This is a genomic window from Alteromonas sp. ABE4_545 (assembly GCF_056161325.1).
Window position 1 is genome coordinate 1 of sequence record NZ_JBSWYY010000009.1, and the last position, 115343, is coordinate 115343.

General features: G+C 46.1%; 86 protein-coding genes, 2 rRNA genes and 2 pseudogenes (1 of these 90 running past the window's edge). 48 read left to right on the forward strand and 42 right to left on the reverse strand.

All coding sequences use genetic code 11. The features are described from left to right. The 3 genes from ACXAH6_RS10340 to ACXAH6_RS10350 all read left to right on the forward strand — a co-directional run. A 23S ribosomal RNA gene (locus ACXAH6_RS10340) occupies positions 1-92 on the forward strand; the annotation flags it as partial. A 212-nt stretch (positions 93-304) separates the two neighbouring features. Beyond that, positions 305-420: ribosomal RNA gene (gene rrf / locus ACXAH6_RS10345) — 5S ribosomal RNA — on the forward strand. 152 nt (positions 421-572) lie between these two features. Then, positions 573-1661, forward strand: coding sequence for a glycosyltransferase family 2 protein (locus ACXAH6_RS10350; RefSeq protein ID WP_474876593.1), 1089 nt, complete (start codon positions 573-575; stop codon positions 1659-1661). A 34-nt stretch (positions 1662-1695) separates the two neighbouring features. Here the strand turns inward: ACXAH6_RS10350 and ACXAH6_RS10355 are convergent, their stop codons facing one another. From ACXAH6_RS10355 to ACXAH6_RS10370, 4 genes are all read right to left on the reverse strand, one after another. Further along, entirely contained in the window at positions 1696-4056 is a 2361-nt protein-coding gene (locus ACXAH6_RS10355; RefSeq protein ID WP_474876594.1) for a DNA polymerase II, read from the reverse strand. Between the two features lie 96 nt (positions 4057-4152). Continuing rightward, complete coding sequence (locus ACXAH6_RS10360) at positions 4153-4518, reverse strand: response regulator (protein WP_474876595.1); 366 nt, start codon at positions 4516-4518, stop codon at positions 4153-4155. 269 nt (positions 4519-4787) lie between these two features. Then, the gene (locus ACXAH6_RS10365; protein ID WP_474876596.1) at positions 4788-6692 is read right to left on the reverse strand and encodes a phytase; all 1905 of its coding nucleotides are present in this window, start codon (positions 6690-6692) and stop codon (positions 4788-4790) included. A 135-nt stretch (positions 6693-6827) separates the two neighbouring features. After that, complete coding sequence (locus ACXAH6_RS10370; protein ID WP_474876597.1) at positions 6828-9521, reverse strand: TonB-dependent receptor; 2694 nt, start codon at positions 9519-9521, stop codon at positions 6828-6830. Between the two features lie 334 nt (positions 9522-9855). Here ACXAH6_RS10370 and ACXAH6_RS10375 point away from each other — a divergent pair, with 334 nt between their 5' ends. Both ACXAH6_RS10375 and ACXAH6_RS10380 read left to right on the forward strand, forming a co-directional pair. Further along, entirely contained in the window at positions 9856-10755 is a 900-nt protein-coding gene (locus ACXAH6_RS10375; protein WP_474876598.1) for a GGDEF domain-containing protein, read from the forward strand. After that, entirely contained in the window at positions 10752-11762 is a 1011-nt protein-coding gene (locus ACXAH6_RS10380; protein WP_474876599.1) for an AraC family transcriptional regulator ligand-binding domain-containing protein, read from the forward strand. Before ACXAH6_RS10375 ends, ACXAH6_RS10380 begins: the two co-directional genes overlap by 4 nt. A 59-nt stretch (positions 11763-11821) precedes the next feature. Here ACXAH6_RS10380 and ACXAH6_RS10385 read toward each other — a convergent pair whose 3' ends face one another. From ACXAH6_RS10385 to ACXAH6_RS10395, 3 genes are all read right to left on the reverse strand, one after another. Then, on the reverse strand, positions 11822-12994 hold the full coding sequence (locus ACXAH6_RS10385; RefSeq protein WP_474876600.1) for a pyridoxal phosphate-dependent aminotransferase: 1173 nt from the start codon (positions 12992-12994) through the stop codon (positions 11822-11824). Positions 12995-13028: 34 nt separating this feature from the next. Next, positions 13029-13859 carry a sulfite exporter TauE/SafE family protein gene (locus ACXAH6_RS10390; RefSeq protein WP_474876601.1) on the reverse strand — a complete coding sequence of 277 codons (831 nt, stop codon included), beginning with the start codon at positions 13857-13859 and terminating at the stop codon, positions 13029-13031. A gap of 149 nt (positions 13860-14008) precedes the next feature. Further along, complete coding sequence (locus tag ACXAH6_RS10395) at positions 14009-16645, reverse strand: TonB-dependent receptor plug domain-containing protein (protein WP_474876602.1); 2637 nt, start codon at positions 16643-16645, stop codon at positions 14009-14011. A gap of 475 nt (positions 16646-17120) precedes the next feature. On the opposite strand from ACXAH6_RS10395, the gene ACXAH6_RS10400 reads away from it, so the two are divergent. Further along, positions 17121-18122, forward strand: a complete 1002-nt coding sequence (locus tag ACXAH6_RS10400) for a LysR family transcriptional regulator (protein WP_474876603.1) — start codon at positions 17121-17123, stop codon at positions 18120-18122. A gap of 19 nt (positions 18123-18141) precedes the next feature. Here ACXAH6_RS10400 and ACXAH6_RS10405 read toward each other — a convergent pair whose 3' ends face one another. The 5 genes from ACXAH6_RS10405 to ACXAH6_RS10425 form a co-directional block, all read right to left on the reverse strand. Further along, positions 18142-18837 (reverse strand): endonuclease/exonuclease/phosphatase family protein, encoded by a 696-nt coding sequence (locus tag ACXAH6_RS10405; protein WP_474876604.1) that lies wholly within the window; start codon positions 18835-18837, stop codon positions 18142-18144. Beyond that, complete coding sequence (locus ACXAH6_RS10410) at positions 18825-21014, reverse strand: VTT domain-containing protein (RefSeq protein ID WP_474876605.1); 2190 nt, start codon at positions 21012-21014, stop codon at positions 18825-18827. Before ACXAH6_RS10410 ends, ACXAH6_RS10405 begins: the two co-directional genes overlap by 13 nt. Before the next feature lie 248 nt (positions 21015-21262). Further along, on the reverse strand, positions 21263-23110 hold the full coding sequence (locus tag ACXAH6_RS10415) for a monovalent cation:proton antiporter-2 (CPA2) family protein (RefSeq protein WP_474876606.1): 1848 nt from the start codon (positions 23108-23110) through the stop codon (positions 21263-21265). A 221-nt stretch (positions 23111-23331) separates the two neighbouring features. Further along, positions 23332-26505, reverse strand: a complete 3174-nt coding sequence (locus tag ACXAH6_RS10420) for an efflux RND transporter permease subunit (RefSeq protein WP_474876607.1) — start codon at positions 26503-26505, stop codon at positions 23332-23334. Positions 26506-26507: 2 nt separating this feature from the next. Next, positions 26508-27737 (reverse strand): efflux RND transporter periplasmic adaptor subunit, encoded by a 1230-nt coding sequence (locus tag ACXAH6_RS10425; protein ID WP_474876608.1) that lies wholly within the window; start codon positions 27735-27737, stop codon positions 26508-26510. Between the two features lie 142 nt (positions 27738-27879). Between ACXAH6_RS10425 and ACXAH6_RS10430 the strand changes: the two genes are divergently transcribed. Both ACXAH6_RS10430 and ACXAH6_RS10435 read left to right on the forward strand, forming a co-directional pair. Continuing rightward, positions 27880-28893, forward strand: coding sequence for a LysR family transcriptional regulator (locus ACXAH6_RS10430; protein WP_474876609.1), 1014 nt, complete (start codon positions 27880-27882; stop codon positions 28891-28893). A gap of 894 nt (positions 28894-29787) precedes the next feature. Then, complete coding sequence (locus tag ACXAH6_RS10435; protein WP_474876775.1) at positions 29788-30015, forward strand: hypothetical protein; 228 nt, start codon at positions 29788-29790, stop codon at positions 30013-30015. Positions 30016-30044: 29 nt separating this feature from the next. Here the strand turns inward: ACXAH6_RS10435 and ACXAH6_RS10440 are convergent. Beyond that, a pseudogene (locus tag ACXAH6_RS10440) lies at positions 30045-30278 on the reverse strand (transposase); the annotation flags it as partial. Positions 30279-30625: 347 nt separating this feature from the next. Beyond that, the gene (locus ACXAH6_RS10445; protein ID WP_474876610.1) at positions 30626-31567 is read right to left on the reverse strand and encodes a hypothetical protein; all 942 of its coding nucleotides are present in this window, start codon (positions 31565-31567) and stop codon (positions 30626-30628) included. A 239-nt stretch (positions 31568-31806) separates the two neighbouring features. On the opposite strand from ACXAH6_RS10445, the gene ACXAH6_RS10450 reads away from it, so the two are divergent. Both ACXAH6_RS10450 and ACXAH6_RS10455 read left to right on the forward strand, forming a co-directional pair. Then, entirely contained in the window at positions 31807-36531 is a 4725-nt protein-coding gene (locus ACXAH6_RS10450; protein ID WP_474876611.1) for a polymorphic toxin-type HINT domain-containing protein, read from the forward strand. 11 nt (positions 36532-36542) lie between these two features. Further along, on the forward strand, positions 36543-37151 hold the full coding sequence (locus ACXAH6_RS10455; RefSeq protein WP_474876612.1) for a hypothetical protein: 609 nt from the start codon (positions 36543-36545) through the stop codon (positions 37149-37151). Between the two features lie 138 nt (positions 37152-37289). Here ACXAH6_RS10455 and ACXAH6_RS10460 read toward each other — a convergent pair whose 3' ends face one another. From ACXAH6_RS10460 to ACXAH6_RS10475, 4 genes and pseudogenes are all read right to left on the reverse strand, one after another. Continuing rightward, positions 37290-37505 (reverse strand): hypothetical protein, encoded by a 216-nt coding sequence (locus ACXAH6_RS10460; protein ID WP_474876613.1) that lies wholly within the window; start codon positions 37503-37505, stop codon positions 37290-37292. Between the two features lie 160 nt (positions 37506-37665). Continuing rightward, positions 37666-37851 (reverse strand): hypothetical protein, encoded by a 186-nt coding sequence (locus tag ACXAH6_RS10465; RefSeq protein ID WP_474876614.1) that lies wholly within the window; start codon positions 37849-37851, stop codon positions 37666-37668. Between the two features lie 170 nt (positions 37852-38021). After that, positions 38022-39182: pseudogene (locus ACXAH6_RS10470) on the reverse strand (IS30 family transposase). Positions 39183-39356: 174 nt separating this feature from the next. Beyond that, positions 39357-40472, reverse strand: a complete 1116-nt coding sequence (locus ACXAH6_RS10475; RefSeq protein ID WP_474876615.1) for a flagellinolysin — start codon at positions 40470-40472, stop codon at positions 39357-39359. Positions 40473-40775: 303 nt separating this feature from the next. Here ACXAH6_RS10475 and ACXAH6_RS10480 point away from each other — a divergent pair, with 303 nt between their 5' ends. The 5 genes from ACXAH6_RS10480 to ACXAH6_RS10500 all read left to right on the forward strand — a co-directional run bounded on the left by ACXAH6_RS10480 (position 40776) and on the right by ACXAH6_RS10500 (position 44526). Then, positions 40776-41606, forward strand: coding sequence for a MipA/OmpV family protein (locus tag ACXAH6_RS10480; protein WP_474876616.1), 831 nt, complete (start codon positions 40776-40778; stop codon positions 41604-41606). 9 nt (positions 41607-41615) lie between these two features. Next, on the forward strand, positions 41616-41993 hold the full coding sequence (locus ACXAH6_RS10485) for a DUF3019 domain-containing protein (RefSeq protein WP_474876617.1): 378 nt from the start codon (positions 41616-41618) through the stop codon (positions 41991-41993). Between the two features lie 19 nt (positions 41994-42012). Continuing rightward, positions 42013-42714, forward strand: coding sequence for a response regulator (locus ACXAH6_RS10490; RefSeq protein ID WP_474876618.1), 702 nt, complete (start codon positions 42013-42015; stop codon positions 42712-42714). After that, complete coding sequence (locus tag ACXAH6_RS10495) at positions 42711-43982, forward strand: sensor histidine kinase (protein ID WP_474876619.1); 1272 nt, start codon at positions 42711-42713, stop codon at positions 43980-43982. Before ACXAH6_RS10490 ends, ACXAH6_RS10495 begins: the two co-directional genes overlap by 4 nt. 145 nt (positions 43983-44127) lie before the next feature. Further along, a complete protein-coding gene (locus ACXAH6_RS10500; RefSeq protein WP_474876620.1) occupies positions 44128-44526 on the forward strand; it encodes a rhodanese-like domain-containing protein in 399 nt (132 codons plus the stop codon). A gap of 80 nt (positions 44527-44606) precedes the next feature. On the opposite strand, the gene ACXAH6_RS10505 is transcribed toward ACXAH6_RS10500, so the two are convergent. Together ACXAH6_RS10505 and ACXAH6_RS10510 are read right to left on the reverse strand one after the other, a co-directional pair. Next, positions 44607-46115, reverse strand: a complete 1509-nt coding sequence (locus ACXAH6_RS10505) for a S41 family peptidase (protein ID WP_474876621.1) — start codon at positions 46113-46115, stop codon at positions 44607-44609. A 113-nt stretch (positions 46116-46228) separates the two neighbouring features. After that, positions 46229-47623, reverse strand: coding sequence for a flagellin N-terminal helical domain-containing protein (locus ACXAH6_RS10510; protein ID WP_474876622.1), 1395 nt, complete (start codon positions 47621-47623; stop codon positions 46229-46231). A 169-nt stretch (positions 47624-47792) separates the two neighbouring features. Here ACXAH6_RS10510 and ACXAH6_RS10515 point away from each other — a divergent pair, with 169 nt between their 5' ends. The 3 genes from ACXAH6_RS10515 to ACXAH6_RS10525 all read left to right on the forward strand — a co-directional run bounded on the left by ACXAH6_RS10515 (position 47793) and on the right by ACXAH6_RS10525 (position 50584). Then, on the forward strand, positions 47793-48791 hold the full coding sequence (locus ACXAH6_RS10515) for a WD40/YVTN/BNR-like repeat-containing protein (RefSeq protein WP_474876624.1): 999 nt from the start codon (positions 47793-47795) through the stop codon (positions 48789-48791). A 99-nt stretch (positions 48792-48890) separates the two neighbouring features. Next, positions 48891-49313, forward strand: coding sequence for a Zn(2+)-responsive transcriptional regulator (gene zntR, locus ACXAH6_RS10520; RefSeq protein ID WP_474876626.1), 423 nt, complete (start codon positions 48891-48893; stop codon positions 49311-49313). Continuing rightward, complete coding sequence (locus ACXAH6_RS10525; protein ID WP_474876627.1) at positions 49310-50584, forward strand: SO_0444 family Cu/Zn efflux transporter; 1275 nt, start codon at positions 49310-49312, stop codon at positions 50582-50584. Before zntR ends, ACXAH6_RS10525 begins: the two co-directional genes overlap by 4 nt. A 50-nt stretch (positions 50585-50634) precedes the next feature. On the opposite strand, the gene ACXAH6_RS10530 is transcribed toward ACXAH6_RS10525, so the two are convergent. The 4 genes from ACXAH6_RS10530 to ACXAH6_RS10545 form a co-directional block, all read right to left on the reverse strand. Beyond that, entirely contained in the window at positions 50635-51111 is a 477-nt protein-coding gene (locus tag ACXAH6_RS10530; protein ID WP_474876628.1) for an acyl-CoA thioesterase, read from the reverse strand. A gap of 95 nt (positions 51112-51206) precedes the next feature. Further along, positions 51207-53525: a GH92 family glycosyl hydrolase gene (locus ACXAH6_RS10535; RefSeq protein ID WP_474876630.1), complete on the reverse strand. Its 2319-nt coding sequence runs from the start codon at positions 53523-53525 to the stop codon at positions 51207-51209. Positions 53526-53580: 55 nt separating this feature from the next. Continuing rightward, complete coding sequence (locus ACXAH6_RS10540) at positions 53581-54291, reverse strand: FadR/GntR family transcriptional regulator (protein ID WP_474876631.1); 711 nt, start codon at positions 54289-54291, stop codon at positions 53581-53583. A 124-nt stretch (positions 54292-54415) separates the two neighbouring features. Then, positions 54416-57148, reverse strand: a complete 2733-nt coding sequence (locus tag ACXAH6_RS10545) for a TonB-dependent receptor (RefSeq protein WP_474876633.1) — start codon at positions 57146-57148, stop codon at positions 54416-54418. Between the two features lie 331 nt (positions 57149-57479). Between ACXAH6_RS10545 and ACXAH6_RS10550 the strand changes: the two genes are divergently transcribed. Genes ACXAH6_RS10550 through ACXAH6_RS10565 form a run of 4 tightly spaced genes read left to right on the forward strand, consistent with a single transcriptional unit; the run spans position 57480 to position 64111 of the window. Continuing rightward, on the forward strand, positions 57480-58715 hold the full coding sequence (locus ACXAH6_RS10550; protein ID WP_474876634.1) for a sugar MFS transporter: 1236 nt from the start codon (positions 57480-57482) through the stop codon (positions 58713-58715). 11 nt (positions 58716-58726) lie between these two features. Next, a complete protein-coding gene (locus ACXAH6_RS10555; RefSeq protein ID WP_474876636.1) occupies positions 58727-59908 on the forward strand; it encodes an AGE family epimerase/isomerase in 1182 nt (393 codons plus the stop codon). A 21-nt stretch (positions 59909-59929) separates the two neighbouring features. Next, positions 59930-61096, forward strand: coding sequence for a mannonate dehydratase (uxuA, locus tag ACXAH6_RS10560; RefSeq protein WP_474876637.1), 1167 nt, complete (start codon positions 59930-59932; stop codon positions 61094-61096). Positions 61097-61123: 27 nt separating this feature from the next. Beyond that, positions 61124-64111, forward strand: a complete 2988-nt coding sequence (locus tag ACXAH6_RS10565) for a glycosyl hydrolase 115 family protein (RefSeq protein WP_474876638.1) — start codon at positions 61124-61126, stop codon at positions 64109-64111. Between the two features lie 85 nt (positions 64112-64196). Here ACXAH6_RS10565 and katG read toward each other — a convergent pair whose 3' ends face one another. After that, on the reverse strand, positions 64197-66452 hold the full coding sequence (gene katG, locus ACXAH6_RS10570; RefSeq protein ID WP_474876640.1) for a catalase/peroxidase HPI: 2256 nt from the start codon (positions 66450-66452) through the stop codon (positions 64197-64199). Positions 66453-66645: 193 nt separating this feature from the next. Then, positions 66646-70263 (reverse strand): LamG-like jellyroll fold domain-containing protein, encoded by a 3618-nt coding sequence (locus tag ACXAH6_RS10575; RefSeq protein ID WP_474876642.1) that lies wholly within the window; start codon positions 70261-70263, stop codon positions 66646-66648. 358 nt (positions 70264-70621) lie between these two features. Between ACXAH6_RS10575 and ACXAH6_RS10580 the strand changes: the two genes are divergently transcribed. Continuing rightward, entirely contained in the window at positions 70622-73426 is a 2805-nt protein-coding gene (locus tag ACXAH6_RS10580; protein WP_474876643.1) for a TonB-dependent receptor, read from the forward strand. A gap of 77 nt (positions 73427-73503) precedes the next feature. On the opposite strand, the gene ACXAH6_RS10585 is transcribed toward ACXAH6_RS10580, so the two are convergent. The 5 genes from ACXAH6_RS10585 to ACXAH6_RS10605 all read right to left on the reverse strand — a co-directional run bounded on the left by ACXAH6_RS10585 (position 73504) and on the right by ACXAH6_RS10605 (position 77358). Further along, on the reverse strand, positions 73504-74601 hold the full coding sequence (locus ACXAH6_RS10585) for a response regulator (RefSeq protein WP_474876645.1): 1098 nt from the start codon (positions 74599-74601) through the stop codon (positions 73504-73506). Between the two features lie 125 nt (positions 74602-74726). Beyond that, positions 74727-75305 (reverse strand): porin family protein, encoded by a 579-nt coding sequence (locus ACXAH6_RS10590; protein ID WP_474876646.1) that lies wholly within the window; start codon positions 75303-75305, stop codon positions 74727-74729. Between the two features lie 310 nt (positions 75306-75615). Then, entirely contained in the window at positions 75616-76143 is a 528-nt protein-coding gene (locus ACXAH6_RS10595) for a CC0125/CC1285 family lipoprotein (protein WP_474876648.1), read from the reverse strand. Continuing rightward, entirely contained in the window at positions 76136-76876 is a 741-nt protein-coding gene (locus ACXAH6_RS10600) for a hypothetical protein (protein WP_474876649.1), read from the reverse strand. The genes ACXAH6_RS10595 and ACXAH6_RS10600 overlap by 8 nt, the downstream gene beginning before the upstream one ends. After that, positions 76873-77358 carry an RNA polymerase sigma factor gene (locus ACXAH6_RS10605; RefSeq protein WP_474876651.1) on the reverse strand — a complete coding sequence of 162 codons (486 nt, stop codon included), beginning with the start codon at positions 77356-77358 and terminating at the stop codon, positions 76873-76875. Before ACXAH6_RS10605 ends, ACXAH6_RS10600 begins: the two co-directional genes overlap by 4 nt. A 202-nt stretch (positions 77359-77560) precedes the next feature. Here ACXAH6_RS10605 and ACXAH6_RS10610 point away from each other — a divergent pair, with 202 nt between their 5' ends. Beyond that, positions 77561-78928: a S8 family serine peptidase gene (locus ACXAH6_RS10610; protein ID WP_474876653.1), complete on the forward strand. Its 1368-nt coding sequence runs from the start codon at positions 77561-77563 to the stop codon at positions 78926-78928. 20 nt (positions 78929-78948) lie between these two features. Here the strand turns inward: ACXAH6_RS10610 and ACXAH6_RS10615 are convergent, their stop codons facing one another. Further along, positions 78949-79875 (reverse strand): hypothetical protein, encoded by a 927-nt coding sequence (locus tag ACXAH6_RS10615; RefSeq protein WP_474876655.1) that lies wholly within the window; start codon positions 79873-79875, stop codon positions 78949-78951. An 84-nt stretch (positions 79876-79959) separates the two neighbouring features. Next, positions 79960-80658 carry a hypothetical protein gene (locus ACXAH6_RS10620; RefSeq protein ID WP_474876656.1) on the reverse strand — a complete coding sequence of 233 codons (699 nt, stop codon included), beginning with the start codon at positions 80656-80658 and terminating at the stop codon, positions 79960-79962. A 217-nt stretch (positions 80659-80875) separates the two neighbouring features. On the opposite strand from ACXAH6_RS10620, the gene ACXAH6_RS10625 reads away from it, so the two are divergent. After that, a complete protein-coding gene (locus ACXAH6_RS10625) occupies positions 80876-81991 on the forward strand; it encodes an RNA polymerase sigma factor (RefSeq protein WP_474876657.1) in 1116 nt (371 codons plus the stop codon). Positions 81992-82008: 17 nt separating this feature from the next. Here the strand turns inward: ACXAH6_RS10625 and rutR are convergent, their stop codons facing one another. Next, a complete protein-coding gene (gene rutR / locus ACXAH6_RS10630; protein WP_474876659.1) occupies positions 82009-82692 on the reverse strand; it encodes an HTH-type transcriptional regulator RutR in 684 nt (227 codons plus the stop codon). 300 nt (positions 82693-82992) lie between these two features. Between rutR and rutA the strand changes: the two genes are divergently transcribed. The 7 genes from rutA to ACXAH6_RS10665 are packed head-to-tail and all read left to right on the forward strand — an operon-like array spanning position 82993 to position 88765. Then, positions 82993-84081 (forward strand): pyrimidine utilization protein A, encoded by a 1089-nt coding sequence (gene rutA / locus ACXAH6_RS10635; RefSeq protein ID WP_474876660.1) that lies wholly within the window; start codon positions 82993-82995, stop codon positions 84079-84081. Then, positions 84081-84818, forward strand: coding sequence for a pyrimidine utilization protein B (rutB, locus tag ACXAH6_RS10640; protein WP_474876661.1), 738 nt, complete (start codon positions 84081-84083; stop codon positions 84816-84818). The genes rutA and rutB overlap by 1 nt, the downstream gene beginning before the upstream one ends. Before the next feature lie 33 nt (positions 84819-84851). After that, positions 84852-85241, forward strand: coding sequence for a pyrimidine utilization protein C (gene rutC, locus ACXAH6_RS10645; protein WP_474876663.1), 390 nt, complete (start codon positions 84852-84854; stop codon positions 85239-85241). 3 nt (positions 85242-85244) lie between these two features. Beyond that, complete coding sequence (gene rutD / locus ACXAH6_RS10650; protein WP_474876664.1) at positions 85245-86024, forward strand: pyrimidine utilization protein D; 780 nt, start codon at positions 85245-85247, stop codon at positions 86022-86024. Positions 86025-86042: 18 nt separating this feature from the next. Beyond that, positions 86043-86633, forward strand: coding sequence for a malonic semialdehyde reductase (locus ACXAH6_RS10655; RefSeq protein WP_474876666.1), 591 nt, complete (start codon positions 86043-86045; stop codon positions 86631-86633). 60 nt (positions 86634-86693) lie between these two features. Then, entirely contained in the window at positions 86694-87224 is a 531-nt protein-coding gene (locus tag ACXAH6_RS10660; RefSeq protein ID WP_474876668.1) for a flavin reductase, read from the forward strand. Positions 87225-87274: 50 nt separating this feature from the next. Continuing rightward, positions 87275-88765 carry a CoA-acylating methylmalonate-semialdehyde dehydrogenase gene (locus tag ACXAH6_RS10665; RefSeq protein WP_474876670.1) on the forward strand — a complete coding sequence of 497 codons (1491 nt, stop codon included), beginning with the start codon at positions 87275-87277 and terminating at the stop codon, positions 88763-88765. On the opposite strand, the gene ACXAH6_RS10670 is transcribed toward ACXAH6_RS10665, so the two are convergent. Together ACXAH6_RS10670 and ACXAH6_RS10675 are read right to left on the reverse strand one after the other, a co-directional pair. Continuing rightward, on the reverse strand, positions 88766-89446 hold the full coding sequence (locus ACXAH6_RS10670) for a Fe2+-dependent dioxygenase (RefSeq protein WP_474876672.1): 681 nt from the start codon (positions 89444-89446) through the stop codon (positions 88766-88768). 9 nt (positions 89447-89455) lie between these two features. Then, complete coding sequence (locus tag ACXAH6_RS10675) at positions 89456-91732, reverse strand: TonB-dependent receptor (protein ID WP_474876674.1); 2277 nt, start codon at positions 91730-91732, stop codon at positions 89456-89458. Between the two features lie 402 nt (positions 91733-92134). Here ACXAH6_RS10675 and ACXAH6_RS10680 point away from each other — a divergent pair, with 402 nt between their 5' ends. From ACXAH6_RS10680 to ACXAH6_RS10740, 13 genes are all read left to right on the forward strand, one after another. Next, positions 92135-92986, forward strand: a complete 852-nt coding sequence (locus ACXAH6_RS10680; protein WP_474876676.1) for a transporter substrate-binding domain-containing protein — start codon at positions 92135-92137, stop codon at positions 92984-92986. A gap of 279 nt (positions 92987-93265) precedes the next feature. Beyond that, positions 93266-93769 carry a sigma-70 family RNA polymerase sigma factor gene (locus tag ACXAH6_RS10685; RefSeq protein ID WP_474876677.1) on the forward strand — a complete coding sequence of 168 codons (504 nt, stop codon included), beginning with the start codon at positions 93266-93268 and terminating at the stop codon, positions 93767-93769. A 33-nt stretch (positions 93770-93802) separates the two neighbouring features. Beyond that, positions 93803-94825, forward strand: coding sequence for a FecR family protein (locus tag ACXAH6_RS10690; RefSeq protein ID WP_474876679.1), 1023 nt, complete (start codon positions 93803-93805; stop codon positions 94823-94825). A 254-nt stretch (positions 94826-95079) separates the two neighbouring features. Further along, positions 95080-97605, forward strand: a complete 2526-nt coding sequence (locus ACXAH6_RS10695; protein ID WP_474876681.1) for a TonB-dependent receptor — start codon at positions 95080-95082, stop codon at positions 97603-97605. 37 nt (positions 97606-97642) lie between these two features. Continuing rightward, on the forward strand, positions 97643-99637 hold the full coding sequence (locus ACXAH6_RS10700) for a hypothetical protein (RefSeq protein WP_474876682.1): 1995 nt from the start codon (positions 97643-97645) through the stop codon (positions 99635-99637). A gap of 234 nt (positions 99638-99871) precedes the next feature. Continuing rightward, the gene (locus ACXAH6_RS10705) at positions 99872-100474 is read left to right on the forward strand and encodes a heme acquisition protein HasA (protein ID WP_474876684.1); all 603 of its coding nucleotides are present in this window, start codon (positions 99872-99874) and stop codon (positions 100472-100474) included. A 76-nt stretch (positions 100475-100550) separates the two neighbouring features. After that, positions 100551-102539 carry a choice-of-anchor tandem repeat GloVer-containing protein gene (locus ACXAH6_RS10710; protein WP_474876686.1) on the forward strand — a complete coding sequence of 663 codons (1989 nt, stop codon included), beginning with the start codon at positions 100551-100553 and terminating at the stop codon, positions 102537-102539. Continuing rightward, on the forward strand, positions 102536-104404 hold the full coding sequence (locus ACXAH6_RS10715) for a type I secretion system permease/ATPase (RefSeq protein WP_474876687.1): 1869 nt from the start codon (positions 102536-102538) through the stop codon (positions 104402-104404). The genes ACXAH6_RS10710 and ACXAH6_RS10715 overlap by 4 nt, the downstream gene beginning before the upstream one ends. Further along, the gene (locus tag ACXAH6_RS10720; protein WP_474876689.1) at positions 104401-105732 is read left to right on the forward strand and encodes an HlyD family type I secretion periplasmic adaptor subunit; all 1332 of its coding nucleotides are present in this window, start codon (positions 104401-104403) and stop codon (positions 105730-105732) included. Before ACXAH6_RS10715 ends, ACXAH6_RS10720 begins: the two co-directional genes overlap by 4 nt. Before the next feature lie 90 nt (positions 105733-105822). Further along, entirely contained in the window at positions 105823-106470 is a 648-nt protein-coding gene (locus ACXAH6_RS10725) for a biliverdin-producing heme oxygenase (RefSeq protein WP_474876691.1), read from the forward strand. Between the two features lie 39 nt (positions 106471-106509). Further along, positions 106510-106920 (forward strand): YbaN family protein, encoded by a 411-nt coding sequence (locus ACXAH6_RS10730; protein ID WP_474876693.1) that lies wholly within the window; start codon positions 106510-106512, stop codon positions 106918-106920. Next, entirely contained in the window at positions 106920-107792 is an 873-nt protein-coding gene (locus ACXAH6_RS10735; protein WP_474876769.1) for an energy transducer TonB, read from the forward strand. The genes ACXAH6_RS10730 and ACXAH6_RS10735 overlap by 1 nt, the downstream gene beginning before the upstream one ends. Before the next feature lie 187 nt (positions 107793-107979). Next, positions 107980-109086 (forward strand): alpha/beta hydrolase family protein, encoded by a 1107-nt coding sequence (locus tag ACXAH6_RS10740; RefSeq protein WP_474876695.1) that lies wholly within the window; start codon positions 107980-107982, stop codon positions 109084-109086. 90 nt (positions 109087-109176) lie between these two features. On the opposite strand, the gene exbD is transcribed toward ACXAH6_RS10740, so the two are convergent. Both exbD and exbB read right to left on the reverse strand, forming a co-directional pair. Next, on the reverse strand, positions 109177-109599 hold the full coding sequence (gene exbD, locus ACXAH6_RS10745) for a TonB system transport protein ExbD (RefSeq protein ID WP_474876697.1): 423 nt from the start codon (positions 109597-109599) through the stop codon (positions 109177-109179). A gap of 1 nt (position 109600) precedes the next feature. Next, positions 109601-110410 carry a tonB-system energizer ExbB gene (gene exbB, locus ACXAH6_RS10750; RefSeq protein WP_474876699.1) on the reverse strand — a complete coding sequence of 270 codons (810 nt, stop codon included), beginning with the start codon at positions 110408-110410 and terminating at the stop codon, positions 109601-109603. A gap of 252 nt (positions 110411-110662) precedes the next feature. Here exbB and ACXAH6_RS10755 point away from each other — a divergent pair, with 252 nt between their 5' ends. Further along, entirely contained in the window at positions 110663-110803 is a 141-nt protein-coding gene (locus tag ACXAH6_RS10755) for a hypothetical protein (RefSeq protein WP_474876701.1), read from the forward strand. A 109-nt stretch (positions 110804-110912) separates the two neighbouring features. Here the strand turns inward: ACXAH6_RS10755 and ACXAH6_RS10760 are convergent, their stop codons facing one another. Beyond that, a complete protein-coding gene (locus ACXAH6_RS10760) occupies positions 110913-111425 on the reverse strand; it encodes an alpha/beta hydrolase (protein ID WP_474876703.1) in 513 nt (170 codons plus the stop codon). 217 nt (positions 111426-111642) lie between these two features. On the opposite strand from ACXAH6_RS10760, the gene ACXAH6_RS10765 reads away from it, so the two are divergent. Next, on the forward strand, positions 111643-112281 hold the full coding sequence (locus tag ACXAH6_RS10765; RefSeq protein ID WP_474876705.1) for a GrpB family protein: 639 nt from the start codon (positions 111643-111645) through the stop codon (positions 112279-112281). Positions 112282-112420: 139 nt separating this feature from the next. On the opposite strand, the gene ACXAH6_RS10770 is transcribed toward ACXAH6_RS10765, so the two are convergent. The 3 genes from ACXAH6_RS10770 to ACXAH6_RS10780 all read right to left on the reverse strand — a co-directional run bounded on the left by ACXAH6_RS10770 (position 112421) and on the right by ACXAH6_RS10780 (position 114938). After that, positions 112421-113731: a type II toxin-antitoxin system HipA family toxin gene (locus ACXAH6_RS10770; RefSeq protein WP_474876707.1), complete on the reverse strand. Its 1311-nt coding sequence runs from the start codon at positions 113729-113731 to the stop codon at positions 112421-112423. Beyond that, positions 113731-114054: a helix-turn-helix transcriptional regulator gene (locus tag ACXAH6_RS10775; RefSeq protein ID WP_474876709.1), complete on the reverse strand. Its 324-nt coding sequence runs from the start codon at positions 114052-114054 to the stop codon at positions 113731-113733. The genes ACXAH6_RS10770 and ACXAH6_RS10775 overlap by 1 nt, the downstream gene beginning before the upstream one ends. 464 nt (positions 114055-114518) lie before the next feature. Next, on the reverse strand, positions 114519-114938 hold the full coding sequence (locus ACXAH6_RS10780; RefSeq protein WP_474876711.1) for an Rrf2 family transcriptional regulator: 420 nt from the start codon (positions 114936-114938) through the stop codon (positions 114519-114521). A gap of 115 nt (positions 114939-115053) precedes the next feature. Between ACXAH6_RS10780 and ACXAH6_RS10785 the strand changes: the two genes are divergently transcribed. Continuing rightward, positions 115054-115343: the start of an NAD(P)/FAD-dependent oxidoreductase gene (locus ACXAH6_RS10785; RefSeq protein ID WP_474876771.1), read on the forward strand. It continues 628 nt past the right edge of the window; only the first 290 of its 918 coding nucleotides appear in the window; the start codon lies at positions 115054-115056; its stop codon lies off the right edge, out of view.

Genomic DNA, 115343 nt, shown 5'->3' on the forward strand with positions numbered 1-115343 from the left:
GTTGTTATAGACGATGACGTTGATAGGCAGGGTGTGGAAGCGTTGTGAGGCGTTAAGCTAACCTGTACTAATTGCCCGAGAGGCTTAACCATACAACGCCAAATTAGCTTTAAGCTATGGTGTTGTAGGCAAGTGCTAAATCAAGTTGAATAGAGTAGTAGTTACTCGATAGATTGAATATCAGATTTCCAGAATTGTTAAGATAAGACTTAAACAATGATGACTTGACTGACTCCTGAGAGTACTGTTGGTCCTCATTGCGCAAATGTCGAGTAGAGCACTCGAATTTGCACGACGGTTTATGCTTGGCGACAATAGCGACGTGGCACCACCTGAATCCATTCCGAACTCAGAAGTGAAACACGTTAGCGGCGATGGTAGTGTGGGGTCTCCCCATGTGAGAGTAGCACATCGCCAAGCTCCTATTTAGAAGAAGGGCTATCCGGAAGGGTAGCCCTTTTTTTCGTTTGGTTAACTAACCTGTTGATTGCCTGATTAAATTCAAAAATGCGCTTTGGCAACATCGCTTTGTAATTTATTCTATAGCAAAGGTAAATAGAGAAAGATTTTGAATGAATTGGAAAAGCCGAATTAATGCCGTAAGGCATAATCTAAGTCAGCTTCGCTACCCTTTACTACGAATATTAGACAGACGAAAAAATACGAAGGTTAAGTTAGTTGCGATTGCAAAGAACGAAGCTGCATATATTCCTGAGTGGGTCTACCACCATTTATACTTTGGCGTCGACAGCATTGAAATACATTTCAATGGTTGCACTGATAATACAGAAGAACTCCAATCTCTTTTTCCTACAGAACAGGTCAAATTTATCTGTGCGGATACGCTTTTTGAGCAGGCTAAAAAAGGTCCACAAGGCACAATCTATCGTAATGCTTTTAAGGTCGCACATAGCGAAGGCTTTACGCATTTATTACTGTTGGACTTGGACGAATTTTGGACGCCTTTGGATTGTCAAACGACAATCAAAACACTGATTAGTAGTACGGAAAACTTTGACGTAATGTCTTTTCCATGGCGTAACAAAGTCAATGAGACCTTGTTTGAGTTACCGATAAAAGAAAAAACAGTGGTAGAAACTGCCCAGCAAGTAAAATCTCTCTATAGAACTTATCTTCAACCTATTTCAATGAACCCTCATAACATTACTGATAATGGTTTAAAAAGGTTATTTGAAGACGGAACAGAGTTTCCGGTGTTTGATAGCGTTTTTGCCAAAGTGCCTCAAGGTACCAAATTAGCAAGGGCGTTCATTGTACACCGCAAGTTTCGGTCAGAGCTCGAATATGTTGCTATGTTAGGCCGAGGCCGGCCAGTTGGTCTTGATCGTGTACAGTCACAGTTTAAAAATAATCGCCATGGCTTTGAAGATGACCGCGTAAAAGAGCACATTAATTTTCCCTCTGACGCCTTTAATAAATACCATGCTTACATGCAAGAACGTATGGCTAATGCTCAGGTCGCTCAAGCACTGGATAAAGCGAGACAACACGTCAATACTCGTTACCAGCGAGTGATTTGTGATATTGCTAGCGCGCCTCAAGAAGAAGCAACTACACTTGCTCGCTTATTAAAGCGAGTGAGTATTCCTGAGGTGTTGAGTGCTTATAATAGTTTTAAAGAAAAACACGCTCAAAAGTGAGCAAGAAAAGGCAACAGACTTGGGTGAATGTTACTTAGCAGAATAAGCTTATTTGCTTGTCTTGTATGGTAGAAAAGTTCAGCCCTATGAGTGGAAGAATGCTGTCTGCTATTGGCTGTAATTGCTTTTCTATATAATGATCATAATCTATGGGGTGATCAATATACTCAATGGGTCTTGGCCCTTGAGTGCTCACCACGTACTTCACCGATCCAGAATTTGTATATTGTAGAGGTTTTCCGCGCAAGCTATTTTGTTCGTCTGCGATGCGTGCTGCTTTGACATGAGGAGGCACATTTTTTACGTAGTGGGCGAGGGGCTTTCGCAAGCGCTTAGCGTAGATCAGTTTGTCATCTAATTGCCCTGCTTTTAACGATTCAAGCGTATTGCGAATGTATGCGTCTACAGGCTCGCTTTTGAAGACTTTTAAATACAAGGTTTGCTGAAAATCTTTGGCCAATGTAGTCCAATCTGAGCGAACGGTCTCTAGCCCCTTAAATATTAATTGTTCTTCATTACCTTGTTGCTTGATACCCGCATAGCGCTTTTTACTGCCCGTTTCAGCACCGCGTATCGTGGGCATAAAAAAGGTTGAAAAATGGGTTTCAAATTCAATTTCCAACTGGTTTTCAACACCAAACTCTGTAGCGATATAAGCGCCCCATTTTTGATTAATTATCGTTTCTAGTTGCTTGCCTATGGCGTTTGCTGCTGCGTTGTCGGAGACAGTAGAGAGGTGAACAAAGGTTGAATCTGTATCGCCATAGATGACTTCATGCCCAAGTTCTTCGATCCATTGTGCTGTTGTTTGCATAATGAAATGCCCTCGCATGGTGATAGAGCTTGCCAGGCGCGTGTCGTAAAAAGGGCAGCCTCCACTTCCCAGTACGCCGTAAAACGAGTTCATTAAAATTTTAATTGCTTGGGATAGTGGCGCGTCTTTGTGTTTTTTCGCTTCATCGCGTTGTGCCCATAGCGATGTGATTATGTCTGGAAGGTAGTGTTGTTTGCGAGAAAATACAGCGCCTTTATAACCAGGTATTGCGTTTTCTGGCGTTTTTAGTCCTTCGGCCAACCCCATTGGGTCGATTTTAAAGGTACGTATGATAGACGGATAAAGGCTCTTAAAATCGAGTACCAAAACGTGTTTGTATAAGCCCGGTTTTGAATTCATTACGTAGCCGCCGGGGCTTGCTAAGCCGCCGTCGTTTGGGCGGTTAGGAGAGATATACCCCCCTCGATGGACCTTCGGCAGATACACATTGAGAAAGGCCGCGACTGAGCCTCCAGGCCTGCTGAGTTGCAACCCTGTTAATGTACTGCGCAATATCAGGAAATCTATAAATTTGGTGTGCGTAGCAATATCGTTAACTAATTCACAGTCTTGATAGTTGTATTTGGCCAACGCGAGTTTATCGTTTTGATATAGTGCCTTAATCGCTCCTAATCTGTCGCTTTCTTCAATTAACTTGCCTTTATTCAAAAGCTCATTGGCAACGTGATTCAAGCTAAAACTTTCAAAGTGATAGGTCATCGATTTGAGACTTTCGATACCATCTACTACTGCTCGTCCGGGTAAATCGACCATTACTCGTCCGGCTTCCCATTCTCGTATAGCTAATCGCGTATTTTGCCGCCCTAGAGTCAAGGCAACACCTAGTCGTTTGGCAGCCTTATCCAGTACTACCATATCGAATTGTTTAATATTCCAACCTAAGATGACGTCGGGATCTGCGCAATTGATCGTTTGAATCAACGCCAGTAATAGTGCTTTTTCCGAATCGACTACCGTAAGGGTGAAGGGCAAAGAGTTTGGCTGTATCGTTTGTGCATCTGTGTCAATCAAAATCACTTCATGGCAGTCATTGCCAGCAAGGCCAATCGAATAAAGTTGACCGTGTTCATCACATTCGATATCGAGTGACAGGGTTTTAAGCTTTGGTCTAAAGTCCGAAGGCATTACTTTTACGTCGACAATATCGTTGCCTTTAACCTGACCTTGATAGCGTAAAGCGCCATAAATAAAGCGTTCCATCAAGTAACGGTCAGCTAGCTTAATATCCGCTTCAAATAGTTCGATAGGTGAATGCTGTATCGCTCGCTTAAGCGTGTACAGTTGACGTTCGGAGGTCAGCTTTACACTACTAGTTGGAAGCTGAGTAAGCGTTCTTAGTTGTGTATCTTGTATTTCTGCATGTAAGTTTTCTTTTGATAATATCTCGCTCAATGGCTGTTTATCCTGCTGGAGGATAAAGCAAACCGGCTTCTCATAGGGAGTGACGAGGCAGCGAGGCCCATTTTCAGTTGCAACCCATATTTCCACTTTATCGCCGTATTTGGATGTACGGGTGCGAGTGGTTAATACAAAGCCGTGTTGAATTTCAATCTTGGGCATGAACTGCAGATAGGTATCAAAACCAATATAATAACAGAGCGTGAGCGCTTACCCAATTATCCCGCTTGTAGGCTTTCAGCTCGAACAGTCTAGAGCTTACAAATAGCCTAGCTCGAACATCGCCATAGCTAGTTCGTCGGGGTTTAATGGCTTGTGCAAAAATCGTTTGGCACCGAGACCGAAGACCTTTTCTTTCATCGCAGGTTGAATATCAGCGCTAATGACAATGACATTTGGCATGGGGGATTGTTGAGACAAATACTCTAATACGCCTACGCCATCTATTTCGGGCATGGTCAAATCAAGCAACAGCAAATGAAATCCCTGATGTTGCATTATTTCAATGGCTTCTCGTCCGTTCGTTGCTTCTGTGATGTGATAGTCCAATTCAGGCGGTAAGGCTCGGATGGCACTTTTACGAGAGAGTTTTGAGTCGTCAGTAACAAGTAGTGCGATGCTCATTGAAAACTCACTTTATCGTACAGACAGAAGAATTGGCATGCTAACACTTGAGGTGTAAAAAAATGACTCATGGGGTAAAGCAACTATTACTGGTATAGATGATTGTATTTATCTTTGTTAGCTAGCATAGCGGTGTATGAAGCATAAGTGAAATCTTTATTCGCTAGTCATTTGAAATTAGGGCGAATTGTACAAATATTTTGCGATCTGAATTGTGTGAATGAAAGAAGCAAAGGGAGAAGTTCCCCCTTTGCGAGTGAGATGTAAAACTATCGGTGCTTACGAATAAATTCTGCGAGCGCGCTGCCACTGACGAGTTTGAAATTTTGCGGAGCCATAGGCATCACATTTCTTCCGTCTTGCACCACCATTAACCCATCAGGAAATTGAGTGCCTAAAGGTGTGGCGGTCACTTCTAGACCGTCGGTTTCCGACACACCATCAATGCCAAGTTCAACATTAGCGCCAATACTGAATGTACCTAGTAGACGGTTGTGGTCGTTAAGGGCGTACACGGCATAACGATTATTACCTTGGCTGGATACAACTAAATATTGCGCCGAGTCCAACTGATATAAGCCTACGCCTTCAATGTCAGCTTCAACATCACCGCCCACTTCCGCAATTAACGTTGCGTTTGGTGTGTCTCCAATGAGATCCCGTTGCCATACACCAACGGCTTCCTCACCATAATACAAACGCCCTGATGCATCATCAGCTACGCAGCCTTCGGGTTGACTTGGTGTGCTGAATCGCTCTATTTCAGTCGCATGGATGGTGTCAGTCATATCGAGACGATATCGACGGTAATCACCAGAGGTATCATTTACCAATACGTCGAGAGTGTCTCCCTGATACAAGCACAAACCGTAAACGTCATTAAGGTCGGTGGGAAAGTCTAACAAATGTGTCACTTCGCCAGAGTCTTGTGCAATAGTAAATAGGCTCACGCTGGTATTAGAACGGTTGCTGGCAGCAGCAATATCCACTAATCTTTCACCGAGTTGAATGTTGGTACGAATATCCACATTATTCACGCGACCGACAGGCAGGCTTTGGAGCTCGTTCCCGGCAAGGTCATACACATTCAAACCGTATTTCTTGTCAGTGCCTAAAATACGACTCTTCTCAGGGGCCGTTTGATTGACCCAAATTGCGGGGTCATCAGCCGCATCTCCAAAACGATTTACCGGTTGAGTTTCTACTGCTGCTTTTAACAGTGCTACAGGCGAACGAGGCTTGCTAACAGCACGAGGGTGATTCAGTGTTACTGTTCCTTGGAACAACTGACCGCTGGCTTCATCAAACAAGCCAATTGTTAAGGTGCCATTGTCATTGACCGATAGATTCACAGTACCCGGCTCCATTTTTTCTGGAAGGGCAATAGGGATAACCGTTTCGTCCCACACATACCATAATGTCGGTTTATCCGGGCTGACAAGCAAGGCTTCACCATTGGCGGTGACCGAAATCGATTCGATTTCCATCGACGCAGACAGCACTTGTAGTTCACGGCTATCTTCCGCTTCATCAAAGGCGTCGTAATGCCAAATGCCCGTGTCTTGTTCGACCATGAATAAGGTTTGCAGATTATCTGCCACTGCACAGTCAGAGAGCCCTGGTCCAATCAATAGCTTTCTCACTTCTTGATCGACAATGCGCTTTGTCTGATTAACATACACATAGCGTTGAGTGGCTTGGCCGTTGGCGTCAGCTGAATATAAATTGATGCCTTCAGCAGTTTGCTGTAAACACACGGTTTCGATATCGGCGACGACAGCGGGTAAGCTTTTTTCAAGCGTAAATGCCGGGGCAGTTAAATCCAACGTTAACAAATGGATGTCAGAAGTATTGTTGTCCAACGCAGAGATGAGCAGCGTATGTCCATCTTGTAGTTGGCGATAGTCAACTTGGCTCATGTTGCCTTGCCATTTCGCAATCACGCTTTGCTCAGCATCAATAAGGCTCAGCCCCAATTTTTCACTGGCAAGTAACCAATACGATTGATTGTTGTAGGTTAAAGGAAGTAGGTTTTCACCAGAAACCTGAGACAGAGATTGCAGCGTGAGCTGAGCTTGTGGCTGTTCAACAGATTGCATGTTATCAGCAGATTGCTGGCAACCTGTTACACCGAGTAGGAGGGCGCATGGGAGCAACATAGTGCGCATCTTCATATTACTTTTCCTGTTTTTGGAGCGGGTAGTGATGAACGATTTGGCCTTCGCTCGCTTTGCTATGACCTTTCATATCTCACTTACCAAAAGGCGCAACGCGACAGCGCTGCGCCGAAACATCAATTAAATAGCGAATTACAATTGCCAGCTAAAGCCAATCTCAAACGTACGGCCATATTCTTCGAATTGAGCATTGCGGTTGCGACTGTCAAAGTAGTGGTAGTAAGGCTCGTTATTGATATTTATAGCGTTGAAATACACGTTCATATCTTCGTTAATGAAGTACTTGCCCGAGAAGTCAACTTGCTGGTGATCGTCTTCCATACGGATCATATCGCCGTCGATTTCTTCCAAGTTCTCACTCTTATAAGTCATCGTTAAGCGCAGGCTCCAGTTCATATTTTCATAGCCGATAGTGAAATTGCCCACTGTATCTGACTGGTTAGGCAGGCTAGTTTCGTAGCGCTCGCCATCAAGTAGCGTGGTAGCGTCAGATGAAGAGAAGGTACCATTGGCAGAAAGTAACAAGCCGTTGTCAAAAGCCTTAACCCAAGCCAGTTCTAAACCGGTTAAATCGGCAGACTCACCATTTTGTGGCTGGACAACTTCATCGTAGCCTTCCCAGCCTTCGGTACCAGCAACGTCGGCATAGATCACGAAGTTGTCGACTTTTTTATAGAATAAACCGGCTGACAGTACGCCGATATTGCCTGGGTAGTATTCTAAAGATAGGTCAAAGTTGTTGGCTTCATAAGGCAATAGCTCAGGGTTACCCACCTCTGCTTCGCGCTCGGTAACAAACTCGCCATCATCTTCTTCTGTCTTGGATTCAATAATTTGATAAGCAGCAGCTTCTTCAAAACGCGGGCGAGAAATAGTTTGGCTGTATGCGGCACGAAGAATCAGCTGGTCAGAGAAAGAATAGCGAGCATTGATGCTTGGCAATAGGTAGTCGTAATCGCGTTGTGCAGACCAATCGGTGTTGACCACTTCTTCAATGTCATTTTCTTCGTCTTCGATAAGCTCAACTCGCATACCTTGTGTACTAAAGTCGGTTTTTTCATAGCGCAAACCGGCAACAACACGTAGATCGTCGACATCAAACTGTGCCATGGCATAGGCAGCGAAAATGTCTTCATCGTTCACATAAGACGCGCCATTAGATTCAAGTTCAGAATCGAGTTCAGCGAGTTCCAAAGCGGCTTTATTACTATTGAAATAACTGCGCATGGCGCTTCTGTCTAAACCAGGACCAAAAGCTCCAATGCCCCAATCAGGTTGGGCGGCGGCGAACATGCTTGGGTCCATATCATCAAAGTCACCGTCATAAATGGAGATGTCACTGTCGACTTCTTTACTGCGGGTACGGTATTTTGAACCCACTTTAACCAAGGTTAATGGACCTTCATTATTGAATGTCTTGGTCACATCAAACTTGGCACTGTATTCGGTATCTTTCGCGTAGTTGTCTTCGAAGCTGATTTCATCTACTTCATAAGTACTCAAGTCATCGGCAGCGTCATCGCGAGAGACTAGAGGAATGCGACTATCAAGGTCGGCGCTGAGACTCGCATTATCGGTTTTAAACACGTAATAAAGGGCATCAGGTTCGTCTTCGTCAGATTTTGCGTAACCGAGTTGATAGCTATATTCCCATTCCCCGCGCTGGTGCTCACCGCCTGCCGCAACGGTAAAAATTGATTGGGCTTCGTAACGGTCTTTACTTTCACGCGCAATTTCTGAGTCTTCGCCGTCCAGTGTGAAGATGTTGGCCTGACGATATTCGTTGTCAGAGAACTTACTGTATAGCGTACGCAGATAAAATTGATTGTTGAAGTCAGGTCGATAATCTAGGTTAACCGCGGCACCTAAGCGTTTACGAGTGATGGTGTATTGTCGTTCTTCAACTTCGTCGTCACCATTGCTCTCGATATTGTCAGAGCCGAAGCTACGGTCGAAGTACGACAATGCAGCCGCGACACCAAACTTGTCATTCCACAACTTGGTCATACTAAACGATGCTTTAGGGCTCAATTCATCGCGTAATTCGTTCTGACTCAATCGGGCATTAATACTGTATGTGTCGCCTGTGCGGTCGAAAGCGCTGACACTTTTTACTTCAATGGCACCACCGATGGCGTCACCGTCCATGTCAGCACTGACCGATTTAGACACTTCCAGTGTTTGAATTAACTCAGAAGGGATAACATCTAAAGCAACTGAGCGTACGCCCGCTTCTGGTGAAGGTACATTCAACCCGTTGATGGTGACACTGTTCAAGTTAGGGTCGATACCACGAATGCCGACAAAACGGCCTTCACCTTGATCGCGCTCAATCGAAAGGCCGGGAAGGCGTTGCAACGATTCTGCAGCGTTTTGATCGGGGAATTGACCAATGGCATCGGCAGAGACGATAGATTTGATATTGTCAGCAACGCGCTGTTGGTTAAGTGCGCTGGCTTGGCCACTGCGTTGGCCTTGCACCATCACTTCTTCTAATGAATCTGTGTCTTCTGCGATCATGACTACCGGCGTGATAGCTTGACCTTCAGTAATTTCAATTGTTTGCGTTACTGTGGGTGAACCCAAATAAGAGACCTTCAGCGTGTATGTACCCGCGGGTAAACCGTCAAAGCGAAAGGTGCCGTCACGATGAGAAAACGTCACTTTGTTCAATTCAACAATTTCAATCTTTGCGCCCGCATAGACGCGATTTTGCGCTTCGTTGGTGAGTTGACCGATAACGCCCGTGTCTTCTTGCGCATAGGCCGTTGATAAGTTGAGTGCGGCTGCACAAGCAAGAGATAACAGTGATAAACGCCTTTTCATTCCAAGATTCTCTCAGTGAGTGTGTGAGTAAAGTAAGTCGATTGGCGGCTACGTTAAGGAGTGAAAATGACAGTTATGTGACCATTTGTGTTCATCTGCGTGGTGAAAATGAGCTTTTGAGTAGAAAATGCAACTTGTTGAGCTATTTTGACCCCCTCGCTATAGCCCTTTAAAAATAAGGCGTGTGGCGGTGCAGGGTTTTGTTCTATTGCTTAAATATCATCGTTTTGTCACATAATTGAGCCAAAATGACCCCCAAGAATCACTTCAGTTAGCGGGTTTCTCACTTAGCATTGTGTAGTGAAAGCTTGTAGAAACCTTGGGAAGTCTACCGATGAATTTAACTCTTTTAATGCGCCATACCAGCCTGCTAGGGGTGTCCTTTGGCGTACTCGTACTTGCCTGCTTGTTGTGTTTTATCAACGGCTCGCTCAAGCCCGCAGATGCAATTGAATGGCTCGATGTGGTGGGTGAGGGCAGTGTCGCCGTATTGACTATGATATGGATTGTCGCAGTACTCACTAGCCGCCCCCCGGGCAAGGTTACTAGCTTGCTCGTCGTTGGGTTGTCATGTTTTATGTTTTCCGCCTTACTCGACGTGTTTGATGAGTTTAACCACTACAATCAAGCCGCTATGTGGTTGAGTATGGTGGAATCTGTGCCTGCTGGGCTGGGGATGATCATCATGTCGTTGGCTTTGTACTTATGGCATCAAGAGCAACTGGCGCTTAATCGGCAACTTCAGCGCCGAGAACTGTGGTATCGCTCTCATGATCAAATTGATGTGATAACACAGCTTTATCGTGCAGATTATTGGCGTGCCAGAGCGCAAGAGTTGCAAGAGCAGGGTATTTCCGCCTCAGTTATCATTCTTGATATTAATAATTTCTCTCAATTTAATCAGCAGTACGGCCAGCAAGAAGGCGATCGTTTTTTACGTGAAATTGCGCAATTGATTCTGATGAATTTGCGTGCCGTGGATTTGGCATGCCGCTATGCTGGCGACCGCTTCGTACTTTTGTTGCCAGAAATTGCCCCAGAAGAAGCTCGTCGACTAGCGGAACAACTGCAGCAAAGCGTGCGTCACGTGGCGTTTAAAGCAGGGCATGGAACAACGGCTATCTTCCAGAGCGTGCGAGTGGTTGCAGGGCCGCTGGATAATGAGAATAGACTCAATGACATATTGGCCCGCATGAATCAAAAGATTGATGAGATGGCAGTTAACGTCGCATGACATTCGAGCTAGGGTTAACGCAAACTGACAAAGTTTTTGCTGCCAATTTACTGGCAGCGAATCTTGTTGCTATTGCCAACGCCCGAGGTGCTGAGCAGGAAAAATTACTACGAGGAACAGGGATTTTCAGCTCGGATTTAACATCTCAAAGAAGAGTGAGTGCCAGTCAGTTGTTGCGGCTTGTGGGCAATGCGCAAACCTATGTTCAAGGTTACGATTGTGCATTCCAAGCAGGCAGAAATTTGGTGTCTAGTCATAGTAATGCTTTGCTTCACGTGTTGACCTATTCCTCTAACTTTGAGTCTGCTTTACGGGCCATAACTGTGGCACAAACGGTGATTAGCCCGTTTATATCCGCCACTTTTCACCGTGATGGAGAGTGGGGATATTTATTGCTGCAAGACGCCCTTGGCGCAGGTAAACGATTTGGTTTTATGCTGGAAATGTATTGCTCGGCTTTAGTTGCACTGAGCAAACAATGCGTGGGAAGGCGTATTCCATTTCATTTTAGTTTTCCTTTTTCGCGCCCCCGACACATTCAGGAATATGAAGAAAACTTGGGGTATCGACTCAAGTTTGACCAACCTGTGTGTATGATCAAGTTTCCGACCTCAGATCTTCATACGCCATTTATACTAGCGAACCGAGTTGCGAAAAAGTACGCGCTAACAGGCGTGATGTCGGCGAGGCCTTGCCGGTACACGTTTTTAGACCAAGTGAGACGAATCTTGCGTAAAGAAAGCGCGATTACTTTACCTGTATTAGCTGAAAAATTTGCCTTGAGTCCGGCCACATTGAAGCGAAAATTGGCGGAGCACGGAGTGAGCTTTAAACAGCTCTACGATGAAACACGACGACAGCAAGTAGTGTGTTGCTTGCAACTGCAGCAACTCAATAATGAACAAAGTGCGAATCAGCTAGCGATAAGTGATATGACAAATTTTCGCAGAGCCGTGAAACGTTGGACGGGGTTTACGCCTAGCGAGCTACGCCAAGCTTGGTTTTAAAAACAAACCCCAGCAAATGCTGAGGTTTGTAACGTGTGGAATGATACGTTTTTTGCTGATTACGCTTTCATTTTATGCATCATTTCTAACGCTTTAGGCATGGCTGCGGCGTACATTTTAACGTGTTCAATACGGCCTGTACTCACGCGAGACCAAGGCTTATACGTACGGTATTGACCACGAATCAATACGTTCTGTGCTTCCATCGCTTTGCGGAAAGCATTGGCATCACCGTCTTGCCCTAAATTAACAAACACAAAGTTAGTGCTTGAAGGCAAAGCAGTTAATCCATTGGCTTTGACTGCGTCGGCAATAATACCTTTTGCTTCTGCAATTTTGTCGCGGGAAAAGGTCATAAAGGCCTCGTCGTTGTAGCTGGCGATTGCCGCCGCTAAGCCAGCTTGGTTAACCGTGTAACCACCCATACCGTACTTGTTGATCCATTCCATATTTTGCTCTGAACCCAACATATAACCTACGCGCATGCCCGCCAAACCGTAAATTTTAGAGAAGGTACGTGCAACAATAATATTGTGGCCTTCTTTGATGAGCGGGATCATCGAGTGCTTAGGCGCATCTTGAATCAGTTCGTTATAGGCTTCATCAACGAGAACAAGGGTTTTCTTTGATGCTTTGATACAGAACTCACGCAATTTAACGGGGTCAACAATGCGGCCAGTAGGGTTGTTAGGGTTACAAATATGCACCATACCCACGCTGTCATCGATGGCGTTATACATGGCATCAAGATCGATTTGTAAGTCAGCGGTATTGGGAATGCGACGAATCTCAGGGCCGCCTTGTTTTAACGGCGCGTTTGATGTGGTATCCCAGAACAAATCTGGCCCCAAAATGACCCCTTTAGTCGTTGCGGCCAATGCTGCAAATGACAGGATTGGGCTAGAGCCACCACTTAAAGACACATTACTGCGTGATAAGCCGTGATGTTCAGCAATCATATCCATCAAACGAACCGCAGCAGGATAGGCATAATAAGCACCACCGCTGCTAGAAGCTTCAGCAATGGCTTTTAAAGCAGCTGGGCTAGGTCCAAAAGGGTTTTCATTGGCATTGAGTTTTGCCACGCCGGGTTTTGGCCCGTAATAGAGTTTTTCTGCGTCCATCGTTGATGCTGCGGCTAATCCCGCTGGTGCAATAATACCTGATGCGCCAACAGCTGTTGCTGCAAGGCTACCGCCTAAAAATAAACGTCGAGAAGGGTTATGTGTCATCGTTCTAATTCCTCTTATTTGGCTCGGTGATATGTCATAGGTTTTTGAAATACTTAATAAACATGACCACAGACACAATCACTAAGTACACGCCAAACAAACGCTTGAGTGTTTTTTCGCTAAAACTGTGGGCCATGTTGGCACCAATGGGTGCCGTTAAGATGGAACCAATACTGATGGCGATCAGTGCTGGTATATTGATGTAGCCGACGGTACCAAATGGCAGAACCGCATCTTCGGCGTGTTTCATGAATAAAAAGCCAATGGCGCCGGGTAAGCCAATTAAAAAGCCAACACCAGCTGCCGTAGCAACAGCTTGTTGAATACTGCGACGACACATCACCATAGTAATCACCATCGGTGTACCGCCCCCAATCCCCAACAAGGCTGAGAACCCACCTAACACAAACGCCAGAGACGCTCGTCCAAGTCCGGTAGGCATGTCGAAACTTACTCCCGGACGAACAACAAAGTCAGGAAATAAGAAATAGATGGAATACAACAAAACACCGCCAGCAAATACCACGGTAAGAATGCCGCTGCTGCTCTTGTGAGCAATGAGCAATCCACCCAAAACGCCAAGTACGATCCATGCCGACCACGACTTAAGTACGGTAAAATCTACAGCGCCTTTTGCTTTATGGGCAATCACAGAACGTGTGCTAGACACGACAATGGATGCTAATGAAGTGCCAATGGCTACTTTTACAAGTTCATCAGATGTAGGGGTAAAAAACGGAAAAACCGCAGTGAGGGCAGGGACAACGACAAAACCGCCGCCATTGCCAAACAGACCAGATGTAATGCCAGCAATTGCGCCGGCAATGCACAAAGTGAGGACGAACCCAATCAGTTCTATCTCCATAACAGCAGTGCTCCAGGGTATAAGATAATCATGTTTTTACACATTTGTTTTAAACAAAAAATGACCGTCTGCATCGACGGTGTGCCCAATTAAACCGACCAGCTAATTGCTGGTCGGTGAATAGGTAACAACTACTAGTCATAAGGTGATTAGAAGGTTGCTACAAACTTCGCGTAGTAATATCCACCTTGCCAATCGACGATAGAGTCAGAGAGGTAAATACGACCACAGCAAGCGTCGCCCGCCATGTTGTCATTCACTTCATCTGGATATTCGTCGAAGATGTTACGTGCACCGGCTATCAGCGAGAGGTTTTCACTAATGAAGTAAGTTCCTTCCACGTCAAACTGATATTCAGCTCCAAACTTCTGAGTGGTTTCTAGGGTGTTGTCCAAGGTATTCTCGTATTCACCGTAGTAATTCATTCGCACTACTACTTGGAAGTCATCCATGGCGTGTTTAACAGAAACCACACCACGGGTTTCCGGTGTACCATTTTCAAAATCGAACTGGTTTTCTTCGTTGTAGTATTCACTGGGATCAGAATCGAACTCAGTGTTGTTGTAGTTAAATGATGCCGTAAAGGTGGTATCACCCATGGAAGATTCCATGTTGTAAGTTGCTACCACGTCTAACCCTTCGGTAACTGTGTCAAATGCGTTCTGGAAGAAGAACACACCACCGATGGTGTTCGCACCTACAACATTTGCAGACTCAAGCGCCAAATAGTTTTGGTAAGCTTGATAACCTTCTGCGTCTGGGTCGGTGACTACTGTGGTCGAAACGTCCATGGTAGATACTGCATTCACGCGGTCTTCTAGTTTGATGTTGTAGTAATCAATCGTTAGCGTGACATCGCCGTAATCCGCGGTCATCCCCAAGGTAAAGTTGGTTGATTTTTCGGGTTTGAGTGCTTCAGCACCTAAAGCCTGAGCTACCGCACTACTTGCAGGGAATAAGCCTGTTGCTACAGGGAAGCCATTCGGCAGTCGGGTTGAAACATTAGTGGTACCTTGCTGACCCGGCGTGGGGGCGCGGAAGCCTGTACCGAATGAACTTCTCAAACCGATTTCTTCGGTTAACTGATAGATACCCGCAACTTTGTAAACCAATTCAGAGCCAAAGTCTGAGTAGTCTTCATAGCGAATTGCTGCTTGAGCAAAAAGCTCGTCTGTAAGGTCGCCTGATATATCAGCGTATACCGCGTATGAATCACGCTCGTATGTACCAATATACTCGTCTGAGTATCCAGGGAAACCGTTTGAACCTACGCCAACAGCTGTATAAACAGGGTCAACACCTTCAAAACCGTCAACAGGCGTACCGTCTTCATTGGTAGCAGACGTGTAGTTTGCACAATTGAGCGTAGAACCATTGCTGATTACCGCTAACCCTGCGTCTGTTGTGCTGTAGTCGTCATTACAAAAATCATAAGGATCAGCAGAAGAATAAGGGCCTACGGCATACGATGCAGCGTCACCTTGAACAATTTCATATGACTCTTCCATGTAGCTTGCACCGAAGGCAAGAATGTAACTGGCTAGGTCATAGGTGAAGTCTGCTTGAAATTGCAATTCGTCGTTGATTAGGTCACCCGGGTGAAACTCAGTAGGAGAATCTGGACCCATTGACGGGTTAATGGTGTTTTTGAGGGTATAAGAGATTTCGTTGTAACCGTAACGACCACTAATGTCATAAGAAAGCGCATCAGCCATGCCTTTAACGCCACCGACTAACGAGTAGTCTGTTACGTCACCAAAGAAACGAGGTGTAAAACCACCAGGGAATTTCTCGATGGGGCTGTAGATAGAGCCGTCTTCTAAGCGAAGTTCTTCGATGGTGCCGTTGCCAGGGTATCGATAGAAGAAAGAACCGTCGCCTTCTGATTCCGAGTAGTTACCAAAGGCATAAAGTTCAGCATCGCCAGACAAAGCATACCCTGCGTTAACAAATATGCGAGTCCCGCTAGAGTTTGGCTGACCCCATGGTTGTACTTGCGATGAACCGTGGACCGATTGGGCCATGGCTTCAGCCGCAGCAATGTATTCTGCAGACTGGTCGTTTACACAAAACCAGCTTTCACAGTATTGCTCACCACGAAAAGTCGCTTCACTGTCTGCATACTCAGCAGAAATGCTGAGGAAGCCATCGTCTCCTAGTGCAAAGCCTTTGTTACCACTGAGAGTGAGCTGATCGCCATCACCTTCATAGTATTGGCCCCATTCGGCGCTAAACATACCGCCTTCTGTGTTGTTCTTGAGCTGGAAGTTAATTACCCCTGCAATGGCGTCTGAGCCGTATTGAGCTGCAGCGCCATCACGCAGTACTTCTACACTGGCGATAGCGGCAGTAGGGATAGTTGCCAAATCAGGGCCTTGTGTTCCAGACCCACCAATTGACACAAGCGCTGCGCGATGGCGGCGCTTAGAGTTCACAAGTACTAGCGTCTTATCTGTTGGCATACCACGCAATGTGGCAGGACGAATAAAGGTTCCACCGTCGGAAATAGGTTGACGAGAAAGAGAATAAGACGGCACCAAGGTTTTCATTACGTCGTTCATATCAGAAAAGGCAACCGCATTGAGATCGTCGGCACTCAGTACATCAACCGGTACAGGAGAACTGGTAACTGAACGAGGCGCTCCACGCGCGCCGACAACCGCGATTTTTTCAACAGACTCTTCTGCTTCGGCTTCTTGTGCCATGGCATGCGTAGCCCCTACCATAGACAACGTGTAACCGGCTAAACCGGTCAATATCGCTGCATTGAGCTTTTTTAATTTCATTGTGTGTTCCCTAAATTGCCTTTGTTATTTTTCGCGATAAGTTTGAGCAAAGGTTGAGTGTGTCTTTGCTCGATTAATCGCCCAATTTTGGCTCACACGAGCACCATCACGAGGCATATTGTTTTTGTATATTCGTTAATCGACGATGTCGGTGATAACGCTATAAAGACTAAAAAAGTTGGTTGGTCATGCGGAAGAAAAAAGAATATTGAGGGGTATAAGTAAAATATTGATCTAAGTTATAACTTTTTGTAATCGTTGGTTTTTTCAACCTATTTACGGCAGTAAAAAAAATAATTTATCGAACCTGTTTACAATAATTAAACAATTTCGAGGGGGATCAAGGTACTTTGTTGGTACAAAAAATGCTTATTTATCAGTGAGTAATACAAGAATAATAAAAACGCGGCAGGTGTAACCACAAAGTAACGATTCACAAGAATACATAAACTTGGCGTTATGTATTGGGAGGCACATGAACTCAAAACAACTCCAGTATTTTCTACTGACCGTACAAAAAGGGAGTATTGCGGCAGCAGCAAGGGAGTTAGACATTGCACAGCCAGCGATTAGTCAACAACTCGCTAACTTGGAACGAGAGGTGGGAGCAGGGCTTTTACAGCGCAGTTTTAAAGGTGTTTCACTGACCCCCGCAGGCCACCTTTTTATCAAACATGCGAAAAAGCTTATGGATGATATCAACCTTGCCAAGCTTGAACTACAACAGTTGGTTTCTGAGCAATCAGGGTTGGTGAAAGTGGGTATGTTGCCGTCTATTGGCAATGTGCTGTCGATGCCGCTGATTGCTGAAGTGAATAAGCGGCATGCCCAGCTTAAATTAGAAATCAGCACAGGGCCGTCTTATTCTGTGCGCGGTTGGCTTGAGTCTAACCAAATAGATATTGCGTTGACCTACGAGCAAGAGCTAGATTCTCGATTTATGAACAGTATGCCTCTTATTGAGGAGTTTATGTATTTGGTAGTGGGGGCTAACGAAGAAGCTGAGATTTATCACCAACTCAAAGAGCGCGACAGTATTTGTTTTTGGGAGCTGAGCCAATTTGAGCTTTTAATTCCAGGGATCAAAGATGCATTAGGGCAGTTCATCGCTAAGTACGAAGGCGAAACAGGTGTCGCGCTAAAACATGACAAGGCCTACTCGGGCCAACTAATGACCGGGCTACGGCAAGTCATGCAGGGTGAAGGATTAATGATTCTACCTTCATCAGCAATGTACCATTTGGAAGAAAGTGGTGTGGTGAAATCGATCAAAATTATTCAACCGGAAATGAAACGAATGGTGTTGGCGGCTACCAACAATACCCGTTCTTTATCAGACCCTGTGGTACGCATGTTGGGCGTGTTGAAAAAAGTCACCGCTGCCGAACAGGCTTTGGACAACTGGCGCGGTGAACTTCTCGATCCATATGAAAATTCGCGTCATTTAGAAGCAAAGTCTCCCTTTTTTATGAAATAACGCAGATACATCGAGTATGTCACGTGTCGAGGTCGAGTACGATAGGGAGGTGATCTGAGAATTTTCTCATCCCTTTATCTCGCCATTTTTGACATTGCTTAATGGGCAGGTTCGGTGAGGTCCAGAGTCTATCGAGCTTGAACAGCGGAAAGTAACTCGGGAATGTCGCCCCCACATTGTGCTGTGTTAACTGATTATTGAGCGACGCAAAGAGATGTGGCAAAGGACGCCATTCATTGAGATCGCCGGCCAACACCAGTGACGTTTGCGACTCTTGCTGGTGGCGAGTCACCACTTCACTGATGCGCGCTATTTGCTTGGCCCGTTCATATGCTTTGAGGCCGGCATGTACATTCACAACGCTAAGTAATCCGGCAGGACTGTCTATCAGCACCTGTTGAATGTTTCTTGGTTCTCGATCGGCCACGCTATTGTCGTCGATCAAACACTCTTGAACTGGAAAGCGAGACAGTACTGCATTACCAAACCACCCCGCCTGCTGATGAACCGTAGGGGCTGCTGTCATGGTAAATCTGTCGGTACACAAATCTTCAATGTCTGTAGCTATATCGCGCTCTGGTGGACGAGTATCCATTTCTTGCAATAACACGATATCGGCACCGATCTTGCGGAGAAAACCGCCGATTCGACGGTAATCTTGTTGCTTGTCGGTACCTATGCCACTGTGCAAATTGTACGAAACTATGCGACACATTCTTCCGCTTTCTCCTGCTTGCGTTTTTGATAGAACTTAGCGAATTTTTGAGAGCCGTAAATCATCAGCCCCCAGAGCACAATGCCTCCGGTTAAATAGCCCACGGTCTCCGGCGAAGGGTGGCGAAATATTTGGGTAATAGAGTCGCCCACCAACCCTTTTGCAATCATTGGTGGAAACATGCCTAAAAACGTACCTGCGAGAAATTGGCCAATACTAATTGACGAAATACCCGCAACCAGATTCACAAGGCTAAACGGCGCAATTGGCAGCATGCGAATTGCAGCAACGCCTACAATGCCACTGTTTTTGAGTTTTTCATCAACGGCTTCCACTTTTGGGCCGGCTAATTTACGCATGCCGGCGTTGCCCATTAATTTGCCAACGCCAAATAAACATGCAGAGCTGAGTAATGCCCCCATAATGCCGTAGATTGGCCCCCAAATTGGGCCAAAGATGGCGGCGACAGCAAGCGACATGACGGTGACGGGTAAGAATAAAAAGCCGCCAACCAGATAAACGATCAGAACCGTTGGAAGAGCGAAATAAGTACCCCGACTTTTTTCCATAAACGCGTTGATGTGTTCAGAGCTTAACCAAGATACAGATGTACTTGCCCATACCAGCAAGGCTGCAATAACGGCCACAACGAGTACGCCAATACTGATCATGATCGAGCGGCGACGAGGATTGCGCACTGGCGTTAGTTCGCCGTTAAGGTTAGGTACGCTAATGAGTGGTTCTTCTGGGTCAGATAGCGACCGAAACACATTATTGCTCGATTGTTTGGTAAACACCTCATCATGTACTTCAGTGAGCACGTAACCGTGAGCTAACTGATTTTCCATCAGTGATTTCACGGGTGTCGACGAGGCCATGAGCGTTTGAGTATCATCCAAGGTTCTCCCCGTGTGTTCAGCAAGCAGGTCATCGCGTGTTGTTACGATATACTGGCGGTTTTGCTCGCTATTGCCGTATAACACCATGTCGATCTCGGTATCGAGGGTCATCGAACGGTTACTCAAATTCGATGAACCAATGACCAAATACTTATCATCAATGGTCATCACTTTAGAATGGATTCGTTTATAGGCGCGACGTCCTTTCATATCTTCAATAGACGAATAAGTCATGGCGACACGTTGTGGGTCGATACCCGCTTCCAATTGAGATTTAAAGGCGATACGGCTTGCCCAAAAAGCTTCTCGTTCAAAAGTGCCTTTAGGCTCAAACGAACTCACTATTACCACATTGAGGTCGGGGCATTGATGCATGCGTTGGTTCAACGCCTCAGCAATTTCTTGTCGAGCAGTAAATTGGTTTTCTATATAAATAACGCGTTCAGCTTGTGCGATAAGGTCAAGCAGCATGTGCCTGACTTCCTGTGCGGGTTCTGCGTCATCCATAGACGGGATAGTGCGGGCAAGGGCACACTGCACGTTTTCAAATTGTGGCGGATAGTCTTGTGGCCACGCGTCGGGTACGGGGGCATCTATATCGCATTGGGCCGACTCACGAATATCAATAGGGGCCTCATTGGCAACACGTAGCCAGCGCCAGCGAACTAATTCGCTAAAAGCTCGCACAATAGGGCCGGCAGAAACAATCTGCACGTCATGTAGCGGGCCATATTCGCCATCAGGACCGTTGCGTTCTTCACTCACGACTGGATGATCTCGGGTATCCCAACGGTTTGTCGCGATATCCATGCCCCCAGAGAAAACCAGTTCATCGTCGATAACAATGATCTTTTGATGTTGGCTTCCACCCATCGGAATGGTGTCATCAAGTTCAGTTTGAACATTGTCGGGGGTTTTTTCATCCCATACTTCTTTTGCCCACATTTCTCGTTGAGAGAAAAACGCCAATGATGAATCCCAGCGCAACAGATAAATATTGATATCCGGGTTTTGCTCAGCTTTCCACGCGAGTAAATCACTCACCACACTCGGAGCTTGAGCCTGCTTTTCATCTTCGCCTCGCAATAAACGAATACGCGAATCGATATCCCAGCCAACAATAAAAATACTGTGTTTTGCTTTGAGAATGGCACTGTGTAAGGCTTTATAGTAGTTACCACAATCAATTAATGGCGTGGCATATGACGCTTCGCTGCTCACCCAACAATTTTCGCCCTCAGTAAAAATGGCGTGTTGATTCGATGTAGTGTTTGACATGCTGACCTCCCGACGCTTCGTCTTGTTGTCCCTCAGTCTCTCGCTCTCATACTGTGGCGATAATCCTGGGTTGGCTTCAAACGTAGATAAACGAATACTTAGAGGTAGCAGAAAGCGTTCCAGTTGTTTTTCTTGTAAAATTATTTAATTAAAACAATTGGTTATTTGTTTTTGTTTTGATGGGAACAATAACAGTCAGGCTGGTTGTGGTAAAAATAACAAGCCTGACTAGTAGGAATTACAAAGGGTTATTGTTTGGGTGTTTGCGGGGCTGGTGGCGAACAAGCGCCGAGTTGTTGTTCGGCCACATTGTCTTGTTCCAGCACTTGTTTTAAATCCTGCATACGCTGTTTTACGGCAATACCGTAAGACTGGTCATCACCCCACACTTGAGACAATACCTTGAGAGATTCCACATCGTGATTTCGGAATAAACGACCAGCCCGCTCAGCATCTTTTTTTGAGTTGCCCAACAATTGAAGCACATCTACGCCTAAGTGAAGTGCCGAGTCGAAGGTTTCGCGGTTAAATGCGTCCACATTGAGCTTCATTACTTCGTATGTATGGCGGCGGTCTCTGGTTCTCACAACCAACTTTAAGTTGGGGTAGTATTTTTGTGCAATTCGAATGATTTCGAGGCATTTGTCTGCGTTATCTATGGCAATGACCAATAACTGAGCCTCGTTTGCTCCAGCGGCGTCGAGTAATTCCTTACGAGCGGCGTCACCGTAATAAACCTTACTGTTACCAAAACGGCGTAGCAGATCGATTTGTGATGGGCTGTGATCCAAAATACTCAAGTCGTAGCCTTGTGCCGTGAGCAATCGGCCAATGATTTGGCCAAACCTACCATAACCAGCAATGATCACATGGCGAGCGGCGTGAACATTTTGCAGCGCATCGTAATCGGGGGCGGTAGCTGGGCGCTTGCGGTCGTATACCTCGTACAGCATTAAGAGTATTGGTGTGACCAACATAGAAATCGCCACAATTAACGTAATAATACTGGCTTGAGCCGGCGACACAATTCCCAGTTGTTTTGTCATAGTGAGTAAAACAAAAGCAAACTCCCCACCTTGAGCCAAAGCAATCGCGAACAGCAGGCGTTGTTTCTGGGTGATATCAAAAATTTTGGCAAGGGCGAGCAATACGCCTGCTTTTAGCGCAATTAACCCAGCTACACAGACGATCACAACAAGTGCGTGTTCGGCTAACAATGCAAAATTGATAGAAGCGCCTACCGCAACAAAAAACAACCCAAGGAGTAATCCTTTAAAGGGTTCAATGTCTGCTTCTAGTTCGTGTCTGAATTCACTTTCTGCAAGTACAACACCGGCTAAAAACGTGCCCAAAGCTGGTGATAAGCCAACGGTTTGCATCACAAGTGCAATAGCGATAACCAAAAATAACGCAAATACCGTGAATATTTCGCGCATACGCGTTTCGGCAATGTAGCGAAAAATCGGCATCGATATGTATTTGCCTGCAATCACAATACTCAAAATAGCGCCGCTAGATGCAAGCACTTTAGCCCAAGCTGGCCAATGTTCTACCAGTGAATGAGTTGCGTCTGTTGCCGTTGACGCTGGTCCAAAAGCGAGCAGCGGGAGCAATGCAAGCATCGGGATGACGGCGATGTCTTGAAATAACAAAACTGAAAAACTGTTTTGGCCTGCTTCAAGCTTTAGCCAACCTTTTTCCTCTAGGCTTTGTAAAACAATAGCCGTTGATGACAGCGACAACATGGCGCCAATTGCCAATGCGACTTCCCAACGCAACTGAAAGGCCCAATGAACAACAGCAAATAACAGCAGTGTCGTTACTACAACCTGCAAGCCTCCCAATCCCACAATGGAGTGCCGTAAGCGCCATAATCGTGAAGGATGAAGCTCAAGGCCGACTAAAAACAGCATCATTACCACGCCAAACTCGGAGAAGTGCATGACTTCGGTTTGATCTCCCACCATGCCCAATAAAAAAGGCCCAATAAGTATGCCAGCAAGTAGGTAACCGAGTACCGACCCCAGACCTAAACGTTTAGCAATGGGAACGGCAATCAGGGCGGCTGCGAGATAGATCAGTGCTTTCTCTAGCATTGGAAGTGTAATCTCCTTGATGTGATAGGTGACGAAAGAAAAGCTGGGGTTGAGAGTTAATAATAGAAGGAATTTTTGACAATAAATCAATAAAAAAGCGGCGTAAGACGCCGCAAAACGGGATGGTATCCATACCAAGTGCATAGGAATAAAAAAAGGTCTCGACGGTTGCTATTACACAGGTTGCCGAGGGTGTCCGACGAGACCTTATAAACGGGAAATTATGATTCAGTCACGACTGCATTCGATGTGGTCGTAGGATTATGTTTCGCAGCGCGCTTACGTCTTACCAAGTGATAAAACACTGGGGTTAAGATAAGCCCAAACACGGTCACGCCGATCATGCCGGAGAACACCGCCACACCCATCGCTTGACGCATTTCTGCACCCGCACCAGTCGAGAACACCATTGGCACTACGCCCATGATGAACGCGATAGACGTCATCAAAATAGGGCGCAACCGCAAGCGACACGCTTCTTTGATTGCAGCCATAACCGACATGCCTCGTTCTTCGAGCTCTTTGGCAAACTCGACGATCAAAATGGCGTTTTTCGTGGCGAGTCCAACCAATACAATAAAGCCGATTTGAGTGAAGATGTTATTGTCTCCACCATATAAGAGCACGCCTGTCATTGCCGACAACAAGGTCATGGGTACAATGAGAATGATTGAGAGCGGCAAACTTAAGCTTTCGTATTGAGCCGCCAATACCATAAACACCAACAGCACAACCAGAGGGAATACCAAGAGCGTGGCGTCACCCGCCAAAATTTGCTGATAAGTAAGCTCTGTCCATTCGTACGTCATACCGATAGGCAGTGTTTCGTCCAAGATTTTTTCAATGGCTGCACGTGCTTGACCTGAACTGTAACCTGGCGCTGGCGCACCATTAACTTCAGCAGTCGGGTAGCCATTGTAATGCATCACTCGGTCAGGGCCGGCACTGTGTTCGACACTTAGGAATGAACCCAATGGGATCATATCGCCTTGCTGATTACGCACTTTCATTTGGGCAATTTGCTCAGGTTCCTGACGGAATACTTCATCTGCTTGAACGTTCACCTGATAGGTACGACCAAATTGATTGAAGTCATTCACGTAAATTGACCCTAAATAAGCCTGCATCGTCGTGAATACCTCGTCGACAGAGACGCCTTGGCTCATCGCTTTGGTGCGGTCTAGCTCAATATCCACTTGCGGTACGTTCACTTGGAAGCTGGTAAAGCTGCCAGTTAACTCAGGTGCTGCCCACGCCTTTTGAATAACTGTTTGGGTGACTTGAAACAGCTCTTCATACCCCAAGCTACCTTTGTCTTGAATTTGTAACCTAAAGCCTCCAATGGTACCCAACCCTTGTACCGGTGGAGGTGGGAATATGGCGATAAAGGCATCTTGAATAGATGCAAATTGCATGTTCAATTGGCCTGCGATAGCGTTCGCCGTGAGTTCTGGCGTAGTGCGCTCTTCGAAAGGCTTTAAACTTGCGAAAACAATGCCGCTACTGGGGCTGTTGGTAAAACCGTTGATGCTCAACCCCGGGAATGCAATGGCGTGGTCAACACCTGGGTGTTGCAATGCAATGTCTGACATTTGACGCATTACAGACTCAGTACGGTCAAGTGACGACGCATCGGGCAATTGCGCAAAAGCAACGAGGTACATTTTATCCTGACCGGGAACATAGCCTGTCGGCGTGGTTTGGAATTGGTGCCAAGTTAATCCTAACAATCCCGCATACAAAACCAGAATAATGCTGCTCATTCGGACCAGCTTTCCTACACCATTGGTGTAAGCTTCGCCAGCGCGATTAAATAGGCGGTTGAAAGGGGCAAAAAGCCACTTGCCAAACAGACCATCAATAGCTTTGGTCAACCAGTCTTTCTTCTCACTTGGGGCACGCAATAGCAGAGCGGACAGGGCCGGACTTAACGTGAGTGAGTTGAACGCCGAGATAACAGTAGAGATGGTAATGGTTAACGCAAATTGCTTATAAAACTGACCCGTTAATCCCGACATAAAGGCGGTGGGAATAAACACAGCTCCCAGTACTAAGGTGGTCGCGATAATGGGGCCAGTCACTTCTGTCATGGCTTTTTTAGTGGCTTCAAAAGGGCTTAAACCTTCATGAATATTACGTTCGACGTTTTCTACCACTACAATCGCGTCGTCGACAACAATACCGATGGCGAGTACTAACCCGAACAGTGACAAGGCGTTCAGTGAGAACCCCATCAATTGCATGATGGCGAAAGTCCCGACCAAAGAAATAGGAACCGCGACCAAGGGGATAATAGAAGCGCGCCACGTTTGTAAGAACAGCACTACCACGAGTACAACTAGCAAAATTGCTTCAAAGAGGGTGTTAATAACGGCCTCGATCGAGCCTCTTACAAACACGGTCGGGTCGTACACAATGCTGTAATCAACGCCTTCGGGGAAGGTTTGCTTTAACCGCGCCATAGTGGCCCGTACGTCATCTGAAATTTGAATTGCATTGGAGCCGGGGGCTTGGAAAACCGGAATAGCCACGGCAGGGTCATTGTCTAACAGTGAACGCAATGCATAATTGTCGGCACCGAGTTCTACACGGCCCACATCACGCAATCGCGAAACTTCACCATTGTCACCCACTTTAATAATGATGTCAGCGAACTCTTCTTCATCGATAAGGCGGCCTTTGACATTAATCAGTAATTGAAAATCTGAATTGCCAGTTGGTTGAGCGCCTAGACTTCCCGCCGCTGCTTGTTGGTTTTGCGCTTGGATCGCCGCCACAATGTCACTGGGGTTCAACCCGAGAGCCGCGACTTTATTGGGGTCCAACCAAACACGCATGCTGTACTCGCCAGCACCAAACAAACGCACACTGCCTACGCCGTTTATACGCGCCAACTCATCTTTAACAAATTGGCTGGCATAATTAGACAAATACAGCATGTCGTACCGTCTGTCAGGCGACGTTAAATGCACCACCATTGTTAAGTCGGGCGACGACTTTTCTGTTACCACACCTAAGCGTTGTACTTCTTGTGGCAAGCGTGACAAAGCGCGGTTAACACGGTTTTGCACCAGCGTTGTCGCGTCGTCAGGGTCGGTGCCAATGGCAAAGGTTAACGTTAATGTCATACGACCGTCTGATGTGGCTTGAGATGACATATACAACATGTCTTCAACGCCATTAATTTCCTGCTCCAATGGAGAGGCAACGGTTTCAGCAATGACTTTGGGGTTAGCACCGGGGTAATTAGCTGTAACCACCACAGTGGGCGGCACAACTTCAGGGTATTCGGTAATGGGCAGTTGCCATACCGAGATTGCCCCTGCGATAAAAAACAATAATGACAGCACACCCGCAAAGATCGGGCGGCGGATGAAAAATTGGGGAAAGCCCATTATTAAATGTCTCCTGCTGCAGCGCGAGTGCGAGTCACTGCTGCGGTATCTTGTGTGCGTTGCTGTTGCGTTAAGCGATGTAGAGCCTGAAGTTCAGCGAGCGTATTGTCACTGGCCATGTTGACAATTTGAGGAGCAACTTGTGCACCTGGACGAACGCGTTGTAAACCATTAACAACAATACGTTCGTTACCGCTAAGCCCTTTAGTGATCACGCGTAAGCCAGCAATTTTTTGACCTAATTCCACGGCGCGGTATTGCACTTTGTTCTCGTCATCAAGCACGAGTACAAACTTGTTATTGAGGTCAGTACCAATGGCCTTATCGTCGATCAGAATACCGGTATACGCTTCACCACCGTTTAAACGGATGCGAGCGAACAAGCCCGGAATAAAGGCGCCGTTTTCGTTGTTAAACACGGCACGTGCGCGAATGGTGCCAGTAGAGCCGTTTATTTGGTTATCGAGGAAGTCGATTTCTCCTTGGTGTGGGAAGTCACTCTCGTTGATCAAACCCATCATGACTAAGGTATGCTGTTCTGTTTGTTGATGAGCACTTTGCATATAGCGCAAGTAAGCCTGTTCATCAGCGTCAAAATAGGCAAATACTTTGTCTGTCGATACGATGGTGGTCAGCAGGGTATCACCTGCGTTTACATAGTTACCTCGGGTGATAAGCGCGCGAGAAACTCGTCCAGAGATGGGCGCTTCAACTCGGGTATAGCTGAGTTGTAATTTCGCCAGCTCAAGGGCAGATTCAACCGAGCGAATATTCGCGCTGGCTTGTTGCCATTCAGCTTGGCGGTTATCTAATATCTCTTGCGAAATTGCGGCGTGACTGGCCAGTGACTGAGCGCGAGTGTACTCAGATTTTGCCAGTGTAAAACGACTTTGTGCTTGCTCTAAGTCTGCTTCTAAGCCCTGAACTTCAGCGCGAAGTGCTCGGTCGTCAATTTCAAATAAAAGATCACCGGCGTTGACCTGTGAGCCTTCACTAAAGTTAACGTGCTCGATATATCCTGAAACACGAGGGCGCAACGATACGGTTTGAGGAGCTTCTAAACGACCCGTAAATGTTTTCCATTCACTAATGGGTTGATTCACTACTTCTGCCACCGAGACTTGCGGTGCCATTTGTGTTGGTGCACTTGCTTGTTGCTCATTGCCACAAGCCACCAACATGCTCATTGTTGAAAATAATAATACAGCTTTTAGTTGTTGAATGGGTTTCATGGCGGTTTCCTCAGCTATCCATTTTTTGACGAAGTGAAGTATGCGCGCCAATAATCAATAAAAAAAATTATTAGTTAATATGAGTCATATCACAAAATATGATGTATAGTTGTTTAACATACAAACAACAGTGAGAAAGGTTATGCGCCATCAGGAAATGAATTTGCTGGTTATTTTTGATGCCATTATGACGGAAGGGTCAATTACACGAGCCGCCGACCGCTTAGCGATGACACAACCCGCGGTGTCTAACGCATTATCTCGTATGCGGGTAGCCTGGAAAGACGAACTGTTTGTTAAGGATGGACGCGGAATTCAACCCACAGTGTTCGCGCAAAATATTTGGATGCAAGTGAAAGAGCCGCTTCGTCAATTAGAAGACGCGGTTGACCCGACAAACTTTGACCCAAAAAAAGCGCGTCGCACCTTCCGTATTGCTGCAAAAGACATATTTGTGGATATGGCGTGGGTAGAGTTGCGTAAAATTATCGAGAAGGAAGCGCCGAATATCAATATTCACGCCATTCCCAATACAATTTCTAACCATGAACAGCTGTTAAATGATGCTGAAGTTGATCTCGTCCTTGGTGCCTTGCCCACGTTATCTAGCGTGATACGCAGTCAATATCTGATGACACCTCGCTTTGCTTGTGTGATGCGTAAAGATCACCCATTGGCCAAAGAGGAACTGACCCTCGAAGGCTTTATTGCCGCTGATCACCTGCTTATTTCTGCGTCGGGCGATACCACGGGAATTACTGAGGTTGCTTTAGCAGAGTTGGGTATTTCACGTCGTATTGCGATGACAGTTAATCACTATCGAGCATTGGTGCCTTTGCTCAAACAAACGGATTTGATTGCCGTGGTGCCGTCAATGGCGGTGGAGCAAGAATTACTAAATGATGAACTTGCAGTATATGAAACCCCGGTTGAGTTACCACCGGTACAAATCATGGCGCTATGGCACAAACGCCAAGATAATGATGCAGGGTTAGCATGGCTGCGCAATATTCTCACCGGTATTATTCGCGACTACGCTGAAAAGCACCACGCCGAATTACAACGTTGTTGTCGCAAAGGTCGTTGTAATGAACAAAAAGTGGTGGAACTACAGCAAGCGCAATTTAAGGTGGGCAATACACCACGCTCTGCGTAAGTCGAACTCTCAGGTCAGAGTCTTTATGATTAATTCAACTTTACTGACTCGTATAAGCTCTGACCGGCCTCAAGTAGGGGGAGGGCTGCTTTAGACAAAGACGTTCAACGCCCGCTTAAGTTGCGCCGAAACAAAGAGATTTTGGCGTCAGACTGCGAGCGTTTTATTGACGTATCTTTTTAATTGTACTAGCTCAGACTTGATCTGACAGTTACCCAGTTTTTCTGGTGTCAGCGTCAGATTAGATTTGAGCTAAATTCTTCTCAGCTTTGAGTGCTTTAGCAATAAAGCTTCCAAAACTTTCTCCTCGTAAACTTCATAATTTTTTGAATCCATAAGTGCAGACGTTATCAGTTTTTGCACATTATCGTCCCCATTTTCTTCTCTACAAAGCCCCGCATCCATCATAAAACGGTCTAAACCATAGATTCGATATGTATATCTTCCTTTGGGGGGGCATTCTATACAGTTTTCCAACGACAATGACCTCTAAATGCTCACCATAGCTATCGAAATGCGGGTGCACTATTTTATAGGCAGCCGAATTCATTGGAAATCTTACTCTACTTTCTCTATCTAATACTCGAGTGTCACGCTTTTCATTATTACAATCAGGGCATGTAAGACATAAATTCTTTGGCTCAAACATGAAGTTAGGGGGCGTAGATTTTGAAATAATATGTTCGGCATCCCAAGCTCTATTGCTATTCACCACTATGGACTTTTTGATGCTCTTAGCGTTATTAGATCCAAAAGTTGGTATCAGCAGGCTCAGCGAATCAAATGATGGTGCTGTAGTAATACATGACAAAAATGGTAACTCAGGTGAGCTACATGCTGACGATTACCATCTGGTAATTTGACAATTAATAGTATTGGAAAAAAGGTAGCAGAATGAACACTTTTTCATACATCGAAAAGCGCCTAATTGAGTTAGGCCAAGAACGAAAAGCAAGGCTAGATCACGCTTCAAGTGGTGAAGAAAAATCAGTGATTAACTCGTTTTACACTGGCGCTAAAAATGAACTTGAGTTACTGCGTGATGAACTAATGAATCACGTTACCCCTGTTGATGATGAAATGCCGGAAAATAACGTTATCAACCGTTCAGAAATGAGTTGATCGAATCTTGGAAAACAAATGACAACAGCTTCCTTGAATATGTCTCGTTCCATCGTAACGCGTTTCAACTCAGCACGAAGGCGACGGAGTTCGGCAGCCTGCTCATCATCCTGCTTCCGTTGGCTAGCTGGTTTATCGTAACGCTTCACCCAATCTGACAGGGACTTGTAACTGATACCTAGACGTTCAGCCACAGAGGACAAAGTATGGCCTTGCTCAACAGCCTGGATTTTAAATTCTTCTGGGTAGCGTTTTCCACTCATTAGTAACACCTCATAGTTTATGTAATTATAAAGCTATAGAGTGTCGGGGAACTTGGGGCTTACCACTACACAACCATCTAACAAACCCAACCAGCTATCATCGACAGTGCAGTACATCCATAACCAGCAGGGAGCTTACAACCTAAAGCACACCTTTAAAGCTTCGGGATTTAGTTGTATACGAACAACCACGGTACCTATCAGAATCCTGAAGATTAGTAGCATATTTAACTAACATATGATGGTAAATAAACTCGCTTAATTCTAAAATCCTCCCCCTTTTATATCCCTCTATGTGTGAAAAAGGGGCATCAAGCCCCGACTCAATTAAAAGTGCATAGGTATCGCTAGTTTTTATTCTCAACCGTTTTGCGGTTACCAGCCTCATCGTAGGTATAATCTTCACGCAAAACGTTATCTTCATACACCCTTTCCAGCCGCCCCAAAGCGTTATATTCATACTTCACTGTCGAACCTGAATTCGGTAGTTTGAAAGTACCTGAATTGTTGATAGCCAAATTACTAGTACCTACAATGGAGATGCCGTGCACATAGATTGACTCACCTGCAAATTGGTTAACTTTGTCTGCTGGAATTTTTAGGTCATATCTGTATGCGGTTGCGGAAGTACCACATGCATTGGCTATAGCCGAACTACTAGTAAGGTTTGCTGTACCGGTCGCGACGTGAGTACCACCGCTTCCCGCTCCACCACCAGCATAAACATGAACATCAATCGATTTAGTGAAATATTTCTGGCACGCCCAACCTCTGACGTAGTAGTCATTCCCTGATTTTGTTAGAACATCGATATTTCCTACAATCTGGCTGGTCGGAATATCTGGGAAACTGTAGGTACCAGACCTAGCTAACAAACTATTGCCAGAACCAATAGTAGAAATACCGTGAATATAGATCGATTTACCGCGATGTTTGTAAGTATCTGCGATGGGAACGATCAAATTGAAACGGTTTTTGAAATGGCTGTTGCTACACGCGTTAGCAACGCCTTGTTCTGAGTTGAGGTTCGCTTGTATAGCGCGATACAAAGTCCCTACGCCAGCTCTCCCATCCAATATAATGTGTACTCTAATTGATTCGTTGCGTTCTGTTTGGCAAGCCCAGCCTCGAATTCGGAAATTCTCATAATCACTGGGAGGTGCATCGATGTGGCCTTTCACGGAACTCGCAGCAGTTGCGGACGTCATCCCAAATGCTAAGGCTGAACAAACACCAACCAAGTACATGGAAGTATGAAATAAGTTTGAAATTATTCCTTTTCTTTTCATAGTAACAGTCCTTGTCGTTACATAATTCTCGTTATAGGAAGTGCAAACAGAGAAACAAACTAATTCTCGAAGTGTAGATTGCGACTGTAGAGCGAATACAAAATCTTGTCAAAGAAAAGTGAATATTTTGTGGATTTATCAATAGTGTGATGTTAATTGTAGTATAGGAAAAGACTTATACCATGTAGACAGTAAGTACGATGCACGGTCCTCATATGGACCACTATCAAGGAAGACAAATGAGAGCGATTAAATTAGCCCTGCACTATGCAGCGGTTGCCATCACTGTTTTGTTGGGGACGCCTGCGGTTTCGGCGCAGGAATACAACTTCGACGAATTGCCCGTACTATCACTTCGACCGGATTTCAACGGAGTTGATGCGACTTCCGGTAGTTATACAACGGCATCGCCATTGGGATTCAATGTGCCTGGCGCCGGCCACCTTAACGCGAATACCACGTTTAACGGCCGAAAGAATCATTACTCGTTCACTGTTTACTTGGATGATTCAACTTACCGTCCTGGTTATAGTGCGTATCTCAGCGATCGCCATGTACGCGTTCATGTTAACGGAAAAGATCGCCTTTTTACCTGTCAGGACCAAGGTGTGTGTGAGCAAGATGTAAAGCCGGATGGGTCGATTTTAAATCGACTGAGTCGTCACAACTACGTGTATACCAGTGCTGATGGCACTACATATACATTTTTTCCTACATTGGAAAATGTAGTAGCGTATTGTAATGATATTGACGGTGAAGACGGCTGTAATGCTGCTGAATACAGTGCTTACGCCTATGTCCAAACTATCTTATACCCCAACGGTGAAAAACTCACTTACAACACTTATAGCACTACCAAAACCGTTGGTGGTCAAAAATATGTGGTGGACTCTATCACCAGTAATTTAGGCTACAACCTGAGTATCGAGTCTTCCGTCAGCAGTTCTTTTTCACCGTCTTCTACTGCCGGTTACAACTGGTTCCGGTACCGTAATCTATCTGCTTCCACAGGAACCAGTACACGTAACATCAAGATGTACAAAGGTAGTACTTTGTTAGATACGTTAACAGAAACCACTGTCGTCAGTACAGGTTCACCCAAAACAATAAGCATTACACAATCTGATGATGAAGGGCGCACTTACTCCATAGACTTTCAAGGTGGTTCGGTACAGCGGTGTGGCTACACTGCGGGAGGGATTCCCGGCTCTGATTTAAGTTTCTCTTTCATGTACCTAACAGATCATACTCCTATGCAGCCCGTGTCAGTCGTTTCTCCGGCGGGAGTCGTGACTCAAATCAACTACCACATGCAAAATGCTTCACAATGGAAATATATGGAAAGTGCGGGAATCGGTACATCTATCCCCGTTAAATCAATTGTTCGAGGGGGGAAAACTTGGAAGTATGACAATGTAGATGAATCCAAAACACTGACCAGCCCGTTGAACAAATCGCGAAAAGTGGAATACGACTGGGTTAACAATGGATATGATTACGGTTCAACTAATAGTTGTCCAACCGGGTACGTCAACACAAAACTGACTCTTTATAAAGACGAGTTGAATCGAACAACCACCAATACCTACCAAGTAAATAACTTACTTGATATCGCTAGGACACCAGAGCAAAACGGATATCATTACGATTACGACGCTCGGGGAAACCTGTCCAAAATCACCCAGCTGCCTAAACCCGGCAGTGCAGAGTCAAACCGGGTTATCTTTCAAGCGTCATACCCTATTAGTTGCAGTAACCCTAAAATCTGCAACAAACCAACCTGGGTGAAAGACGGCCGTGGATTGCAGACAAACTACAGCTATAGTAGTACTCACGGTGGAGTGCTTACAGTCACAGCTCCGGCTGTAAATGGTGTGCGCCCTGTGACCACATACAGTTATACCAGTTACAACACCGGGAATGGCACTATTTGGCGCCAGACTGGTATGTCTATGTGTACTGAAGGCGTTAATTGTGGCGGTACAGCCAAGGAAATTAAGACCACTACGGTTTTCTGGGAGAAAACTTTCTTACCTAAAACGGTGACTATTGCTGCCGGAAATGGCAGTTTGTCGGGGGTCCGAACTTACACACGCAATAATGCAGGTCTTGTCACCCATGACAAAGATGAAGATGGCAATACGACCTACTACTATTACGATAGCATCGGTCGTAACACCGGCGAAATTTCTGCCGACCCCGATGGTTCTGGCTCATTACCGCGTTTGGCTAAACGCACAACGTATAACGATGACAGCCAAATAACAAAAATTGAAAGTGGCACTGCGACGGGCACGGCACAGTCTAATCTGGATAATATGTCCGTCACAATGTATGTGCAGTACAGCTATGATGCATTGGGAAGAAAAATACAGGATAAAGTTGTTGCAGGCGGTGCTAATGCCAATGTCACTCAGTACTCATACGACGCCTGGAACCGAACGGTGTGCACGGCGCAACGAATGAACATGAATTCGTTACCCAGTGACGCATGTTCACTGGGTAACGAAGGTAATTATGGGAAAGATCGGATCACTAAGAATGTGTATGACGATGCTGGTCAGCTTACCCAAATTATTAAGGCCTATGGAACATCACTCGAACAAACGTATCAGGTTAATACTTACACCGATAATGGAAAGTTGGAGTATATCACTGATGCCAACGACAACACAGCCAAGCTAGCCTACGACGGCTACGATCGCCTGACGCATTGGTACTTTCCCAGTAAAACTAAAGGGGCTCTGTCCGAGTCGACAACAGACTACGAAAAGTACGGTTACGATGGGAATGATAATAGAACTAGTTGGCGTAAGCGTGACGGGAATACACTGACTTTTGGATACGATAGCCTCAATCGTATGGCATGGAAAAAAGTTCCGGCAAGCTCTGGTATTGCTGCTGTGCATACGCAAGATGTGTACTATGGTTATGACAACCGTGGACTGGAGTTATACGCTCGGTATGGATCGTCAACAGGAGAAGGCATTTCTACTACATATGACATCTTCGGAAATGCGCTTACGTCGACCATAAATCTAAATAGTATTTCCCGGACACTCACTTCAACATACAGTAAAACAGGTTTCCGTAAAACCCTGAAGCACCCCGACAATCATACGTTCACTTACACCCCTGATTACATCTATCGCGTTAAAAGTATTACACATAGTACAGCCGGCACACTAGCCGCCTACAGTTATGATTCGAAGGGGCGATTGGATAAACTGACTGGCGGGATCACTTCAGACTACGATTTTTTCAATAGCGGTCGATTGTCTAAATTGACACATAACTTGGCTGGTACAACTTACGACAATACCTATCAATACTCATATAACCCGGCTAACCAAGTAGTCAATCTGACCTCGTCGAAAACAGCCTTCGCTCCCAATATTGGACAAACTGATACATCCTACAGCGTTAATGGCCTCAACCAATATACGACCGTGAGTGGTAAAGGGTTTTCTTATGACACCAAAGGTAACCTGACGAATGATGGCACGCTAAAATATTATTTTGATCAAGAAAATCGTTTAGTTAAAACCACTACAACATCTGGAGCGGTGAAAGGGGAATACTGGTATGACCCTCATGGTAAGTTGTATAAGTCTAAAAGTGGTAGCACAACAACATACTGGTTATTTGATGGCGATGAGCTCGTTGCTGATTACACCAATTCCTCTACTTCACCAGCAAATCGTTATGTTCATGGATGCAGTATAGATGATCCCATTGCATGGTTCACAGGTGCCAGTGTCACTTCGAGCAACCGTCGACATTTGCGTGCGAATCATCAAGGCAGTATTGTCGTTATATCCAATTCTTCAGGCAATACAATTGATACACAGCGCTACGACAACTGGGGATGGCCAGAGTCAACTCCTAGTATAAAGTTTGGTTATACTGGCCAAATTTGGTTGGCAGAGGCGAATTTGTGGTACTACAAAGCACGGATTTATCATCCAAAGCTAGGGCGATTCCTTCAAACTGACCCTGTGGGCTATGAAGACCAGATGAATCTTTATGCTTATGTTGCAAATGACCCAGTCAATAACACTGACCCTACAGGCAAATTCCTTAACTTTGTTGTTAGCTACGTAGCAAATGTGGCGGTTGAAGCGGCGATTCAGTATGCAACGACTGGAGAAGTAGATGTTGGTGCCGCGATGACTGATGCAGCTGTTGGTATGGTTAATCCTGCGAAAATGGTGCAAAGGGCGGGTAAGCTTGCCAATATTATGAACAAGGGATGTAGCTTTAGTCCTGAGACCCAAATTTTAACGAAGGATGGCTATAAAACCATTGTCGAAATAGAAGTGGGAGACATCGTACTTTCTAAGAGTGATGAATCAGGTGAAGTTAGTTGGCGCGAGGTGACTGATACCTTCAAGGACTGGCACGAAGAAACAATTACTTTTAGTGTTGTTGACGAAAACGGTGTTGAAGAAACGATTACCACAACAGCGGAGCATCCGTTTTATGTGGACGGTCAAGGTTGGTTACCTGCTGGAGAACTAGCCTCTGGAACTGTGGTTTCTGGGCCTAAATCTGAAAACGATATTAGTATTGTTGGTATTCACGTTAATAAGGAACCTCAGTATGCTTACAACCTCACTGTGGATACGGACCATACTTATTTTGTCGGCAAGACAAATATGTGGGTTCATAATGCATGCACTTATCTTGTACCCGGAAGTAGAACTTCATCTGGAAAAGATTATATTGGGCAAACTAAAGCCGATTCCCCAGATTTACGTTCGGGTAATGGAAAAGACGGACGAATGAGAGAAGCGGGTGACATCACCACCGATATGGGTGAGGCTTCATCAAAAGAACTTAGAATCCAAGAACAGAAAGAAATGAATGCTCGTGGCGGAGTTGATAATCTCGACAATAAGATAAACTCTGTAAAAGAAGCAGATTGGGAAAAGTATGGTATCCCACCGCCGGAAAAAAAATGAGGATTTAAAGTTTGAAAAACGTAGATGAGTTAGTAGTCAATCTGACTCACTTGATGAACCATAAGGACAAAGTTCCTGAGGAAGGTTTCATCGAGTTAATGGGCAAGATACTTGGAAACAACCCATCATTGGGGTGGGAACTTGGTCCTTCCCCGGAGAAAGATGAGATCGATGTACTGTCGATATCGACTGGTGATGATGATGAATTTTATGAAATTCGTGATATGGACATTTTTCCAATAGATGGCAGTGGGTGGCAGATCGTTTTAGGGGTGCCTCCTCGGAACTGGGAAATGTTTTTCTTTATTTCATCTGAATCTAATGAAGAGATTGAAGTTGATGCAAATAATTGGTTGTATTCTGCGACATGGACAGATAATTGTGTCGATATTGAAATGTCAGGCCCAAGACAAGATTTAATCGACAAAGGCATTATAGATGACGCATTGAGGGTCGTGCTGGTCGGTGAGATTGGCGAATTGAACTTGCGATCATTTGTTCGAAGTTTTAAATTTTTTGACGGTCACATAGATGAAAGATTTAAATCGATAAAGAGCTTGCGAAAAGACTTTTCCAGTCATTTTGATAGTTGTTTTTATAGAACTTTTTTGGTTTCGTAAATTGAGATTACGTTCCATATTAATTGATTCAACTTTCTTGAATCCAAAGCCTCGCTCGTGCGGGGCTTTGTTGTCGAAACCGAACTTGCTCTGGCGGACTTTGCATTTAATGGCTTAGGTCGCTGTTACTCAAGCGACCTAAGCCATCTCACCAAATTTCATTTCAAGCACAACTTGCATGAGCTTTGCTCTATCCGAGGGAGTGTTGAAGTGGCTCTTAGGTGTTTTTGATTCCAGAATGGGGATATGTGTATTAAGCCATTCTTCTCTGAGCACAGGATCATCGATCAGGTCGGCTATTTCTGCCTCTAAAGCTTCGACTGTCACTTCAGGCTTGCTGTCACGTTGATCCATTTCTGTTCCCAATTACTCGTTAAGCGTGTCGTAAGTGTAGCAGCTAAAATAGGCTGAAATGAACAATGGCCGACACTAATCGACGATAGTCATTTTGCATCGCGAAGGCCATCTACGCGTTCTACAGGTACGATAAACACTTTTTGATTACTAACAGTCATCAGTTGTTGCTATTCAGATAGTGATTACCGGCAGTAAACACAAAATGAGTACCAGACGCTACACCGATTTGCTCCAGTAAAATTGACATTGTGGTCCAGACAAATCGGGTTAATAGTCCATGCTTTTTGGGTTGATGGTTCAGTTGAAGCGGATTTTGCAAATAGCCGGGAAATAGATCTTTCATACCCTTGCTCATTGCTCATCCATACTGATCATTTATGCTCACGTTGAGGTTACAATATCGATAGCTCGATAGCCAGAAATTGTACTTCTAAGCTGATGAACTAAGGCTTACAAATCGCTTATTGTTGCCGCAGGCCATCTAGGGTTTTAGGTCCGCTATACGTTGTGAGTTCAATCGATGGCTGCAACACACTGATTAAATCTCTGAGCTGGTGTTTCATAGTCTAACGTCTTTCTCGGCCTTTCGTTGAGTTGTCTGGCGACGCTACTAAGCTTTTGTTGACTGTGTACTGATAAGTCAGTGCTTTTAGGAAAATACTGTCTCAATAGCCTATTGGTATTTTCATTTGAACCGCGTTGCCAGGGAGAATGAGGATCACAGAGATATACTTTGATGTCAGTCGCCAGCGTGAACTGCCTGTGGTCTTTGATTTCCCTGCCTCTATCCCATGTGAGGGATTTATATAATTCGCTTGGTAGTTTTTGGGCTTGTTTAATCAGAGCAGCAATAACCGTAGATGACTTACTATCTTCTACTTTGGCGAGCATTACATAACGAGAATGGCGCTCGACAAGAGTTGCGATATAGCTGTTCTATGAGCCGCATATCAGGTCGCCTTCCCAATGCCCAGGCACGGCTCTATCCTCGACGGAAGCTGGGCGTTCACTGATTGATAAAGCATCTGTAATTTGGCCTAAGCCTCGACCTTTTAGCGTTGATGCGCGAGACTTTCGAACAGCTCTTTTCGTTCTTAAGCACCGTTGCAGCTCTTTCTTCAACGCTCCACGCGTCTGGATGAACAGTGTTTTATAGATGGTTTCGTGGGACACGTACATTTCCTGATTATCGGGATATTGTCGCTTTAACCAACCCGAAATTTGCTGTGGTGACCATGCTCTTTTAAGCTTAACAGCTATCAGTTTACACAACTCTGGCGCACCGATTAACTTACATGGCTTAGGTCTTAGTGCTTCGTCCCATGCTCGTTGATCTGCTTTGACGGCACGGTAGCCATTTAAACCGCCATTTCTTTTTATCTCTCTGCTGATTGTTGATGGTGCTCTAGACAAACGTCTGGCAATTTCCCGAATGGATTGTTTACTGACTAAGCAACGCGATATCTCTTCTCTCTCATAAAGCGAGAGGGACTGTGGATGTCTTTTTCGTTCTGGTGGCCGAAACCCACCAGTTTGATAGATGGTTGGCATAATCGAAGAATGAAAGCGATCAAACATTCTAGCGATATCATGTAGCGAATCGCCTCGCTTATACCTGTCCCAAATAAGTGCTTTTTGTTCGGGTGAATAATAAATACGTTTTCTTCGGTTCATGGCAACATTCCTCCTTAAATAAGGATAGCGTTGCATTCACCAGTTGAACTCAAGGTACACAGCCGTCTTTCACATTAGAGGCCCAATACGATATCAAGGTACACAGAACTTATTACTTGAAAGAGCTAAGTTACTGCAAAGAATCGTGTCGGTTGGCGTTATATCTAACCCAATTCAAGCGACAGCCTGTATGTTAGGTTCAGAAAAAATCACTTGATTATAGCCCTTCAACGGGTGGTTTGGGGCTGATTTAAGGGTGTTATCTACCACGCTCTCTGCCGTTTTGATCTCGCCGCCATCGGCATCTGCTCCGCCAATTGCGCCGGTATCGTCATTATTCAGATTCATGTTTTTAATGTAGGTCGGCGCTTGTTGGGTAAAGTCTTCGATAAATTCGGCTTCGGATTGGTATGAGGTTTTGCCTTCATAAGCTAAATAGGCAAGGGCATTGTCGAGGGTTGCATTGCCTGTCGCGAGCATTTTCTCATCGGTGAGAAATTGCATCACGTCTTTTACGCCATTGCCACCATGCTCAACAATATCTTGATGCAAAAAGCGCACGGCAACATAGCTTTTGGCGTATGCTTCACTGCTGCCTTGCCACTGGTGGAAAAAGTCAGTGTCAGCAGCAAACTGGTCAATATCCTGCTCATTGTAGCCATTGTTAAGGTTGCCATCTTGACTGGCGAGGTGATACGCCAAACGTTCATCTGCACCGTGTATAAATTCGGCACTGCCTTCTTTAAACCACGTAGGCAAAGCGTCCATATCGACGGTTTGTCCCATGATCGCGTGAACCATTTCATGTGCAACAACCCTGTCACCATAAAAGGGTTTATAGCCGCCATTATCGTTTTGTCCCTGCGGGAATGCATTGGTTGAGAGGGTTAATACTTGGTCAGTTGCTCGGCTGAGGGCGTCATCTTGTTCGGTAAAGTAGCTAACGCTCGCTAGGTAACTTGCGTCGGGGTCGTCGTTAAATTGCACATATAGGGTATGGTCACCTTCACCTTTCAATCCATAGTGTTGGGCTACCATGCGCTCAGCTTCGGCAAGCCAATTGGTCTTTAACTGTTCTAGTGTGTAGGTTTTATCTTGGTTTTCACGTCGCCATGACGAAAATACCGTGTGGTCGCTGCTTTCGATTTGCGATGTTGACGGCGCATCAGACGTAGATGAAGGTTTGTCTGCGCTGGTTGTTAGCGATGGTGTCGCGTTGCCCGTGGGCGTAGGTATAGAGCGAAAAGACTGAATATTCGTGCGGTTTGCCAGAGTGTCTGATACAGCCATTTTACGTCCTCCATCCTTATCGATGCCGTTGTCGTGGTTAATTTTTATATCGGCGATGTGGCGATATTCTAACCAGTGAGTAATGTAAATTTTGTTTAAATGTTGGCTGGCGTTTGTATTACCCTTGATGTGGATACATGTGTTTACAAAAACGCAGTCGTGTTTTCGTGTCATATTGGGTACTGTGTTTCAGTGGTGTTGATTAGGGTTGCTACATTTCGATACATTTTGGTAGGAACTGATACGACAAACAGGAACAAACTCACATAGCATCGTAGTTAGCACATGTTATGGATGATAATAATGAAAAGTATTACTCAACTTATATTAATGGCAGCTTTGCTGTTTTCTCCGCTGGCCTTTTCGCAAGAGACAGAACAAGACGCTTGGGGCGAACGGGTCAGCGGTGGTTATTTTTCTATCGGTGGTGGCATTGAATACCGCGAAGACCTGTATCGCGACCGCGGCTTTCGTTTACGCGTGGCACTGAACGGCGCTTATTATTTTGAAAATGGGTTATTCGTAGAATTTCCTGGGCGACCCAGTAAGTTTAACCCCGACTTTGCCGTTGGTTACAACTTGTTGAACTACGAGAATTGGGAGTTCGACATTATCGGTTCATTTTCTCATGGCAGTTTGGAATACCAAAACGAAGAAATGAAGTTTGATAAAATGGCCACGATATATGCGGGGCTTCGAGGCACAGGGTCTGTGCTTGGGGTCGACGTACAATTTATCGCAGCGCCGTTTAATTATCATCCCGATTACGACGGCGGCATGTATGGGTCTTTGTGGTTGTCTAAAAGTGTCTTTTGGAAGAATACCCAGTTCTATGGCTCTGTTGGTGCGCAATATCGCAATGCCGAGTTACTCGATTTTTACTATGGCACGTCCGACGTCAGTGCCGACACCAGCTTACCTGAATACCACGCGGGCGCGGGTGTGAATGTGACATACCAAGTGGGGTTCAGCTATCCTTTTTCTGAGGATATCGTGGTTGACGGATACGTACGCCACACGCAGATAGCAGACACGATTTTAGACAGCCCCTACTCGCAATCTGTTATGTTGGGTGATGGCTATCGCGCGCCTAGCCGTTCGGTTGTTGGCATTATTATCAATTACGTGTTCTAGGAGCAGGTGATGAAATTGATAATACAAGGGCTGCTATTGTGTGTCTTGGCGTTGCAAAGCAGTGTCGCAAATGCCAACGAGCACTTTTCGTATTCATTAGAGCCAGAGCAATGCGTCACCATGGAACAAGGGCAGGCGTGTTATGTTGATATTGAAGTGACCTGGCAGTCTGCGACGCCATTGAATATTTGCCTTTATCTCAGTGATGCGCAGCTACAGTGTTGGCGAGCTTCGAAGGCCGGTGAGTTTCATGGTGAAATACAAATGACCACAGACCAACCACTCGTGCTGAGTACCGACACCGAGCAGAAAGCAAAATCTATCATTCGGTATGCATGGGTGTATAAACAGTCGAAACGAAAAGCCGCGCGCTGGCGTTTGTTTTAGTTGTAGGAAGGAAAACCGCATGAAAACGCACATTTTTTTGGTAGAAGATGACGTAGAACTGGCTGAATGGATTGCCGAATATTTGACCCAAAAACTCTATCAAGTGACCGTTTTTCACAATGGACAAGCGGCACTAGAGGCCATTTTGACACAAGCCCCCGACCTTATTATTTTGGATGGCATGTTGCCAGGTTTAGATGGCTTGGAAGTTTGTCGAGCTGTGCGCTCACAGCAAGAAACGCCCATTATTATGCTGACAGCACGCGATGAAGAAATGGACGAAATACTGGGTTTAGAAATGGGGGCTGATGATTACCTCACTAAGCCGGTACGAGGCCGAATACTAGAAACGCGCATTAAGGCGCTATTGCGCCGCATCAGTCATAAAGCCGACACGCAAGACAGTGATGACGATGCGATTTCGATTGGCGGGCTGGTGGTCAACCAAGCCGACAGACAAGTATACTTAGACAGCGAGGAAATCTCGGTATCAAGTAAAGAGTTTGACGCGCTGTGGTTGCTGGTAACCCATGTCGGGCAAGTGGTAACCCGTGATGACATGACCAAAACACTAAGGGGGTTTGAGTTTGATGGCTTTGATCGCTCTACCGACTTATGCGTATCGCGTTTGCGAAAAAAATTAGGCGACAGTGGAGGCAAGCCCTATAAAATCAAAACAATTTGGGGCCGAGGCTATCAACTTGCCAGAGACGTCTGGTGATCAATAAGTTTACCGCTGCTTCAATTGCGCTTGTATTGGTGGTGCTGGCAGGACTCAGCTGGACCCTAGACCAAGTGTATTTAGAGTTGGATGACGATACCAATAATACCGAGATTGACCGTCGGGTTGCGTCAGTTTTACCTCTGATGCACCTGATGGCAGAACAACCTAATCATACACAGCTTTCCGCTCAACTTAATCAGTATCCCCAAGCAGGTTTTACTTATCAAAGTGTTGAACCTCAAGCCTTGCCAAAATCATTACTCGCCATGTTGAAGCAACAAGATCACGTGTTGCTGGAGATGGAATCTGGTTATCAATTGTTAATTTTAACATCGGACGGTACCCGTATACTGGTAGCACGATTTGACAAACCTGATGAGTCCAAGCGCCCGCTAAAACTGATACTGACCATCGTGTTTTATGCGGGCTTGATACTGGCCCTATTGGTTTGGTTGTATCCCTTCGCTAGGCGTTTACATTTATTGCGCAAGGCAGCAAAGCAAATCGGTGAAGGCGATTTTTCAACCCGCGTACCAGAAGGTGCTGGTTGGTATTTAAAAGACATAGAGCAAGAGTTCAATGGCATGGCCGAGCGCATTGCTCAACTGTTAGAAGACATTAAGCTACTCAGTGGCGGTTTATCTCACGAATTGAGAACACCACTAGCTCGCATCCGTATGGGCATAGACACCTTGTCAGAAACCGATGATCCTGCTTTAAAGGCGAAGTACGAAGATAAGCTCAATCGAAGTTTAGACCATATGGAAACCATGATCGGGGAAATGCTCACGTTTACCCGTTTAGAACATGCATTAGAAACCGCTGAGCAAGACGACATAGTTGTCAATACATTACTGAACCAACTAATTGATGAGCGCGGGGAGGAAGCGGATATTAACGCCGAGCTTCCAACAGAGCCGCTAATCGTAAAGGCAAATCAGTCTATGCTATCTGTGGCATTAGACAATATTCTTCACAACGCCTGTAAACATGCAAAACAACGTTGCCTGATTACACTGTGTCGATCCGGGGAAAATATACATATTGCCATTGAAGATGATGGTGAGGGCATCCCTGAAGATAAATACGATGCCATTTTCAAACCCTTTGTGCGTCTTAATAATAATGCGAAAACAGGGTTTGGTATTGGCCTCGCGTTTTCATACCGAGTGATTAATCACCTCGGCGGAACAGTACAGGTTGCACAAGGGGAAGCTCTCGGCGGGGCGCGCTTCACCCTGACATTCCCTATCAAAACGCGGTAATCTACATAACTAATTCATCGTTAACTCGTATTTCACGGCTTAAACTGGCGCTTTTAACTAAAGTGTTATTGTAATTATGTGTACACAAATCAACAGTTAACCTAGCCAAACCTTGTGCAAATAACATCACTTTTGAAGGAGAATCATGATGAAGTGGTTGAAATTAGTAAGTGTCAGTTTGTTGCTGATAGTGGCATCGTCAAATGTGTTCGCAAGCGATAGGGTCAATAATAAAATCAATGCTGAAACTTTACTGCAAAATACAGCAGAGAAAGTCATTGTGGATGTAAGAAGTGTCGAAGAGTTTACTCAGGGCCATGTGCCCGGTGCGATCAATATTCCACACAACCTGATTTTATCGGGTGACGCTGACTTAGATAAATTGCGAGATAAACCTGTAGTGGTTTATTGTCGCTCGGGGCGTAGAGCTGAATTAGCCATAGACGCAATGCAGTCACAGGGGCTCAGTGAATTGTTCCATTTGGAAGGAGACATGCTTGGGTGGCAAGCAGCTGAATTACCCATTGAAGTACCAAAAAACTAGGTGGCTACACAAAAAAGGCCGGAACAAGATTCCGGCCAAAGGGAGACTATTACACATTGTGCAATCAGTCAGGAGACTGTTTATTCCAACACGGCTAGGGCGCGCAGCACAGCAGGATCTTGTTGGTTATTGCGGGCAAATGGGGTGAAGTAAGGTGAATAGTCATCAACCGGTACACCTTGCCCTTCAAGCCATTCGTCACCGGCAGTGAGATAGAATTCATTCGACAGGGCCAGTACAAAGTTGCCTGGTAATATCCACTCTAATTTGTCTGAGAAAATCCCTTGAGTCGCCTCACCTACAATGTGCACGGTATCCAACTGTGCAAGACTCATTGCCAGGGTTTCTGCTGCTGATGCTGTGTCGGTACTTGTTAAAAGAACGACTGGTTTGTTGGCATATCGGGGGTGGTCAGCCGGTTCAATAGTCACCACTTTGGTTTCAGTAACACTATTGCCATCACGAGCGTATTTCTTGTAACCAATAAAATCGGTATCGGTAAAGCGGCTGGCGATAGCCAAGCTGATGTAATCATTACCGCCCCCATTGGTACGGATATCTAAAATTAAGCCGTCGGTATTGCTGAGGTCTTGCAAGGCTTCATCTAATACCGCATTGATGTTGTTTAAAGATGATGTAACGCGAGCCAGATCATCCTCTTCTTCATCAACAGTGCTGTAACCCGTCATGGCATCAATACGCAAATAACCTATGCGTTCAATACTAAACCACGACACTAATTCACTTTGGTCACGTTGAATGTTAGATGTGGCATATCCCTCTGTAATGAGACGTTCTTGGACAATAGTGTTTTCCACATAAGCATTAATATCGGCAATGATGGCTGGTGTTAATTCACTTTCTTCTAAAGGATAAGTGAGACCATTTGCGTCGGCGTATTCTTCAATTAATGTCATCACATGAGTGGGCTTACCAAGCACCTGAATATTCAGACCTTGTGACGATTCAAAGGTGTTGTGGCCGTCTTGTAATGCGATAAAGGATTGATAGATGGCTTCGTACATCGTGTTGATATTGCCAGTTATTGAGGTGCTTAGCTCAAAGGCTAGTGCAGACCAATCCACATTCATGCGGGAAAAATCAACGTAGTACTCTTCCATTATTTGGCTGTACAGCGCAAACAATTCGCCGTTATCGAGAGAAGAATTCGGCGTTAACACCTCACCTAAGCAGGCGTTGGGTAATGTGGTTTGTTTCTCAAAATCGATACCGGGAGCACCAAAGTCTGCCGTGCCCGTGCCGGCGTACCAGTTTAAGCTATTGTTGTCGCTCGACAGGCGAACGTTGCGCTTAAGATCGGCGGTGTTGAGTGAACCGAAATCTTGTTGTAACAAGCAATAATCGCTGGTGTACATGTAAAGTTTGGCGTTGTCATTACCAACCTGAAGCGCCATACCATACCCATTAGCTTGCCAACTGCCCTGATAAGCCACTGCAATATCTGGAGTGTCGGGTTGCTGATTATGGTCGACTTGTTTTTTACTATTGTTGCTACCACAAGCGGTAACTAAACATAAACTTGCTGCGACTGCGATGCCGCACAATGTGCGAGAAAAAGTGTGTGCCATGGAAGAATCTCCGTATTGTATTCATGGGTTGTTAACCTTACGGAGCGTATTGTGCTGACTCTTTCCTGACACATCTTCTCGGAAAATGTATAGGCTTGTATCAAAGTGTACAGTTAACTCTCTGAAATAGAGTTAATGATAGGTAGCACCCGTTCAATTTGTGTATTGGCTTGCGAGAGCATTGCGGTGCTGGCTTGTTTTACAATTTGATTGGCCGCGAGTGTAGCGGTTTCTTTGGCATAGTCTGTATCGAGAATACGTGAACGTGTAGCGCTCGCGTTGTCTTCTTGTTGCTGGGTGTTGCGTAAGGCGCTTGTCATTTCATTCATCTTTGCGCCATATGCCGCTCGGTAGTCACTGACTGTCTCAATGGCAGAATCTAATGTACCAAGCGCAGCTTCTGCTGCTTCATATGGATCTAGTGCCAGATCAGACAGTGAGAGGTCTTCAAGTGAAGAGGGAGTTTTATTTAGTGTTACAAAGTCTTCATCAGCCTGAGGTGTATTGGTTGCTGTAACACGCACGTCTCCCTCATCGCCATATTCTGAGCCAGCTGGGCTTGTTGAGCCTGGGTCGGTCCACGAAATGGTGTAGCTAAACGAGCCAGACCCTACCACGCTCAAAACAAGAGGGGTAGTCACCGAATCGATAGTAATAGATTCAACGGGCGTTTCACCCGCAGAGATAGTGCCACTGTTATCGATATCTCCATCTCCGCTATACGTGATATTCATCCCGCCATAACTCGAAGTGCCACCGGTGTTAAGACTAGAGGCGTCGTATGTCGCGTCATTGTTGTACCCACTGTTCGGCAGCAAAAAACGAGAATCCATATCACTGGCAGAACTAATTGCTGTGCTATCCCATACGTCATCACCCAAAGCGGTACCGGCTAAATGTACTCCAGCAGCGGTGAACAATTGAATGTCATCATCTTGTGTGAGGCTGTTAATACTGAAATGTATGCCACTTGCGCCGGCAGGAATGTAGCTAATAGTTTGTAGCCCCGAGCTCAACGACCCACTTTGACCATTGGTAAAAACATCATCGAGGGCTTGCACATTAGACAGATTATCTTCTTCAACATTAGGTCCGAGTAAGGGGTGACGTCCAAATGCTTCTGTGTCGTAGGCAATACTGTCTATTTCTTGCTTCAGTTGCTGAAATTCCTCATCTAAGGCTTTGCGGTCAGCATCACTTGCTATGCCTGATTGGGCTTGCACGGCAAGTTCCCGCATCCGTTGTAAATTCTGACCGAGTGTGGACAAAGCGCCCTCGGCAATTTGTGCGTAACTGATGCCGTCATTGAGATTACGCACAACTTGCGTATCAGAAATGATAGATGTAGTTAGGCGGTCGCTAACTTGTAGACCCGCTGCATCATCAGCGGCTGAATTAATACGCTTTCCGCTAGCGAGTCGTTCGAGTGCTGTACTTTCTTTTTGTGTGCTTTCTCGCAGTGAGGATGAGAGTGCTTTGTGTAGCGATGAGTTGTGTACGCTGAACATATCCGTGTCTTACAACGTTTAAATAAGGGGCGGCTACTGTACGCTTTGGTAAGAAAAACGTAAAGATCAATCAGTTGAGTCGCCTAGTTAGTGTGCTGGTTGTCCCTTGACGGCTGCTTCATTTGGGTACAAGGTGAGGCTTAAAATTTCTAGTTCAAGGAAGTGTAACATGCGCGCTATTTCACTTGCGGTGATGTTAACCGCGTCACTGAGCAATATTGATGTGGTATCGGCCGCTTACCAACAAGTGAATGAAAAAGTCTCATTTCAAGCTGTGGATCATGATGGTGTGATCGTTTGGGCGAGTGGGACTCAAGGGGGAATATATCGTTCATTGGACAGCGGAGTGAGTTGGCAACATGTCACTGGCCCTGAAAATACGCAAGCCTTGCAGTTTCGCGATGTTGAAGTGGTCAATGCCAATACCGTGTATTTGATGAGTGCAGGTGAAGGCAGCGATTCGCGGATTTACCGAACGACCGACGGTGGAACGTCATGGCAATTGTTGTTGCAAGCTGACAACCCTCATCATTTTTTTGACTGCTTCTCGGTTGATGAAACCGGCAAGGGCTATCTTTATGGCGATTCTGATAATGATGGCCTATTCGTGCTTAAAACGAAAAATGGCACAGATTGGCAACGGGAGTCTTTACCAATTGATGCGCAAGTAAGTGAAGGCGGTTTTGCGTCGAGCGGTACGTGTTTGCAGCAAACCCCAGAGCATGAAGTGCTTATAGGAACAGGCAATGGCGTTAAGCCTCGTGTTCTCATAAAACCAGCGCATGGCGCATGGTCAACCATAGCATCGCCTTTTGCTGGTGGAGAAGCCGCGGGTATTTTCTCTGTACAAAAAACAAGTGATGTCATCTTGGCTTTTGGCGGTTCATTAAAAACACCTGATAGCCCAGCGATGGCGTATCAGTATTATGACGGTGAATGGCATGAGTTAGCGGGTGTGCCATTAAACGGCGCTATTTATGGTTCAGCTATTCAGCAAGACGACCATGCTACCTCTATTTGGATCAGTAACCCCGAAGGCGTGGCGGTGTGGCGTGAAGGTGCAAGTCAATGGGAAAAGGTCAGTGAGCAAAATATATGGAGTATGACCTGTTTGGATGACGGCACTTGCATTGGCGTGGGCAAAAATGGCGGCGTTGAGCGATTATGAAGCTGCACCTTGTTGCTTAATTGGCGTGTAGGCGTGAAAGAAAATAATGTTAACTCTGTGCTTGACTCTAAAGCCAGCTTTAGGGTTTAGAATAACGATATGAAAACATCATCATTAAAAATTGGCGATTTGGCCAAAGTGACAGGCATCAGTGTTGAAGCGATTCGTTTTTACGAAAGTAAAGGCTTGCTGGAAGCAAAACGACGCACTGAAACTGGGTATCGGTTATACGAAGAGGCTGACCTAGATAAACTGCGTTTTATTCAACGGGCAAAAAAAGTCGGCTTTACCCTTGATGAAATAGGTGAATTGCTCGAGTTGAGATTGCATCCAGATGATCACACTTGCGAGGAAGTAAAGCATTACACTGCTCGTAAAATTAGTGACCTTGAAGAAAAAATACTCGAATTGCAACGTATTCAATTGTCGTTAAAACGGCTTCATTCAGCCTGTTGTGGTGGTGCAGAAAGTGCAGAACATTGTTCTATTTTACAGTTACTTGATTCAACGGAGTCGTTATGAGTGACCTCGCCTTATTATTTCAAAATTTTGTTGCGCTATTTATGGAGTCAGCCCCTTGGCTGTTGCTAGGTTTATTAGTGGCTGGCGTAATGCACGAACTTGTACCTATTTCGGTATTACAAAAGCACATGGGAAAATCGAGTGCGAGCGCAGTTGGAAAAGCCGCAGTGATTGGCGCGCCATTACCACTGTGTTCATGTGGTGTAATTCCAGCCGCTGTTGGTTTGCGCAGAAGTGGTGCATCAAAACCTGCCACGGTTTCGTTTTTGGTCTCAACGCCTGAGACGGGGGTTGATTCAGTGTCTGTGTCTTACGCCTTGCTCGGCCCGCTCTATGCCATTGTGAGACCCATTGCAGCCGTAGTGAGTGCAGTGTATGCCGGAATGATGGTGAAGTGGTTTGTTAAAGACGAAGTCGCCGCCGACACTGCATCACAACCTCAGGAAAAAGCAGCAACCAGCAGTTGTTGCAGTAGTCAGTCTCATAACGTTGATACGCATGAAACTTCAAGCTGTGAAAGTCACAAAGAGAAAGACATGTCGGAGTCTTCCTGCTGTGCGAGCAAGCAATCTGAGCCTACAACAGTACAAAAAGATTGCTGTAGTAGTGAGAAAGTAGAGAGCACCGAATCGTCTTGTTGTAGTAGCAACCAACCAACAGACAAAGCCTCGCAAGGTCATGTATTTGGTAAAGTGGGTGATGTATTTAGTTATGCAACAGGCAAGCTGTTAAATGATATTGCCATGTGGTTGTTAATTGGTTTGGGATTGGCTGCCGTGATCCAAACTTGGGTACCTACCGACTTTTTAACGCAATGGGGCGACGGTCTTATGGCCATGTTGGTGATGGCCTTAATTGGTGTGCCTATGTATATATGCGCCACAGCATCTACGCCGATAGCTGTTGGCTTTTTAGGTGCAGGCTTGTCACCGGGTGCTGTGTTGGTGTTTTTACTCGCAGGCCCTGCAACGAATATCTCAACTATGGGCATGATCGCCAAAGAAATGGGCCGTCGCACACTGGGCTTATATATTTTTAGTGTGATGACAGCCAGTATCGCCTTGGGGTACTTGTTAAACTGGGCAGTTAGTACATTTGAGCTGCAAGGTTTTATCACGGTTGAACACGGTATACATAACCATACCGAGACTCAGGCACTTTATGCTCTGTGTGCGGTTGTATTGTTTGCATTAATGCTCAGAAATGGTTGGCAAGGCTTACAACAGAAATTTGCCAAGGCTGATAAAGCCGAGCAAGGCTGCTGTCATTAATCAGTGAACAAAGAAAAACGGCGCCACTTCATGTAGAGCGCCGTTTTTGGTTAATGATGGCCGACATAGCTTTGGAAGTCTTCGTCGAGTTCTTTAGCAAAGTCTTTTGCATGCATCGCCACTAACTCTAGCTGTAAGTCTTCCTGTGAAGCAGAAACATAAAGCGGTACATGTGCTGGATCACCATCTTCATCTACGGCCATAAAAGTGATGAAACATCGATTGGTAATTTTGCCGATACCATCTTGAGGATTACAGGAAGAAACACTCACATACATGTGCATACTAGAATGGCCTGTATGCACGATATTTGCTTTCACCGTGACGACTTGGCCAACATGAATGGGGCGAATAAATCGAATGCCATTGGCAGAAACCGTCACGCAATATTGACCGCTCCATTGTGCCGCACAAGCGTAGCCCACTTGGTCAATCCACTTCATCACCATACCACCGTGAACTTTTCCGCCAAAATTCACATCGGTAGGTTCAGCTAGAAATTGAAACGTCATTTGAGAAGACGGCATTATTCACCTCAAAACCAAACTACTCATCATTAAAGGGTAGTTTAAAAAGTGAACAATGCCGCTTGTGCATGTGAAAATGCGACTAATTGTTAAGATTACTCCTGAGACGTCGATGTCATTTCGAGCTTCAGCGTACCACCTTGGGTAATTTCACTGTGCGTCAGGTATCGGCGTTTAAGCGGCTCGCCGTTTAACCATGCTGCTTTAATGTACCGATTGTCGTCGCTGTTGTTCACGGTCTCAATCGTAAAGCTTTTGCCACTGTAATAACGCTCATCTAAAGCAATAGTAATACGGTTAAATATGGGGCTACCAATTTGGTACACCGGCCCCTGTCGCGCGCCACCATCGACTTGGAATAAACCGATTTTCATCAACACTGCAAGTGACCCCATCAAACCTTGGTCTTCATCGCCGTTGTAACCATGCTCGGGTGACAAGTTTTGATAAACCTGATTAACCACCTCGCGAGACCAGTATTGGGTTTTGCTTGGCTCACCGAGTTTATTAAAGATAAACGCGGTTTGAATTGAAGGTTGATTGCCGTAGTTGATAGGAATACGGCGGTACTCTTCGTGGGTTTCCTGAGCGTGCGCGGTACCCGAAGTAAATCCAAGTTTTCCAGCGGTTTCAAAGGCTTCGTTCAAACGTTTAGCCGCGACCTTCTCCCCACCCATCAAATCGGCAAGGCCAGCAATGTCGTGAGGTACATACCATGTCATTTGCGCAGCATTCGACTCAACAAAACCGTGGCGGTATTCGAATGGGTCAAAGTCGGCCTTCCACTCTCCATTCTCATCTTTCGGGCGCATGAAACCCGTCTCGACATCATAGATATTTTGATAATTGAGACTACGATTTTTCAGCCATTGTGCATCTTCATCAAGGCCAAGTTCTAGGGCGAGTTGCCCTAAGGTCCAGTCTTGATAGGCGTATTCAAGGGTTTGTCCTGCTCCATCGCGGTGGAACGCGTCGCTTTCAATTGGCAGCGGGTAAGGCACAAAACCCTGTTCCATGTAGTATTCTAATCCACCACCTACGGCGGTATCGTGTTCATAGCCTGCGTGGCTCATCATACCGCCGGGCAAGTGATTCTTTTTCAGCGCTTCATAGGCTTGCTGTGGGTCAAAGTCATGAATACCTTTTAAATAGGTACTAACTATAAAAGGCGTAGACGACGCCCCGGTCATGACGTAAGTGTAATTTCCGCCAGAAGGCCCTCTAGGCACGTAGCCGCCATCTTTTGCCATGGTGAGCATAGAGTTTGAAAAGTCAGATGCCACTTTGGGGTAGGCCAACGGCCACAAGGTTTGAATCGTCCATTGCGCGCCCCAGAATGAATCTGAGTTGTGGTGATTAAACTTGGGTTCGTGTTGCGCGTTTAATGGGAGTTGCTTGATTTGTCGCTCAGCGCTGGTTTGATCTGAGTAGCGGCCATCAACATCTGAGATAATGCGACGCCCCTGAAGCGCGTGGAACAAGTCGGTGTAAAAACGGCGGCGTACCTTTTCACTTCCGCCTTCTACTTGGATTTTGCCTAACCATTCATTCCATGTATCACGCGAAGCCGCCACGGTGGCATTGAAGTCCCACTCAGGTAACTCAGATTCCATGTTCTGCTTGGCACCATCCTCATCCACATAAGAAATAGCCACTTTCATTAGCACGTCATTGGTAGCGTCATCCAGTGTTAACAGGGCTGCTGTGTCATTGACGTCAAGCTTGGCAACAGGCTTATTTAGCTTGATATAGAAAAAGACCGGTGTTGGGCGAGGGCGTCGAATAGTGGGTGCATTAATCACAGAACCACTAAAGGTGGTTTCATCGATTTGAGTAAAGCTGCCTTTAGATAACGCCGAAGGACCAAATTGGCCCTGTAAGTCGAGCAATATTTGTTTTGGCCCAGCTTGGGTATATTCGTAGTGGTGAAAACCCACGCGTGTGGTGGCGGTTAACTCAGCATTAATGCCATAGCGCTCAAGCACGAGTGAATGATAACCAGCGGCGACGCTTTCTTTGTCGTGGCTAAACGCCGAAAAATAGTCGTTTTCTATGTCCGCGAGTGGGCGCTGTTGAGATACAGGCAGTACAGATAAACCAGACAACTGCCAAGCGTGAACATGGTTGAACCCTTTTACTTCTTCTGTGTGATATCGGTAACCGCTGCCCCATGCGCCGTCAATTTCAGTATCGGGGCTAAGGTTCACCATGCCGAAGGGGCGTGTTGCTGAATTAAAGTAAAACCAGCGTGAGTTAGCTGAATCTAACCAAGGCCATACCGCATCAACAGGGGCAAGTTGTTCACTGACCGCTTGTTGTACTGAAACCGGTGCTTCAACTTTATTCGATTCTCCACAGCCAGCTAGCGCCGCACTGACAAGTAACGCTGGAACAGCGCAATGCGTTAATCGCATGTCATTCTCCACGAAGGTTGCGATCACTCACGCCGATACTTTAAGCGTTAGGAAACTAGTCGTCGTTTAAGGTGCACTCTGAGAACTCATTGATGACTCGCTGAATATGGGCTCTCATTGCTTGTCTTGCGCGATTTTCGTCTCTGTTTTGTAATGCTTCTATAATCAGGTGATGATCTTCAATTATTGGTGACGCACCACGACTGCGAATTAGCGTGTCGAAGGTGGTATTCATTTCAGACCGATTACGCAGCGACCACAACCAACAGATGATCTCGTAGATACTTGAGTTTCTGGTTGATTGTGCGATCAGCTCATGAAAACTTCGGTCATAACTGTGTGTTTCTGCTAAATCCTGACTCTCAAGATTTTGCATTTTCTTTTGAAACACTTTTAACTGATGAATTTCCTGATGGGTAATACGCTGAGAGGCTAAAGCGGCAGCTTCTGACTCGAAATACAAACGGGCTTCAAGAATTTCAAATGGGCCGGGTAGGTTGTCTTCAATGTTGAGTTCATTGCGGCCAGATTCAGCGATGACATACACACCCGAACCCGAACGAATTTCCACAATACCACTCACTTCTAACGCAATCATCGCCTCGCGAATAGTTGGGCGGCTGACATTGAAGGTTTCCGCAAGTTTGCGTTCTGCCGGCAGTTTTTCACCGACACGTAGACTACCCTGACTTATCATCTCCAGAATTTGTTCGGCGATTTGCAAGTAAAGACGCTTGCTCGATAAATCATTAATTTGAAATTGCATGAATGTTGTTTTTATCAGAACCTGTTAATACTTACACTTTAGCGTGTTACTGCTCAGGTGGTCAATTTACATGACCAAATAAAAATAGTGGTTACCAAAAAAGGTAACCACCTAAACACAGCTATTAGAAGCTGTAGGTCACACCCATGAAGTAGGTTGAACCAAAGGTCGCGATAGACTGCAAACGTGCCTTCTCGAAACGTGTTCCACGCTCGTAATCGCCGTTCACGTTAATCCCTTCTAGCGACACTTTTACGCCGTTTTCAAACTCGTAAGACATAGAAATATCCACTTGCTTTCTGGCGTCGAGTAGGCTGCCTGGGTTAGGCACAAGCGCACTACTATCACCGTAGTTTTCGCCCGTTTTAGAACCGTCATTCAATGAGTATTCGCTGCGATAGTTCATCGCGATACGAATGGCGAAACCACCGTTTTCATAGTAACCAATAAGGTTAGCTGTGCGCTCTGATGAACCAAGTAGCGGTTGCTCTTCTTGTGGGTTATCTGCGTCGAGCAAGGTATAGTTGGCAATCATACCCAAGCCGTTAAATGGTGCAGGTAGGAAGTCAAACGACTGGTTGTACGCAAGTTCAATACCGTTGATCTTCAATACGCCGTCGGTAGCGCGGTTACGAGTGATGTTATAAATGTAGCCGTCTGTACCGCGACATTCACCGGTTGCTGAGTCATAAGACACATCCGCCAACTGGAAATCACCTGGACATACAGCTTCTGAAATAACTTGGTTCTTCACGTCTTTTCTAAAATAAGCCAAGGTCAACGCGCTTGACTCATTGAAGTACCATTCAGCACTCAAGTCATACTGATTTGCTGTTAATGCAGGAAGGTCGAAAGAGCCTTCTGATACATTCACAATAATATCAGTGCCATTATCTTGGGTTGCAATCTCGCGTCCGAAGCTCGCGGTTTCACCAATAATTGGGCGTACTAGCACTTTACCCGCAGCGGCACGAATTACGATGTCATCGGTTAAATCATACGCTAGGTTTAAACTTGGTAACCAGTTGTCGTAATCAAAGCTGTTTGATGACGGCTCGGCAGAGTCGCCACCAATGTCTGTGAATGCGCCAGTAGTAACTTGAATACCGCCATCATAGGTCACGGTGTCTACCGTACGGTCGGTTTTTGCGTAACGCATACCAATGTTACCGCGCAGGTAGTCGTTGCCGAAGTCGAGCTGGGCGTAAAGGTTAGTAATGTTGCGGTCGATTTGGAAGAACCCTGCTTCTTGGAAGTTAGGCTCAATGGTCAAACCTGACTCATCAAAGGCTTTTAGGTAAGCGTCAACATCGGGCAATACATAGTTCAAGTTCAAGCCAGAGAATTCACCACCAGTAAAGTTCTTAACGGTATAACTGGCTTCTGCCACAGTTGGGAAAGGCGCAGTATAAATATCGTCGTCGCGGAAGTTGCGGTCATAACGTGTACTTTCAGTATCTAGCGTTTGTCTGCGGTGTTTGGCACCAAACTTCACGGCTTTGAAGAAATCGCTTTCAAGGTAATAGTTGAAATCAACCTGCGCAGCGAGTTCGTCAGTGTCGTAGGTTTGCACTTTACCTGAAATGTCATTCCGGAACAGGTTGTCCAACGCCCATGAGTTCGGATCTGATACTGGGTTCAGCCCGTTAGACGTGAACACAGGGTTATTGGAATCCATGTCGACTTCAAGGTCAGAACGAATACCCAATACGATTGCGCGCTCAACAATATCAATACTACCAGCGGTATAATGCAGTGCACTGTTCATCGTGAGCTTGTCTGAAATCATCCATTCAGAAGTACCAGTTACCGCGTAGCTGGTGCGTTCTTCTGTTTGACGGGTGTGGTTGGCTTCAACGCGGATGTTTTCAGCAAGAATGTGGTCAACGGTGTTGTCAGTTTGACCTAAAAACGTCAGCGTTGGTTCTGGATCGCCACCACTAAATAGCGGCACTAGCTGTTGGAAGTAGATCTTACGTTCGTCTTGGGCAAGAATACCTGTCAGGCCAAATTCGAGGGTGTCACTGGCAACATATTGAATTGCGGTGTTCAGCAAGTAGCGTTGGGTGTTGCCGTCTTCACGGCGCAAACGAGGGCGGTTTGTGCGCTCTAGCGGAATGCCATTTTCTGCATAATCACTTTCACCATCACCGTCTGCGTCAACATCAGCGAATCGTTGGCTGTACATGAGATCATAACGGGTATCGAGTTCTTGATAACCGAAGTTTACCAATACACCTAGGTTGTCATTAAACTGGTCAATATAGGTAAAACTTGCTCCAGGCGTGGTACTGCTGCGATCTTCTGAGTAGTTTGCTTCTACTTTCGCTAGCATTTTGCGCTCTGAATAGTTGAGTGGTTTGGCTGTGCCTATGTTCACCGCACCAGACAGACCACCTTCATCCATAGATGCACTGGGAGTTTTGAAAACTTGAATTTCTGAAGCGAGTTCCGATTGCACAATATCAAAGCGGAAACCACCGTCAAATTGTGCACTGGCGAACGCTTGACCGTTCAGGGTTGTTGCTGCGTATTCGGGGCCTAGACCTCGAATACTGATCAACGCACCGCGTCCGTTAGAACGCTGAATTTGAATACCGGCAATACGTTGAATCGATTCGGCGATATTCTCATCCGGAAAGCTTGAAATGTCGTCGGCAGAAATGGCGTCAGAAACACCTACTTCATAACGCTTCATCGACAATGCTTTTGTGACACTAGAACGAATCCCTTTAACTTCTATCACTTCAGGATCTTGTGAGCTTGTTTCTTGCGCGAGCACCGTAATTGGTAATGCCAGTGCTAAAGCAGTGGCTAACGGTGTGAGTTTGCGTTGGGCCCCAAATCGGTTTTTCATGCTGTCTCTCCCAGTCTTATGAATAATTGGTAAGGCCGGATCAGTATAATCACAAGAAAATGGTTTTAACAACTAAATTTTTACAAAAAATAAACGAAGGTTACACCCTGTAAACCTAATTAACTTATTCGATTATGTTGAAGGTGGCGCTGTTGTTACTGGGCGTTGCGTGATCGGTGACATTAATAATTCCTTTTAATACAGTGTGTTGTTTTTATTTTTTGTTTTGTTCACCCCCTTTGTTGCAATGTTAATGGTCTTCAATTACTCTTTGTAAAGTGGCCTTACCAAAATATATAATGCTACCTAATTGTGAACATAAAGGTGACCAATGAATACAGTCAGTAATACACAAGCCTCAATAGTGAAGTCTCACTCGCCATTATTAGCGATGAGTGCGTTGTTTTTTTTCTGGGGCTTTCTGACAAGCTTGAATGATGTCTTGATCCCTCACCTTAAAAGTGCGTTTTCACTGAATTACACCCAAGCCATGTTGGTGCAATTTGCTTTTTTCGGCGCTTACTTCCTTATTTCTCTGCCTGCCGGCAAGTTAATTAGTCGCTTGGGCTTTAAAGCCGGCATTATCGCGGGTTTATTAACCACAGCGGTGGGTTGTGTATTGTTTTACCCCGCTGCAGAAGTGAAGTTGTATGTGTTTTTCTTAGGGGGGCTATTTGTTCTCGCCAGCGGAATTACGATATTACAAGTGACGGCAAACCCCTATGTAGCAGCGCTGGGTGATGAAAAAAGCGCATCAAGTCGACTGAATTTTTGTCAGGGGTTGAACTCGGTGGGGCACACAGTGGCCCCCTTCTTTGGTGGTGCATTAATCATTGGTGCGAGTCAGCTCGACGGGCCTGCTAATCCAGAGTCGGTACAAATTCCTTACTTGTTGATTGCGTTAGCGCTGGTTGTGGTGGCGATTGCATTTAAGCGCTTCCCTCTACCTAAAATTGCCGCAGAGGCCGAGCAACCTGCAAGCCTGCAAGGAGAGGCTGTGAAAAAGCTCACGGCTCATCTTCATCTTGTTTTGGGGGCCGTGGCGATATTTTTGTATGTCGGTGCTGAAGTGTCGATCGGCAGCTTTTTGATTAACTTTTTAAGTAGCGATGATATCGCTGGTCTTACTCATAAAGATGCGGCGAGTTATTTAGGGCTTTATTGGGGCGCTGCTATGGTCGGGCGTTTTGCTGGTGCTTACATCATGCAGTACATCAAAGCATCTTCTGCGCTCACATTTAACGCACTTGCAGCTATTGTTTTATTAGTGGTTGTTATGTCAGCCAGTGGCAGTGTCGCCATGTGGGCCGTGGTATTAATTGGTCTGTGTAACTCTATCATGTTCCCGACTATTTTCTCACTAGGGATTCGTGGTTTAGGCGGCGCGACGGCCGAGGGTGCGGGCCTGTTGTGTTTGGCTATTGTCGGCGGTGCGATTTTGCCCGTTATCCAAGGCGTTGTAGCCGACACCCTGAGTATTCAGATGAGCTTTATCGTGCCGTTGGCTAGCTATGGGTTTGTCACTTGGTATGCACAAAAAGGCAGTAAGCTGCCAAATGAACAATAGAGAGTTGGGTTATGTTGGATTGTAAAAACAAACAAGCATTAACGTCACATATTCAAGACATACTGGCGTTTTACGCGCCGAACTTGTTGGATGAAGTGAACGGTGGGTTTCACCAAAACTATTACGACAATGGTGACGTATTCGACCTCGGTAAAAAGCATCTGGTCAGCTCTACTCGGATGATCTTCAACTACTGCAAAGCCTATCAGCATTTTCAACGTGAAGAAGATCTCAAACGCGTTGAACACGGTTTGGCGTACTTGCTCACTCGGCATTGGGATGCAGATCGACAAGCGTACAACTGGTTTTTAGATGCTAATACACCAGTGGACCAAACCAACCATGCTTACGGATTAGCTTTTGTGATCCTTGCGCTTGCGACCTGTGTGAAAACAGGCCTTAAACAAGCTGAGGCGCCTTTGTACCAAGCGTGGGACATACTCAACGAGCGATTTTGGCAAGAGTCAGATGGTTGCTATGCCGATGAAGCCTCACCAGATTGGTCAACGCTAGGTACGTATCGCGGCCAGAATGCCAATATGCATTGCTGTGAAGCTCTATTAATTGCCTTTGATGCAACCCAAGACGAGGCGTTCTTAACACGTGCTTATACACTGGCAAAAACCTTTGCGGTAGACAAAGCAGCACAGACTCAAGGCCTTATTTGGGAACACTACCATGCTGATATGTCGATTGACTGGGAGTACAACAAAGACGACCCCAAAAATCTGTATCGTCCGTGGGGCTTCCAACCCGGTCACCAAACGGAGTGGACTAAATTACTGTTAATTTTACATCGCCATCAGCCCGAAAGCTGGATGGTGGAAAGAGCGCAAGCCCTATTTGATAGTGCCTTGTCACTGTGTTGGGACGAGGAAAACGGCGGTATTTTTTACGGCCATGCTCCAGACGGCGAAATTTGCGACAGTGACAAATATTTCTGGGTACAAGCCGAGTCGTTAGCTGCGGCAGCGTTGTTAGCGAAAGCAACGGGCAATGAAGCTTATTGGCAATGGTACGAAAAAATTTGGGCGTATTGCTGGAACGCCATGATTGACCACACATACGGCAGTTGGTACCGCGTACTCACGGCGGACAACAAGCCTTACAGCAACGAGAAAAGCCTGGCTGGCGCGAAGTGTGATTATCACACCCAAGGCGCGCTCTGGGAAATTATCGAACAGGCATTATAACTTTTATAAGAGTAACTATTTATGATTGAAACGTGGAGATGGTTTGGTCCTGATGACACCATTACCCTAGAAAAAATTAAACAGGCCGGCGCGACCGGGATAGTCACTTCATTGCACGATGTTGCGACTGGCGAAGCCTGGGAACTTGACCGCGTTAAAGCGCGTAAAACCATGATCGAAGAAGCAGGCTTGGCCTGGGACGTGATTGAGAGTATTCCTGTTCACAACGATATTAAAAGCCGCACTGGTGATTACGCCCGTATGATAGAGAACTACAAGACTTCTCTTCGCAATGTTGGCGCAGCCGGTGTGACCACGGTTTGCTATAACTTTATGCCAGTGGTGGATTGGACACGTACTAACCTCAACTATCAATTGCCCGATAAAACTTACGCCCTTCGTTTTGAATACTCAGACTTTGCGGCGTACGACGTGTACATCATGCAACGGGAAGGGGCAGAAAAGGATTATCCAGAAAGCTTACTCGCCAAAGCTAAAGCGCGCTTAGATGTTATGTCTGAAGAAGAAAAAGCCTTGCTTGAGCAGAATATTATTGCCGGCTTGCCGGGTGGTGAAGGGTCTTATGATCGCGCCAGTATCAAAGCCACCATTCAATCTTTTATCGACCTTGGTGAAGACGGCTTGCGCAACAACTTGTTTGCGTTTCTTGCAGAAGTGGTCCCCGTTGCCGAAGAAGCGGGTGTAAAACTGTGTATTCACCCTGATGATCCACCGTTCTCTTTATTTGGTTTACCTCGTGTTGTATCAACCCAAGATGACGCGCAGCGTTTGTTGGATGCCGTACCCAGTGAAGCAAATGGGCTAACCATGTGTGCAGGTTCATACGGTGCCCGAGGCGACAACGACTTGGTGCAAATGGTGAATACATTCGGCAACCGCATTTACTTTGTGCATTTGCGCAATGTTAAACGCGAAGAAGATGGGTCGTTTTACGAGTCGGCTCACCTCGACGGTGACAATGACATGGTTGGCTTGATTCAAGCACTATTGCGTTGTGAAAAAGACTTTCAGTGCAAAATACCAATGCGCCCTGACCACGGCCATTTATTGGCAGATGAGCAAGGCAAAGACGGTATTAAACCCGGCTATTCTTATCTTGGTCGCTTGAAGGGCTTGGCTGAATTGCGTGGTGTAATTAGCGCGGTATCGTATATTCAATCTCGTTAATAGTATTTTCTGCAAGGAGTAAGCGCAGTGGCAGTGTGGTGGAAACCCAAAGGGTGGGTGATCGTAATTTTATGTAGTGTTGGCCTGAGTGTGCAAAGTGGGGCCGCGCCTTTTTCTTTGGTTGGGGAAAAAGGCGTAGCCACGCTCTTTGTTGATGAGTCAGATGCAACAGTTGTACACAAAGCTGCGGGTATGCTAGCGGGTGATGTGGCGGCGATAAGCGGCCACAAGTTGTTACTCGCGTCACATTTTAATTCGGTTCCTCACACTGCAATTATTGCGGGAACCTTAGGTCAGAGCGCCTTGATCGATCGGTTGATCGAGCAAGGCGACATTGACCCATCTTCAATTCAAGGTCAGTGGGAACGCTATCAAATTTGGTTGAAGCCTATTGCCGCTCTTGGCGATAAACCGGCGTTAGTTATTGTGGGCAGTGACCGACGCGGTACTGCCTATGGTTTACTGTCATTGTCACGTCAGCTTGGCGTGTCTCCGTGGGAATGGTGGGCCGATGTCACGCCCGCTACGCAGTTCCCTTTGTCTGTTGATGTAAAAGCATCCGCATCATCATCACCGAGTGTGAAGTACCGTGGTATCTTCCTCAATGATGAAGATTGGGGCTTACAGATTTGGGCGGCAAAAAACTATGAGCCGGAAATCGGCGATATAGGGTCAAAAACTTACGCCCGCGTATTTGAGCTTTTACTGCGTTTGCGCGCCAATACTATTTGGCCTGCCATGCATAAAACCACCACGCCGTTTTATCAAATACCCGAGAACAAGCAAGTCGCCGATGATTACGGCATTGTAGTTGGTACCTCCCATGCAGAGCCCATGTTGTCGAACATCAATGGTGAGTGGAATAAACAGGCTATGGGGCAATATCGCTACGACACTAATGCTGCAGCGGTAAAGCAGTTTTTTAGCAAGCGTATTGAGGAAACCCAAGACTTCGAAAGCATTTATACCGTCGCAATGCGTGGTGAGCACGATTCGCCAATGATCATGCGCGACAGTTCTATGGCTGACCAAGTGGCGCTGCTCGATAAGGTGATCACTGATCAAAGAGAGTTGTTGTCGTCCATCACCGGCGAAGAAGCCGATGCCATTCCGCAAGCTTTTGTGCCTTACAAAGAAGTATTAACGTACTATCAAAACGGCCTCGAAGTACCCGATGACATCACGTTAATGTGGACCGATGATAATTATGGTTATCTGCGTCAACTCAGCAGCCCTGAAGAACAAAAACGCGCAGGTGGGGCGGGTATTTATTATCACACGTCTTACTGGGGGCGTCCTCATGATTACCTGTGGTTAAATTCGACTAATCCTGTTTTAATGTGGCAAGAAATTACTAAAGCGTGGGATCTCAACGCCCGTGAACAATGGGTGTTGAATGTCGGAGATATTAAGCCACACGAATACAATACCGAATTGTTTATGGACATTGCGTGGCAGCGAGACCAATTTAACTCTGCGGATGATGTTTACACGCAAATGGCGGGGTATTTTGCTCGTGATCTATCGGCACAAGCATCGGCCAGATTGGTCGCTATGTTCAAGCAGTATTTTCACTTGGTGTATCAACGCCGTCCTGAGTTTATGGCATGGAGCCATGTTGAGCCTGTGTCATTGCCTCAGCCCAGCGAACTAACACAAACTCATTACGGTGATGAAGTGAGCACACTTATCACCCAGTGGCAGGCGTTGATCAAGGAAGTGGAAACCTTACAACCGCAAATTGATAAAACCCGCCAAGATGCGTTTTACCAGTTGGCTTATTACCCCATTGTTGCTGCTGGGAATATGAGCCTGAAATGGCTTTATCACTATAAAAATGCCTTTTCCGCAGCCCAAGGTCGAGGTGATGCTAACTGGTATGCGGAACAAATGGCATCAAGTTATCAAACCATCCAAGACATTACCCGTTACTACAATACCGAGGTAGCAAATGGTAAGTGGCAGCATATCATGTCGGCGTCTCCGCGCTACTTGCCTGTGTTTGATATGCCTTCTTCAGCGCAGCCCCATCGCGAGCAGAAGCAGGCAGTAGGTTTTGTGTTAGAAGGCTTTGATATGCCGGCTAATTCGCATATCACCAATAGCCATGCCCGCACCTTACCTGTGTTTAACGCTTTTAGTCGCAAGCCACGTTTTATTGATATTTATTTGAATGGCGATAAAGCGAGTGAGTGGACTATTTCGCCTCAACAGCCTTGGATTTCACTGTCTAAGACAAAGGGGACATTAACTAAATCCCACCCTCATGAGCGTGTTTGGGTTGATATCGAGTGGGACAAAGTGCCTACTGGCGAAGCCTTGAAAGAGCCGCCGCTAGGGCATGATCACCAACTCATCCCTCCTTCATTTAAAGTGCCTGGCAGACTTGTATTTGCTAATGAGGGTTTTCAAACAGACATTAGTTTAAATGTGTTTAATCCGGATATTCCGGTGTTGAAGACCTTTGATGGTTTTGTCGAAGACTTGGGGTATGTGGTGATGCATGCTGAGCACTTCCAGCGCCAATCGGGTTTATCTGAACGTCGTTGGCAGATAATTGAGGAGCTCGGTTACAGTGGCAGTGTGATGCAGGCAGTGCCCGTTACGGTTGACTCTCTATCTGTGTCGCCGTTATCTCTTGAGGGGCCTGCACTAGAGTACGACTTTTATACCTTTAACCAGGGCATGGCTGAAGTGAGTGTCAATGTAGTGCCGACACACCCTATGTTTGCTGGGCGTGGAGTACGTGTTGCTGTGGTTGTTGATGACAACAAGCCGGAAGTTCTGGATTTTCGTACCCAAGGTCGTAGCGAAACTTGGAAGCAAAACGTGTTGAAAAACCAAGCTAGCGCGTCGATTCAACAGCTGATAGATAAGCCGGGTAAGCACACGTTAAAAGTATTTATGATTGATGCAGGTGTGATGCTGGATTCTATTTTGGTTGACCTAGGTGGGAAAAAACCAAGTTATGCATTGCCTTCCGAAACGGGTAATGCGGTACTTCACCATGAATGATCATGGGGTTGTTTAACCTGCAAAAATAAAAATACCCCGCGATTGCGGGGTATTTTTTTAGACGTTTTTAAAACGTTCGTTCACCTTACAGCAGGTCGAAACGGTCGTTTTGCATCACTTTAGTCCATGCGGCTACGAAGTCTGTAACGAACTTCTCTTTCGCATCTTCAGACGCGTACACTTCAGCAATCGCACGCAACTCAGAGTTTGAACCAAAGATTAAGTCTACTGGCGTAGCTGTCCACTTCTGCTTACCGCTAGCGCGGTCTACACCGATGTAAACGCCGTCAGTGTCAGACTTTTTCCATTCGGTAGACATGTCTAGCAAATTAACAAAGAAGTCATTGCTCAACTCGCCAGGCTGGTCGGTGAATACACCGTGTTCACTGCCTTTGTAGTTAGCGCCAATTGAACGCATACCACCAAGTAATGCAGTCATTTCTGGTACAGATAAGTTAAGTAAGTCTGCACGCTCAACTAGCATTTCAGTTGGGCCCCAGAATGCATCTTCAGAGTAGTAGTTACGGAATGCATCAGCTTTTGGCTCCAAGAACGCAAATGATTCAACATCTGTCATTTCTTGGCTTGCATCCATACGACCTGGTACAAATGGTACGGTAACTTTGTAACCAGCATCTGCCGCTGCTTTTTCAACTGCTGCTGCACCTGCAAGTACAATGGTGTCGGCAAGAGAAATCTTCTTGCTTGAAGACTTTTTATTAAAGTCTTTTTGAATTTTCTCTAGCTTAAGTAGTACTTTAGACACTTCTGCTGGGTTGTTAACAGCCCATTCGTTTTGAGGTGCTAAACGAAGACGTGCACCGTTTGCACCACCACGCATGTCTGTGCCACGGTAGCTGGCTGCAGAAGCCCATGCCACGCGAACTAATTCCTGTACGCTCAAACCTGAATCCAAAATAGTGGCTTTCAGTTTTTTCACGTCTTTAGCGCTAACCAATTTGTGGTTTACTTCAGGAATGTAGTCCTGCCACAACAACACTTCTTCTGGTACTTCTTCGCCTAAGTAACGAGCGCGAGGACCAAGGTCACGGTGGTTAAGTTTGAACCAAGCTTTTGCGAAAGCGAGTTCGTACTCTTCAGGGTTATTCATAAAGCGTTCTGCAATAGCGCGGAACTTAGGATCTTCTTTGATCGCAATATCAGTGGTAAACATCATAGGTGCATGACGTTTGCCTTCAACGTGCGCGTCGGGCACCATGTTGTTAGCCGCTTCAGTGTCTGGTTTCCACTGTGTTGCACCAGCAGGGCTCTTAGTAATTACCCAGTTGAAGCTAAACAAGTTAGTGAGGTAGTTAATTGACCACTGCGTTGGTGTCACTGTCCAAGCGCCTTCAAGACCGCTGGTCATGGTGTCTTCTGAGTGACCCTTACCACACTTGTTCTTCCAGCCAATACCTTGGTTTTCAGTGGCAGAAGCCGCTGGTTCTTTGTCTAGGCAGTCTGCCTTTTTGGCGCCGTGTGCTTTACCGAATGTGTGACCACCAGCAACAAGTGCAACGATCTCTTCGTCATTCATAGCCATACGGCCAAACGACAAACGCATGTCTTCAGCAGCTAGCAATGGATCAGGATTACCGTGTGGGCCTTCTGGGTTAACGTAAATCAAACCCATTTCAACAGCAGCAAGTGGGCCTTTTAATTTGCCTTTCTTGTCACGACGTTGGTCGGTAAGCATTTTCGTTTCTGGTCCCCAGTATACATAATCTGGTTCCCAATCATCTTCACGGCCACCGGCGTAACCGAAGGTTTTGAAGCCCATTGACTCAAGCGCCACGTTACCAGTAAGTGCCATTAAGTCAGCCCAAGAGATCTTGCGACCGTATTTTTGCTTAATGGGCCAAAGCAAACGACGGGCTTTGTCTAGGTTAGCGTTGTCAGGCCAGCTGTTTAGCGGGTCAAAACGCTGTTGGCCACCGCCTGCACCACCGCGTCCGTCAACAACGCGATATGTTCCTGCTGCGTGCCATGCCATACGGATAAAGAAAGGTGCATAAGTGCCCCAATCCGCAGGCCACCAAGCTTGAGAGTCGGTGAGCTTTGCAGCGATGTCTTTTTTCACTTCTTGCAGATCAAGAGTCAGGAACTCTTTGCGATAATCAAAATCTTCATCAAAAGGATTTGATTCTTCGCCGTGAGCACGAAGTGCACTGAGGTCCAATTGTTCTGGCCACCAGAATTTGTTCGATCTTGGCGCGTTTTCCAGAGAAGACGGGCTGGTTACTGTCTTGGGTGTCTCTTTAGCAGAGAGGGTTGAAGTCACCAACATTGGTGACAAGGCCAATGCAACAGCTGTTACTAGAGGCAGTTTTTTGTTTCGCATGATTTATTGTCCTTCGGCAAACTTTTAACAATTAATTAACCGCCTATATATGATTATCGGTTTGTAAAATTTGCGCCAATTGAATAAATAGATGCTATTGATTGGGAATCGTAAAAGATGAGGTAAGGCAATGATATTGAAATAAAAATGCCACAACAAGGTTGTGGCATTTTGGGCTTAGATAGACAAAAACTTAGCGGTTGTTTTTGTACTGATTGTATATCGCTTGGGCTTCAGCTTCACCGATGGCTTCATCGTAAATTACAAGCTCATCAAGCATACCTTGGTAAGGCACATCCCAGAAGTTGGCGCCAATTGATAAATAGTTACTGGTGTCTGCGTCGAACAGGGTAGGCATAGTGGTAATTTCGTTCACTTGCTCACCGTTGAGGAACACCGTTGCCTTACTGCCACTGACTGACAGCACCGCATGCACCCATTCACCTTCGGTTAGTGTTTGGCCAAAGCTATTGTCAACGTATCCTGCTGCAGTGTGTGCCCACAACCAGAAGTAGTAGTCGCTGGCCCAGCTATACGGCACAAAGCTAAACCACACGTCGCCATCTTCATAACCAAATACCGCCGCTGAGTAACTGGTTAATGCTTCAGGTTTTAACCAGACAGAAATGGTGTATGTGTCATCGTTGAAGACGTTTTCGCCTAAAATGACACCGTAAGAGCCATCTAGATAAACCCCTTGACCATTAATACCACTGTCGTACAAGGCTTCAGAATATGAGGCTGTACTCGACAGTAGACGGCCAGTAATGGTACCTGTGTTGTATGTGCCATTGCTGTCTTCAAGCGAAGATTCAAAGCTATATGCTGCAACGCGGTCAGGCAGTTCAACTGGCATTACTGTTACTTCAATATCAACCGTTTGCGTTTCACCATTAAGGGTTACAGATGCTGTTAGCACCACAGTTGCAGCGCTCTCGCCTTCACCAGGGCGCGTAACCGTGCCATCAGTCGCAATAACACTTTCGTTGTTAGACGCCCAGCTCACGGTTGAGGTAAACGGCCCTTCCTGAGACAAGCTCAAGTCACCGCGTAACGCAGTGATCCCTTGGGTTGATAGTTCTTCAACTACGGCATCGAGGGCGGCACTTATTAGCTCGTTGTCAGATTTCATCTCAACGTCTAGTGCACGGATTTCAGCGGCTGATAAGGCATCATCATAGAGTTTTACTTCATCGATTAGCCCGTTAAATGGGGTGTCCCAGAAGTTGACACCAAGGGCCAGCTGAACGGCGTTATCACTGAAAATATCATTGAAGTTAGACAGTGACGCAACTTGCACACCGTTAACAAACATTACGCCTGTAGTACCGTCGTAAGTAAATGCAATGTGCGTCCATTCATTAACCGGAATGATGCCTTCAGAAGAAATTACATCGTTCCAAGCGCCATTGTTCTGTTCGCTGAATGACCACACCATTGAACCGTCAACACTCCAGCCTTGAGGATAAATCCCTAGCCAGTTTGACGCATCGGCGTTGGCGAAGAATGCCGGGGTGTACTGAGTGATTACATCAGGTTTTACCCACATCGAAATGGTGTAAGTTGGCAGTGACAGGGCGCTGTCTAAGACAACACCGTAATAGCCTAAATTGTTGTCAGCATCATTGCCACCCAATTCAATAGCTTGCCCTGACTTGGCGTCGCTGCTGTAAGTTGGGGTTGTGGTTTCTGCTGAATCAAATACGAACCAGCCCGACAAGGTGGCGTCAGCTGATGTTGCGCCATCCGACGTCCAACTATCGCTCAAGTTCCCGTCAAATGAATATGTGGCAATGCGGTTGTAGGCAACACGCGCAGGCACATTCACTGTGTAAGTATAAGATTGTGCAGTGCCGTCCACTAGGGTCACCGTTGCCGACAAGGTCACACTTGCGTCGTCTTCACCGACTGCCGGACGTGTAACAGTGCCAGTAGATGAGTTGATCACGCCTTCATCTGATGATGACCATGTGATTGTTGCACCACGCGCACCACTGGTTGATAAGTTAAGATCAAATACGGTTTTAGTAGGGATCTCTGCTGAAGCCGCATCAGCAATGTCGTTCATGACCTCGCTAGCGTCTAAGTCTGGCAGTTTCGCGCCCCATAGCGTGGTGGCTTCAACCGTGGCATAACCACTAAAGGTTGGCACTAATTGCGGCTCTGCAAGATTCTCATTGTATTGCCACGTCGCTTTCGCACGGAAGGTACCTAAATCGTCGATGATCAGCTTTAGGTTACCGTCGTTATCAATGCTATAAGTACCTGTATAAGCGCCAGTAATTTGATTGTCAGCGGTAAGCGACACATACACAGATTCGTGAGGTGTAGTATTGGTATCTTGGTCTTGGAACAAGAACTGATAATCGCCTACTACGTCTTCGTAGTCGACAATATTACTGCCTTCGGTAGGTACATAGCGGAACGGCGCTAACACTGGCCAGCCGTATTCGTTCATCAATAATTCGTGTACGCGTACTTGGTGGCCTTCAGATTCTGAAGAGAAGCGAGTGTGGAACACCATGAAGTGTTTACCCGTTTCTTCGTCATAGTAAGCTGAGTTGTGGCCGGGAGAGTAGTAACTTGCGGTATTCGCTACTTCACCTAAGCCAGCGCTCCAAGTATGGCTACCCACAACTTTTACGCCGTAAGAGGCGGTTTCATCTGTTGCCAACACGCCATCGCTGATCAGTGATTCGTCTTCAAACATGCCTAGCATGTCTTGATTGCGCATATCGACATACGGGCCGTCAGGTGAGGTTGAACGAGACACACGAACGTTGTAACCGCCGTTTGAATCGTAACCGCCATACGAGGTGAATAGGTAGTAGTATTCGGTTTCTGGGCTGTACATAATGTATGGCCCTTCGATAGCGCTGTAGTATCCGCCAGTTAGATGCGTACCATAGCTGCGGGTACCCTCTTCGTAATCCAGTGGGAAGCCCGTGCTGGGATCAAGTTCCATGATCCAGATACCGCCTGCGTATGAGCCATATACCATCCATAAGCGGTTTTCTGCATCAAAAAATACCGTAGGGTCAATACCGTTAGGATTAGTTTGGTCGTCCCATTGCTCGCCGTTAATCCCCGACGTTACGTCATTACCTGTTGTTAAAATTAAGCCGAGATCTTCATAAGGCCCTTCAACGTTGTCAGCACGCGCTACACCAAGGTATGAATGATAGTTGTCGCACTCGCCTGACGTTGGTGTATTGCAGTGGTCGTAATAGAAATAGAATTTGCCATCGCTGAGTTGAATTACATCGGGAGCCCACATACCTACACTGCCAAGCTCGGTTGTATCGGCCACGCCATCGGAGTCAGAGTCAACGGACAAGGCGTCATCAACGATGCCATCACCATTGGCATCGTTGGCAAACAACACCCCGTCTTGTACTTGCTGCACGTAACCGTAAGCTGCACCGGTATTACTATCGGTGTTGAGGAATAAACTACTCCAAAGCACGTGTTCGTTATTGTTTGAGGCAGTGTCGTTGGAAGTGTCGAAATCGACCCAGTTTACCCAGTCGGTGGTTTTGGCTGATGCCATGTGAGAGCCAAAAATATAATAGCTTTTGGTGTTGTCTGCTGCAGTAACAGCCAAAACTGAGGGATCGTGCACACTGACATCAGTGAACCCAGTAAAGCTACTTGAAATGGTTGGATTGTCGATGGTTTCTAATACCACCTGATCATTATCATCGACCAAATCTTGTGCTGGTAGCGTGGACGTACTGTCACTTCCACTTCCGCATGCACTGAGTAATCCCAGTGATACTGATAGGGCTACCGTGCTACGAATTATCTTCATCCAATCACTCCTTCTTATGATTTCTGTGTAACACAGTTTATTTAAGTTACGTTAACAACTATACTATAGTAATATAAATGGCTGTGATTACAATCTCTTGAATTACATGATTATTAACATTATTGTATAAAACAATTAGATGTAAAAATAAAAATCACAATAAAAACAGTTGCTTATTCTTATTTGTAATTTTTAGGTAAATGCAGTTGACCATATATTAATCATACAATATTAATAATAATGCGTAACAATGAATTAACAGGGTGCGTATTGACGCATTTTTCTTCGCTTGTGTTAAATATTTTTTAATCTCGCGCCCTGCTTCATACTGACAGTCCAGAATTAATCGGAGTAGAAAATGTTTAAAAAAGCTTACCTGGCAAGTGCGATCGCAATGGCGATGTTTCACCAAGCCGGTCTTGCTCAATCAGTAGACGAGTCTGAGGTGACAGAGGACGGGGCACCGGTAGAAACCATCGAAGTGCGAGGTATAAAAGGTAGCTTAAACAAGGCATTGAACATTAAACGTCAAAGCTTCCAATTGGTTGACGCGATTGTTGCGGAAGACATTGGTAAGTTTCCAGATAACAATGTTGTAGAGTCACTTCAGCGTGTTACAGGTGTACAAACCACGGGACGTGGCGCGGGTGAAGTTTCTACCGTTTCTATTCGCGGTTTAACTGATGTGAACACAACCGTAAATGGCCGGTTAATTTTTACTGGCGCTGGCCGTTCTGTCGCATTAGCCGATATTCCTGCGAGCTTACTCGCTCAGGTTGACGTGTTTAAAACGCGTTCTGCTTCACAAATAGAAACTGGGATCGCTGGTTCTATCGATATTAAAACACAACGTCCGTTTAATTTTGACGGTTCAAAAGTAGTTGTTGCAGCACGTGGTATTTATCAAGACCAACGTGAAAAGGTCGACCCTAATTTGAGTTTGTTGTTGAGTGACCGTTGGGAAGTTGGTGGCGGTGAACTGGGCGTGTTATTTAACGTATCTTACGCCGAAACAAATTATCGAGACATGAACATCACTCCTGGTGCGCTTGTTCCCTATATGACCAATAACCCAGCGGATGGCTTCTCTGCTTACGAGCGTATCTACACTTCAGATTCTCGTGCCTACGAAGATGAGTTATGGACTGCTGGCCTAGATGCTGGCCTACCGACTGCAACCGGTTCAACCATTGATGTAAATGGCCAAGAAACTGAATATATGCTCTCTCGCGATGCCATTTTTATGAATGACTTTATCGGTAAGCGCGAACGTCCGGCTGCTAATTTGTCGGTACAATGGGCGCCAAATGCCGACGTAGAGTTGGTGGCAGAAGTGTTCTATAACGGCTATCGCAACCAATCGTTCAATTCACTTAACTTTACTAATATTTTTGAGTGGACCGGACCTAACGGCGAAGCGCTTACCGACGAAGCGGCTGCGATTCAGGTGTTCGAAGGCACGAATGTGGTTAAATCTCGCAATGCCTACAATACGTACAACTTTACCAGCGGTGACACCTCTAAAGGTAAAACCGACAGTTGGATGTATGCACTTGGCGGTAGTTGGTACGTTAACGACAACCTAACGCTAGACGGTGAAGTGGTATATCAAAAGTCAGAATATGAAACGCAGTTTTTTGCCATGCGATTCTTGCGCACAGCCTATGGTGTAAGTGCTGACTTTAACCACAATGACGGTATTGCATCAGTCAACTTCCTGGACAATCCGGGTACCGCACTTGATGAATCGGACCTTACCGATATCGACAACTGGAATGCATCATATCTGTATGACAATGGCGGCGGTAACTCAGGCGATGCGTTGAGTGTCACGCTAAACGGTAAGCTTTTTGTTGATAACAATTACATCGACAATATCAAATTTGGCTTGCGTTATGACGGCCGTACTGCGGAAGATTTTACTTATGATCAATCGGCAGACGGTTCTGGTTCAGTGTCTGATTTTATGGACCAGCTTGAAGATGGCGGCGAAGGCCTAATTCACGTTACCAAGAACTTCTTTGACGGTCGCGCCGATGTACCAAGTTCATGGGCAGTGGCAGACGGTTTCTACATTTTTGACCATGCCGATGAGTTTAGAAGCCTGTATGGCTTACAAGATCCCGCGTCGCTAATTGCGCGAACTTTCTATGTAGAAGAAGATGGTTTGGCGTTATACGCTACGTCTAACTTTACTTTGAACGACGCAATTAACGGTGAATTTGGTGTGCGTTATGTTAACTACAAACAAGACATCGTTACCTCAGACGTGAAAACCGACACCAAGCGTTTGTTGCCTAGTCTTGTGGTGCGTTGGAACATTGCTGACGATGTTATGATGCGTTTTGCGTATACCGAAACCTTGCGTATGCCTGATTTCGGCAATCTAAATAGCTACATCACCTACGGCGATGACGTGAGTAATGTGGGCTATGCACAAGCGAGCGGTGGTAACCCTAACTTGAAGCCAACAGAGTCGGTGAACTATGACTTGTCTTTAGAATGGTATTTTGCGGAAGCCAGTTCATTGTATGCAACCTTGTTTAAGCGCGATATTGAAGGTTTTGTGACTACCTCGCGTACCGTTATTTATCACGATGACGACGGTGATGGTGAAGAAGAAAAGTACGTATTAAGCTCGCCACAGAACGCATCAAATGGTGTGCTGGAAGGGATGGAGATTGGAGCGGTTTACTTCCCGTCGAATTTACCTGATTGGTTAGATGGCGCAGGTATTCAGTCGAGTGTGACCTTACTCGATTCTAGCCAGAGTTATCCAGTGGTAGCAGAAGACGGCACGTTTATCCGCTACGACGATTACGATATCTACGGGGTGTCTGATCTGTCTTACAGTGTTGTACTTGCTTACGATTCTGAAGATTTTGATATGCGTTTGTCGTATGTATGGCGTGACAAGTTTATGTCTTACAGTGAATCCGCTTTGTTCGCGAACCCGTTGGCAGTGTATAGCCGCCCTGAACAAAGTCTCGATTTCCAAATGAGCTATGATGTAACAGACAACCTGATGGTGACATTTGATGCCACTAACCTGACTGATGATGTTTATCAGACGTATTATGGGGCGGGCAATGAGAATTTGATGAACCTCAATTCAGGTATCTATAGCCGAACCTTTGCTCTTGGGGTGCGTTACTCACTGTAATTGAGCATGCTGTTTACACAATGAAAAATGCCGGCGAGTGATGCCGGCATTTTTTTTACTGTTTGAACAACTCACCGTTATTCATTCAACCCTCTAAGTTGGTTTAATACTTCGTCTAGCCCCATGTCTAAGGCATTACCGGCTTCTTGTAGCTTTTTAGCGATATTTTCAATGTTATGAACCAGCGCCTTTTCTTGCTCTGAGGTTAATCCGTAACTAAGCATATCTTCTTTTAGTTCATCAATGAGATCTTGCGCCAGATCTTCGTTGAGCGACTTCTGAAATTTCTTAATTTGATACAGTTCAGCCACGTTTTTGTTCGTTTCGGCCAAGTAATGATTATTCCGTTCGGTAGCAAGGATTGACTCAGCGCGATTCGCCGCGCCTTCAATGATAATGGCCAGATTGTCTCGCAGTCGTCCGCACATTTCCTCGTTGTGCATCGGCATATCTTTAATCAGGAGAGAAACATTTCCATAGTGAATTAACAAACGTGTACTGCGTTGAAAAATGCGATTCTCGCCTTCTAAGCTTGCAAGCAATTGCATTTCCATGGGGGTGATTTCACCGGTATTGGTTTTATTTATGGTTTCAGACGACGATGATAGTCTCACGCTGGCAGCGAGGAAATATTCTTCGGTCGTTGTTAATATGAGTTCGGCTAAGGCTGGCAAATCGTTGCAACTGAAACTACTGCGAAGAAAGCGAGTGACATTGGCTTGTTCACCCACGTCGCTGATCGCCATCATGGCGGTTTGCATGGCTTGCTTTTTGTCTGCGTGAGTTTCGAGTAAACGCAAGTGTCGTGCGAGTGCTGAGCTGATCTTCTTTTGCAATAAAGCCGGATCAACGGGTTTAGTGAGGTAATCTGATGCTCCGGCCTCGTAAGACTTTAATTTGTCTTCCATAGTATCGTTGGCAGAAACGAAGATGATTTCCGGAGGGGTATCATGATCAATGTCGATGATTGCTTTACACGTGTCGAGCCCGTCCATATCGGGCATCATGTAATCTAATACGATGACAGACGGACGTGTTTCTTCGTCGCGACATAACTTCACCGCATCGGCGCCGCTCAACGCTTGCTCAGTTTCAAAATGACTCTTCAACATTTCTTGCATAAACGCAAGATCGACTTCTGAGTCGTCAACTAATAGGACTTTCTTTGCACTCATACTACACCTTATGTTCGATGCCGAATGTTAAGTATAGTCAAAAATTTTAGGCTTATTAGTTGCGGGCAAAACGATCAAAGCCAGCATTATGCTGACTTTGATGATATCGTTTGTTGATTCAATAGTTAAAAGCGATATTCCACACCTAAGCTAGCTTGCTTGAGGTCGGTTTCAAAATTAACGTCGTCTATGTCATCTGCAGCTTGTTCTGCATTGAGTTCAGTGTCGTAAACCACGTATTCAGCATTAATGAGTAGGTTTGATGTAACGGCGAAACTGATGCCGCCTCCTACAAACAGGCTGTCGTCATCATCTTCAGACATGATGGTACCTGCTTGGTATTCTGTTTCAGACCAAAGTTGACCCAGCTTACCATACAGTGCAATGCGGTCAGCAATTGGAATCATTCCTTTGATTGCAGCGGTGTAGCCGTCGGTAGAGGCGTTGGCCAAGTCGTTACCATAATCGCCAAAATCTATATACCCACCTTCTAATGCAAAGTATTGGTTAAAGCGATAACCAATAACACCTTGCCAAACGTCTTTATCATCGTCGAATTCATCATCACCGTCTACGCGCAAATAGCCGTAGTTTCCTCCAACATATACGCCGTTTTTGTCCATCTCTTCGTCAGTGCTTTGCGCCTGAGAAGAAAAAGCGGTAAATGCCGTTAATGTCGCTAGCAAGTAAATAGCTCGTTTCATGATAAAACTCCTTATCTAGATGTTGATGTGTTGCTTGGCCGATATTGAGACGGCGCGAATAACTGTTAGTGCGCAACACTGGGTTGTTATCGCTTTTTTGCAATAAGCGAATATACCGTATCAATGATTATGCCAATTTTTGTTACTGTTTGTTTTGCAAGTGTTTTTTGGTTTTTGAGAAGTGTTTTTTCGTTGTGGGTACGTGTAGAAAGAGGGTTTTGAAGAAAAGTTTGTAGCAAATTTGCAACATCATTGTGTCGGGAAATGCACTCAACACCCAGAGTCGTGTTTGGGTGTTGAGTGGCATAGGTTACTCGCTTGCCACAGGTTGTAAGTTTGCTTTTACTTGGCGTGCATCAAAGCTTTGCGTGGTATCTGGGCGAGTGCCTCGACCCAGTTGAATATCCAGAATACTCTCTATTTGACTCTTTTGCGTACCACCCACAAAAATACCTGTCTCAAATTGCGAGGTAGGAGAGGTGTAGGTACGGCATGTGACCAGGCCACATTCTCTTACCTGATTGTAACGGCGACTGAAGCCAACCTGAGTTGTAGGTTCAGTGCGTTGGCGGTCTACCAAGGTTTCTTTATTCGCTACCACAAACCAGTCGTACCCTTGCTCTAGGGTAAGCTCGGCTGCGCGAAGCATGGCGTAGTCCATGGCTTTGGTGGTGTCACTGCCTCGGCCTTTAAACAACACCCGGTACTGGGTGTCGGTTAACTTGGTTTCAGAATACCCGTAACCATTGTCTTTCGCGGCTTGGTAGGCAGGTTGGCTAGCACAAGCCGACAAGGTTAACGTTATTAAAACGGCGATAAGTTGGTATATTTTACTCATGATTGCCTCCTCGGTCAGCCACAGGCTGCCATTGCTGGGTTATTGCGGTTTGTTCTTGTGTCGCGTTGAGCGGTGCGCCACTGATCAATGTATCAATCTCGTGATCTAGAGCGTTGCGGTTTGATGCTGTTGTGTACTCACTCGCTGGGTGAGTGTCGCTGTTCGACAAACTCGCTGATGCAACTACTTCCCATTGAGCCTGAGATTTACAAGCAATAATGGCTTGCTTCTGATCTGCATTGGTTTGGACAAACTGACGGCAGTATTCGCCGTTGTGATTCACAAACGACAGTTGTGGCGTCACTACTTGCGAGTCGATGTTATATGCCACACCGCTTTGTTTGGTATCCAGTATATGCGCTACCTGTTCCCAACTTGTTGAATCTGACATGTGACTGTTTAATTGCTGCCAACCAAGTACAAACGCCAAACCAACACTTGCAGCCATGGCAATATGGTGTAAACGCCGACGCTGTTTTTTATGTTCTGATAAATCAAAAAGGTTAGCGTTATTAACAGTAGCAGGCTCTAGCAACGCAACTATATGCGAAGGGATGGGTTCACACGTTGCCATGTTGACACTTTGTTTTACCACGTGATCTACCATACTCAATGCGGCGAGTCGGTCAGTCAGCCCTTCGTCCATTGCAATGGCATCGCGAACGCTATTTGCCTCTTGCTCTGGCAATTCGTTGTCTAAAAAGGCACTGAGTTGTTCGTCTGTAATGTTCATGCTTGCACCTCTTGAGAAAAGTGAAGGAGCTTGGCGAGCTTAGTGCGCGCCCGAGACAAGCGACTCATTACCGTGCCTGATGGCACCGAGAGCACAGAGGCGGTGTCTTGATAAGACATCCCTTGAACGGCAACGAGAGAGAGTACTTCGCGTTGTTCTGGCGGAAGCTCGCCCATGGCGTTTTCAATTTGTTTCAGAGTTAGGTTTTCCCCAATAATCATTGTGTCTCGCTCTTGAGACTGGTGCAGTTCGGGGTTTTGTGCCGCGTCATGGCGTACTTTCTGAGCGCGATATTCATCAATCCACAAGTTGCGGCAAATGCGGTAACACCATGCGAGCAGTTTCACATTTTCAGGTACGGGTTTGGCCAGCACTCTTTCAATCGTACTTTGTAGCAAGTCGTCGGCATCAGCCAAATTGCCGGTGAGGGAATAGGCGAAACGTCGAATGACGGGTAACAGTGTTTTCAAATCTTCGTTCATATTTTTTCCTGTTTTCGTACATAAGTGTCACAGCGTTTGCATAGTGATTGCATAATGCTAGAAAGTAGTAAGAAAAACGTTTTGCAGCCAGTGTTAGTCAGTTAACGAACCAGCCAGCGGTTTATTCCCATCGCAGCGGAATTTTTTTTGAATACACCCGTTAACGTATTAACTGATAAGCAAAAAAGGTGAGGTGTGCTCAATGAAAACAACCCTAACTGCCATAGGCGTGAGCTTAGTTACGCTGTTCTTACAACCGGTATACGGTGAACAAATCGTGCCAAGAATTACGGGCGCGGTAGATCGAGTGATTACCCCTCTCGATAGTGTGGTACAAGAGGTTGTGCCAATACGAGATATTGAGCGTGATATTCGCCGCGAGGTATTACCTTCACTAGAAAGCGTGGCAACCCCGATTTCTCAGGTGTTAACGACCAGTTTATCCACCGCACTTTCAGTGGCGAATCAACCTATTGCTGAGCGTTCGTTACCTGGTGGATTGGTGTTGAAAGAAGTGCAAACTGCCGACGGTTTTCTCGCCCTAGAGCGAGAATGGGTGGTAACAGTAAAAGAAAATGAGCTGGCCGAGCTGACGCGTTTACCTGTAAAAGTGTTGCAGAAAAGGTACGTTTCACTGTTGGATAAGTGGGTTGTGCGGTTGTCTGTATCTGAAAAATTAGACACAAAAAAAACGCTGCAAGCGATGTTTCCCCAAAGGGTGACATCACAGATTAATCGCAATGTGATTTATTTGACTCAAGGTGGCGCAGACAATGCGCCAGCCTCTAGAGGAGACGTCTCTCAGCAAGTGTTGCCGCAAGTACAGCCGCCGATGTCATGTCGTGACGAGGTAAGTATAGGTATGCTCGATACCGCAATAGCCACTACTCACCCTTATTTTTCTGGTTTAACTCACATCACAGAACACTCGTTCTTAGATAGCCGTTTACCTGCGAGTAGCGCTCACGGTACCGCGGTCGCAGGAGTGCTTCGACAATCGATACCCTCATCTCGCAGGCTCTCGCTGTTCAGTGCAGCGGTGTTTTATTCTAGAAATGAAGTGTCGCAAGGCGCAAGTTTGTTTGATCTGCTAAGTGGGTTAGATTGGTTATCTGCTCAACCCATTCACGTTATCAATATGAGTTTAACTGGGCCTGATAACCCATTGCTGGCCCAAGTTATGGCGCAACTACATCAACAAGGTCTGTTACTGGTAGCCGCGGTAGGAAACGCCGGACCGGCAGCGCCAACGCTTTATCCTGCGGGGTATAAAAATGTTTTGGGGATTACTGCGGTCGACAAAAACCAACAAATTTACCGCTGGGCAAATCAAGGAGAACAAGTATTTGCAGCAGCATTGGGCGTGGCTGTGAACACCGCGCGTGGCACCGATGAAGAAGGGCCTGAAACCGGCACCTCAATGGCTTCGCCGGCTGTGGCTGCAAAACTGGCTTGTAGCCTGAGTCAATCAAGTGACAATACCAGTTTGGAGCAATTCAAAGCCGCGTTTATTCGCGATGTAGGGCCAAAAGGGTGGGACCCTATATTTGGCTTTGGTTTGGTTGAGTAACGCATAGATGCTATCTCGCTCTAAAAATAGAATCGTACACCCGTTGAAATTTGGCTTTCTGAATAGTCTGCGGTGCTAAGATTAGAGCGATAATCCGCATATTTCACATTTAACAGCAGTGTAGCCCACTCTGTCATTGTCATCTCAAGTGAGGATTCGACTGTGTGATGTTTGTCTGAGCGGGTAAAGGTTTGAGTACCAATATCTGTGCTGTCGTAGTTTCTTGATTCAAATTGATAGTAGTTTTTAAACGATACTTCATAGCCCCACCACTGCATAGGATAAGTCCAGGTTCCACGCAGTTGATAGCCCGTATAACTGAAAGCGTCATCGTTGGCATGCTCGGTTAGTAAACTCACGCCAACAATGAAGTTTTCGTTCGGGGTTGTCGTAAAAATAAACCCATCAATGGAAAGCTTGTTGCCTTCCCCATCTCGTTGTGGAAAGTGGTCAAAGTCTTTCTGTATATGGTCTACACCTAAGTGTAGATAGGTTTTAGGCGTGAAGCTTTTCCCCCAAGACATACCGGTTTGTTGATAGGTTAAAAAGTCTTGGCTGCCCAAGGTGGCAGTAGCGAAGTAGTGGTGTAACCCCCATTTCCCCGCATCGGTTTGCATAGCACCAGCAACATGCCATGTGGTTAACGCTAGGTCATAGTCATCTAACGTTGAGTACTGGCTTTGCTGATGGTTCACGCCTGCTGTAGCACTTAACCCTGTGCTGTTTTCCCACTTGGATGACAGTTTGGCTTTAACGACGGCTGCGGTGTCAGATTCATCCACAGATTGATCAATTTCGTTTACCGCTACATTGCTATCATGCCTTGCTGTTAGCGCCACTTCACCATGATAGCTTATTGCCGCAAATGCACTCGTTGAGCCTAGCACAGTAGTCATCAGCAACGGGGAGCGCAATTTTTTAGAGATAGGTTTTGTAAGCAAGAACATAAGTACTCCGAAAGAAGACGTTGGTATAGCAAAACAGGAATATAAGAAGGGCAGGTGGGCCCTTCTTATTAGTTATGGCTGTGGCTAGTTACCGAGTAGTGAAGCAATAGTGGTAGACACGGTACTGTCGACGGTGCCAGATACGGTGCTCTCTACAGTATTGCTAATTGTGCTTTCAACAGTACTTTCGACCGTATTGCTTACCGCGCCGTCTACGCTACTTTCAATTGTACTGGCGAGGGTATCAGAGACCGTTGATGTCATTGAATTAGCGAGTGAAGCATCAACCGTCGAAGCCACACTTGAAGTGATCGCTGTTGTCGCATCGGTATTTGCAACAGCACCTAATGTTTGCGCCGTGAGATCGCTAGCGGTGTCATTTGTGCCATTGAGTTGACCGGTGATATCTGCGAGTGACGATTGGGTATCGGCAACCAGTGTGCCAGAGACACTCGACGTTTGTGCAATCGCGTTTGAAAATGAACCTTCAAGCACTTCTGAACTAGACTCGGCGCTGGATTCAGCTCCTGATTCCGCATCGTCAGAGAGTGTTTCATTCATTTCATCGTTATTGCTTGCAGAGACCGCGGTGGCTTCTGCATCTTGTGATGAAGACACGTTAAGTTGTAGTGCCACATTGTTGTTGTCTTGAGCTAAGTTAGCCGATGTTGATGTTTGTACAGCTTGGCTCGCATCAATTGTTACAGAGGCTTCTTGTGCGAATACAGTGGTTTGCGTTAAGCCGAGAGCAAGTGCAAGGGTAGCAAGTTTGTAATGTTTCATGACTATCTCCAGTTATGTCGGTTGTCATTGAGTTAACGAGCTAGCCTTGCGGTTTATTCCATCTGTTTTAAAAATAATTGTCACGTTTTTCTGTTTCGCGGTGACTACTAGTAAAGGTTAACGAATCAGGAAGCATTATGAGTGTCTGTATTTATGCGGTAGTGTATAAGCGAGTTTGGGATGGCAATAACACCAACAATACTTGGCAGGAGATAGAATGAGCGCACAATACACGGAAGGTTTGCCTCAATACGTAGCGATGGCAAAAACAGGAGATGTTTCGGCGTTCACTCAATTGGTCAAGGCTTCTCAAAATGTCACCACCTCTATCGCGTTGTCGATAGTCAAAGACACCGACGCCAGTGAAGACGTCGCCCAGCAGGTGTATATTAAAATTTGGCAGCAGCTCCCTACGTTAAAAGATGAACACAGCTTTTTGCCTTGGCTGCGACAGGTTACCCGATACACTGCGTTTAATTACTTACGAGATAACAAAGTGGCTTCGCGAGTAACCAGCGAAGAAGCCGACATTTTATTTACCCACATGAGTTCGGCCGGTGATGATGAGGTAGCGGCGTTAGATAAACGGCAAATTAATCAGCATCTCATTGCTTTTATCGGGGCATTGCCAGAAGAAAGCCGCGAGTTAGTCTTGTTGTATTATCGAGAGGAGCAATCTACTCAGCAGGTGGCCACGTTATTAGAATTAACAGAAGCTAATGTACGTAAAAAGCTCTCACGGGTTCGTCAACAACTCAAAGCGCAGTGGTTGGCTAAGTACGGCAAGCTGGTGCTGTCGACCGCTCCCACGCTTACTTTTACATCACTTGTCGCAGGGGTTGCGACTACCTCAACCCCAGTCGCGGCGGCAAGTCTTTCTGCCGGAAAATCCGGGGTATGGGCGAAAGCTGCCGCAGTATTTAGTGGGGTTGCGATTGCGGGAGCAATGGGGTGTATTGCCGTATTGTTGAGTACCAAGATGTTGTTAAACAATATTCATGATGCGTCATATCGGCCTATGATCCTCCGCTATCGCAATTTAATGATCGGCTGGATCGTGCTGTGGAGTGTGGTGATGAGCATGAGTTACGAATTGACATCGGGCTGGTGGGCGCCGGTTGTCAGCTATGTGTTTTTTGGAATTGGGTTAGTGAGGCTGATAGAACTCACCCAACTTCTCTCTATTCAAGCAGGCTTAAAGCAACAGGGAAAATTGTGCATCAGCAACACGTCGAGCCGCGTTAAGATCATCATAATGAATAGCGCAGGCCCAATTATTGGTCTTATTTGCATGCTAATCGGCTTGCACAATGCGGGCAGGTTGTTTGTGTAACAACCTGCTTCACTGCACTATTTGGGCGTAATATTGCCCAAAATAATGTGGGTGATGGCCGTTAATGTGGTGTCGAAAAATTCGGGATCGTGCAGATCTTTACCTGTCACCGCTTTAACCTGAACACTGAAGTCGGCGTAATGCTGGGTGATCGCCCAGATACTAAAAATCAGGTGATATGGGTCAATGGGAGCAAGTTGACCTTGCGCTATCCAGGTATTAATTACTTGTACCTTGGCCTCCACTAATTGACACAAAGGAGATTCCAGTTCGTTAAGCAGGAGCGGCGCACCTTGCACAACTTCCATACAAAACAACTTCGACTCGGCGGGTTTGTCACGAGACAGCGCTAATTTAAACGCAATGTAATGGCGCAGGGTTTCGATGGCGTTTTGTTCTTCAGAGAACTCGTGTAGAGGGCTCAACCACACATCAAGCAAATGCTTAATTACATCTAAATACAGTTGTTCTTTACTGGAGAAATAATAGAGCAGATTGGTTTTCGAAACGTCAGCCTGCTTAGCTATTTGTTCTACACTGGTGCCGTTTACACCGTGTTGTGCAAATAGAACCAGCGCCGCTGTCATTATTCTATGGCGTTTGTCTTGTAACGCTTTTTCACGCTTTTTTTGTGTTGATGGGCTGAACACTCTGGGGGTCTTCGGCGCGGGTTTTGTCACTTTCTCTGATGACGAACTCATGAGTTTCTATTTCCTCTCACTGCTACAGGTACAACATCATTGTTTTTGGATAACCAATTCACCTGTATTTTCCAGTCATCATTGCACCAGTTGAGTTCAAATTAGTCAATTACCGTGTTCCAAAATGGACCGCGCGGTCCATTTTAAGATTTCAAAATAATTTAACTGGTTGAATTTTATGGTTATTTAAATTTGGCTCGTTTTATGCCTGAACAATTTGTAATCGGATTAACGTGTGTGTTGTTCAAAATTACTCCACTGCACTTGGTGTGCGGCATAAAAAATAAAGGGAGAAGTAACATGGATATTGGTGTTTTTATTCCAATTGGTAACAATGGTTGGCTCATTTCAAAAACGTCACCACAGTACAAACCAACGTTTGATTTAAACAAAGAAATTGTGTTGAAGGCCGAAGGATATGGGCTGGATTTCGCACTGTCGATGATCAAGCTACGTGGTTTTGGTGGTGAAACAGAGTTTTGGGATTACAACTTAGAGTCATTCACTCTTATGGCGGGCTTAGCCGCTGTAACATCGAAAATACAGCTCTACGCAACAGCGCCTACGCTTGTTTTACCTCCCGCCATTATGGCGCGCATGGCGTCAACCATCGACTCAATTTCCAACGGTCGTTTTGGCGTTAACTTGGTCACAGGCTGGCAACGCCCAGAATACTCACAAATGGGAATGTGGCCGGGCGATCAGTTTTTTGGTAACCGCTATGAATACTTAGAAGAGTACATCACGGTTGTTAAAGAGCTGTGGGAAACAGGTCAGAGTGATTTCAAAGGCGAGCATTTTCAAATGGAAGATTGCCGCATGTTGCCAAAACCTTCTCGCGATATTCCCATTATTTGTGCTGGGCAAAGTGCATCAGGCATGGCATTCAGCGCGAAGCACGCTGATTACAACTTTTGTTTCGGTAAAGGGGTTAATACACCTACGGCCTTTGCACCTACGGCTGAACGTTTAATTGAGGCGGCGGATAAAGCCGGCCGCAGCGTTGGGTCTGCCGTATTAATTATGGTCATTGCCGACGAAACTGACGAAAAAGCCATGGCGAAGTGGGAGCTATACAAAGACGGTAAAGATCAAGCTGCATTAGACTGGATGGCAGAACAAGGGGCAGCGGATAAGAAATCAGGTAAAGACACCAATATTCGTGATATGACAAACCCGACATCGGCCGTTAACCTCAACATGGGAACCTTGGTAGGGTCTTATGCTTCCGTGGCTGCCATGCTCGACGAAATTGCCACAGTTCCCGGATGCGAAGGTGTTCTGCTGACCTTCGACGATTTCTTGAAAGGTATGGATGACTTCGGAACTAAGATTCAACCATTGATGAAATCGCGCCAGCATATTACTGCTGAATCGGGAGCGGCGTAATGACTAATCAATACGCTTTTGAAGTCTCGGGTTATTTTCAGTCAGACAAGCCCAGCGATGATACCACGCCAATTTTACCCGCCAGACCTGAGCCTCTTGCCCTCGACCCGAGCAAAACTGCTGTCATTGTGGTGGATTTGCAAAATGCCTACTCCACTAAAAATGGGTATTTGGACAAGGCGGGCTTTGATGTATCGACAACTGGGCCGGTGATTGCCAATACTCTTAAAGTTTTAGCAAGCGCCCGCAAAGCGGGGATGCCCGTGGTGTTCTTCCAAAATGGATGGGACCCAGAGTATCAAGAAGCGGGTGGCCCAGGCTCACCCAATTGGTACAAGTCGAATGCCTTAAAAACAATGCGAAAGCAGCCCGAGTTAATGGGCACAATGTTGGCAAAAGGCACGTGGGATTACGATCTGGTCGATGAGCTAATACCACAACCAGGCGATATAGTTATCCCAAAAACGCGTTACAGCGGCTTTTACAACACTAACCTCGATAGCATGTTGCGAAGTCGTGGTATTCGCAATCTGGTATTCACCGGTATTGCCACCAATGTGTGTGTGGAGTCGACACTCCGCGATGGTTTCTTTCTTGAGTATTTTGGTGTGGTTTTAGCAGACGCAACCCATCAGGCTGGCCCACCCGATATTCAACAGGCTTCGCTGTTCAATATAGAAACCTTTTTTGGCTGGGTTTCAACCGTCGACAATTTTTGTGAATTGTTCCCCTCTTAACAATCAACATCACTATTAACAAGGACGCTCACCATGAGTAAAAAAGCAATTATTCCCGCTGGAACCAGCACACCTATTGCGCCTTTTGTACCGGGTAGTATGGGTATTGGTGACAATATTTTATATGTGTCAGGCACGCTTCCCTTTGATGAAAATAATGATGTGGTTCACGTGGGAGATGCAGAAGCACAAACTCGTCATGTTTTAGAAACAATAAAAAGTGTCGTAGTGGAAGCTGGTGGCACAATGGATGACATTACATTTAATTCTATTTTTATTACCGACTGGGCCAATTATGCCGCGGTAAACAAGGTGTATGCCGAGTATTTCCCGGGAGAAAAGCCGGCCCGATACTGTATCCAGGTGGGTTTAGTAAAACCTGAGGCCTTGATAGAAATTGCCAGTGTTGCTCACATAGGGTAGATCATGCATTTTGAATGGCACGGAAACTCCGATCCCTCAGCCCCCGTTGTTGTGTGTAGTTCAGGCTTAGGGGGCGCAGCAAAATTTTGGCAACCACAGCTAAGTGCACTTGGCGACGGTTATCGCATTTTGCTTTATGATCATCAAGGTACCGGGCGCAGCCCAGCCACGTTGCCTCACAACTACACAATTGATGATATGGCAGACGAGCTAATGGGGTTATTGGCAAGCGTGGCAGTGGAGCGATGCCATTTTATCGGCCATGCTCTCGGCGGTTTAGTTGGGATGAAAATCGCACGTTTACAGCCTGCGCTCATCGAACGCTTGGTTTTGATCAACGCCTGGGCCAGTGCCAACCCTCATACTTTGCGATGCTTCGCGATCCGAAAGTCGATTTTGGCCCATTGTCCGCCAGACATCTTCTTAAAAATGCAGTCTTTGATTTTATATCCGCCAGATTACATTGCCGCTAATGCACAGCAACTCGATATTGAAGAAGCGCACCACAAGGCTCATTTTCCTGACAAGCATAATTTACTCGTTCGTATTCACGCGTTGAGTGAATTTGATATGCAAGATCAGTTGAATGCAATAGCTGCCGCTACGCTTGTTATTGCGAATAAGGATGACGCGTTAGTTCCTTGGCAGCAGTCGCAGCAACTCGCTGACGGTTTACCCCAAGGTCGATTACAACTGTTTGACTACGGTGGGCATGCTTCAACAATAACAACCCCCGATACCATTAACGCCACTTTGCTTGCGTTCTTAGAGCAAGCACTTTAGTTACACGGAAATAAAAATATGACAATGTCTTTATCTAACGAAGCCTTAGCTCAGCTGTTTACAGAGGCTCACACTCACACTTCATGGCGCGATGAAGCAATACCCGATGCGCTTATTACTCAACTCTACGATTTAACCAAATTGGGACCAACGTCAGCAAACTGTTGCCCTGCGAGATTTGTGTTTATTCGTTCCGACGAGGGCAAAGAAAAACTCAAGCCATGTTTGTCGAGCGGTAATCTAGAGCAAACAATGACAGCACCCTGTACGGTGATTGTCGCGTATGACGCCGAATTTTATGAAGCGCTTCCAACGTTATTCCCGTATGCAGACGCGCGCAGCTGGTTTACTTCTAGCCCTGAGGCTGCGTATGAAACAGCTATGCGAAACAGTAGCTTACAAGGTGGTTACTTAATGTATGCGGCCAGAGCGCTGGGCTTGGATACAGGCGCAATGTCGGGGTTTAACCCAACCTTGCTCAACGAAACCTTTTTTGCTGACAGTACCTGGAAAGTGAACTTTTTGGTCAATATCGGCTATGGCGACGGTGAAAAAGTACACAAACGATTACCTCGATTGAGCTTTGATGACGCGTGTCAGCTCGTGTAAATCAAGGTGTTCGTTAATCGTCATTATCGATAGATAACGCAGAACAGAAAAGGAAAAATCATGACAACATTAGCCATGAATACCCCCCAGCTTGAACAACCGACTCCCGTATCGCCTGAAGACTTTCGTCAAGGCATGGCGGGGTTAGCAGGCGCCGTGAATATTGTGACTACGCAGGGCGTTAACGGCAAAGCGGGGTTCACCGCCACGGCAGTATGCAGTGTGAGTGATAACCCTGCGACACTTCTAGTGTGCTTAAACCGCAGCGCCTCGGTGCATGAGGTATTCAAACACAGCGAATATCTTGCCATCAACACACTGCAAAATGGTCAGGATGGTTTGTCTAATCTCTTCGGTGGTAAAGCGCCAATGGCAGACCGCTTTAGTCAGGGGGAGTGGGAAGAGTTGGCAACAGGTTCGCCGGTACTCAGTGATGCCGCGGTGACGTTTGATTGCGTGATCACCGAGATCAAAAGTGTTGCGACACATGACGTGATTTTCTGTCAGGTTGTGGCCATTAAACAACAAGAAAGTGCCGGTGCACTCTTGTATCACCAACGCGGTTATCGCCATGTAGAAGGGCAATCTTAGGTGTAAGCCCAAGAGTGAAGAAAGCGAACAGAATGGAAAAAGGGAACACGATGAAAGTAGTTGGCCACTTTATTAATGGCGAAACCTGTACACCGGAAGGACGTTTACAAGAGGTGTATAACCCTTCAACGGGAAAAGCTGAAAAATTGGTGTTGTTGGCATCAGAATCAACGGTGTCAGAAGCAATTGCTAATGCGCAAGCTGCGTTTCCTGCGTGGCGCAATACGCCCGTGAATAAGCGCGCGCAAGTGATGTTTCGTTACAAAGCGCTGCTCGAAGAACACGCCGACACCATTATCAACCTGATTGGTCAGGAACATGGCAAAATTGCCCACGACGCGGCAGGTGAGTTACAACGCGGCATCGAAAACGTGGAGTTTGCGTGTGGCGCGCCTCAACTGTTGAAAGGGGAACACAGCAAAAACGTCGGCCCAGGCATTGACGCGTGGAGTGAGTTTCAACCCCTTGGTGTGGTTGCGGGGATTACCCCGTTTAATTTCCCTGCCATGGTGCCGTTGTGGATGTTTCCGCTCGCAATTGCATGTGGTAATACCTTCGTACTTAAGCCGTCTGAACGCGACCCAAGTTGTGCGATTTTCTTAGCGAAGTTGCTAAAAGAAGCTGGGTTGCCTGACGGTGTGTTTAACGTTGTGAATGGCGATAAGGTAGCGGTAGATACTTTGTTAACCGACGCGCGAATTAAAGCGGTAAGCTTTGTTGGGTCTACGCCGATTGCTGAATATATTTACGCGACAGCGAATCAACATGGCAAGCGTTGCCAAGCATTAGGCGGAGCAAAAAACCATGCTATCGTGATGCCCGATGCCGACGTAGACAATGCGGTTAATCAATTGCTTGGAGCTGCATTCGGCTCATCTGGTGAACGGTGTATGGCTCTGTCTGTCGTGGTGGCAGTAGGCGACAAAGTGGCCGACCAACTCGTAGATAAACTGCAAACGGCCATGTGCAATTTGAAAGTAGGGTCATTTGACAACCCTGACAACGACTTTGGCCCTTTGATCACCCAATCTCACAAGGGTAAAGTAGAAAGCTTTATTACTCACGCGGAACAACAAGGCGCCACCATTGTGGTAGACGGGCGCAACACCCAAGTTGTTGACCACGAAGAAGGTTTTTATGTGGGGGCGACCCTGATCGACCGCGTTACTCCTAAAATGGATAGTTACCAGGCTGAAATCTTTGGGCCAGTATTGCAGGTATTACGCGTAGACAGTATGGAAGCTGCAATGGCGCTGATCGATGATCACGAATACGGCAACGGTACTTGCATTTTTACCCGTGATGGCGAAGCTGCGCGTTATTTTTCAGACTATATTCAAGTGGGAATGGTAGGTATTAATGTGCCACTTCCTGTTCCTGTGGCATATCACAGCTTTGGTGGTTGGAAGCGCTCTTTGTTTGGCGATTTACACGCTTACGGTCCAGACGGCGTCAAGTTTTATACCAAACGAAAAACAATCACCCAGCGCTGGCCTTCTAGTGGTGTAAGAGAGGGTGTGAGTTTTTCTTTTCCCAGCTAGCTATAACTGAGCGTGTTTGCGTATCAGGTTATGGTAAACGTGATGCAAACTATCAAGTTGTGCTCGGGACACGGTGTCATTGTTCAGCAATTGCTGAATATTTTGGTCGAGTTCGAAAAGAATTTCGCGCATGTGGGTGTCGGCGACTAAGCTCTGCATCCACGTTATCGCGGCAAATCGAACGCCTGCCGTTACTGGCGTAACTTGATGCAAACTACTCGATGGGTAGGTAACGGCATCACCCGCTTGAGGTTTTACACGCTGCTCACCAAACTCGGTTTTTATAACCAGTTCACCGCCTTCGTATTCATCGGGTTCCGACAAAAACAGCGTCATTGACATGTCTGAACGCAAAACCTCTGATGACTGCGGCATACGCATAATAGATGCATCAACGTGAAAGCCGTAAGTTTCGCCTTGAGCATAGCGGTTGAAGCACGGAGGAAAGATTTTTTGAGGAAGAACGGCAGACACCAATTTTGGTGTCTCGCCGTATTTTGCTAACAGCGCATTGGCTAGCTGTTTCACAGTATCGTTACTGGCGTCTGCTTGGGCATTGTCTTTGACCGAAGCCGACATGCCCATAGCAGTGCCCTTACCATCTTGCCACGGAACTTGATCGAGGTGCTTACGAAAAATCGCCACTTCTTCTTTGCTAAGCAGTTGTTCGATCAAAACCATGAGTAATCCTTAAAACTGGTAAGTAACGGTTGCGCGGAACGATTGGCGATCGCCGATGTACATAAACTTCGGCGCGCGGTAAGTCGAGGTATAGTACTCTTTATCGAATACGTTACCAAGGTTTACCCTGACGGTTAGATCGTCAGTCATGTTGTACAACGCAAATAGGTTAACTAGGCGGTAAGACGGCACTTCCGGACCATTGGAGCCAGTATCAGGTTGTCCGCCAGTCATGCTGTCTTTGTAGGTAAAGTCACCACCAAATGCAAAGTCTTCGGTTAGCTGGTAACGAGCTTGTGCATAAAAACTCTTATTGGCAAACAACGCGAGTGGTAAACCGACACTGTCGGGGTTAGATGCTGATTTTAGAATTTCAGAATCCATTACCGCACCGTTAATTTGAATGCTTAGGTTTTCTGTTACCTGACCGTTGATGGCCAATTCCACACCTGTTACTTCATTTTTACCCGTGTTTAGTGCACCCGTAACATCATAACCTCGGCCAGAGCCTTCCATTACGTCATCTTTGGTCATCTTAAACGCGGCTAATTGGACAAACAAAGACTCGTCGATCAGTGACATTTTTGTACCAATCTCAAAGTTTTGCACATTCTCTGGGTCAGCTGCGGCATTGCCGTCTGAGTCGGTACATACACCGCCGTAACCACAGTTACCACCAACATCTGACTCACCGCCGTTAATATTGGAAGCAGTACCGTATGACGCATAAACGTTAATATCGTCTACCACTTCGTATACCAGACCTAAATGACCATTCACCAAGGTATCATCAAAGGCGTACAGTGCTTCACCACCGCGACCAACAGTGTCGTTGCTGTAGTCGTAAGCATCAACGCGAATACCCGCAAATACCATTAATGCATCAGTAACTTGGATGGTATCCATGACCGACAAGGCGCTCACTTCGTAGTTGTAATCTGCAGTAAAGTCGCCTTCGTAGGCGGCAGAACGATCGATAACCGTATTGAGGCCGTCAACAGCGTTGCCGTTTGCGTCTAACCCACAAAAAGTATTGCTAAGACCACCACGACCAGAAGCCCAGCAGTTTGCTATTGAGGCTGAACCTGTGTCAGCGTAACGACCATTAAGTACGGAGTAATCTGCGTACTCGGCGCTGAATAAGAGTTTGTGTTCTACTGAGCCAGTAGCGACGTTACCGAACACGTTGAACTGAGTAGCAAAGTGTTCAACATCCTGCCAGTTTGAGTGAGAGCCAAATGTAAAGGTGGTAAAACCATTGGTACCGTTAGTGGCATCTTCTTCAGTGGCATAACCTGTGGTTCCACCTGCACTGGTAGCAAGATAGCCGTTGTCTGTTTTGCCATAACGAGTGATGCTATAGATTTTCCAGTCGTCGTTGATTTCATATTCAACGCGTAAGGTTCCCGACAGCGCTTCAGACGTTAGAAAATCGCCTTTTTGTGCGTACACAGGAATGTCTTCAATAATGACATTGTTTACTGCGGTCGAGCCTAAATCAGGCACATCCTCGGCTTTGAGGTAATACACGTCGGCCCAAATTTTGGTTTTTTGCAGGTCATCGTATAGGCCAGACGCCAAAATGCCGGTACGCTCACGTTCAGCTCCATCGCGCTTGGGCGCATCTTCGGTGGCTGTCATAACATTGATACGCGTTGCGAAGTTATCTGACAAGGGGGTATTCACATCTACTGTGGCTCGTAGGTAGTTGTCGGTACCAAAACCCACATCGACACGGCCAAAGTCATAACCCAAGTTCGCTTTTTTGGTGATGCTGTTAATGGCGCCACCTGATGAACCACGACCAGCAAAGGTGGAGCTTGGTCCTTTGGTAATTTCGATCTGTTCAACCGAGAAGCTTTCACGAGTGTTCATACCAGGGTCACGTAAACCATCGACAAACACATCTGAACGCGCTTCGTGACCACGAATGATATAACGATCACCAAAGGCGTTACCGTTTTCACCCGTGCCCAAGGTCACACCAGCTTGCGTAGATAATACTTCTTTTAAGTCGCTACGGCCCATCTCTTCAATTTGGTCTTTGGTCAAAACTGTGATCGTTGCTGGGGTGTCAACTAGATCGGCGATACGACGTGCATCACCCGATTTTTTGACGTTGTAGATCGAGTTTCTTACGCCGTGGATCTTAATCAATTCAATGGCTTGTTGATCGTCATCCGCCGATTTTTTGTCATTCGGCGTCTCGTCAGCGTAAGCTGTTGAAACAGAGAGTGCTAGCGCGGTGAGCAATGCGCCTGAACCAAACTTTTCTTTGTTTGACATGGTGTTCCCTTTTCCAGTGAGAGGAGTTAAATGCTAATGAGAATTGAGTGCGCAGAGGAATGTAAGTGAAAATTATTATCATGTAAAGTTATGTCAGTAATAACAAAATCTTATTATTGTTGGTGAGTAAGGGGGGATATATGCACTTTTATAAATGAACGTATTGATTTTTAAAGATTTCCCTTTAATTGCATGGTTTTAGCTTAACTTGATCGATTCAGTTAAAAAGTAGACCAAAGTTTTACTGGTCTGATGTGTGGTTTTTTTGCGACTTTGTCGACTAAAGTAAGCGCTGAAAAGCGCTCAAAATAGTATCATTAGCAGAGTGGATTTTGTGTCCGCCAACGTTCCATCCGGTTGTTTGTTGCGATTGGATATGCATTTGAGAAGTAGGCTACCAACGTGATCAGTAAAATACGTACCTTCACAATCCTCCCTGCCATTCTAATTAGTTTGTCTTCATTGGCGAGTACTATGGTGATAGTGACCGATGACAAACAGTTTATTGGGGTGATGAATGAAGGAGAAGACGCGGCGTACATGCCTGAAAAAGTGTATGAATCAGCGCTTAAGGGGTTGGCGGTAAAAGCCATTTACCTTGCGTCGACACAGCGCATTGAAATGCTAATGGACGATGATGTGCCTATGTGCACACCCTATCGCCTCAAAACACCTGAGCGCATAGACAAATATAGATTTAGCCTCCCCACAGATGTGTTTGTTAATCGCACGCTTTACCAATATGTCGGAAGCAAGGCAATCGACCCGCGTTTTCTTAATCAGAAAGGCGAAGTAGCGAGCTTGTCCGCACTTATGGCCAGTCACGAAAACTACACGTTGTTGATTGGGGCTAGCCACTCATATGGCGCCGTACTCGATGCGCAGATCCAAAAGATCCCCGCGCAAAACCTCTACATACTCCACGGTTCTAATCCATACGATTCATTGTTGAACATGCTGATTCAAGGAAGAGTTGATTTTTATTTGTCTTATCCGTCGATCATCAATAATTCAGATATGGCGAAGTTGGTAAGAAGTTACACGATTGCAGAAGTGCCTCACTACGATGTGGGGTATTTGATGTGTAATCAGCACCCAGATAGTCTTGCCTTTCTTGAGCAGTTCAATCGGCAACTGCAAAAAATGTATGAATCGGGGGAGTTTGACGCCATTGCCCGTCAATTTCTGACTCCAGAAGAATACCGCCAACTCAAACCTGTTGTTGCATCTTTTCTGACTCTCAGCAAGCAATAGTATTTACTGCTGTTACTGTGCAGCGATTGCTGCGTGCCAACCTTCACTTTTTATTTAGCTGAATGCAAGCTGCAGGGGGTATCTGTGGCTTGCGTTATTGTCGAGTTACTTGTAGCTTGTATTTTTCGCCCAAATAAATGTGAATTTTTTAAGTTTTTTTAATCGAATCTGACTTCTTACTTGCACTTTTATTATTTAATTGATAATAATAATCATTCTTGATTGGGTGGTTGCTAACCCTAAACGGGTGATATTTAGCAAATAAGGGGCGCGGCGTTGGTGAATGAAAATACACTAAAAGTGATGTATGTCGAGCATCATGACTGGCTTTGGGGCTGGTTGCGGAAAAAGCTCGGTTGTGCTGAAAACGCGGCCGATTTAACCCAAGACACCTTCGTAAAGTTGCTGAGTGATAAATTTGACTTAAGCAATATCAAAGAACCTCGCGCATATTTAACGACAATTGCCAGCCGCTTGATTGTCGACCGGTATCGGCGCAAGAAAATAGAAGAAGCCTATTTACAGCGACTCGCGAATAGCGAGGCGGCCATGGCAACCGACTCGTCTGCGGAGCACGTTGTCAATACCATTCAAATGCTTGTGAGTATTGCTGAAATGTTAGAAGGATTACCAGAAAAACCGCGTACTGCATTTTTGATGAGCCGACTTGACGGCATGCGACACAAAGAAATTGCCGACGCCTTAGGCGTGTCTGTGAGTATGGTGAAAAAGTATATTGCACAGGCAATGGTGCATTGCTATCGAGTAGATGACGACGTGTAAATCACGTGTGTCGTTCAAACAAAGCAAAGGCTCATGGACAATCCTCACATTAACGCTCAACAACCCAGCAACGCCGCCATCGAGCAAGCGGCCTTTTGGCATGCCACACTGAACGACGAAGATGTGTCGCCTGAAGACATTGTTGCTTTCGAGCGCTGGCAACAAGCCGATGAACAACACTCCTTAGCTTACGAAAAAATGAAACGCGTATGGCATCAGTTTGACACCTTATCTGGTGATGAAAGCAAAGCCTCTCGCGCCGCATTACACGACGTATTGTCGCACCCGCTGAATGTGAATTCTGTAAAAAAATCGGCGGTCACACTGCTTTCCGTTGTCCTATGTTCACTGTTGGCCTGGCCGTTTTTTCATTCGGCTGACAGCCTTGACCATTCCGCGGCTATTGGCTCGCGCAGTGCATTTAGCCTGCAAGACGGTAACCACTTGTTACTCAACTCTGGTGCCAGCGTTCACGTTGAATATTCCGATGCGCAGCGCAGAGTTGTATTAGAAGAGGGCGAGGTGTTAGCGAATGTGGTCACGGCGCCTTCGCGCCCATTTGTAGTGGCAACCACCGAAGGAACCGCGATGGCACTCGGGACTGAGTACGCCGTGAGTTTGCGGGATGACATGATGCGTGTCGATGTTGTGGAATCGACAGTGCGTTTGTGTCTGCCCGGTGCGGGAGCTATCGACAGTACGCCTGCTTTTTATCAACAAACTAACGCTTGTGTGGTTATTCCTGCGGGTTATGCTGCGTCTATCCAACACGGCGAACTAACTCAACCATATCCTTCGCATTTTGGTGCGCTTGCCTGGACCCAAGGTAAACTTGTGGTTGAAGATCAAACCTTGGCAGCGGTGTTAACTGAGTTGTCGCGATACCACGATGGGGTGCTTCTGTTCGACAAAGATGCAATGGCGTCAGACAAAGTATCCGGTGTATTTTCAATCGACGATATTGCCCAAACCCTACATTTACTCGCCAATGATTATCACCTTCAAATAGACGACTATTGGGGTGACGTTGTAACTATCCGCAAAACCCAGCCCTAGAGCCAGTTAAATCACGGGCGACAGCCCTTGAAGATCAACGCCGGTGTAGGCCACAGACCGCTATGATCTGCGTGTATTACTACTGAGTTGTTGTTCTTTTTTCTGTGTTTTTTCATTAAATGATAAAAAATCGGTAGCTACTTTTTTTCTTTGCCCGTCATACATAATGTAACTTCATAAATCTAATTGAGAATCATTCAATGTTTTGTAGGGTAAGTAGTGCTTCGCCAATGGGGAAGGCGAGAAGACTTGGCGTGAGTCTTCTCGCCACATTTGCGTTATCGCTCTTCATTTGTAGCGGCGCTGTGCAGGCTCAGGCACAAGCGGAAAAAACAGAAAAACTGGCGTTTACTATTCCCGCTGGAGACTTGGGAAGCGTACTAAATCAGTTCGCTTATCACGCCAATATCGTGTTGATTTTCGACCCAGCCTTAACCAAAGGAAAATCGGTAGAGGGGTTAACGGGGTATTATTCAGCCGAAGAAGGTATGGCCATACTGTTAAAAGACACGGGTGTCCAAGCTGAACAAATTCAGCCAGGTCAGTACCGTCTCTTTGCCCAGTCGTCTTCTTTGCCTCGGCTTGAAGTAACGCCTGTGACTTCTGCCACTGATAGCGCAATTCAACTCGATACGCTAAAGGTGCAAGGGGGGCGAGAAATTTACCATCAGCCAACCGGTGATGCCGTCATCGAGACCGCACAATTGGCGCGAGTGACAGCGCGTAGTGCGTCTGATGTGTTTTCTGCCACGGCAGGCGTGCACACAGCGCAAAGCCGTCAGGAGCCAGGCGTTGCGGTAAACATTCGTGGCTTACAAGACTTTGGCCGCGTAAATATGATGATTGAGGGCGCGCGCCAGAACTTTCAACGCAGTGGGCACGGCAGCAATAGTGCGGTGTACATCGACCCACAGTTATTGGCTCAGGTGAGTATTAGTAAAGGGCCGTCATCCTCTGTCGGTGGTGCGGCGGTAGTTGGTGGTGTGGCTAATTTTAGAATGCTGGATACCGCAGATGTGTTGTCTGAAGGGCAAGACATTGGTGCCAAGCTAGGTGCCACAACAGGCACAAACGGGTATAACTTCTCCGGTTTTGGTGCTGTAGCCAAGCAGTTCGACAACAATGTGGATGTGGTGGCAGCGGTTAGTCGCAAATCGATTGGCGCTTTTGAAAAGGGCAATCACGGCGGAAATAGCGACAACACCGACAGCTATTGGCAAGGGGTGAGCCAGTTTACCGAGCAGGACCAATGGGCCGGGTTAGTCAAAACACGCTGGAAGATCAGCCCAACGCAAGATATTAAGTTTAGCTACATTGGCTTTTCTGCTGACTTTGCAGAAGGGAGTGACACAACCAATAGTGCCGAAGCCGAAAGTCAAAACAGTATTTACAATCACACCGCTATCGTCAGCTATCACTGGCAACCCAATGAATCACTCATCAATGTAAGTAGCAACCTGTACTACAACCTCACCCGCAATGACCAATATCGCGCAGCGTCGGAAGACGACGAATACGGTGAGTTTGCCGTGCAATATGAAACCAACACTATTGGCGGCAGTATGGTTAACCAGAGTCTGAAAGAGTTTTCTTCATCTGATCACAGTTTGCTTTCAGGCCTGCTAACGGCTTCTACCGGGCTTGAGTTTTTCTATGACTGGACCGATCCCCAAGCAAGCCAAGAAACCGAAGGCGATGGTGAAGTATCATGGTTTACCGGCCCAACACCGGAAGGTGAGCGCTGGATGGTTAGTACCTTCGCTAACGCTGAATGGAGTCACGATTCTGGGGCAGACCTGATTGTTGGCTTGCGTTATGACTATTTCTCGCTGGAAGGGGAAGGCGAAATGTATGTGGGGTCTGTGAGCAACCCACCGGGCGTACGCCCTAGCACAACGCGACTATTCACCAATTTTGCAGTGGCTCGACATCAGGGGTTTTGGTCGCCAAGTATCACATTGAACTATGAAATAGACGAAATTTTTCAGGTCTTTACGCGAGTGAGTCGGGGCGTGAGACCACCGGCGATTACCGAGAGTTTAATGTGGGGCATGCACGTGGGTAACGACTTCCCCTATTTCCCCAACCCAAGCTTAAAAGCAGAGCGTTCAACAAACGCAGAAGTGGGCGTAAATATGAATTACGCCGCGTGGTGGAATGCCGACGACCAATTCAGTGCCAAGTTGGTTTATTTCCATAACACCATGGACAACTTTATTGTTCAAGCACCAATTATGGGGCCTGCGGCAACCGACGGAAACAGTGTGAATGTTGCCTTTGTTAATTTATACGACGCTGTGACTTTCCGCGGGGTCGAGTTACAAGCCGAATATCGTACCCAACGCTTTTTCGCAGAAGCCAATGCGACCTACAACGATGTGGATCTTGGCGCGGGTGGATACGACCCATTCCCGTTAGGCAGTGTTGTTGGCTATCCGCCCACCGACTTAGGCGAAGCCAACGGGGGCGGCATGATCTACAACATGCCGCCGAAATACAAAGGGGCATTGAGCGTTGGTGTGTCGTTCTTCGATGCCACACTGGATGTAGGTACGCGTATTCGTGTTGAAAACAACGACGGACGCGGCGGTGACAGTTACGAAGACCTCGTGGATTGGACCGTGTATGACGCTTGGGTTAAATACCATTTTACCTCAGCCATGTCGCTGAATGTGTCTGTTGATAATCTCACCGATCTCAATTACGCCGAACTGAACGGCACTTCATATTGGGTTGCACCCGGTCGAACGGTGAGCGCCCGTTTTTCAGCATCATTCTAACGTTAACAATAAGTGATAGATAAAAAGGAGACCTCCCGTGTCAGTAAGTAAAAGGAACGTACCACAAGGTACGCAGCCAAATACCGCACTCCGCGCCAGTGCATTTTTCATTCTTTCAGCACTCAGCGCGTCGATGCCGGTTATGGCTGATGTAGAACTAGAGGTATTGCATCAGTTTAGCCTCGATTCAGCCAGTGGCACAGAAGGAGAGGCCCTAGGGAAGAATCCTCGATTACCACCTGTGTTTAACCCCGTAGACGGCAAGTTATACGGCGTGACGCCAGAAGGCGGCGTAGTGCAAGGCGGGTTTAGTGTTAACTATCGATTTACCCCAGGTGCAGAGACTAGCGATTACGAGTCAGCGTCGAATGCGATTGGTGTGATGGCTGGGTTCTTTCCGAGTTTAGCAGTAACCAGTGGCGGTACAGTATTGGGTGCGGCCAACCCTGTTTACGATGCTACAGTGGCGATGATGCTGCCCTTTTTCGGTTACACCGGGCCAGTTGCTGAATCGGGATTACTTTTTAAATGGAATGACGATGGCGACGTAGAGCAGCTGCTCAGCGATGTTGATACCGACAGCCTTTACGGAAGTCATTTTAGCTTGCGTGGCTTAATTGCCATTGATGCGCAAGATAACCTGTACTTCGGTGGGGGAAGTTCGTCTAGCACATCCGGCATGGCGTTATTTCGCTACACCAGTGCTGGTGCATTAGAGTTTTTGGCAGACTTTTCTCGCGAAGAATACATTATTAACGGCGGCGACGCTTACGTAAAAGGGCACCACCCTGGCGCTGTGATATTCAGTGACACAGACCAAGCGGTTTACGGCCTGGCAACACAAGCTTCCAGCAGCATTTCAGCCGGCGACCCTGCTCAGGTTGAAGCGGGTGACCCTGCAGGGACTTTGTTCCGCATTAATGCCACCGACTTTACCACCGATGGCTCAAGCACGATCGAAATCTTGCACACCTTCAGTGAATCGGTTGAAGGGGAAATCAATACGAATGTAAGTGAACAGCCTGCGTTGATTGAAGATGGTGAGTGGCTATACGGCACTACCAGCATAGCTTTGTGGCGTGTGAAAAAATCAGATCCAGAGAGTTTCACTGTGTTGCATCAGTTTGGTGTAGACGCGGGAGACGGTGATGACGTATTCGGCCCATTAGTTAAAGCCATCGACGGCAACATTTATGGTACGACAAAAGCGGGAGTGGCAACGGAAGATGCTGACCCAGCTGCTGCAGGTACCTTATATCGCGTAGTGATCGGCAGCGCAGATGACCGCAGCGACGATGTTTACGAGCAAGTTCATGCGTTTGATGAAGCCACACAAGGCTCTCAGCCTGTTGGTTTGTCACTTGGCGCGACGGTAGATGGTGCGCAAACGCTTTATGGCGCAACGAAAACTGGCGGCAGCGATGCAGATCTAGGTACGGTATACGCCTTCGAGGTTTACCAGCCTGGCACGCTCACAGTAAGTGTGGATAGCGCAGAAATAACCTTAGGTGATGCCGTTACCGTAAGCTGGAGCGGTGAAAACCTAGCGTCGTGCTCAATTGCTGAAGCGTGGTCAACAAGCACTGAAACCTCGGGTTCAGAATCTGTTACCCCGAGTGCGATGGGCACATCTTCATACTCAGTGACTTGTACCGACCTCAATGGCGACACTGTGTCAGACACGGCTGAAGTTAACGTGTTGGCCGTACCCGGCACATTGAGTTTGTCTGCTGATGCAACGTCTATAAAGCGTGGGGACAGTGTGACGCTCACTTGGTCAGGCGAAAATCTTGCGGCGTGTACTGCGTCTGATGCGTGGTCTGGCGACAAGGAAACCTCAGGTACTGAAACTCTGACACCAGATGCGGTTGATGAGTACAACTACACCTTAACGTGTACCGACCTTAACGGCGATGAAGTATCACAGAGCGTTTCCCTTGATGTAACAAAACGCAGTGGCGGTTCAATGGCTTACTTATTGGTAATGCTGCTTGGCGTTTCAGTGCTTCGAGTGGGGCGCGCGCGCAAGTAATACAAGCAAATTCAAAGCACTGCATTTTTTCAGCCGAGGAAGTGCAGTGTTGTTGATGAGAGGTAGCAAGGCGACAGCAATACGCTTTTTGCCAATTACCGCTGACACACCTTAGCCATGGAAAAGTGAATAGCCGTTCAGCGAGTATTGACCAATTAGCAAGGAATGTAAGGACACACGCTATCAAGCCCAATACCTATTTTTTTTAATTATTTACGATAGGAATTAACACGTATGTCAGTAACAGTAACTTTCTCTGATACCACCACATTTAGCACGTTAGAGGCATTTTTCACCGATTACGCAGACGTTGTTGGTGACGCCGATTACGAAGCTAACTCAGGTACGTTTGCAGGTGAAGAAGACGATTCACCTTTGGTAGATACCGGCTTTTGGGGATCACTATTTACTTTCTCAGGTACTCAATATGCGTATGAGTCTGGCAATGACGACCAAACTTATGGGTTTATTATAGAAACCACCGAAGGTGAATATCTTAACTACACATTCTTCTCTGCACCTACGCATACCATTTATGGCGAAATTGCTTCAATTACCTTTGGTACAGGCTTAGTGGAAAGCGATGGTGAATACAGCTTCAGTGAAGAAATTGTCACTATTGATGGGCTAGATACCGTTGGGCTGAATGCGGGTATTGATGAAAATGGTGATGTGATTAATCGTGGCGAAGGTAACGATACCCACGAAATCATTGAAGAATTGCAAAATGGTGATTCTGACGCCTTATTGGCTGCTATCGGAAGCGATTACAGCGTGGATTATGCAACGACCGTTGGTGTTGCCGAATACACTGATGATGCCTTAATCGCCGCATAACGTTGGCAACCTGCCGCCTGTAAGGGGGGCAGGTTTTTGTTTTTTCTATAGCGATCCCAAAAAGTATGTCATTGGTATGAAATTAACTCGCGTTACCACTTGTTTATTGAGCCTCTGTGCTGGTTTAGTACAGATGTCATGTATCCATGCCCAAGCGGCCGATGAGGTCAGGGTGAATTATCTCACGTCATTGCACGCCTCAGGCCCATCAGGCTGGCCCGCAGCCAGTAATCCTCGTACCTCAGTCATCATGGCAGAAGATGGGAATTTATACGGTATGGCTAACAAGGGCGGACAAGCGTTAGGGCAGCTCTACACCTTACCGGCAAGTCAGGGGCATTATCAAATCGCGTCCGATTTAGAAGACGACTATGACTTGGGCTTACGCGGCTTTTTAAGCCCATTTGTGCAGCACCCAGATTCGTTAGATTTATATTCAACCGCCTATTACCACTTTCAAACAGATACGTACCCCACCAACTATCAAGGGGCGATTTTCCGTACTGAATTTGACGGTGCCTATTTAGAAGTCGTCGAGGAGTCTGTAGGCAATGTGCATCTGCCATTGGGCGTATTGATTTTAAGTGATGACAATACCTTTTACGGCGTTGATCGCGGGCCGGATGACAATGGCCGTATTTACGCTTTAAACGAAAACGGCGAGTTTCAGATCCTGCATGCCTTTGGCACCAGCCCAGCAGGTAAAGCGCAATTTCCCAACGGCATGATTTTGGCCAGTGATGGTTGGCTGTATGGGCTAACGGCCTATCGACGAGGTTATCCGTTCGCTGATGACACACCCACAGACGCAAACACCGAAGTGGGCGCCTTGTATCGACTCGACCCAAGTGATCCACAGAGCTTTGAAATACTGCACACCTTTACGTTGGACGAGGGCGAAATTCCTTGGTGGGAGCGATACTACCGAGGCGAGAATGAATTTGTTGCCGACAATGAAGGCACCGCCGCCTACTTAGTAGAAGGGCCAGATGGTTACCTTTATGGGGCAACATCTATTGGCTCTTGTTATACCACTGGAGTGAGCTTATCAACGGGGAGCCCGTTGTTACGGCCCAGCCCTTTGTGTGGTCGCGACTATGACTATAGCGAAGACGGTGATGTTTATGTGACTGAATATCCTCATTATGACGGACCTACTGCTCACGGGGCCTTATTTCGCATTCAAAAAGACGGTCAGCATTTCTCGATATTGCATCGCTTTAGCGGCGATGATGGCAGCCAGCCCAGAGGCCCTATGGTAGTTGGTCCAGACGGCAACGTTTACGGCACTACCTTGAGCGGTGGCGCGAATAAAAGCTTGTACGGCAGGTTTTACGACGGCAAGCCTTATCCCGAAGACGAAAATGGCATGACCTATGACGGTACCCTTTATCGCTTGGTGTTGGCGGATATTGTCACGGATGAGCAAGATGCAGTTCAAAGCAGTGGTTTTGAACATTTACATTCTTTTAAAGGTGGCATAGGCGATGACGTTGATGGCAAGGTGCCGACGGGGTTGTCGTTAGGCACTAATGGTTATTTATATGGTACTACTCAGTTTGGGGGGCGCGCGTATACGGCTGTGTCAGGCCGAGAGTTTTACAACGATACCGGCGGCACCGTGTTTGAAGTGAGCCTGAATACCGACATTCCCGAAGCCAGCATCACGCTAACCGCCGCCCCCGGCCAGATAGCATTAGGCGAAATTGCTGAAATTACCTGGACCAGTGTGGGCACGGCAAACTGTGCGGCCAGTGGTGGCGCAGATAACGACGGCTGGGAAGGCTCAAGAGAAAACGAGGGCAGTGTTAACGTTAGCCCGAGTACTTCCGGGGTGTATTACTACACTCTGACCTGTGACAACACCTATCGGGTTGGGCAGGTGAGCAATGTGATCACCCTGTACGTAGATGCCGCAGCCACCGAAAATGACGGTGATCGCACCGAATACGGCAACGGCGCAGGCGCATTTGGTTGGCCGAGTATTTTATGTTTATTCGGCGTTAGCGTCTTCGTGAGTTATCAGCGTCGCCAACGGCAGAGTATGCACAAAGGAAAAGTATGAAAGCAGGAGATCGCGACCATCAAACATCGGCATTGTCGTTTTGGCAATCTGAAATTGGGAGGGCGTTACGGTCACATCGGGCAGCACTGATTAGCGTTGCGGTATTCAGCGCGGTAATTAATTTATTGCTGTTGGTTCCCGCAGTCTACATGCTACAGGTGTATGATCGTGTGTTGTCGTCGGCCAATGTATGGACACTGTTCATGCTCAGCGGATTAGCCGTAGGGCTATATGTGCTAATGGGGCTACTTGAGTGGTTACGCAGTATGGTGATGATCCATATGGGCGATAGTTTGGATCAGCAATTAAGCTCGCGCTTGTATCAGGTTAATCTACGCCATCAGCTAACTACGGGGGGGCTGGCAGGTTCTCCAGACGGAAAAGTAGGAATGGAAGACCTCAATCAGGTACGCCAGTACATTAGCAGCAACGGCCTGTTTGCTTTGTTCGACGCGCCTTGGCTGCCTATTTACCTTGGTGTGATGTTCCTTTTTCACCCCGTTTTAGGGTGGGTAGCCATGATTGGCGCAGCCCTATTGGCGCTCTTGTCTGTGATTGGGGAATATTGGTCTCGTCACGCATTGGCGCAATCTGGGCGCTTAGCTGGTCAGGCGTCATCAATGGCCAATGCACATTGGCAAGGGGCTGAAACGGTTACCGCGTTGTCGATGCAGGACAACTTAGCGTCGCGTTGGTCATCGTTACATCGACAGTATATTCGTTATCAGGCGCTGGCGAGTGCGCGAACGGGGCAATTAAGTGCGATCAGTAAAGCCCTGCGAATAGGCCTGCAATCGGCCATGTTATGTGTGGGTGCCCTTTTAGCGATCCAACAAGATATTTCTGCCGGCATGATGGTAGCGGGTTCTATTTTGATAGGGCGTATGCTGGCTCCCCTCGATCAACTCATTGGCAATTGGAAGCAATGGACAACCACTCGCCTCGCGATTAAGAAACTCAACCTGCTATTTCAACATTATCCACCCCATCACAACAGTATGGTATTACCGCGCCCGCAAGGGCATTTACAGTTACACAGTGTGACCTTAGTTGCGCCTGGAGCAAAGCAGCCTTGTTTAAGTGGCTTGTCGCTCTCTGTACAGCCGGGCGAAGTGGTGGGCGTGATTGGAGGATCTGGTGCTGGTAAATCCTCGCTAGCTAAACTGCTAGTGGGTATTTGGCAGCCACGCTTGGGGAAGGTGACATTAGACCATGCAGAATTGAGCCAGTACGGTGAGCAAAATTTGGGGCATTACATCGGTTATTTGGCGCAAGATGTGAGTTTATTTGCAGGGACCATTAGCGACAATATCGCCCGTTTCAGTGTGGCATCTTCTCCCTGTGAACAAGCAAAACGTAATGAAAGCGTTATTGAGGCTGCGAAGCTGGCTGGCGTTCATGAAATGATAGTGGCTTTACCTCAAGGTTACGACACGCCACTTGGCGACGGTGGGGCGGGTTTGTCCGGCGGACAAAAGCAGCGGATAGGGCTGGCACGTGCAGTGTACGGGCAACCCTGTGTATTGGTATTGGATGAACCAAACGCGCATTTAGATGACTTGGCAGAAAAGGCCTTGGCCAGCACACTATCGACACTGAAAGAAAAAGGCATAACAGTGGTGTTGATCACCCATCGTGCGGCGGTGTTAGCACATACCGATAAAATTCTGGTGCTCAATAAAGGCCGTCAACAAGCATTTGGGCCAAGTAAAGAGGTATTGGCGGCGATGCAAAAAGCGAAAATTAAGCCCGTTTCCCAACCCTTGTCTAATCAATCACAAACTCTGGCATCTGGGGTAAGTCAGTTTGCAATGAATACGTCTGCTCAAAACACGTTGAATGTGAATCAAGGAACACGCTCATGAGTGCTTCGGTGTTTTCTTCTTCTCGCTCCACCCACTCTTCTGCTCAACATTATTTGCGTTTGGGGTGGGGAGTCATTGTTGTTGGGTTTATGGGTTTTTTAATTTGGGCGGCACTGGCGCCACTTGACCGCGGAGTGAGTGCAGACGGCACCGTAGTCGTGTCTGGAAACAGAAAAAGCATACAACCTTTTTACAGTGGCGTAGTTGCCGATGTGTTGGTACAAGAAGGCGAGTGGGTTGAATTGGGCCAGCCGTTGTTGCAGTTGGACACAACGCAAGTACAAAAAGAAGTCGACTCGGCCAGATACAAAGTGTACATGGCGATGGCGAGCCAAGCGCGGCTACTTGCTGAAACCGCGTGTGGTGAAGACAACCATGCGTTGAGGTTTCCGCCAGCATTACACCAAGCGGCAGCAACGTATACTGCGGCGAGTGTGGCCATGTCGCTACAAGAGCGCTTGTTTATTAGCCGTGAGCAAGCGTGCAAGGCTGAATTAGCCAGTATTAATGCAAGCCTGCAATCTGCGAGCACACGGTTAAAGGGGTTGGCAAATTTGATGGACAACTTCGAACTGCGGCAACAACAAATGCAGGAACGGATTGCTGCATATGAGTTGATAGAGTCAGATGGGTTTATCTCCAAGCACAGTTTGTTTGAGTTGCGAGATACATACGCGCAGCTGCTCGGTGAAAGTGTATCAACACAAGCAGAGTGGGAAAGTACACAGGTAGAAGTGACAGAACTTCGCGCCAAGCGTGAGTTTTTTCTGGCCGACTATCAGCAGCAAATTAATACTGAACTGGCTCAAGTCACATTGGATATTCAAACTTATCAGTCGACATTAGCCGCAGCCGAATTTCAATTGGCTCACAGCCAAGTACAAGCATCCTCACAAGGCTATATTGTTGGGCTAGCAACATTGGGCCAAGGAAGCGTGATATCAGAAGGGCAGGTTTTGATGGATATCTTACCCGACACCCAGCGATTACAAGTAGATGTAAAACTGCCAGTTCACCTTATCGATAGTGTGCACGCTTCTGACGATGTGGATTTGTTATTTACCGCGTTTAACCTCAGCCAAACCCCCAAGGTAACAGGCAAGGTGATCAGAGTAGCGCCAGACCGTTTAATCGACGAACAAACTCAGCAGCCGTATTATTCAACCCGTGTTATGCTCGATGAGCGCAGTGTGGTTGCATTGAATGGCCTGCAAGTACAAGCTGGTATGCCGGTACAGGTTTTTATTCGCAATGGGGAGCGCAGTTTGCTGAGTTACTTGTTTAAGCCGTTTACCGACCGCATGCCTATGGCCTTTGCCGATGGCTAAGCGATAATGTGTGTAAATGTTCCGACAAGTGGGTAGCTATTCTGGTGAGTTAAGCGTCTTAATATATGTGAATATTTGAAAAGGCGCAAAATGATGACAAGTATCCCTCAGACTCGCCCCCATGAGGGCAATGATGAGCTAGACTCAACGAATGAAGTTAACACCGAAGGACTTTCCGCGTATTTGAAATCGCAAACAACCACTGCGCATGAACGGCTAGATCAGAGTATTATGCGTACTAATTGTTTTCGTGATTTAACCGGGTATCGACAATTTTTGTTGTTACAATATGGTTTTCATTGGGCTGTGCAGGGTTTGTATCGCGACCCTCAATTGCAAGCGTGGTTGCGAGAAGCAGGTTGGCACAGTCGATTTGACGCCCTAACCAAAGATTGTATGGATTTAGGTGTGTCTGATGAGAGTTTAATTTTGCGTCAACAAAGTATTCCACAGGTGGCGGTTGATCCCGCAACGGCATTGGGTTGGGTTTACGCGGTGGAAGGTTCAACCATAGGCGCAGGGTTTTTACTGAAGTTAGCGAAAAAATTAGGTTTGTCGGAAACCTTGGGTGCATCACATATGGCTGGTCACGAACAAGGTAGAGCTAAACATTGGCAGCAGTTTAAACAAGTGTTAGACGCTTTGCCGTTATCACCTCAACAGCGAGAGCGTGCTTGCCAAGGGGGGCGCGATGCGTTTACTTTTGTGCGTGCACAGGTTGATGTGTGTTTTACTTAAGATGATACCGTGAGGATCATCGATTTAAAGTGAGTTTTCATGTTCGCGAAGAGCGCAAATAGTTGGTTTGGTAAGGTGTTTGGCAATCGTATTCTATTACGTATATTGGCCTACGTGAGCCTTGCTATTGGGTTGATAGGTATTGTTGTACCTGGTTTGCCCACCACTGAGTTTGTGTTGTTATCTGCGTGGGCAGCAGCAAAAAGCTCGCCCAAACTGCACCATTGGTTGGTGAATCACAAAGTGTTCGGGCCTAGCATTCAAGCTTGGCAAGATCACGGTTGCATTAGCTTGCGTGTTAAATGTATTGCCACTTTGTCTATGCTGGTGTGCTACTTACTCATGTTTGTGTACGTTAATCATGTTGGTTCTTTAGTGGCCAGTGCTATTGGCATGTCGTTGGGTGCCATTTGGATGTGGCGTCGTCCAAGTGAGGTTCAGTGCAAGTAATGCTTGCCCACACATACTCCACCAATGCCTTTTTACCTCCCACCAAGCAGCGACAATGTCGATGGCTGGCGGCGGCCGGTATTGCGTTATTCATCCACGGCGCAGTGCTTACCGCTTATTACTATACGCCACACAAGGTTGACGTGAAGCCAATTGAAGCCGCTCCTGCGGTGTTTCAAATCGCCCAAATTTTACAAGCGCCAAGCACAGAACAACAGGCAACAGAACAGAGCGCGGCTCAACCACTACCGCCAGAGACTCAGCCTCAAGCCGTTTCAACACCTCACCTTGAAATTGATAAAGCACCGGTTGTTGAAAAAAGCGCACTTACAGTGAAATCAGACACAGAGGCTGATACAAAAGACAATCATGTGGAGACGCCAGACTCACCGCCAGATGAGCGCAAAACACCAGAGCAAACCAACACCGTATTAGAACAGCCTACGCCCACCACTGAGCGTGAATCACCGCAACAAATGACACCACAAACGCCGTCTGTTGCACAAGTTGCCAAGCAGGCGTCAAGCTCGGCCGCGCCCGTTTCGGGATACAGCGACACAGCCTTGTTGTCGTTAAAAACCACGTGGTTGAATGAGGTTATGATTGAGTTGGCGCATGAAAAGCGATATCCGAGACTGGCGAGAAAAAAACAGCAAGAAGGCGTAGTGATTGTTCGTTTTATGTTGTCTCAAGTTGGCGCAGTGGATCAGGTAGAAATTATCAAAAGTGCGGGGGTTAAGCGCTTAGATGATGAAGCCGTTGCATTGATTCATCGCGCATCACCACTACCTCAAGCGCCAGAGACCGTGTTTGCACGAGAAGCCAAAAACGGCGCTGTAGAAATGGTGATCCCCATTGAATTCTATTTGTAAATTGGCTGCGTATATCTCAAGCATGTTAGTCTCTTTCCCTCTCGCTTGTAATCTGCCTTAGAGCGCTTCCTGATAGTCACTGCACAGACGTTGGACTTTTTAGCCTCGTAAGTTAATGTAGGTTGTAACATTGTTGGTCTTGCGCAGTTGCTAGACGTTGCAGTTATAAGACTAAAAGGAAGTGGTTTTGAAAAATCTAAAAGTGACTTTAATTTTGATCATGACTCTGTTTTCCAGTCTCAGTGTCGCTCAGGTAAACGTTGGCGTGGTGAAATTGGAATTTGCAGACGAGCAAAGAATGTCTTGGGACGGAAAACAAAAGCGTCCAATTACTGTGCATGTTTTCTATCCTACACATGATGATGCCCCTTCACCAATTAGATTAGGTAAACCAGGAGAGGAGCTTTTTACAGCGGGAAACGCGATATGGAATGCAACTCCGTTAGCACAAAAGCAACCTTTGATCCTCATGTCTCATGGAACAGGGGGATCAGCACTTCAAATGCTATGGCTAGCAGAAAGACTTGTTAAAAATGGCTACCTAGTAGTAGGTGTAAACCATCATGGTAATACGGCAATAGAAGCTAAAAAGTATGCTGAAGGATATATCCTTTGGTGGGAGCGAAGCAAGGATATAGCGGTTGCATTAGATAAAATAAGTAACGATGAGAACTGGTTTCCTTATATCGACCCGACAAATATAGGTATGGTAGGGTTTTCGCTGGGTGGTTACACCATTATCGCTTCAATTGGCGGTATTACAGACAAATCCCTTTTCGTAGAATTTTGTAATAGTGATAAAAGGGACTTTACTTGCGACGCTCAAGTAGAGTTTGCCAACATTGATCAGGAGTTTAGCAAGGTTAAAAACTCCGATATTGTGAAAGCATCGCTTAAAAGGCAGCATGCTTCTTATAAAATTGATCAAATAAAAGCGGCGGTTGTTTTGTCGCCTGCGGTAATCCAGTCTATTACCGAGGACAGCCTGAAAGGAATAACGATACCAGTTTCAGTAATTGTGGGGACACAAGATACTGTAGCTCCTGCGATATCAAATGCCAAAAGAGTGGCCACTCTTGTCAGCGGTGCTGAATACACCGAAATTGAAGGCGCTGGTCACTACACTTTTTTATCTGAATGTACTGATTCGGGTAAGGTCTACGTGAAAACATTGTGCTCAGACTCTCCTGCGATTGACCGAGCTGATGTACACAACAGGGTCAGTGCGCAAGTATTGAGCTTTTTCAATCGAAACCTATCTGACAGCCGACCATCACATCAGATAAATCGATAAATAGGTCATCATTTAATAACCCCCTACTAAACTGCTTCCATATTGCCGGTTAAGCCTGCTTTCGGTTCTACGACGAGTTTAAGTTTACGCCTACTCCTTAGTGGGTGGACTTTCCAAGGCTACTAAAGCCATGTTGAGGTAGCCTGCGTTTCTTAGTTTGTCCATCAGTGCTATCAAGTGTTCGTAATCTACGGTTTTATCTGCTCGAAGAAAAATAGGCTGTTGTTTGTCTTCTTTCATTGCTTGGTTTAGCGTTTCTGTAAGCGCTGTATCTGCGACAGGTTCACCGTTAATGCGCAACGAGAGGTCTGCTTTTAACGTTAATATCACTGGGGAATCAGGAGGTGTTGTAGGTTCAGTGGCGGCGGTGGGTAATGTCACTTGAATATCCACGGTAGCCAGTGGGGCAGCCACCATAAAAATAATCAGCAATACCAGCATAACGTCAATAAAGGGCGTCACGTTGATGTCGTGGAGTTCTTCTGGTGACTCGTCTTGATGAGAAAATTGCATATTATGACTCGGTTTGCGTGAGGTAGTGATGATCGAGTTCGCGAGACACTAAGCGTTGTATTAGGGCTGAACAATCGATTATCGATGCGCGTATGGCGCTGATTTGTCGATTAATTTGGTTATAAAAAATGACCGCAGGAATGGCCGCGACCAACCCCATCGCCGTTGCAAGTAGAGCTTCAGCAATGCCCGGCGCAACAACAGCTAAGTTAGTAGTGTTGGCTTGAGCAATACCGATGAAACTGTTCATAATGCCCCACACGGTGCCAAATAAACCGATAAAAGGCGCAACTGCTCCCACGGTTGCCAACATGCCGGTGCCGATTTTCATATCGCGTGTCATGGCCGCTTCTACCTGATTACACGCTGAGCCAATGCGTTCTTTTAGCCCTTGATGAATAGGGGGGCGATTGTGAGAGTGTGAGAGTAATTTCTTGCAATGAGAAAGCTCGGTGTTAGCGCAGTCGAGTAAAGCACGTCCCACCCCCACTACCTGAGTATTGTTTATGGCTTGTGCTAATGCGGGGGCTTGTTGAACTGCAACAACACTGCTGCTGAGAATGCGTTTGGTGTGGCGCAACTCCCATAGCTTGGCAAATAAAATACTCCATGTCGCTAGTGAGGCCAGTACCAACAACAGCATAACAGACTTCACTACCCAGTCGGCCGCTGCGAACATACCAAGTGGTGACAGGTCATGAGCGGTAGTTACTGCAAAAGCCTGAGACGGTGAGCACACAAAAAAGAGAAACAATACGCCGGCGTTAAAAAGAGGAAAGGGTTTGGCGTACGGTTTTTGTGTGTCGTGCATAAGGCGGTCCCTGTGTTTACTGATTAATACCTTTATTGGCCTATTAGCTATGACGCGAGAAACCGAAAAAGGGACACCACAAAAGGCAAACAGAAGACGAGCTATAGGTGTTAATCGCTGTTTTGATGGGAATGAATGGTCTGTAATTGCTTTAGTTAATTACAATGATTAGTTTTTATCGATTTAAAAGATTTAGGTCTTGTTCGATACTCTATTCATCAACCGAAGGGTGTCATTTACAAGGAAAAACACATGTCTCAGATCATTAAACAAATCATTAAGCGCAAACCTGCACCGTCACAAACTGCACAGGTTGTGTGTAACTTCAGTAACAACTACTACGGCGATCAGGTGTGCCGTTTGGTAACAACACAACCTGCTCAGCAATCGTAAAAGGTGGCGTTATGTTGTTAATGATAATTACCACGTTAATTTGTTGTGTGCCACTTTGCTTAGTGGCCAATACCAAAGCTGATAGCTAGCTTTGCTGGCTATCCGTTTTTTAGTCTTTACTCTCTGCGCCATTGATACGCACTAAAAATTCATCCCATTGCTGTGCTAGTGTGGGCAATACGCTGTTTAGCCTGTGATCGCCATCAATTAACAGCAAATCACAATGCCGATTTTGCCCATAGCGAATAGCGTGCTCTACTGGGATCACATCATCTTTCCATCCGTGAACAATACTCACAGGGCCTTCATAAGGGTAAGCGTGCTGCGCATAAGTGGGCATATATAGCGCAGGCGCCAGCAAAAATACGCCACACGGCTGGGTTTTGTGGGCCGCAACCAACGAGACATATCCGCCCATACTTGAGCCGACGTAAATCACCTTGCCACTGTATTTATGTGTCGTTGTAATTAGCCGTTCTACCCGTGCTTCAGGGCTTGGTAAATCGCGATAATCAATACTATCAACCTGGCATCCGCGCTTTTTAGCCACTTCACTCAATGTTTTGATTTTACTTCCCCAAGGCCCGCTTTCTTTGCCATGGGAAAAAATAACCGTTGTCATAAATATGTCCTTGTGAGCGTAAATGGAAAGTGTAACCCAAAATAGCGGCCAAAGGCGTCGCAAAGAAATGCGTATATTGCATGAAATGTTGTCGGAGAGTATTTAAGTGTTATGCAGAGTAATATAGATTCATACCGTCCTAGGATGGCTTTGAGTGAATAGTGGACATCTCATTGTCATCACCTAATGGTTGTCGTTAAAATTTTTTTGTATTGACATGGCAACCAACCATCTTAGACTTCTGCGTAATCAATATTGGTTTAACCCTCCCAAAACGAAAATGAAACGCGACGCGATCGATATCATTCCCTATCAAGAAATTTGGCTCGAACAATTTAAAGAGGCAAAAGCAGATTTAAGCTCCGTCTTGGGCAAAACTTCCCTTTGTATCGAGCATATTGGTTCGACCTCGATACAAAATATGCCGTCCAAAGATCGCATTGATATTCAAATCGGCGTAAACGAAATTTCAGGTGAGATTTGCGAGGTAATCAACAGTGCCACAAAAGGCTTTGGTTTCTCAAATGCCTATCTAAGTAAAGACCACCTGCCGCCTAACGAATTTGATGAAGAGGAATGGAGAAAAATTTATTTACAGGGGGTGACTCACAAGTGGAACTTTAAAGCTAACATTCATATTCGTAGAGTAGGCGCTAAAAATTACAAATATGCTCTCTTGTTCAGAGATTTTCTTAGAAACCCTCCTGAATCAGCAACTGCATATTCCAGAATGAAGCAGTCGTTAGCTAAATACACTAGATTTGATAGGGACGCCTACTGTGAAATTAAAGACCCAGTCTGTGATTTGATTATGATAAATGCACGGAATTGGGAAAAATCCAAAAGTCAGATCTAAGTTGCTAACAGTGGGTTTCGATACTGTTCACGCTCGTCATTTTAGTGAATTACCGCTTTTAACCATTTTCATTTTCGCCAGTAGGCGTTTTAGACTTCAATGAGCGAAAAGCTGAAGTGAGTATAGAACTATGAGCATACTAAATATCGAGCCGTAAGTTTTCCTGTATCTCGTCTATCAGTGTTGTTGGTACATCCCATTCCTCAGCAAGCTGACGCCAAGTTGATACGTGCTCAATCGTTGCATCAATAATATCGTCGATCTTTTTCTTGTTAAAAATAGGGCTAAGTTTCTCTAAACTATAGAAATCACTTCGTGTAAATTTATCTCTTTTGCCATTCAAGCTCATCCAATGGCTGTTCACCCATTTACTGCCTGGTTTATAGCTATATGCTAAATCATAAGCTGGTGCGAGAGACCATTTGTCTCTTTTTAACATAAAGGCAAAGTTCTTTGAGTGGTCGTCATGATTTCGAGCAATGATATTGAACGTCATGCGCTTAAATAGCTGCTCAGCGTCAACAGCAGAAAACTTCAACTGTCTGGCAATGCCAAATAACTCTGCGTAAGAAAATGCCCCCGGCTTTTTATAATCAACGTGGGCAAGCCCGTTTAGCGTTTGTACGTGTACTTTGCTGTTTTGAATTCGATCAAACCGTTGTGTAATAAAGTGGCGTCGGTTGCCTTCATGGAGTAAGCGGCATGGCATCATATCGACACCACATTTGTTAGCCATTAAATGATAAACAAACTCCATTGCTCCATAGCCTAATGGGTCATCGAAGGTTTCTTGATTTTTGTTGTGTTCGCTAACGCCGTCAAATTTCATCAAATAATGAGTAAAACCACTTGGCGCTTTGGCTTGGCCGGAGCGAACTTGAGTAAAATCTTTATTGAATGCTAATACGGCTTTCGGTCGCGCGCCTCCCGCACTCATGCCAACTGATAATAAAGACATCATTGCCTCTCGATCATCTTGGCCATTTTGTTTGAGTTCTACTTCAAAATTACCTCGTGAATCTAAGATCTCTTGTGCAATTGAAACGAGCGATTGGATTTCTACTTGTTGTGAAGCATTTAAACTTCGTAACTTTGTAGCAGGCGCATACTCAAGAGCGCCCATGCCTCGCTTTCCCGTATATTGGAGGCGTTGCAGTGGGGTAATGTCACTCGGTGAACGACCTTGACCTGCAACCCATGCGTTGAGTACAGCGTTACCAAAATCATCAGGTAAGGAGTCAGCGATTAAACCTGGTAGCCCTTTAAAGGTATTGAAATCCAGTTCGGGAAAGCTATAAATGCGATTCGATAATGGCATTTTGATCGGGGACAGCTCGATGCCTTTTTTTATGAAGCCTGGATCATATTCAAATGACCCAAGTCCCTTTTCAGTGTCAAAACTCACCGCACCAACAACATCGTCTTGGTATGTTATTGTAATGGCTTCCATTACCATTCTGGTGTTTCCTCATCTTTGTTACTGCGCTGGCCAGAGGCTCTCTGCCTTTTCTTTCCTTGCAGTTTGGCCAGCTGTAAGGGAGAAATGTCTTGTTTAGGGAGAAATAGATCAATCTGCTGGGTGAGATCTAATGCCATTAATATAGCAATCATGATGTCGAGCTGAACTTTTCCCTTTTCTGCATTTAAAACCGTTTTGCGAGCAATGCCAGCAAGCTCCGCAACTTCAGATTGTGTGAGGTTTCGATTTAGTCGAGCTTGCTTCAATCTGTCGCCGATCTCTTCTGCTAATGCCGTAGCTGTCAAATCTTTCACTATAAAGTCCTGATTTGGTTACATTATTCGGAGTATTTATGCTTAATGTTCTTAATTTAGGACTTTAAATTAATGCTGTCAAGTTTCTACTTAGAGTCCTATTTTGGTTACATTAAGTGATTTTAAACCTATTGGAGTAACCATTTTTGGGCTTTATGCGATCTTTAGAGCACATTATTCATAACAGATAAAAGCGATAATCGAAGGTGAGCATAGAATTCTCTACATAATGGGGCAACAAACTGTTGTCCCACTCAATTATATAGAAATCGTTATAGTTAAAATCCGCTGATGACCATTTTCAGTCTCATCAGTGGCTGTTTAAGACTCAAATGAGCGAGAAGCGGTCATCGTTGGTCGGCCTTTGATGAGCAGCTATAGACAAGGATCGGACATCCTGTTCACCATGAATGGCTATCCTATACGACCAAGTCTCTATCGGTTGTTCGAGTAGGAAACAATAGTTAAGAATTAGATTCAAAGTCTTTGCCCAACTCTGCTAACGTCACCTCTCCAAATCGTTGAAGTAGAACCGCTTCAGCATCATACATAGCATCCGCTAATGCACGATTTACTGCATGCTCAATCACACAGTTGTTGTGTTCATCTGTAAGCCCTATTGTAAAAACGCTGCTTTCACCCAATGCTCGGTGTATATCCAATAAGGTGATTTCCGCTAATGGACGTTTCAACGACCATCCACCGTTATGCCCTTTAATAGATTCAACATAACCGCACTCTCGTAAAAGAGCCATTGTACGGCGCACTACAACAGGGTTAGTAGTGAGCATATTCGCAATGATCTCCGACGTAACTGGATGCTCATGCACATCCAAATGAATCAACACATGTAGTACTCGTGAAAGCCGACTGTCTTTTCTCATTCTTGTTTCTCTTCGTTACCCAGACAAATCATAACACGAAACTTTTAATGTTACATGACTCGTGCTAGCCTATATACGTAACAACAAATGTTACATTAAAAGTTGGAGCTTAGTGATGATGTATGACGTGATTATTGTAGGAGGCAGTTTTGCTGGTTTTGCCGCAGCTATGCCGTTAGTTCGTGCACAGCGAAAAGTCTTGGTGATTGATAGCAATTTACCAAGAAATCGCTTTGCCGCTGAATCGCACGGTGTATTTTGCCTAGACGCAAAAACACCTGCCGAAATACGTAAAACTGCTCTAGAGCAACTTCTCGTTTATCCTACTTTCGAATTCTGGCAAGACGCTGTAACTACTGTCGAACAACAAGGAAACCAGTTTTCGATTCAGACGAGACAAGACAT

What these genes read in the sequence shown, in the direction of transcription:
- ACXAH6_RS10350 (WP_474876593.1), top strand. Translation starts at nt 573, where the DNA reads ATGAATTGGAAAAGCCGAATTAATGCCGTAAGGCATAATCTAAGTCAG.
- ACXAH6_RS10355 (WP_474876594.1), bottom strand. Translation starts at nt 4,056, where the DNA reads ATGCCCAAGATTGAAATTCAACACGGCTTTGTATTAACCACTCGCACC.
- ACXAH6_RS10360 (WP_474876595.1), bottom strand. Translation starts at nt 4,518, where the DNA reads ATGAGCATCGCACTACTTGTTACTGACGACTCAAAACTCTCTCGTAAA.
- ACXAH6_RS10365 (WP_474876596.1), bottom strand. Translation starts at nt 6,692, where the DNA reads ATGAAGATGCGCACTATGTTGCTCCCATGCGCCCTCCTACTCGGTGTA.
- ACXAH6_RS10370 (WP_474876597.1), bottom strand. Translation starts at nt 9,521, where the DNA reads ATGAAAAGGCGTTTATCACTGTTATCTCTTGCTTGTGCAGCCGCACTC.
- ACXAH6_RS10375 (WP_474876598.1), top strand. Translation starts at nt 9,856, where the DNA reads ATGAATTTAACTCTTTTAATGCGCCATACCAGCCTGCTAGGGGTGTCC.
- ACXAH6_RS10380 (WP_474876599.1), top strand. Translation starts at nt 10,752, where the DNA reads ATGACATTCGAGCTAGGGTTAACGCAAACTGACAAAGTTTTTGCTGCC.
- ACXAH6_RS10385 (WP_474876600.1), bottom strand. Translation starts at nt 12,994, where the DNA reads ATGACACATAACCCTTCTCGACGTTTATTTTTAGGCGGTAGCCTTGCA.
- ACXAH6_RS10390 (WP_474876601.1), bottom strand. Translation starts at nt 13,859, where the DNA reads ATGGAGATAGAACTGATTGGGTTCGTCCTCACTTTGTGCATTGCCGGC.
- ACXAH6_RS10395 (WP_474876602.1), bottom strand. Translation starts at nt 16,645, where the DNA reads ATGAAATTAAAAAAGCTCAATGCAGCGATATTGACCGGTTTAGCCGGT.
- ACXAH6_RS10400 (WP_474876603.1), top strand. Translation starts at nt 17,121, where the DNA reads ATGAACTCAAAACAACTCCAGTATTTTCTACTGACCGTACAAAAAGGG.
- ACXAH6_RS10405 (WP_474876604.1), bottom strand. Translation starts at nt 18,837, where the DNA reads ATGTGTCGCATAGTTTCGTACAATTTGCACAGTGGCATAGGTACCGAC.
- ACXAH6_RS10410 (WP_474876605.1), bottom strand. Translation starts at nt 21,014, where the DNA reads ATGTCAAACACTACATCGAATCAACACGCCATTTTTACTGAGGGCGAA.
- ACXAH6_RS10415 (WP_474876606.1), bottom strand. Translation starts at nt 23,110, where the DNA reads ATGCTAGAGAAAGCACTGATCTATCTCGCAGCCGCCCTGATTGCCGTT.
- ACXAH6_RS10420 (WP_474876607.1), bottom strand. Translation starts at nt 26,505, where the DNA reads ATGGGCTTTCCCCAATTTTTCATCCGCCGCCCGATCTTTGCGGGTGTG.
- ACXAH6_RS10425 (WP_474876608.1), bottom strand. Translation starts at nt 27,737, where the DNA reads ATGAAACCCATTCAACAACTAAAAGCTGTATTATTATTTTCAACAATG.
- ACXAH6_RS10430 (WP_474876609.1), top strand. Translation starts at nt 27,880, where the DNA reads ATGCGCCATCAGGAAATGAATTTGCTGGTTATTTTTGATGCCATTATG.
- ACXAH6_RS10435 (WP_474876775.1), top strand. Translation starts at nt 29,788, where the DNA reads ATGAACACTTTTTCATACATCGAAAAGCGCCTAATTGAGTTAGGCCAA.
- ACXAH6_RS10445 (WP_474876610.1), bottom strand. Translation starts at nt 31,567, where the DNA reads ATGAAAAGAAAAGGAATAATTTCAAACTTATTTCATACTTCCATGTAC.
- ACXAH6_RS10450 (WP_474876611.1), top strand. Translation starts at nt 31,807, where the DNA reads ATGAGAGCGATTAAATTAGCCCTGCACTATGCAGCGGTTGCCATCACT.
- ACXAH6_RS10460 (WP_474876613.1), bottom strand. Translation starts at nt 37,505, where the DNA reads ATGGATCAACGTGACAGCAAGCCTGAAGTGACAGTCGAAGCTTTAGAG.
- ACXAH6_RS10465 (WP_474876614.1), bottom strand. Translation starts at nt 37,851, where the DNA reads ATGAAAGATCTATTTCCCGGCTATTTGCAAAATCCGCTTCAACTGAAC.
- ACXAH6_RS10475 (WP_474876615.1), bottom strand. Translation starts at nt 40,472, where the DNA reads ATGGCTGTATCAGACACTCTGGCAAACCGCACGAATATTCAGTCTTTT.
- ACXAH6_RS10480 (WP_474876616.1), top strand. Translation starts at nt 40,776, where the DNA reads ATGAAAAGTATTACTCAACTTATATTAATGGCAGCTTTGCTGTTTTCT.
- ACXAH6_RS10485 (WP_474876617.1), top strand. Translation starts at nt 41,616, where the DNA reads ATGAAATTGATAATACAAGGGCTGCTATTGTGTGTCTTGGCGTTGCAA.
- ACXAH6_RS10490 (WP_474876618.1), top strand. Translation starts at nt 42,013, where the DNA reads ATGAAAACGCACATTTTTTTGGTAGAAGATGACGTAGAACTGGCTGAA.
- ACXAH6_RS10500 (WP_474876620.1), top strand. Translation starts at nt 44,128, where the DNA reads ATGATGAAGTGGTTGAAATTAGTAAGTGTCAGTTTGTTGCTGATAGTG.
- ACXAH6_RS10505 (WP_474876621.1), bottom strand. Translation starts at nt 46,115, where the DNA reads ATGGCACACACTTTTTCTCGCACATTGTGCGGCATCGCAGTCGCAGCA.
- ACXAH6_RS10510 (WP_474876622.1), bottom strand. Translation starts at nt 47,623, where the DNA reads ATGTTCAGCGTACACAACTCATCGCTACACAAAGCACTCTCATCCTCA.
- ACXAH6_RS10515 (WP_474876624.1), top strand. Translation starts at nt 47,793, where the DNA reads ATGCGCGCTATTTCACTTGCGGTGATGTTAACCGCGTCACTGAGCAAT.
- zntR (WP_474876626.1), top strand. Translation starts at nt 48,891, where the DNA reads ATGAAAACATCATCATTAAAAATTGGCGATTTGGCCAAAGTGACAGGC.
- ACXAH6_RS10525 (WP_474876627.1), top strand. Translation starts at nt 49,310, where the DNA reads ATGAGTGACCTCGCCTTATTATTTCAAAATTTTGTTGCGCTATTTATG.
- ACXAH6_RS10530 (WP_474876628.1), bottom strand. Translation starts at nt 51,111, where the DNA reads ATGCCGTCTTCTCAAATGACGTTTCAATTTCTAGCTGAACCTACCGAT.
- ACXAH6_RS10535 (WP_474876630.1), bottom strand. Translation starts at nt 53,525, where the DNA reads ATGCGATTAACGCATTGCGCTGTTCCAGCGTTACTTGTCAGTGCGGCG.
- ACXAH6_RS10540 (WP_474876631.1), bottom strand. Translation starts at nt 54,291, where the DNA reads ATGCAATTTCAAATTAATGATTTATCGAGCAAGCGTCTTTACTTGCAA.
- ACXAH6_RS10545 (WP_474876633.1), bottom strand. Translation starts at nt 57,148, where the DNA reads ATGAAAAACCGATTTGGGGCCCAACGCAAACTCACACCGTTAGCCACT.
- ACXAH6_RS10550 (WP_474876634.1), top strand. Translation starts at nt 57,480, where the DNA reads ATGAATACAGTCAGTAATACACAAGCCTCAATAGTGAAGTCTCACTCG.
- ACXAH6_RS10555 (WP_474876636.1), top strand. Translation starts at nt 58,727, where the DNA reads ATGTTGGATTGTAAAAACAAACAAGCATTAACGTCACATATTCAAGAC.
- uxuA (WP_474876637.1), top strand. Translation starts at nt 59,930, where the DNA reads ATGATTGAAACGTGGAGATGGTTTGGTCCTGATGACACCATTACCCTA.
- katG (WP_474876640.1), bottom strand. Translation starts at nt 66,452, where the DNA reads ATGCGAAACAAAAAACTGCCTCTAGTAACAGCTGTTGCATTGGCCTTG.
- ACXAH6_RS10575 (WP_474876642.1), bottom strand. Translation starts at nt 70,263, where the DNA reads ATGAAGATAATTCGTAGCACGGTAGCCCTATCAGTATCACTGGGATTA.
- ACXAH6_RS10580 (WP_474876643.1), top strand. Translation starts at nt 70,622, where the DNA reads ATGTTTAAAAAAGCTTACCTGGCAAGTGCGATCGCAATGGCGATGTTT.
- ACXAH6_RS10585 (WP_474876645.1), bottom strand. Translation starts at nt 74,601, where the DNA reads ATGAGTGCAAAGAAAGTCCTATTAGTTGACGACTCAGAAGTCGATCTT.
- ACXAH6_RS10590 (WP_474876646.1), bottom strand. Translation starts at nt 75,305, where the DNA reads ATGAAACGAGCTATTTACTTGCTAGCGACATTAACGGCATTTACCGCT.
- ACXAH6_RS10595 (WP_474876648.1), bottom strand. Translation starts at nt 76,143, where the DNA reads ATGAGTAAAATATACCAACTTATCGCCGTTTTAATAACGTTAACCTTG.
- ACXAH6_RS10600 (WP_474876649.1), bottom strand. Translation starts at nt 76,876, where the DNA reads ATGAACATTACAGACGAACAACTCAGTGCCTTTTTAGACAACGAATTG.
- ACXAH6_RS10605 (WP_474876651.1), bottom strand. Translation starts at nt 77,358, where the DNA reads ATGAACGAAGATTTGAAAACACTGTTACCCGTCATTCGACGTTTCGCC.
- ACXAH6_RS10610 (WP_474876653.1), top strand. Translation starts at nt 77,561, where the DNA reads ATGAAAACAACCCTAACTGCCATAGGCGTGAGCTTAGTTACGCTGTTC.
- ACXAH6_RS10615 (WP_474876655.1), bottom strand. Translation starts at nt 79,875, where the DNA reads ATGTTCTTGCTTACAAAACCTATCTCTAAAAAATTGCGCTCCCCGTTG.
- ACXAH6_RS10620 (WP_474876656.1), bottom strand. Translation starts at nt 80,658, where the DNA reads ATGAAACATTACAAACTTGCTACCCTTGCACTTGCTCTCGGCTTAACG.
- ACXAH6_RS10625 (WP_474876657.1), top strand. Translation starts at nt 80,876, where the DNA reads ATGAGCGCACAATACACGGAAGGTTTGCCTCAATACGTAGCGATGGCA.
- rutR (WP_474876659.1), bottom strand. Translation starts at nt 82,692, where the DNA reads ATGAGTTCGTCATCAGAGAAAGTGACAAAACCCGCGCCGAAGACCCCC.
- rutA (WP_474876660.1), top strand. Translation starts at nt 82,993, where the DNA reads ATGGATATTGGTGTTTTTATTCCAATTGGTAACAATGGTTGGCTCATT.
- rutB (WP_474876661.1), top strand. Translation starts at nt 84,081, where the DNA reads ATGACTAATCAATACGCTTTTGAAGTCTCGGGTTATTTTCAGTCAGAC.
- rutC (WP_474876663.1), top strand. Translation starts at nt 84,852, where the DNA reads ATGAGTAAAAAAGCAATTATTCCCGCTGGAACCAGCACACCTATTGCG.
- rutD (WP_474876664.1), top strand. Translation starts at nt 85,245, where the DNA reads ATGCATTTTGAATGGCACGGAAACTCCGATCCCTCAGCCCCCGTTGTT.
- ACXAH6_RS10655 (WP_474876666.1), top strand. Translation starts at nt 86,043, where the DNA reads ATGACAATGTCTTTATCTAACGAAGCCTTAGCTCAGCTGTTTACAGAG.
- ACXAH6_RS10660 (WP_474876668.1), top strand. Translation starts at nt 86,694, where the DNA reads ATGACAACATTAGCCATGAATACCCCCCAGCTTGAACAACCGACTCCC.
- ACXAH6_RS10665 (WP_474876670.1), top strand. Translation starts at nt 87,275, where the DNA reads ATGAAAGTAGTTGGCCACTTTATTAATGGCGAAACCTGTACACCGGAA.
- ACXAH6_RS10670 (WP_474876672.1), bottom strand. Translation starts at nt 89,446, where the DNA reads ATGGTTTTGATCGAACAACTGCTTAGCAAAGAAGAAGTGGCGATTTTT.
- ACXAH6_RS10675 (WP_474876674.1), bottom strand. Translation starts at nt 91,732, where the DNA reads ATGTCAAACAAAGAAAAGTTTGGTTCAGGCGCATTGCTCACCGCGCTA.
- ACXAH6_RS10690 (WP_474876679.1), top strand. Translation starts at nt 93,803, where the DNA reads ATGGACAATCCTCACATTAACGCTCAACAACCCAGCAACGCCGCCATC.
- ACXAH6_RS10705 (WP_474876684.1), top strand. Translation starts at nt 99,872, where the DNA reads ATGTCAGTAACAGTAACTTTCTCTGATACCACCACATTTAGCACGTTA.
- ACXAH6_RS10710 (WP_474876686.1), top strand. Translation starts at nt 100,551, where the DNA reads ATGAAATTAACTCGCGTTACCACTTGTTTATTGAGCCTCTGTGCTGGT.
- ACXAH6_RS10715 (WP_474876687.1), top strand. Translation starts at nt 102,536, where the DNA reads ATGAAAGCAGGAGATCGCGACCATCAAACATCGGCATTGTCGTTTTGG.
- ACXAH6_RS10720 (WP_474876689.1), top strand. Translation starts at nt 104,401, where the DNA reads ATGAGTGCTTCGGTGTTTTCTTCTTCTCGCTCCACCCACTCTTCTGCT.
- ACXAH6_RS10725 (WP_474876691.1), top strand. Translation starts at nt 105,823, where the DNA reads ATGATGACAAGTATCCCTCAGACTCGCCCCCATGAGGGCAATGATGAG.
- ACXAH6_RS10730 (WP_474876693.1), top strand. Translation starts at nt 106,510, where the DNA reads ATGTTCGCGAAGAGCGCAAATAGTTGGTTTGGTAAGGTGTTTGGCAAT.
- ACXAH6_RS10735 (WP_474876769.1), top strand. Translation starts at nt 106,920, where the DNA reads ATGCTTGCCCACACATACTCCACCAATGCCTTTTTACCTCCCACCAAG.
- exbD (WP_474876697.1), bottom strand. Translation starts at nt 109,599, where the DNA reads ATGCAATTTTCTCATCAAGACGAGTCACCAGAAGAACTCCACGACATC.
- exbB (WP_474876699.1), bottom strand. Translation starts at nt 110,410, where the DNA reads ATGCACGACACACAAAAACCGTACGCCAAACCCTTTCCTCTTTTTAAC.
- ACXAH6_RS10755 (WP_474876701.1), top strand. Translation starts at nt 110,663, where the DNA reads ATGTCTCAGATCATTAAACAAATCATTAAGCGCAAACCTGCACCGTCA.
- ACXAH6_RS10760 (WP_474876703.1), bottom strand. Translation starts at nt 111,425, where the DNA reads ATGACAACGGTTATTTTTTCCCATGGCAAAGAAAGCGGGCCTTGGGGA.
- ACXAH6_RS10765 (WP_474876705.1), top strand. Translation starts at nt 111,643, where the DNA reads ATGGCAACCAACCATCTTAGACTTCTGCGTAATCAATATTGGTTTAAC.
- ACXAH6_RS10770 (WP_474876707.1), bottom strand. Translation starts at nt 113,731, where the DNA reads ATGGAAGCCATTACAATAACATACCAAGACGATGTTGTTGGTGCGGTG.
- ACXAH6_RS10780 (WP_474876711.1), bottom strand. Translation starts at nt 114,938, where the DNA reads ATGAGAAAAGACAGTCGGCTTTCACGAGTACTACATGTGTTGATTCAT.